We start from the raw sequence: 110,169 nt of genomic DNA, 5'->3' as shown, positions 1-110,169 counted from the left end.
CTTCTCGACCTCGCCGGCGGTGCTCTCTGCGAGGGAGTCGCGGTAGCGGATGTCTGGATTCTCGACTCCGTGCTGGAGCATGTTCATGCTGCCGATGCGAAGCATGGTGCTGTCGAAGTCGAAGCCGTGGAACATGCTCGCGTTGAAATGCTCGCGCTGAGTGGGCGCCAGCAGTGCCTCGCGATGCGTCCGATTTACGTACTCGGCTGAAGCGACGAGGAATCCAGCGGTGCCGCACGCGGGGTCACAAATCTCGTCGGCTGGTCCGGGCGCCATCATCTCGACGATCAACTGGATGATGTGGCGCGGGGTGCGGAACTGGCCGTTCTGGCCGGCCGTCGCGATCTTGCCGAGCATGTACTCGTACAGGTCGCCCTTGGTGTCCTGCTCGGTCTCGGGCATCTCGTCGAGCATGGCGACGACCTTGGCGAGCAGATTAGACGTCGTGATCGAGAAGCGGGCGTCCTTCATGTGTTGCGAGTAGGTGGAGCCCTCGCCGCCGAGCTCGCGCAGCCAGGGGAAGACGTCATCTCGGACAATGATCAGCATCTCGTCCGGGGACCGGTTGGCGAACCACGACCAGCGCAGTGTCTCGGTCTTCTGAACGTAGATCGGCTTGTCGATTGGCTTGCCGGTCCGGTTGGCCTGACGTTCCTTGCGTTTCTGGATCTCGTCCAGCCGGCGAATGAACATGAGATACGTGATCTGCTCGATGACCTCGAGCGGATTGGAGATCCCACCCGACCAGAAGGCGTCCCAGACGCGGTCGATCTTGCTCTTGAGCTCGCCGGTGATCACCTGGCGAGGCTATCGGGCTACGCTCAGCAATCCAACGATGCCCGCGTGCTCGTCGCCTCCAGTGAGCGTCCTGCCCTCGCGGGGGCGATGGCGGCACGCGCCCCCGCTACAGCGGTCCCCGGAGACAAGATCGGCATCGTCGAGCGCATCGGAGGGGACGCAACGGGCCGGCTCTGGCGGTCTCGGTCCGGGTGCGGCCGGTCCGCGCGAGCTCGTCGGGTCGATCAGTTGTGGTCCCGTGCACAGTCGGCGGCGTTCCGCGGCGGTGAGACCGGCCCGCGATGCACTCGGGTACCTGCCGGAGCTTCGTCCAGGCGACCGGGTCGATTCGTTGCGCGGCCGGTTTCCGTCTGACCGCGTCCAGGTCACGCTCAAGGCCGCGCGGCCAGGAGAGTGCTGATCGACGCCTCCGGCGGGGCCTGTCGGCCCTGTGGCTCGCACGGCCTCACTCACCGTAAAGGGCGCTCCGCTGCGCTACGCGTCGCTGCGCGACGGCCTTCGGCCGCCCTTGACGGAGAGCCTCGACGGCCGTGCCGGGTCGCCTTACGGCGGCGGGGGAAACAACTCCCCGCCACCCCAAGGGGACGGGCCGACAGGCCCACGAACATCGGGAGGCCACCATGCCCGCACGAACCGACCGCAGCCGCACCGTCGAGCAGCCGAGCCCGACCGCGCAGGCGCGGATGATCACCAAGTCCTCGGTCGTCACGAGCCTGACCGTCCGCGCCGCCGGACTCGTACCGGCACGGCTCGATCTCGCCTACGTCGGGACCGCGGAGCAGCAGCTCGGGCTCACTCTCGGCACCGTGCTGATCTACCTGCGCGCCGGGGTGACAGCGCGCGCGGTCGCGGACGGATGGAGTGGCGCGGCGGTCGGTGCGCAGTCGTTGGCCCCGGCGGTCGCGGGGCGTCGGCCGTTGCTGGTCGGGCCGTTGACGGTTGCGGCGATGATCCGGTTCGCCGGGCTGCCGGACGTGACGTGGGCCTTCATGCCGGCCCGTGCGGGTGGGGCGGTTCCGGGGATGCTGCGGATCGAGGTCGGTCCGGTCACGTGGGAGGTGTGCGACGCGACCGCCTACACGTCGATGCTGCGCGCGTGGCGCCAGGCGGCCCGGTTGCTGGGGGAGAACCCCACCGAGGACGAGTAGCCGCGCAACTGTGGACAACTCGGGGCGGCCGCCGAGGCGGCCGCCCCGAACCCGTGATCCTGCGCGGATGGACATCACCTGGACGCTCGGCGTGCTCGGGGCAGGAGTGGAGAACGTGCTGCCCCTGGCCGGCGGTGCCGCAGCGACGCGGGCGGAGGCGGTTGAAGCGGCATCCGACGCTCTCGTCGTTGCGGCGATGGATCGCGGTCGCCAGGAGTACCGGGTCTGCGTGGCCGACACTCTGATCGGGGTCGTTCCGGGCCTGACCGAGCAGGGCGACGTGGACCTGTTCGGCCTCGCTGAGACCCTGCCCCGGATCACAAGCAACGATCGATAGGCGCGCCCGTGCCCGTCGGCATGGCCGGGGCTATGAGGGCGGCTGCATCTCGACCCGTACCGCGTCGGCGAGGTGGCGGACGGCTCGACGGATCCCGATGGGTACGTCGCGGCCGGCGTTGAGTTCGATCGCGGTGCAGCGCAGGATCTCGCCGAGCCGGCTCGCGATTACCGGCGCGTCGATGCCCGGGTAGTCGTCGAGCAGGTCGGCGATCACTTACAGCGCGCGGGCTTCGTCTGCTTCGTGGCCGGTGACCTTCGCGGTCCGGTCGTAGCGGCTGTTGCTGCCCACAGGGCACCCCTCACGTCGACAAGTCTGGTCGACCGCGGGGGAGCGCGGCAGTGCGATGCTACATCGCAGGTAGGCGGAGACTGCAGGTGTTGAGGGCCCGTCAAGTTGTCCGGACTGACGCGTGATGGCCGCTACAACCGCGGGCGGGCAGTGTTGTCCAGGGCAAGATCGGATGCTCGTAACGACGCCCGGAACCTCGCGATGAGAGAGCGTGATCTTCATCCGGTTCGTCTTGATTGCAGCTGGTCTCTTCGTCCTCGCCGGGTGCGCGACACCGTCGCCCGTCCCTGCGACAAGCGCACCAGCTCCAGCCGGCCCGGACGCACTCACGCCGGAGGAGGTCGCGTTCGTCGAGCAGGTGGCCACGATCGCGCCGCCATTGGCCGAGAACCCGGAACGGCTGGCGCGACGAGGGGCGAACAGCTGCGACTCAATCGCGCGTGGTCTGGACGTCGCAATCCCTCAGGCCATCGAGCGGTTCTCGGGCGGTTCGTACACGGTGACTACCGAGGAGGCCGAAGCGATCGTCATCGCCGCTCAGCAGACAGTCTGCGCCGGATAGCAGCGTCTGAAGCGTTCGGGTCTGGAGACCGCCTGCCGACGTCCCGGTCAGTCCGCCGTGCAGGCAGACGGAGACTGTGTCACCGCTCCATCCGCTGTGCCGCTCTGGTGATGTCACCAGCACCGGAGGATCGGCTCAACCGAGGCGTCCAGCCCCCGCATCGACACCAGCCACAACATGTGTGAAAATCCCACATATGGACGGGAAGGTACTTGGTGAGCGAATCTCCCAAGCTCGCGGCGACCTCGACGTCACCCAGGAACACCTCGCCAACCGTGTCGGTCTTGAACGCACCGCCCTGGGGCGGATCGAGACAGGCAGACGCAAGGTGTCCGCCGTGGAGCTGGTCAACATCGCCGCGGCGCTCGACGTCCCCTTGGCCTGGTTCGTACGTGATCCGCTTCCAGCCGTGGTTAGTCGGCGCACCGACGCCGCGCCCGCTCACGACGTGACTGCTCGAATGGACCGTCAACTGGAGCTATTCTCTGGTGACGTTGCGTCGCTGCTCGCTTCCGATGTGATTATTCCGATTATGGACAAGCCTTCTTGGCGGACTCCGAGCACGCACTCCGAGGCCGAGCGGACCGCACACGAGGTGCGGTCCCATCTAGGGGTAGATAACGGGCCGCTGCTCGGTTTAGCGGCTATCGCAGAGCGGTTTGGCCTCTACTCGTGTTCCCTAGCGCTGGGCAACGGCGGCGCTGACGGCGCCCTCGTCGAGGTAGCTGAGGGTGTTGCGGCTGCGGTAATCGACGGGGATGCTCGGCCAGGGCGGCGGCGCATGTCGCTGGCGCACGAGCTTGGGCACTGGCTGTTCGGTGACCCCTATGATCTCAGTGCTGATGACGCAGAGAGGAGGATCAACTCCTTCGCCGCGTACCTGTTGGCTCCTCGGCCGGGAGTCACCGCACTCTGGAACCAGCATCTTGGCGACTCGATACGCGACCGAACGATACGGGTCTCCGCGGCGTTCCGGATGTCGTGGTCGGCAATTATTCTCCACCTGCGGAACCTCGGCCTGATCACCGACGATGATTTCCGCTCGCTGAATGGCCGCACACCCGTCTTCGGGGAGTTCGCCAAGTTGGGTATCACGTTGGACGCCGAGGAGTTGAAGGCGCCGTCGCTATCACCGGGAATCACGGCAGCGATAATCGGTGCGTACGTGGATCGGCGGATGTCCGCGGCGCGGGTAGTGGAAGTACTTCGCGGCGGTCTCGAAGCGCATGATCTTCCCGAGCGCCGGGTGGAGTCCGCCGCGGACTATGCGAGCCTGTGACGGCTGTCGACGACGCTCCCTGGGTGATGGACACGTCCACCTTCACCCACTTCTGCCGTGCGAAACGCGAGGATGTGCTGCAGCGGCTCGCCCCGCAGGGCCTGATCCTCATCCCCGACAGCGTCGATGCGGAGATTAGGGTTGGCCGGGATCTCGGTTACGACGTCCCTGACATCGACAGCCTCCCTTGGGTGAAGCGCGGCATCCTTACTGACAACGAGCAAACGCTGCAGCTGCTGATCAAAGTTGATATGCCGTCAAAGCCGGGTGATCCTCCGACGAAGAATCTCGGTGAGTGTGCGGTTCTGGCGTGCGCAATGGAGCGTGGTATGACCGCGGTCATTGATGACAGCGACGCCAGAGTGCAAGCGCGTGTCCGGGGGCTGCGCTTCGAGACCACCATGCACATCATCATCGAGGCCTACAAGCGCCTGGACGACATCGATACGGAGGCGGCAGAGCAACTGTATGAGGCGCTCCTAGCGACTGATATGCGTTTGCCGCACACAGACAGCGTAGTCGCATGGGGATACACAATGGAGTTGCTGCCGTAGTAGTGATGGGCGTGGCAGGTTCAACCTCGGCAAGCCCGTGTTGTGCCGCGCTGATGCGGTGTCGGCCAAGCCACGGCTCAACACTCCGCGAAGTGGGCGCCGTACGCTTGTTGGGGTCGAATTCGAGCCGTAGTGGTTAAAGGCTGGTTGCTGGATCTTGCGGCGACGGATGTTCAATGAGCCATCGCCGCTGCACGGTCCCACCCTGATCCAGGGCTTCGTAGTTGAAGACCCACGATAGGCCTGAGGCAGTGTCGCCGGTCCAGGGCGTTGGCAGTCTCGGTCCGGTTAGCGACATCCGGGGATACGGATCGTGGTCCTGATGACAGAATACCCGTGTGTCGGCGGCATCGAAGATCATCTGATTCGGTACCTGTCCGAGGCCGGCGGGCAGCTTGAGCAAATGGTCGACCCGCTTTCGGGGATCCTCGTCGCGTGCGCGGGCACCGGGTAGGAGTAGAAGCCGATGCGGGTCCAGCGGCAGGATGACTTCCCAGTGCGCTACGGCCAGCGGCTGGTTCTCATCGCCTTGCCCGTTCATGATCACCACCGGTACGTCGCTGGTCCACAGACAGAGATCGCTGAACCCCAGGCCCCACGGCTGATGGAAGATTACCCAGCTGAGTCGCGCGAGCCGGTCAGATCTTCGGCGGGCTCCCTTGGGTGAAGCGCTCGGCGACCATGAAGCGGGCATGCTCATCGCGCCCTGCAATCGATTTGATCGTCGGAGGTGCGGCCAGCTGGTCGGCGTTGTCGCGGTCGCCCGCGAGGTGCTACAGGCGTCGCCGCTGACGGACAGTTCGAACGATCTGCGCTGCGATCCACCACGCCATCGCCTCTCGATGAACGTTGCCGAGCGGCCAGCGGTCAGGGCCAGGCAACGCCCCGTCGGGATCGTCCAGCATCGCATCGAACGCTGGTACCGCGTCGCCCTCGATCTGGCACAGCAGCTTCTCGACGCGCTCGCCGTAGAAGTCGGTCACCGCGGCCACATTTCGGATGCTCGTTGGGAACGGATGATCGAGCCGCTCGACGTCGCGTGCCAGGATGGTCGGCTTGCGTCTTCCGGACGTCGGCTGCCGTCCGAACCGCCGCAGGTACATCTGGGGAACAGTGTGATCGTTCGTCACCACGGCCCCCAATCGATGTCCACGGCAGTACACCGTACGACGACCTCACCTCGAGCGGTCTACAGGCCTGCGCGCAGTTGATCTCTGGCCACTGTCTCGGCCACGAACTGTCACTCGCTGGTGCCACTCAGAATTGTTTGATGTCTGCGACGCACCCTTCCACCCGCGTCACCGACCATGCGCACGTCAGCGTCCGAACTACGAATCAGAAGGCTAGGGGTTCGGATCCCTTCGGGTGCACGCACAGGATCTCGGCTCTGACCAGCACCAACGGTCAGGACCGAGATCGTTTCCGGGCCTTCGATGTCGATCACGATCCACGGTCTGATTTGCGGCTGCGACGTCGTCGCTGGAGCCGGAGAAGCGAAAGGGCATGCGCCAGCACCGGTCAGGCGGACCGCCTCCGACCCGGTGTCTCGGTCAGCTGCGGTCGCGCGTCGCCGGCCGCAACTGTCCGCTCGACGTAGCAGCTGGGCGACGAGCAATACGGCAGGTGTTCTAGCGCGTGGGTGGAGAGGCTGAAGCGCAGCGGGCCAGGTTCGGTCTCGCCGCCGGGCGCGGCGGTCAGACTGACGAACTGGTTGAGCAGCCCGGTGCTGACGTTCGGGGAGAGCAGGGCGACGTTCTCGGTGCCAACCTGGATGCCGCGGTCGGCGGCGGCGATGTAGCGGGGGTCGGCGAGCAGGCCTTGGCGGTCGATCTGGACTAGGGCGGGGTCGAGTTGCTTGTTGCAGACCATGCACGGCCGCCCGGGCCGCAGGACGTGGGTGCGCACGGTCGCGTTGCGCATGCCGGTGCCGTCGTCGAACGCGTCGATGCCGATACCACCGTCGAGGACGGGGATGAGGTCGGTATAGGCGAGGGAGTTGAGGACCGCGCGCGGCCAGGGACGGTCGACGCAGCTGAAGATGACGTCGTAGTCCAGCGCGATCGTGTGCGCAGACGGGTCACAGATGCTCATCCTGTAGCCAACGGTGTCGGTGTGTTCGGCTGTCGCCGCGGCGCGCACGAGCCGGACCGCGACGTCGACCTTCGGCCGACAATTGGCCGCGTCGCGGCGAGTGGCGCCGATGAGCCGGTCAAGGTTGCGACGCTCGACGAGGTCGGGGTCCATGACGGCGAGGTGCTGCACTCCGGCGGCGGCGAGCCGGACGGCGACGTCGAGCCCGACGCTGCCGACCCCGACGACGAGGATGCGCAGCCGCGCGAGGTCGGCCTGGATGCCGGGACCCCACGCGGAGATGGTGCGCTGCTGGGTGTCCTGGCCCTGTGGCGGCGGGCGCAGGCCGTCGTTCCAGCTCACGCGCAGCTGCCCGCCGTCGACGCGAACGCTCTCGGCCCAGACCGGCGTTCCAGTGCTAGTCCAGGTGCGCGCGGACCACGCCTGGTCGACGCCGGCGAGGGTCATGCCGAGCAGCGGCAGGCCGGTGATCTCCTCGCACAGGTGGGCGTAGGACTGCTCGGCGTCGGCATCCCCGGGGCTCATGTTCTGCCATCCGCGCCCGCGGGGGTGGGAATGCAGGATGGCGACGCCGAGCCCGGCGGCGGCGGCCTGCGTCGCCGCGCGCAGGACGTAGGCGCCGGTGAACGAGACGTTGCGGTGCACGGTGCGCTCGCCGGGCTTGGGCTCGACGAACTCGCGCAGCAGCGCGGTCCAACGCCGACTGCCGGTCGACGGGGCGTAGGTGGCCAGGCACAGGTCTTCCTGCCCGTCTGCCCGCAGAAGGTGCTCGCGCAGCACCGCGTCGCTCGCCTCGGTCATCGCGACCGAGACGATCTGCGCGGAGGTCGTCGACCCTGGGATGGCCTGGCTCGGGGCGCTCAGAGTGGTCATGGTCAGCTCGCCGTCTCGAGAACAGAGCGGATGTGCGCGATCCATGCCTGGGCCGGCTCGGCAGCGTCTCCCCAACCGTTGATCTGCCGGGAGTGGCGAACCCAACCGGGCAAGGTGTCCTCGGCGTTCGCGTTGGTCGTAGAGAACCCGACGTCCGCGGGGAAGTGAACCCAGTGCGGCGGGAACTGCGGCCACATCGACAGCTCGTCGACGTGGACACCGGTCGGGGTCGGGCGCCCAGCGCGGGCGCCGGTCACCGCCTCGACCGTGAAGACGACGACCACGCCCTGCACGACGGCGGCGATGCCGCATCGTTGAAGACCGGCGAGGAAGTCGACGATCACCGTGTCCGGCACGGTCGAGGCGGTGTCCATCACGCGACCGTGGCCGTCTGGCGGACGCTGACGAACTTGTCGCCGTTGGAGATCGCGACCTCGTCGGTGTCGGCGTAGTCGATCGGGTCGCGGTGTCCGGGTCGAACCTGCTTGAGGTCGTAGCCGGCGGGGTTGAGACCACCGAGCCGGAGGATCGCCGCGGCGGCCATCCGATCGGTGTCGGCGACGAGCTTGCGCCCGTCGAGGGTGAAGTGCACCTGGTGGCGCTTGAGGTTGCTCGTGTCGGTCATGGCACGTTCCTTTCCTACCTCGGGTTGCCGGGGAGCGGCTCAAGGAACGGTACGTGTTGCAGCAAAGCGTCACCAGCAAGAGGCTGTTACGACACGCCGTGTTGCAGCAAAGCTGCGACGAGCGGTTACTCTCGCGGCGTGTCCGAGCCGGGAAACGCACGATGACCCCCGCAGTCGACGACGGCCGGGAGCCGCGCGGAGGCGATGTTGAGCGCCTCGACGTCTCCCAGCTCGGTCGTCTCGTCCGGGAACGACGGGGAGCGCAGTCGCTGCGGCAGGCCGCGGCCGACGCCGGGGTCAGCTTCAGCACGATGTCGCGCGTCGAGGGCGGCGCCCAACCCGACCTGGCATCGTTCACCGCGTTGTGTGCCTGGTTGGGGATGCCGCCGAGCAGGTTCTTCTCGCCGGTCACCGAGCGACCGCAGCAGCCGCTGGAGCAAGCGATTGCCCACATCTCCGCGGACCCGGCGCTGACGACCGAGGCCTCCGCGGCGATCAGCAGTGTGCTCAAGGAGATGTACGCGACCCTCGCTAAGGCCAACCCACTCGCGAAGCCGGTTGTCGCCTGCCACCTGCGCGCGGCGTCGGTGATGCGGCCCGGGGTGCCGCAGCGGCTTGGTTCGCTGCTCGACGATATGAACGCCGCGCTCGTCGCGCGGGTCGCGAAGGAAGGTGCGCGGTGACCCTGCCGCGGGGTTTTAAGGCCAAGGCCGAGCGCGAGGCCGAACGTCTCCGCGGTGAGCTGGGACTCGGCGCAGCCGCGGCGCTGCCGCTCGATCGGCTCGCCGAGCACCTCGGCGTCACGCTGGTCAGCGGTGACGAACTCGTCGACCGTGACCGCCTGGAGGAGATCGAGCGCCTGCAGGCGTTCGCGTTCTCCGCCGCGACCTTCATAATCCAGGGCCGGACCTTCGTGGTGACCAACCCACTACGCTCACCAGGCCGGCTCGCCAGCGACGTCGCGCACGAGTTCGCTCACACCATCCTCAACCACGAGCTCGCCGAGGTCCGTGAGATCGACGGCGTCCCCTTCCGGACCTGCCTCCCCGACGAAGAGGAACAGGCCACTGCGTTCGGTGGGACGCTCCTGCTTCCTCGCCCACTTCTGATGCTGGCCGCCCGTCGGGGAGACGGACCCGTCGAGATCGCCGCGGATTGCGGCGTCACACTCGAGATGGCCCGCTTCCGCTACAACACGACAGGCGTCGCTCGGCAGGCGGAGCGTCGATCCGTGTAGCTCGCGCGTACTCGGCGCGGCGACACTCGAATTTGATCTTGATCCACGAACTGATCCACGAACTGCTGAGCACCAGCACCTCTCAAGCGCGTTCGGCTACCAGTCGTACCGCCTTGTTCACGGGAAACCTCGTCCGCGCGCTACGGATCAGAAGGTTAGGGGTTCGAATCCCTTCGGGCGCACCATAGCTCCACCCCCGCTGACCTGCGGCAATTCGCGGACGATCATGGAAGATCGCCGGACCGACGGCGGGCTCATCCCTACAACAGTCCCAACACCGCGCTGCTCAGCGGGACTATCGACTCAGCGGATCCGTGGCTATCGTCCGGCATGACGAACAGAAGCCGTGGCGCCGGATCGTTGCGCCAGCGCAAGCCCGGCGTGTGGGAACTGCGCGTTGCACTCGGCCCGGATGCGGTCTCCGGTCGGAGCCTGGTGCGGTCGATCACCGTGCACGGAGACCGCGACGACGCGCAAGCCGCGCTCGCGCGGTGGGCCGCCCAGGCCGATGTGGTCCGCGCCGGCCGACGGGCCGCCCCGGGAGTCGCGGTAGCCGACCTGCTCGATCGATGGCTGGCGGCCGCGCACGACTGGCGCCCGGCGACCGTGGTCGGGTACACGTCGATAGTTCGAGCGCTGCGCCGGGATCCCCTCGGGACGCGGCGGGCCTCGCAGGTCACTCCCTCGGTCCTGCGCGCGGCGGTGCACGGCTGGGCTGCTGCCGGAGTCGGTCCGGCGACAGCGGCCTCCCGGGTCCGGTGCCTGCGCTCGGCGTTGGGCTGGGCGTATCGGGAGGGCATCCTGGACGCGCCGCCGCTGCGGGGTATGCGCGGGCCGTCCACAGCGTCGAACCGGCTACACGCACCGGTCGACGCGGTCTGCCGGATCCTGCAGGTCGCTGCCAGCGAGGCCGACAACGCACGTCGCCGACCCGCCGCGACCGGCCACTGTGCGGATCCATCGCGGCGAGCAGATCCTGCTCCTGGCGCGGCTGGCCGCCGACACCGGCGCCAGGCGCGGCGAACTGGCTGCCTGCAGCTCGACGACCTGGACGGCGACGTCCTGACGATCAGCCGCGGAACCTCGAACGAGATGGTCGGGCCGACGAAGAGCGGGCGGAACCGTCGGCTCACCCTCGGCGCGACCACCGCGCGGTTGTGGAGGTCGAGTGTCGCCACCTGGCGCGGGTGGGCCGAACTCAACCAGCACGACGACCCGGACGGGGGCCGGTTCGGGCCGTGGCTGTTTCCCGGCGACTCGACCACACCACCCGGCTGACGACCAGCTGCGCCGGCCACTGGTTCGCCGCGCTCGCCCAACGAGCCGGTCACCCGGACGTCACACTGCACCGGCTCCGCCACACCGTGGCCACGGTGCTGGTCGGGCAGGGTGACATCCTGCAGGCTCAACATCGTCTCGGGCATCGCGACGCCGCCACGACCTTGCGGATCTACAGCCACGCGATGCCGCTGACCGACTCCGCAGCGGCGCAGACCCTCGACGCCCTCTTCCGTTGACCGTGACCGCCGGGGCACGCAACGGGCGGGTGTAGGTCGTGGCGGGCGGTACCCTCGGTCTCACGTCCCGGGTGCAGCGCATCACGTCCGATTCGGCGGTCTGTCACGGGCATCCGACGGTGCGCGGGCTGCGTTATACAGTGGAGATCTTGCTGGAGCTGCTGTCGTCGGGGACGACGATTGACGAGGTGCTCGACGACTACCCGGACGGATCGCGACTCCCGGGACGGGCACCTGCTGTCCGGGTCTCCGCGGCGGCTGATGATCGTCGCCACGGGCAACATTACGAACGTGGCGGAGCTGAGCCTGTTCGAGGCGAACCTGAATGCGGCGGTCCGCGCCCTCGGCGAGGCGGACTTCGTCGAGCTGGGCCCGGCGGCCATGGGCTCGTCGGCCGAGGGGGGCCTCTCCGTGTGGCTGCCGGCCGTTCTTGGCGCCTCGCCGCGGGGAGGTGGTGGCCGCGTCGCAGAGCTGTTGTCGAATGACCAGCGAACGAGCGGGCCCTACTCCTGTCCGGAACAGATACACCCGGGGGTATGTTGGGTGGGATGGAGGTGGCGACATGGAGATGACTCCCGCGCTGGTGGGTGACGCTCTGGTGCGGTTGCGCCGCGCGCAGGGGCAGTTGGCCGGTGTGGTTCGGGCGATCGAGGGGGGTGGGGACTGTGCCGAGGTGCTAACCCAGCTCGCCGCGGTTTCTCGTGCCCTGGACCGGGCGGGTTTCAAGATCGTCGCGAGTGGGATGCGGCATTGTCAGGCGGCCCGGGAGCGGGGTGATCAGCCGCCGATGACCGAGGACGAGCTGGAGAAGCTGTTCCTCTCGCTGGCCTGATCAGCGTCTCCGGGTCTCACCCCGGTTTGGTTCTGAGGCTGTGCCCGATGGCAGAGCTGTGTTTGACGGATACCCCCCCGGGTATCCCTGATGAGGAGGTGATGCGTCGTGCTGATGCGCGAGGTTGATGTGGAGCAGTTCGCGGTGGAGCGCCGCCCGAGCATGGCGGTGGTGGATGTGCGCTCGGCCGAGGAGTTCGCGGCCGGTCACGTGCCCGGCGCGGTGAACGTGCCGCTGGAGCGGGTGATCACCGACCCGGGCCGCTACGCCGGGCAGGAGCTGTACGTGATCTGTCAGTCCGGTGGCCGCAGCGCCAAGGCGGCCGAGGCGCTGACCGCGGCCGGGGCGCGACCGGTGTCGGTGGCCGGCGGGACCGCCGGCTGGATCAGCTCCGGGCGCCCGGTGGACACCGGCGCCCGGTAAGTGACCGGGCAGAACCGACGAGACGAAGGAGATCTGTCGTGATCGACGTCGAAGTGATCGAGACATCCTCACTGGGTGACCGCAGCTATCTGGCCACCGACGGTGAGGTCGCGGTGGTGGTCGACCCGCAGCGCGACGTGGACCGGGTCCTGGCCCTGGCCGGGCGGCTCGGGGTGCGGATCACCCATGTCGTGGAGACCCACGTGCACAACGACTACGTCTCCGGTGGTCTGGAGCTCGCGCGCCTCACCGGAGCGGCCTACGTGCTGTCGGCCGAGGACGACCTGGGGTTCGACCGGACCGGTGTCGTCGACGGGGACGTGCTGGAGGCCTCGCCGCGGTTGCGGTTGCGGGTGTTGGGCACGCCGGGGCACACCTTCCATCACCTGTCCTACGTGCTGGAGGGCCCGGACGGGCCGCAGGGGGTGTTCACCGGCGGGTCGCTGCTGTACGGCACCACCGGGCGCACGGACCTGCTCGGCGACGAGCACGCGGAGGCGCTGGCCCGCGCGCAGCACGCCTCGGCCGCGTCGATGGCCGACGCGCTGCCCGACGGGGCGCAGGTGTGGCCGACCCACGGTTTCGGCAGCTTCTGCACCGCCACCCCGGCGTCAGGCGACGACTCCACGATCGGGCGGGAGCGGGAGGTCAACCCGGTGCTGCGGCTGGCCCGCGACGAGTTCGTCCGGGAGACCCTGTCCGGGTTGGGTGCCTACCCCGCCTACTACGCGCACATGGGTGCGCTCAACACCGCCGGCCCGGCCCCGGTGGACTTGCGCCCGCCGACCACGGCCGACCCGGCCGAGCTGGAGCGCCGGCTGGCCGACGGGGAGTGGGTCGTCGACCTGCGCTCGCGCAAGGCCTACCTCGCCTCGCACCTCGCCGGGACGGTGAGTCTCGGGCTGGACGGGCCGATGGCGACCTGGCTGGGCTGGATGGCCCCGCACGGTGCCCCGATCACGCTGCTCGGCGACACCCCGGACCAGGTGGCGCAGGCGCAGCGGGAGCTGGTCCGGATCGGTGTGGACCGGCTCGTCGCCGCCGCTACCGGTGATCCTCACGAGCTGGCCGTCGACCCGGCTCGGCTGGGCGAGTTGCCCAGCGCCGGTTTCGCTGACCTCGCCGGTGAGCTCGACGGCCGCCGTAGCGCTGATCTGCCGCCGGCCGAGGTGGTGCTCGACGTGCGGTTGGGCACCGAATGGGACGCCTCCCACGTGCGAGGGGCCGTGCACGTCCCGCTGCCCGAGCTGCCGGACCGGCTCGACGAGGTCCCGGCCGGGTCGGTGTGGGTGCACTGCGGCAGCGGCTACCGCGCCACCGCGGCCGCGTCGCTGCTCGCTCGCGCCGGGCGGACCGTGGTGGTCGTCGACGACATGTTCACCGACGCCGCCGACGCCGGTGTCCCGCTGACCACCACCCCATGACCGGCCCGCAGCCCCACAGATCGCGGCCCCACAGGTCGCGGCCCCGCAGCTCGAGGCGGGCGCGGTGATCCTCGCCGGCGTGTTCGGCCTGGTCATCGGCGCCGCGCTCGGGCTGCTCGGCGCCGGGGGTTCGATCCTGGCGGTCCCGGCGCTGGTCTACGGGGTCGGCCAGCCGGTGGGGGCCGCGGTGTTCGGGTCGCTGCTGGTGGTGGCCGTGTCGGCGGCGGGCGGACTGGCGGTGCGGCTGCGGTCCGGGGTGATCCGGTGGCCGGTGGCGCTGGTGTTCGGTGCCGCGGGAGTCCCCACCGCGTTCGCCGGGGCCGCGCTGGGCCGCCTGATCGCCGACCGGTGGCTGCTGGTGGCGTTCTCGGTGCTGATGGTCGCCGTCGCGATCGCGATGCTGCGCGGGAGCCCAGAGGAGGCCACGGGCGGTGCGTGTCGGATCCGCAACGGGCGGGTCGACTGGCGCAGCTGCCTACCCAAAGCACTCGCCGCCGGCGCCGGGGTCGGGCTGCTGACCGGGCTGTTCGGGGTGGGTGGCGGGTTCATCATCGTGCCCGCGCTGACCCTGCTGCTCGGGCTGAGCGCCGCGGAGGCCATCGCCACCTCGCTGGCGATCGTCACGATCACCTCGCTGGCCGGGCTGGGCGCGCACGCCGCCGACGCCGCAGGCGTGGACTACGCCGTGATCGGCGTGTTCGCCGGCACCGCCCTGCTCGCCTCGCTCGCCGCCGGGCGCGTGGCGAACCGGCTCCCGGCCGCGGCGCTGCGGCGCGGGTTCGCCTACCTGATCCTGGCCGTCGCGGTCGGCGTCGCCGCCGCCGCGCTGCTCGCACCGGCCGCGCTGAGCACCGGCTGACGACAACAACCCGCACCGTTACACCGAATGGAGCCCAGCAATGGACTACGGCATGACGATCACCCTGGACCTGCCCTACGAACAGGCCGTCCCCGCGGTCAAGGCGGCCCTGAAGGAGCAGGGGTTCGGGGTTCTCACCGAGATCGACGCCCAGGCCACCCTCAAGGAGAAGCTCGACCACGACATGGAGCCCTACGTCATCCTGGGCGCCTGCAACCCCCAGCTCGCCCACCGCGCCCTGGACGTCGACCGCCAGATCGGGCTGCTACTGCCCTGCAACGTCGTGGTCCGTGCCGACGGTGCTGACCGCAGCATCGTCTCGGCCCTGGACCCGCAGATCATGGTCACCATCCCCGAGCGTGAGGACCTGCGCCCCGTCGCGGACGAGGCCGGGGTGCGCATCCGGGCCGCCCTCCACGCACTCACCAGCGACTGATCCGCAGACCACAGCAGGCACGACGAGACGAGGGAGTGGAACGACCATGATGAACGGCTCGATGATGGGTTGGTTCTGGATCTGGCCGACCCTGGTAGTGATCGGCCTGATGCTGCTGGGTTACCTCGCCTACCGGCTCACCCAGAACCGCAGACCCGGTGCGGACACCGTTCCGGTGGCGGGGCCGACCTCGGCCCGGCAGATCCTCGACGAGCGCTACGCCCGCGGCGAAATCAACGACGAGGAGTACCGCAAGCGCCGCGACACACTGACATGACCCCGGCACCGATCAGCCGACGCCGCGCGATCGTCCTGGGCGGGTTCGGCGCCGCCAGCCTCGCCATCGGCGCGACGGGCTGGTTTGCCACCGGCGCGGGCGTGAGGACGGGCGGCCGGCTGCAGCCCGCCGACACCGGAGCGGAGCTGCGCCAACCGAAGGTTCTCGACAGCGCGGACGGGCGGCTGCAGGTCGAGCTCACCGCCGCAGCGGGGGTGCGGCTGGCCGGACACGACACCCGCGCGCTGGGCTACAACGCCACCTCACCCGGGCCGACGCTACGGGTGCGCCCCGGCGACGAGCTCGCGGTGCGCCTGACCAACCAGCTCGACGAGCCCACCAACCTGCACACCCACGGGCTGCGGGTCTCCCCACAAGCCAACAGCGACAACCCGTTCCTACGTGTCGACCCCGGCGCCTCGTTCGACTACCTCTTCCGGATCCCACCCGATCACCCGGCCGGCACCTACTGGTACCACCCGCACCACCACGGCATGGTGGCCGGTCAGATCTTCGGCGGGCTCGCCGGTGCGCTGCTGGTCGCCCCGCCCGGGCAGGACCCCGACCTGCCGGTGCTCGAGGACCGGGTGCTGCTGGTCACCGACACCACGCTCGACGGTGACGGCCGGCTCGCCGAGATAGGCGCCATGGACCGGGCGATGGGCCGCCAGGGCGAGCTAGTCCTGGTCAACGGCCAGCACGAGCCCACCATCCCCGCCGACCCCGGTGCGACGCAGCGTTGGCGGGTCATCAACGGTTGCGTGTCCCGGGTGCTGTCGATCCGGCTCGACGGGCACGAACTCGTCCACGTCGCCCAGGACGGCACTTTCCTGCCCGCTCCCATCGCAGCGGACCGGGTGATGCTCGCTCCGGGCAACCGGGCCGATGTGATCGTGCGCCCCACCGGCACCGGCCGCTACCCGCTGATAGCCGAGGCCGTCAACCGCGGCGGCATGGACGAAATGATGGGGGGCGGCACCGCGAGCAGCGGGCCGGTCATCCTCGCCACCATGGTCACCGCCGGGGCCCCGGTCACCGCACCGCCGCTGCCGACCGCCCTGCCCGCCGAGACGCCCGCCGTTGGACCCGTGACCACGCGGCGAGAGATCGCCTTCCAGATGGGCATGGGCATGGGCGGAATGGACTTCGCCATCGACGGCCGCATCTTCGACCCCGACCGCGACGACCAAAACGTCACTCTGGGCGACACCGAGGAATGGACCATCACCAACCCCGGCCCGCTGGCGCACCCGTTCCACCTACACGTATGGCCATTCACCGTAGTCGAACTCAGCGACGCCACCCCACCGGTCGGCGTACCGCAGGACGTCGTCCTCGTCCCCGCCCGCGGCTGGGTTCGGCTCCGCATCCCGTTCACCAACTACTCGGGGCGCAGCGTCTACCACTGCCACATCCTCGACCACGAGGACGCCGGGATGATGGCCACGGTCAACGTCCGCGCCTGACAGACCCCGGTCCCCGGATCTACAGCCGGCTCACCGCACCACAAACCGAGAAGGACTACCTGTGACCCACCCCCGCCCCCACCACGTCGATGCCGGAACGGTCCGGGACTGGCTCGACAAGGCCGACGCGGTAACCGTCATCGACGTCCGCGGCCCCGCGGAGTTCGAGACCATGCACATCCGCGGCTCTTACAACGTGCCGCTGAAACTGGTCGGTGAGCACACCGAGCAGATCGCAGCGCGGCTCGATCGGCAGGTCGTCCTCGTCTGCCAGTCCGGGACGCGAGCCGCGCAGGCCCACCAGCGTCTCGCCGGAGTCGGAGCCGAACGCGTCCACATCCTCCTCGGCGGTATCGCCGCGTACTCCGCCGTCGGTGGTGACGTCGTCCGTGGCCGGGCCCGCTGGGCGCTGGAGCGCCAGGTCCGCCTCGTCGCCGGGACGCTCGTGCTCACCGGACTCGCCGCGGGTCTGCGGGCTCCGAAGGCACGTCTCCTCGCCGCGGGGATCGGCGCTGGGCTCACCGTCTCCGCGCTGACTGACACCTGCACGATGGCGCGGGTCCTGTCCGCGCTCCCCTACAACCGCGGGCCGCGCGACCGCACGCCAGCCGAGGTACTCGCGCAGCTTCCCACCGTCCGGAAGGCAGCCTGAACCTCTCAGCGCCACCCGACGCCCAGCACCGGATGCCTCGGTGCTGGGCCCACCATCGCCGAGGTAGCGAGCGGCCGCCCGAGCCGAATTGATCTCGATCCACGAGCTGATCCACGAACTGCGGACAGCGGGTGCCCAAGATGCACGATCCGGCGCCAGCAGGGCCGTTCGTCTTGCTGGTTGCCAGTCATGTGGGTGGCAGCGTGCCGACTACGGATCAGAAGGTTAGGGGTTCGAATCCCTTCGGGCGCACCAGCGAGACTCTATCCCTGACCAGCACGAACGGTCAGGGATAGATCTTTTCGGAGTCGAGCTGGTGGATCTCTGGCCACAGTCGTCGCGCCGTCTCTTGGTGGCGTCGCTGTCATCGCGAGCGGTACCGTTCAGCCATGTCGCGACTGCAGCGCATCACCTCTGACCCTGCGGTCTGTCACGGGCAGCCGACGGTGCGGGGGCTGCGCTACCCGGTGGAGAACCTGCTGGAGCTGTTGTCGTCGGGGATGACGATCGACGAGGTGCTCGAGGACTACCCGGACCTTGAGCGTGACGATCTGCTCGCCGCGTTGGAGTTCGGTGCTCTCGCGGCGGGCGGCGGCCGGGTGGTTCCGCTCGGCGCGGCGTGAAGTTCCTGGTCGACGCTCAACTGCCCGTCCGGCTCGCCCGGTTCCTGAACGACGCCGGGCACGATGTCCTACACACGTCCGAGATGCCGGAGGGCAACCGCACGACTGACGTGCGCGTCGCGGAGGTGGCGGACGGCGAGGATCGTGTCGTGGTCACCAAGGACCGCGACTTTCGGGACGGGCATCTGCTGTCCGGGTCGTCGCGACCGGCAACATCACGAACGTGGCACTGCTGGCGCTCTTCGAGGCAAACCTTGACGCGGTGGTCGATGCGCTCGGCGAGGCCGACTTCGTCGAGCTGAGCCCGGAGGCGATGGTCATCCACCGACGCCGCGGGCTGAGGTGATCTCTGGCCACGGTTCTGGCCACGAACTGCGGTCGACCGGTGCCTCTGTTGTCCGATCCGCCGCCTGCAGTGCCGGTGATGTGCCATGTCGCCGGGCATGTGGGCATCAGCGTGCCGACTACGGATCAGGAGGTCAGGGGTTCGAATCCCTTCGGGCGCACCAGCGAGACTCCAGCCCTGACCAGCACGAACGGTCAGGGCTGGAGCATTTCCGGGCTCGGCTGGTTGATCTAGCGCCGACTGTGGCGGGCGGGCCGAGATCGCCGCCCACCACGGCTCAGCCCGAGCTCAGGAGCTCCGCCAGGCCGTGGGCGAATGTGGTGAGGGCGTGGTCGCCGTCGTCGAGCACGCCCGCGAGCAGCATGAAGCTGTGTGGCATGCCGGCGTGCACCGAGACCCGGTTCGGGGTGCCGACCTGGTGCAGGAGCTCACGACGCTCGGGATGAGCGTCCTTGCCGCCGGGCTCTGCGTGCCGCGCGCCCACATGCGCCTGACATCGATCGGCGCACCCGTCCAGGTCGCGGGGCTCCAGGTGGCTCCGGGCGACCTCGTCCACGGCGACCAGCACGGAGTTCTCCGGATCCCGAGGGAGCACGCGAGGCGCCTCGCCGCTGTCGCCGACGAGATCCGGGCTGAGGAACAGGAGATCGTGGGATGGGCGCGCTCGGCCGACTTCTCCGCGAAAGGCCTTCTCGCGCTTCGACGCGTCCGGCACTGAGTCCCACGTTCGGGCAGGTCGTTGGCCGACGTCAGGACCGGGCGATCCTGCGGATCGTCTCGAGGTCGGAACGGAGCGCCTCGACCCGATCGGCGCCGAGGACGCTCGTGATCCGCTCTTCGAGCTGGGGCACGAGGGACTGGGCGATGGCGACGACCTCCTGCCCGCGCTCGGTGGGACGGACGAGCTTGGCGCGGCGGTCGTGCGGGTCGGGCGTGCGGAGCAGGTAACCGCGGGCTTCGAGGTGGTGCACCAGCTCGGCCATGGCCTGCTTGGTGATCTGGGCCCGCTCGGCGAGCGTGCTGACCGTCGTCCCCGTGTCGTCGAGGTACTGGAACACCGCGGCGTGCGCGGCGCGCACGTCTCCGTGCCCCCGCTCGGCGAGCCGGGCGAGGACGAGGTCGTTCATCGCGATGAACGCCTCCCGCATCGACACGGCCAGGTTGGCCGGCCGTTCGCTGCCGGTGGTGGTGCGAGGTCGAGGCCTTGACATTCGACATGCTTCCTGTCTAAATAGGCACATGGACAAGCTACCTGTCGACTATGCCACATGTGAGTGCCTGCGCCTGGGTACCGACGACGTCACCGTGCTCATGTCGAGCGCGCAGTCGGGCGGCGCCCTGTTCGCCATCGAGCTCCGGATGCCCCCGGGCGGAGGCCCGCCGGTGATGCACCGCCACGAGCCCGCCGAGGTCTACTTCGTGCAGCGGGGCGAGTTCACGGTGTACACCGGTGAGCTGGGACCCGACGGCGGCTGGACCGCTGTGCAGCGCGTCACCGCCGGTCCGGGCGACGTCGTGCCGCTGGCCGGAGGCGTCCCCCACACCTTCCGCAACGAGTCCGACGCCGAGGCGGTGGCGTTCTGCGTGCACGCCCCGGGGACCGCGTTCGAGGGCTTCGTGCGGGCCGGGGCCGCGTTGGCCGCGCAGGGCGAGCCGAGCATGGACCAGGTCCTCGACATCGCCGCCCGCAACGGCATCGAGCTGCTGGGGCCGATCCCGGCCACCGTGGCGGCCGGGTCCGGCTCGTCGGCAGCCGGTCTCGCCGAGCGGGGTCCCCGATGACCGCGAGCACCGTCCTGGTGGTCGGCGCGACCGGCACCATCGGCTCGGCCGTGCTCCGCGACCTGCGCCGGCGCGGAGTGGCCACGCGGGCGTTCGTCCGCGACCGAGCACGCGCTCGGGCCGTGCTCGGTGACGACGTCGAGCTCGCCACCGGCGACCTGGCCGATCCGAGCTCGGTGCGGGCCGCCCTGCGCGGGGTGCAGCGGGTGCTGCTGTGCACTCCCAACGACCCCGAGCAGGTCCGACGCGAGGTCACCGTCATCGACGCCGCGGCTGCAGCCGGGGTCGGGCTGGTGGTGAAGATCGGGGCCATCGGCGCCGGTGCCGACTCGCCACTGGCGTTCTGGGTGGCACACGCCCGGATCGAGCAGCACCTGCGGTCGTCGGGGCTGCCGGCGGTCGTGCTGCACCCCTCGATGTACATGACGAACCTGCTCGCCGCCGCCGAGACCATCGGGCAGACGGGGCGGCTGTTCGCGCCGGCCGGGGACGCCCGGATCTCGTTGATCGACCCACGCGACGTCGCGGCCACCGCGGCGGTGGTGCTCACCGAGGACGGACACGCCGGACGCGCCTACACGCTCACCGGCCCGGAGGCCCTGACCTACCAGGACGTCGCCGCACAGATCGCCTCGGCGACCGGTCGACCGGTCGAGTACGTCGAGGTCCCCGACGCCGCTGCCCGTGCGGCGATGGCCGCGGCCGCGACGCCGGACTGGTTCGCCGACCAGCTGATCATCCTCTGGGGCCGGCTCAGGCAGGGCGCCGGCGCGACGACCACGGACACGGTCCGGGTGCTGACCGGACAGGAGCCGCGCCGCGTCGCCGAGTTCGTCCGGGACCGAGCGCACCTGTTCGGCTCGGCGGTCGCCGCGGGCAACCGATGACGATCTCGACGCCCGCACCCGACGCGACACCCGAGGCGGCAGCCGTGATGGCCGGAGCCACCGCCAACGCCGAGCTGGTCCGGCGGATCTTCCAGGAGGTGATCCCGGCCGGCGACGCCGACACCGTGCGCGGACTGTTCACACCGGACTGGGTCGACCACGATCCGCTACCCGGGCAGCCGCCCGGGCGCGACGGCGCCGCGTACGTGGTGTCCACGATGCACACCGCCCACTCCGACCTGCGGTTCACCGTCGACGACCTGGTCGCCGTGGCGGACCGGGTCGTGGTCCGATGGACGCTGCGCGGCATCCACACCGGGCCGATGCTCGGACGCCCGGCCACGGGCCGGCCGGTCGAGCTCGCCGCCATCGTGATCTTCCGCTTCGCCGGTGGCCGGATCGCGGAGCGCTGGGCGAGCTGGAAGCCCGGACGCTCACCGCAGACGCACCCGGCCCTGGTGGCGCCGGACGGCGGCACGTCCCCCGGCGAGTAGTCGACGCGCTGCACCACCTGCCGTGCCAGGTGCTGGTGACTCAGGAGGGTGGGCGCACGGCCGACGCCGAAGCCGACCGCAACCCCGCGGTGAGCAGGCGACGCAGCACGATCACGATCGCCGTGGTGGCCAGCACCGGCCAGGACGGCGGCCCCGCCAGGCGGATCAGCCCGGCCGCGGTGAGCAGGTCGAGCAGCACCGGCAGCGCCCGACGCCCATCACGAGTCCTGATCAGCACGACCGCGGCGCTCACCAGCGCCGCAGCGACGACGAGGAACGCAGCGGCGTCCACCAGTCGTGTGCCGCTCACGCTCGGTCCTTGACGTCCCGTTCCTGTTGCGCCTCGTCGACCTCGGCGCGCTCCTCCCGGATCTCGCGGGCCAGGAAGTAGTTGAGGGCGGTCCGGATCGCCGCGATGGCCGCCAGCTGGCCGATCTGGGTGAAGGTGGGCGCGATCGCGGTGCGCAGCACGTCGCCGGCGAGCTGGAACTCCAACCCCAGGGCCAGGAACCGGCCCAGCCGCAGCCGGATCGCGACGAAGGTGCGGCCCGCCGAGGCGTCGCGACGGATCCCGGCCAGGACGAACTGCACGAACGCGTAGACCGCTCCGATGAAGATCACCAGCGCGCCGGCCGCCTCGACGCCGCGCACCAGCACGTCGACGACGCCGCGCAGCAGCTCCTCGGGCAGGACCTGGTCCAGGATCATGTGCGCGACTACCCGTCGCAGCGGCCCCTGACCCACGGCGTCGCGGGAACGCCGCCGCAGGGAGGCCCGGGCGGTTCACGCGGGTGGGCGGCGGGCCGCGCGCAGGCTGTCGAGGTCGTCCTCGGCCAGTGCGGTCCAGAACCGCAGCGCCGCGTGCTCCATCTCGAGCCCCAGCTCGAGGGTGATCATGCGCGGTTCCGCTCGGGGGTCGGCACCGAAGCGGGCCTGCATGTTCTCGTACTCGGCGATGCGGTCCCGGTGCTGCTTGATCTGCTCGCGGGCGAGGGCCGCCACGTTCTCGGGATCGCCCGCCTCGTTGAAGAACAGCTTGAGCTCGGCGATGTCGCGCATCTGGAAGTGCACGTCGGTGGGAGCGGCGAGCCAGTCGCGCAGTGCCGCACGGCCGGCCCCGGTGAGGGAGTAGGTCTTGCGGCGCCGGCCGCCGTCCTCGACCGCGAGCTCGAGCAGGCCGAGCTCGGCCAGCCGGTCGGGCTCGGAGTAGAGCTGCGCGTGCGGGAAGTGCCAGAAGTAGCCGACCGAGTGCCCGACGGCGCGCTTGAGGTCGTAGGGGGTGGAGGGCCCGCGCAGCGCGATCATCCCGAGGACCACGTACGACGTCGAGGACAGCCGGACCTCATCCATCGGTGCTCCCCACGTGCCGTGTCGAGGCCACTCTATCTTCGCCGATGCTCCGGATCGTACGGTCGGCCTTGTCCCTCGATCCTCCGATCAGTATGGTCTGAAACAGATCGTAGGGAGGCTCCGATGGATGTGGCCACCGCACTGAGGTGGACGGCCGAGCGCCATCCCGACCGCCCGGCGGTCCGGGGCACCGGGCGGCACCTCGGCTACCGGGAGTGGGACTCGCGCACCAACCGGCTCGCGCGGGCCCTCGCCGGTGCCGGTGTCGGTGCGGGCGACCGGGTGGCCTTCGCGCTCTCGGGCGGGGAGCCGCTCGCGAGCCTGCACCTCGCCGCGCAGAAGCTCGGCGCGGTCTCGGTGCCGCTGTCGACCCGGTTCTCGCCCGACGAGCTGCGCTACTGCCTCGACGACGCCGCGGCAGGGCTGCTCGTGGTCGACGCCCCGAACGCCGAGCGCGCCGCGGCGGCGACGACCGGCCGGACGGCGCTGGTCCGGGAGGTCGCCGAGATCGACGAGCAGGCCGAGCGCGAGTCCGACCGCGACCTCCCCACGACACCCGCGGAGACCGACGTCAGCGTGCTGCTCTACACCTCGGGCACCACGGGGAGGCCCAAGGGCGTGCCGCGGACGCACCGCGCCGAGCACACCGCGGCCGTCGCCCACGCCGTGCAGACCCAGCAGCGGGGCGGCGAGGTGGCACTCGGCGTGATGCCGATGTTCCACACGATGGGGCTGCGCACGCTGCTGGCGAGCATCGTCGTCGGCGGCACCTGGGTGGGCCAGGCCGTGTTCGACGCCGGGGAGGCGGCCGGGCTGATCAGGTCCGAGGGCGTGACCTCGCTGTACCTCGTGCCGACGATGTACTGGTCGCTGCTGCGCACCGAGCGGCTGCACGAGGCGCGGACCCTGTCGCGGTTGGCCTACGCCGGGGCGGCGATGACGCCCTCGCTGGCCGAGGAGCTCGTCGCCGAGGTGGCTCCCGGGGCGTTCGTCAACCACTTCGGCAGCACCGAGATCTACACGTTCACGATCGGTCCCGACGTCGCGGCGAAGCCCGGCTCCGCCGGCCGGGCGGGCGTCTTCTCCCGGGTGCGGCTCGTGGCCCCCGAGGTCGGGGCGCCGCCGGACGAGGTCGTCGCTCCGGGCGAGCAGGGACAGGTGATCGTCTCGATGGCGAGCCCGGAGGCGTTCGCCGGGTACTGGCAGCGCCCGGACGCGGACGGGAAGTCGATCCGCGACGGCTGGTACTACACCGGCGACCTCGCCGTCGCCGACGACGACGGGGACCTCTGGGTGGCGGGCCGCGTCGACGACATGATCAATTCGGGTGGGGAGAACGTCTACCCGGACGAGATCGAGGCCGCGCTGGTCCGCTGCCCGGCCGTCGACGACGTCTGCGTGGTCGGGCTGCCCCACGAGCGCTGGGGGCAGGCGATCACCGCGTTCGTCGTCCCCGTCCGCGGGACCGCTCCGGTCGCCGCCGCCGAGCAGACCCTCGCGTTCGCCCGTGACGCGCTGCCCTCGCTCAAGCAGCCGAAGCGGGTGATCGCCGTGGACGCCATCCCGCGCTCGGGCGTGGGCAAGACGCTGCGCCGCACGCTCGTCGCCGGCGACTTCGAGCCCCGGGCCGACGTCGTGAAGGAGGGCGAACGTGGCTGAGCCCCACGAGCCGCAGCGCTGGACCCCGGCCCGGATCGAGGACGGACCGCTCGTCACCGGGCAGGGCCGCTTCCTCGACGACCTGGACCCGCTGCCCGGCACGCTCGTCGCGGCGGTCGTGCGCTCCACCCGGCCGCACGCCCGGCTGCGCGGCGTCGACCTCTCCCGGGCGCGCGCCCACCCGGGCGTCGCCGCGGTGGTCGGCCCGGACGAGGTCGTGGCGGCGCTGCGCGCGTTCCCGCTCTCGACCGGTGCCGCGATGCCGTACTACCCGACCGGGACCGACAAGGTGCGGTTCGTCGGGGAGCCGATCGCGGTCGTGGTCGCCACCGACCGGTACACCGCCGAGGACGCGGCCGAGCTGGTGGCGGTCGACTACGAGCCGCTCGACGTGGTCGTGGACCCGCGTGCGGCGCTGGCCCCGGACGCGCCGCTGCTGCACGAGGACGCCGGGTCCAACGTCGCCACCGACCGGACGTTCTCCTTCGGCCCCGTCGACGAGGCCTTCGCCCGGGCGGCCCACGTGGTGGAGGGGGAGTACGACTTCCCGCGGTACTCCTCGGTGCCGATGGAGTGCTACTCGGTCATCGCCGAGTGGCGCGACGGTGCCGACGGGCCCTCGGTGGAGGCGTGGGCGAACTTCCACGGCCCGTTCACGATGGTCCCCGTGATGGCCGCGGCGCTCGGCCTGCCGACGTCCCGGCTGCGGCTGCACGTGCCCGCCGACATCGGCGGCAGCTTCGGCATCAAGAGCGGCATCTACCCCTACGTCGTGCTGATGGCGCTGGCGTCCCGGCACTCCGGCACGCCGGTGCGCTGGAGCGAGGACCGGATCGAGCACCTGCTCGCCAGCTCGGCCGGTGCGGACCGCGTGATGAGGTTCGCCGCGGCGGTCGGCGCCGAGGGCGAGGTCCTCGCCCTGAAGGCCGATCTCGTCGACAACGTCGGGGCCTACCTGCGCCCGCCTGAACCGTCGACGCTCTACCGCTGCTTCGGCAACATCACCGGGCCCTACCGGATCGGCGCCGTGCAGATCCGGGCGCGCGCCGTCGTCACCAACCGGATGCCGGTCGGGCTCAACCGCGGGTTCGGCGGGCAGCAGCTCTACTTCGGCCTCGAGCGGCTCATGGACGCCGTAGCGGAGGCGACCGGGCTCGACGTCGTCGAGGTGCGGCGGCGCAACCTCGTAGGCTCGTTCCCCCACGAGACCCCGACCGGCGGGGTGTACGACTCCGGTGACTACGCCGCGGCCGTCGACCTGGCGGTGCGGAACGCCGACCTGGTCGAGCTGCGGGCCCGGCAGGACGAGGTGCGCGCGGCGGGCGGGCTCTACGGCATCGGCGTGGCGCTCGTCGTCGACCCGTCCGGCACCAACATCGGCTACGTCGGCCTGGCCACCCCGGCCGAGCAGCGCAGACCCGGCCGGGACAAGTCCGGCTCCACCGAGCACGTGCGCGTCTCGGTCGACATGCAGGGCGTGGTCACGGTGGTGCTGGGCTCCGTGCCGCAGGGCCAGGGGCACGCGACGGTGGCGCGGAAGGTGGCGGCGGACCGGCTCGGGCTGCCGGTCGACCAGGTGCGCGTGGTCGTCGACATGGACACCGCCACCACCCCGTGGACCGTGACCTCGGGCAGCTACTCGTCGCGGTTCGCGCCGCTGGTCACCAGCGCGGTCGTCCAGGCCGCCGACCGGATCGGCGAGACCGTGCGGGCCGCGGGCTCGGTGCTGCTCGGCGTGGCGGCCGAGGAGCTGGAGCTGGCCGACGGCACGGTGCGCCACCGCGGCGACCCCGGCCGGGCCGTGCAGTTCCGGCACGCGAGCGGCGTGGTGCACTGGGATCCCGGCGCGCTCCCCGAGGGCACCCCGGCCCGGCTGTACGAGGACGTGGCGTTCACCCCGCACGGCGTCCGGGCGGCCACGGCCGACGACCGCATCAACTCCTCGCTCTGCTACGGCTTCGTCGCGGAGGTCGTCGCGGTGGCGATCGACCCGGACACCTACGAGATCACCGTCGACCGGGTCTCGTCGGTGCACGACGCCGGCACGGTGCTGAACCAGCAGCTGCTCGACGGTCAGGTGCACGGCGCGCTCACCCACGCGCTCGGCGGTGCGATGTACGAGGAGCTGACGTACGCCGCGTCGGGCCAGCCGACCTCGGCGACGTTCCTGGACTACCTGTGCCCGACCAGCGCCGAGACCGCCTACGACCTGCGCACCGACCACGTCGTCTCGCCGTCGCCGCTCACCCCGCTCGGTGCGAAGGGGTGCGGCGAGGGCTCGTCGATGAGCTTCCCGGCGGCGTTCGCCAACGCCGTCGCGGACGCGCTGCGCCCGGCCGGCGTGGCGATCACGCGGCTCCCCCTGCACGGCGACGTGCTCCACCAGCTGCTCGAGAAGAACGAGAAGGAGGCCACACCATGGCACTGACGGGCGGCGAGGTCCTCCTCGAACGCGGCCACGACGGGCGGGTCGCCCACCTGACCCTCTCGCACGGCAAGTACACGGTGATCACCTGGGAGATGCGGCAGCTCGTCGCGCAGCGGTTCGCCGAGATCGACCGCGACGACGACGTGCGCGTCGTCGTGATCCGCTCCGACGGCGAGCACTTCTCCTCCGGCGGCGACATCGCCGGGTTCATGGAGGTCGACCCGATCGACCTCACCGACCTCGGGCACAACGTCACCGCGCCCTCCCGCAGCACGAAGCCCGTGATCGCCGCGGTCGACGGGTACTGCTTCGGCGTGGGGCTGGAGATGGTCCTGTCCTGCGACATCCGCCTGGCCACCCAGCGCAGCCAGTTCGCGCTGCCCGAGATGAACCTCGGCATGATCCCCGGTTCCGGCGGCACCCAGCGGCTCGGACGGCTGATCGGGCTCTCGCGGGCCAAGTACCACGTCATGACCGCCACCCGGATCCAGGCGCAGCAGGCCCTCGACTGGGGCGTGGTGGCCGGGCTGCACGCCGACCGCGACGCGCTGTACGCCGCCGTGGACGAGCTCGCCACGAGGATGGCCGGTCTCTCGCCCTCCGCGCTCAGGACGGCCAAGGAGGTCCTCGACAAGGGCCTCGACGCCCCCCTGCACACGGGCATCGAGCTGGAGCGCAAGGCCTACGCGATGCTGCGCTCCACGCACGACTTCGCCGAAGGGGTCGCGGCGTTCGGGGAGAAGCGCAAGCCGGAGTTCACCGGGCGGTGAGCGACGCGTGAAAGCAGCCCCGTTCGCCTACGTCCGTCCCGGCACGGTCGACGACGTCCTCGCCGAGCTCGCCCGCGGGGACGGGAAGGTCCTCGCCGGCGGGCAGTCCCTGGTGCCGGTGCTGGCCATGCGGCTGGGCCGGCCCGCGACCCTCGTCGACATCAACGCGGTCGAGGAGCTGCACCGGTTCGACCGTCGTGACGACGTCGTGCGCATCGGAGCGGCGGTGCGGCAGCGCACCGTGGAACGCGACGCGCTGACGCGCGCCGTTCCGCTCCTCGGCATGGCGATGCCGTTCGTCGGGCACCGCGAGCTGCGCAGCCGCGGCACCGTCTGCGGCAGCCTCGCCCACGCCGACCCGGCCGCCGAGCTGCCCGCCGTGGCCGCGTGCCTCGACGCGACCGTGGAGGTCGCCGGGCCGGCCGGGCGTCGGCGCGTGCCCGCCGCGGAGTTCTTCGTGGGGGCCATGACCACCGGCGCCGCTGCCGACGAGGCCGTCGTCGGCGTCGAGTTCCCGGTCGCGGCGCCCGGCGAGGGCTTCGGGTTCGCCGAGATCGCCCGCCGGCACGGCGACTTCGCCCTCGCCGGCGTCGTGACGCGGGTCCGGGTCGCCGACGACGGCGCACCGGCGCAGGCCCGGCTGACCGGCTTCGGCATCTCCGACCGGCCCGTGACCCGGGACGTCACCGACCTGCTGCGCGCCGCGGGGGAGGACCCCACCGGGCACGGCCTGCGTCCGGGCCTGGCCGACCTGGCCGGACGGGTCGTCGACACCGGCGGTGACGCCCACGGCTCCACCGCGTACCGGCGCCGGCTGTTCGCCGTGCTCGCCGCCCGCGAGCTCGCCCGCGCCCTGGCCCGCGCCCGGACCCGGCCCTGACCCCGCCCGCACCGACCCGAGAGGCCCAGGCCATGACCCAGCTCGAGGACCGCACCGCAGGAGGCCCGCCCCGGCGGCCGGAGCCGCGGCCCGACAGGGTCGCCGCCGGCGAGCTCGTGGAGGTGGCGATGACGGTCAACGGCACCGGCGTGGCCGTGTCGGTGCCGGCCCGGGTCCACCTGGCCGACGTGCTGCGCGACCACCTCGGGCTGACCGGGACGCACCTCGGGTGCGAGCACGGCGTGTGCGGCATGTGCACCGTGCTCGTCGACGGCGCGGCGGCCCGGGCCTGCCTGCTGTTCGCGGTGCAGTGCGAGGGGGCCGAGGTCGTCACCGTGGAGGGCCTCGGCACTCCCGACGACCAGCACCCGCTGCAGCAGGCGTTCTCCGCCCACCACGGCCTGCAGTGCGGGTTCTGCACCCCCGGCATGCTGATGAGCAGCTACGACCTGCTCGACGCCGGCCCGGACGGCACCGCGATCGCGCCGGAGGAGCTGCCGGAGCAGATGTCGGGGGTCCTCTGCCGGTGCACCGGCTACCGCGGGATCCTCGCGGCGGTCGCCGACGTCGCCGCCCACCACCCCGACGGACTGCCCGGCCCGCGCAACTGCGCCGGGCGGACCCTCGTCGGTCGCGGCGGCGGGCGGTCCACGGCCGCGCGGGGCGAGGAGGGTGCGCCGGCGCCCGATGACGTCGCGCCGCCGGCCGAGGTCCGGGTTCCCGCCGGTGCGCCGTCGGCGACCGTCGAGGTGCGCAGCGAGCTGGCGGCGCCGGTCGAGCAGGTGTGGGCGGTGCTCGACGACTTCGACCGGCTCGCCCGCTGCCTGCCGGGGGCGGAGCTGCTGGAGGTCCTCCCCGGCGACCGCTTCCGCGGTCGCGCGACGGTGGCGCTGGGCCCGGTCCGGCTGTCGTTCGAGGGGCTGGCCCAGGTCGTCGAGCGGGAGCCGGCCGACCACCGGATGCGGGTGCTCGCCCAGGGTGCCGACGCCGGGGGCAGCGCCACGCAGGCCGACATCCGGCTGCACGCCGAGCCCGCACCGGGCGGCACGGTCCTGCGCGCCGACGCGGAGCTGTTCCTGTCCGGGCGCGTCGCCCAGTTCGGCCGCGCCCTGGCCGGCGACGTCAGCAGGCGGCTGTTCGAGCAGTTCGCCGCGGCCGTCGAGGAGACCGCCCTCACCGGCCGCGCGACGTCCGTCCCCGCCGGCCCGCCCAGTGCGCTGCGGCTGCTCGTGGACCTGGTGCGGGCGCGCGTCCGCGGGTTCCTCCCGCGATCGCGCGGGCGCGGCGGGAACCGGTGAGCCCCGGTCACGACCCGGTGGCGTCCAGCAGGTCGAGGACGAAGCGGGTCGCGGCGGCCCGCTCGGCGTGCAGCCGGTGCAGCGCCGTGGTCGCGTCTGCGTCGCGGTGCTCGAACGGCAGGGCGGGGATCGCGTAGAAGACGGTCAGGAGCAGGGCGAGACAGCGCCGGACCCGGTCGAGCGGGACGGTGCAGCCCTCGTCGCGCAGGCCCTCGACGTAGGCGGGCAGGCACGCCCTCTCCAGCGCGGGCAGCTCGTGGGCCGGGCGCTCTCCGCCGTGGACCTCGGCCAGCAGGAGCTGCCCCAGGTCGAACCCCACCGGGTCCCGGCCCCAGAACCCGAAGTCGATCATGACGATGTCGCCGTCGCCGGTGCCGAGCAGGTTGCGGGGACAGGCGTCGCCGTGAGTCGTGGCCAGGGGGAAGGAGTCCAGCTCGTCGAGCAGGCGCGGCAGCGCGTCCACCGCCGCCAGCATCCGGGCGCGCAGGTCGGCGTCGAAGGCACCGGCCACCACCGGGCGTCGCCACACGTCGTCGTCCCGCAGGTCCGGGAGCACGTTGTGGGTGAGCCAGACGTCGGCGTAGCCGCGGGCCGTGCGGCCCGGGGGGACGGAGGCGGCGAGCGGAGCCACCGACGGGCTGGCGGCCAGCCGGCCCAGGAGGTGGGCCGCGCGGCGGTGGCGGTCGAGGTCCCAGGAGGCGGGGCCGCCGGGCACCACCTCCAGCCAGACCGCCACGGCGCCGTCGTCGAGGTCGTGGACGCCGAACGCGCGGGGCACGGTCAGGCCCGCGGGCAGCCGGTCGCGCAGGTCGGAGCGGTAGAGGTCCGGCTCGGTGCGCCACGGCACCAGCGGCGCCAGGGTCGTGCGGAGCGGTTCGGGCACGTGGACCGACAGCGGCGAACGGGCCCAGGGCTGCACCACCTTGACGAAGAAGGCGTACCGGCGTTCGGCACCGTCCGTCCCGCGCGCGGTCCCCGACACCACCCACCGCTCCCGCGTGGTGAGCGCGGGGAACGGATACGGGTGGACGTCGACGCGCACGCCCAATAGGTCGACCGCGTCCTGGCCCAGCAGTGCCGCCACCATGGCCGCGAGCTGCGGTTCCGGCGCGGCGAGCCCGAGCGCGCCGAGGGACCCGAGCGCCGCGCCGTCGAGCGGAGCGGTGCCGACCGGGCCGGTCACGGCCGGATCCCCGGCGCGCGCAGGGCCTCCGCGCCGGGTCCGGTCAGGCTCTCCAGGCCGGCGCGGCGCCCGGTGAGCAGCAGCAGGATCGCGCCGACCGGCCCGGTGACCTCCTGTCCCTCCCCGGCGGACCAGTCCGTGTCGGTCGCGACGAACCGGTGGCCGCCGAACCGCCGACGGGCGTGGAACATGCGCGGCGAGCGCCACACCGAGTCGGCGGCGACGGCGGCCACGTCGGCGGGCATCGCCTCCCGGCGACCGAGCGGGATCGCGATGTCCTGGAGGTGGACCAGGTAGTCGATCGCGCTGCCCCGGTAGCCGACCGCCGGGAGCGGCCGCCAGACCCCGATCCGCTCCCGGATCTCGGCGACGATCCGCTCGGTGGGCTGCTCGGCGTGCCGGCACGCCACCGCGTGGATGGCACCGTCCATGCCGCCGGCCCGGATCGTCTCCAGGACGGCCCGCGGCATCGCCGACCAGCCGGTGTTCTGCAGCGCCACGTGCGCGGCGACCTGCCGCACCGTCCAGCCCTCGCAGAGCGACGGCTGCCGCCACTCGTCGTCGGAGAGGTCCTCCAGCAGGTCGACGAGCCGACGGCGTTGGTCGTCGATGCCCCGCCACACGTCGTCGGGGTCCATGGCGTCCTCCGGATCTACGGGCGGCCCGGGCTCCCGGCCAGGGGCGGGGCCGCCGTCGGGTGGTGGGTGGGTGGTGGGATCAGTGACTCCAGCAGCGCGACGATCCGGTCGGTGGGATCGAAGTGCGGGTCGGGCATGGCCAGCTGGTGCAGGGTCAGCCCGGTCAGGTAGTTGCCGATCACGTGGACGTGCAGGGCCGGATCGGTCGACCCGACCAGCCGCAGCCAGGCGGTGAACCACGTGCCGACCCGCTGACCGGTGCTGACGATGTGCTCCCGCAGGTCGGGGTTGTTCGCCGACTCCACCAGCAGCGCGCACCGGCACAGCGTCAGCGTCCGGCTCCGGGTGGTGCCGTGGCGCACGAAGGTCGCGAGCGTGCGGCCCAGCTCCGCGGGCGTGCCGGGGACGGACGTGGTGACCAGCTCCTCGAGGTCCTGCCCCTCGCGCTCGGCGAACCGCTCCACGATCGCGGCGAACAGCCCGTCGCGGGTCGGGAAGTAGTTGGCCGTCGACCCCGCGCCCACCCCCGCCTCGGCGTCCACCGCCCGGTGCGTCACCGCCCGGACCCCGCGCTCGCCCAGGACCTCGATGGCGGCGTCCAGCAGGACGGTCCGGCGGTTCGGCACGCGGTCAAACTACACCTGTTGTGCAGAGAACAACAGATGTTGTGGCGTGACGGGTCAAGCGTCCGGCCACGCGTCACCGCTGCACGTCCGGATCACCGGCATCCCCCGCCGATGCGCCCGCCCGGGTGATCGTCGGGAGTGCGACGCCACGGTCGCGGGAGGGGCCATCAGGTCACACTTCCGACGATCACCGGCTCGTGATCACCGGAACCGCACCCTCACGACCCTCCCGACGACCCTGACGTCACGATCTCGACGATCTTGGCGGGCGGGCGGGCGGGCCGGTGGCGGCCGGTGGGCGGTCGGGCGGGCGGGCGGGCGGGCGGGCCGGCCGGTGGGACTGCCCGCGACCGGGCGAGACTCAGGAACGGCTCCCGATCTGCAGCAGCGTCGGCCCCCACCGGCCCCACCGGATCAGGTCGCCGTCGTGAACACCGGCCAGCCGATCTCGGTGCGCCACGCGGCGCGGTTGTCGGTGTCGTGGGACGCCGTGTCGCGCGGACCGACCAGGTAGGTCTCGTGCACCGGCCCATCGACGACGAGCGCGTGCTCGGCGAGGTGGGCGCCGAGCGCGCCGTAGGTCAGGTCGATGTCGTCGTGCTCGCCGCGGTGGACGGTGAGGGCGAGCTCGCGGGCGGGCAGGTCGATCGGGCCGGCCCGCCCGGCGCTGACCGTGCGGTCGGTGGGGGAGAAGACCGTCACCCGGCCGTGGCCGTCGGTGAACAGGGCGTTGTCGTAGAGGCCCCCGGCCCGTCGCGGCCGGCTGGTCCTCCAGGCGGGCCAGGTGGCCGGTGACGATCGTCGAGCGCTCGTCGACGTCGCCGGTGGCGAGCAGGCCGTCCCGGCCGTGACGTACCGGGTGCTCGACGTCGTCCGGCCGGCGCCGGGGGCCTGACGCGCGGCCGGGCAGGATGGTCGGCATGTCGCCGACCCTCATCCCCGCACCGGACTACGCCACCTGGCGCCCGACCAAGGAGACGCTGCACCGCTTCCTGCAGGTGGTCGGGAAGCTGCGCCTCGCGGCCAGCCCGCGGCGCAACCACTGGTGGAACGTCCCGCTGCACCTGACCGGTCGCGGCCTCACCACCCGTCCGATGACCGTCGACGGCACGAGCGTGTTCAGCGTCGACCTCGACCTGCTCGACCACCGCCTCGACCTCAACCGCGACGACGGCACGCGCTGGTCGATGGACCTGCCCGGCCGGTCGGTGGCCGGGTTCCACCAGGGGCTCGGGGCCGGCCTGGCCGCGCTGGGGATCGACGCGACCATCGCCTCGCCGTACCCGTTCGACCTGCCCGACAGCGCCCGCCCGTTCGCCGACGACCACGAGCACACCGCCTACGACCCGGTCGCGGTCACGGCCTACTGGCGCGTGCTCGGGCAGGTGAACCTGCTGCTCGAGGAGTTCGCCGGGCGGTTCTCCGGCAAGGCGAGCCCGGTGCACCACTTCTGGCACACGATGGACATCGCGCACACGCGGTTCTCCGACCGCGTCGTCGACCACGACCCGGGCACCGACCCGGTGACGCGCGAGGCCTACTCGCGCGAGGTGATCAGCTTCGGGTTCTGGTTCGGCGACGAGAACACGCCCGAGCCCGCGTTCTACTCCTACACCGCGCCCGAGCCGCCCGGGCTCGCCGAGCGCGGCCTCACCCCGGCCGCGGCGCGGTGGGTGGAGCAGCGGGGCTCGCACCTCGCGGTCCTCACCCAGGCCGCCGCGCTCGCGGAGCCCGACCCGCGCGCCGCGGTGCTGGACTTCTACGAGAGCGCCTACCGCGCGGGCGCCGAGCTCGCCGGGTGGGACGTCGACGAGCTGGGGTGCGTCGACGGCGCCACCGACCGGCTTGCGCGGTAGCCCGCCGTCACGTCCAGGCGGCGCGGTGGTCACGGGGGGAGCGGCCGAAGCGGACCCGGAACGCCCGGCTGAACGCGGCCGGGTCCGGCATCCCCCAGCGGGCCGCGACCACCCCGATCCCGCGGTGCGCGAGGTCGGGCCGTCGCAGGTCCTCCCAGGCGCCCTGCAGGCGGGCGTCGCGGATCTCCTCGGCCACGGACGCGCCCTCGGCGGCGAACAGCCGGTGCAGGTAGCGGACCGAGATCGCGCAGGCCGCCGCGACCTGGGCGGGCCCGAGGTCGGGATCGCCGAGGTGGCGGCGGAGGTGCGCGCGGGCCCGCACGAGGTGGAGGTTGTCCGTCGACGCGGCGGGCACCTGCCCGCGGACCAGCGCCACGAGCAGGTCGCCGACCGTGCGGGACAGCGCCCGCCGGCTCTCCTCGGGGACGTCCTCGCCGACGACGCCGTCGAGCGCCGACAGCAGCGGCGGGACCAGCGCCGCGACGCCGCGTCCGCCCAGCGGGGTCGCGGTGACCGCGGACAGCTCGGCGCGCGAGAGCGGCAGCCGGCTCTTGGGGTGCAGGCAGACCGAGTACTCGAAGCGGTCGGCGGTGGCGAAGGCGTACGGGCGGCTGCTGTCGTAGACGACGAGGTCGCCCGGCCCGATCACGGTCTCCCGGCCGTCCTGGGAGACCACGGTCCGGCCGCGGCGGGCGAGGGCGACCTGGAGGTAGTCCTCGTCGGCGGAGCGGACCTGGCGCGGGGTCCGGACGAACCGGTGCGGACCCGCCGCGATCCGGCGCAGGTGGGTGCCGTCGACGGACCCGGCCGTCACCCGTCCCGCGACCGGGGCGCCGGACGCGGGCGCCACGTCGAGCGTGACGAACTGGTCGCACACCGTGGAGCGCCAGAAGTCGAGGCGGTCGGGCTCGGCGACGGCGGCGGTGTCGATCGTCAGCAGGGGCATCGTCAGGCCGCGTCGCTGGAGTGGCCGGGCGTCACCGGCAGGTCCGGGCGCACCACGGGCACGAGGTTGTTGACCGCCAGCGCGGCCTCGCCGAACCCGACGGAGATCAGCCGCACCTTGCCGTCGAAGGCGGTGACGTCGCCCGCGGCGAACACGCGCGGCAGGTTCGTCCGCATCGAGCGGTCGACCCTGACGTACCGCCGGTCGAGCTCGACGCCCCACGAGGACAGGGCCGTCAGGTCGGCCCGGAACCCGAGCGCGGCCACGACCTCGTCCACCGCGAGGGTGCGGACGCCGTCGGGACCGGTGACGTCGACCTCCGCGACCCGGTCGCCGCCCCGCACGTCGAGCACCTCGCACGAGGTCAGCACCCGCACCGACGACGCGCGCAGGTCGTCGACGCTGCGCTCGTGCGCCCGGAAGGCCTCGCGCCGGTGCACGAGGGTGACCGACGCGGCGAGCGGCTCCAGGCACAGCGCCCAGTCGACGGCCGAGTCGCCGCCGCCGACGACGAGCACGTCCTTCCCTGCCAGCTCGGACGGCCGCGGGACGGCGTAGCGCAGGCCGCGTCCGGCGAAGGCGTCACCGGCGGGCAGCGGGCGCGGGGTGAACCGGCCCATCCCGCCGGTGATGAGCAGCGCGCCGGCGCGGATCCGGGTGCCGCGGTCGGTGGTGACGACGACGCCGTCGGGGAGCTGCTCGAGCAGGCTCGCCTCGTGGCCGAGCAGGTAGGTCGGCGCGGCGAGCGCCGCCTGCTCGACGAGCCGGTCGACCAGGTCCTGGGCCCGCACCCGGGGGAACCCGGCGACGTCGAACACCGGCTTCTCCGGGTAGAGCACCGACATCTGCCCGCCGAGCTGGTCGAGCGCGTCGACGACGACGACCGACAGCCCGCGGAACCCGGCGTAGTAGGTGGCGTAGAGCCCGGCCGGCCCGGCGCCGACGACGAGGAGGTCGGCCTCGAGACCGGCGCTCACCGCGGCCTCCGCTCGGCCACCAGCGGGTGGTCCTCGCCGACGGGGTCGGCGTCCTCGCCGCCGCCGCGCAGCCCGTGCGTCCGGACGAACACCGCGTTCGCGTCGACGAAGGCCTGCTGCGCGGGCGGCACGGAGTACTCGGAGTGGATCGCCTGGCTGGGGCAGGCCGGCACGCACTTGCCGCAGTCGACGCACTCGTCGGGGTGGATGTACATCATCCGGTCGCCCGGGTAGATGCAGTCGACCGGGCACTCCTCCATGCAGGCGCGGTCCTGGACGTCGATGCAGGCTTCGGTGATCACGTACGCCACGGAGGCTCCTCCCGCGGTCGGGGACGGCGGCGCCGGTGGCGGGCCGTGCTCCGAGACTGGCGGTCGGACGGGGTCGCAGGCTTGGCACGGGGAGCCGAGGTGTTGTCGGTGAGTGCACTGCGCCCGACGACGCGGCTACCAGGCCCCGGGCTCGAACTCCGCGCTCATGTCGCGCCAGCCCAGGGGCTCCGCGCAGTGCGCGCACGTCACGCGGGGCTCGGCGGGGTGCCCGCACCCGCGGTGCACGAGCCGGACGGGCGGCACGTCGTTCTCGTACTTGTCGCCCCACGCCATCACCGACAGCAGGACCGGGTAGAGGTCCGCGCCCTTGGGGGTGAGGACGTACTCGTGCCGGGTCGGGCCCTCCTGGTAGGCCACCCGCTCGAGGATCCCCTGCTCGGTGAGCACCCGCAGGCGGTCGTTGAGCACGCCGCTGCCCAGCCCGAGCTTGGAGCGGAAGTGGTCGTAGCGCCGCTCCCCGCGGAAGCACTCGCGCAGGATCATCATCGTCCAGCGCTCGCCGAGGACCGCCCACGTCCGGGCGACGGAGCAGTAGACGTCCTGCAGCTCGTCGTGCTTCACGCCACCACCATAGGACACTTTTCGAGTCCTAGCAGCTTGCGGCTCTGCAGTTCACCCTCTACGGTCGGACTCGAATCGAGTCCCACTACCTCCCGGAGGCCGACGTGCCCTTCTACCAGTTCACCGTTCCCCGCGGCGGCGCGACGCTCGCGCACAGGGCCGAGGTCGCCGCGGCGGTGACGCGGGTGCACGCCGAGGTCACCGGGGCACCGGCGGCGTACGTGCACTGCTCGTTCACCGAGGTCGAGAGCGGGAGCATCTACGTGGCCGGCGAGCCCGTCACGTCGCCGCGGATGGTCGGGCTGATCCGCACCGGGCGGTCCGTGGAGGTCCGGGCCCGGCTGATGCACGGCATCGCCGACGCGTGGACCGCGATCACCGGCGAGGACAAGGCGGCGCTGGCCCTGTTCGTCGTGGAGATCCCGGGGGCGAACGTGATGGAGGACGGCGTGGTGCTGCCCGAGATCACCGAGGACGCCGGCGCCGTCTACTGAGCGCTCGCGGTCCAGCTGGCCAGCAGGCGCATCGCGTCGGCCTCGGGTGACCCGGGCCGCGGGGTGAAGACGGTGAGGACCTGGCCGTCGGCCGCGTCGACGGCGAGGTTCTCGTAGGGCAGCGTGATCTCGCCGACGACCGGGTGCCGGAACGTCTTCGTGCCCCCGCGGTGGGCGCGGACGTCGTTCGCCGCCCAGCGGGTGCGGAAGCCGGCGCTGCGGGTGGACAGCTGCCCGACCAGCTCGAGCAGCCGCGGGTCGTCCGGGTGTCGGCCGGCCTCGATCCGCAGCATCGCGACGGTGTCGGCGGCGATCCGGTCGTAGTGCGGGAACAGCTCCCGGGCGCGCGGCTCGTCGAGGAACAGCAGGCGTGCGGCGTTCGGCGGGCCGGGCACGTCGAACACCGGCGCGTAGAGGACGCGGCCCAGGCGGTTGACGGCCACGACGTCGAGCCGCGCGTTCAGCACCACCGCCGGCAGGTGGTCCAGCGCGTCGAGCAGCACCCGGACGCCGGGCGTCACCGGGTCGGCGGCCGGGGCCGGCTTCCGGCGGCGGGCCTCGGGGGTGAGCGCGGCGAGCAGGCGGCCGAGGTGGGCGCGCTCGTCGGCGTCGAGGCGGAGCACGGCGGCGACGGCGTCGACGACCCCGGCGGACGGCCCGGTGGCCTGCCCGCGCTCCAGCCGCACGTAGTACTCGGGGCTCATTCCCGCGAGGAGGGCGACCTCCTCGCGGCGCAGGCCCTTCACCCGGCGTCGGGTGCTCTGCGCGGGGAGGCCGGCGTCGGCGGGGGTGATCCGCCCGCGGCGCGAGGTGAGGAACTCGCGGACGGCGGACCGCGCGGCCTCCCTGTCGTCCATGCGACCCAGCGTAGGGCCGGCCGGCCGGGGGAGGGGGTCACTGCGGGTACCCCTCTCCGCAGGTCCTGGTCCGGCGCGGCGCGCAGGCGTTGCCTGGGCACCGGCCCCGGACGGGGCCGACGGACCCACAGGGAAAGAGCTCCGACATGCAGAACGCCAGGCTCGGCGCGCTCCGGGTGTCCCGGATCGGTCTGGGCGCCATGACGATGGCCGGGGTCTACACCTCCGGCGGCGGCCTCGACGACGACGAGTCGATCCGCACGATCCACCGCGCCCTCGACCTCGGCGTCACCCACATCGACACCGCCGAGGTCTACGGGCCGTTCCACAGCGAGGAGGTCGTCGGGCGGGCCGTCGCGGGCCGCCGCGACGACGTCGTCCTCGCCACCAAGTTCGGCCTCGTCTCGCACGCCGGGGGTGGCCCCGGCACCACCGACAGCAGCCCCGCCAACATCCGCACCGCCGTCGAGGGCTCGCTGCGGCGCCTGGGCACCGACCGCATCGACCTCTACTACCAGCACCGGGTCGACCCGGGCACGCCGATCGAGGACGTCGTCGGTGCGCTGGCCGAGCTCGTCGCGGAGGGCAAGGTCCTGCACATCGGGCTGTCCGAGGCCGGCCCCGACACGATCCGTCGCGCCCACGCCGTGCACCCGGTCGCCGCCCTGCAGACCGAGTACTCGCTGTGGACGCGGGACCCCGAGGAGGAGCTGCTGCCGCTGCTGCGCGAGCTCGGCGCCGGTTTCGTCCCGTACTCGCCGCTGGGGCACGGGTTCCTCACCGGCGCGCTGCGCACCCCCGACGACATCCCCGACGACGACTGGCGCAAGGACAACCCCCGCTTCGTCGGCGACGCGTTCGTGCAGAACCTGCGCCTCGTCGACGAGGTGCGCGCGGTCGCCGCGGAGGCCGGCGCCACCGCCGCGCAGGTCGCGCTGGCCTGGCTGCTCGCGCAGGGCGACGACGTCGCGCCGATCCCCGGCACCCGCCGGGTCGCCCGCGTCGAGGAGAACACCGCGGCCGACGGCGTCGTCCTCACCGCCGACCAGCTCGGTCGGCTCGACGCGCTCACTCCCGCCACCGGCGCCCGCCACAACGAGACCGCCATGGCCGCGGTCGACCGCTGACCGCTGGGCGGTGGTGGGGCCGGGGCGGCTCGCCTACGGTTCTCGTGACTGTTCGACGGCGGTGTCGGGCGGAGGTGGGGCGTGCGGGCCGAGGGCGAGACCTGGCAGACCGGCGACGGGGACCGCGCGCCGGACTGGCAGGCGGTGCTGTCCGCGACCCACCTGCCGTGGACGGTCTCCGTGCCGCAGGTGCCGGGCGCGCCGGAGTTCGGGGCGCGGGTGCGGCGCTGGTGGATCGACGACCTGGCGCTGGTCGACTGCGAGTGCGGGCCCTGCTCGGGCACGCGGCAGCGCCGGCAGATCGCCGACACCGAGGGCGAGTTCGTCGTCGTGCTGATCACGCGGGCCGGGCGGGAGACCGTCAGCCAGGGCGGGGTCGAGGCGGACCTGCGCCCCGGCGACGCGGTGGCGTGGGACAGCAGGCGGCCGGCCCGGTTCGCGGTCTGGGAGCCGCTGGCGAAGCGGAGCCTGCTGATCCCGCGGGCGGCCCTCGACGAGGTCGGCGGCCGGGCGCGCGTCACCGGCGGCGTGCGGCTCGACGGCCTCGCCCCGGCGACGCGCCTGCTCACCACCTACCTCGACACGCTGAGCCGGGCCCTGCCCGACCTCCCCCCGTCGGCGGTGACGGCGGCGCGCAACGCGACGCTGGAGCTGTTCATCGGCGCGCTGCGCCCCGACGGCGCAGCACCGACGACGGGCACGGCGCGGCCCGCGCTCCGGGCGGCGATGGACCGCTACATCGAGCAGCACCTCCTCGACGACGCCGTGACGCCCGCGGCGATCGCGACCGCGCACGGGGTGTCGGTCCGGACCGTCAACCGCGTCTTCAACGCCACCGGGCAGACCGTCGGCGAGGTGATCCGGGTGCGGCGCCTGGCCCGGGCCCGCGACGAGCTGACCCACTCCGACCAGCCGATCTCCGCGATCGCGCGCCGGTGGGGCTACGCCGACACCAGCCACTTCAGCCGCACGTTCAAGGCGCGGTACGGCACCTCCCCGAGCGACTACCGCGGGTCCCGCGCCACTGCTGGCGCGCGGATCCAACACCCTGTCGCGCCGGTTCAACGCGGTGGAGGGCCCGGGCGCTGAGACTGGGGTCACAGCGGCCCCCGTCCGGGCCGACCCGACCCCTGGAGGTAGCACCGTGGATCGTCGCGATGTCGAGTTCGACGCCGAGGGCGTGACCCTGCGCGGCTGGTTCTACCCGGCCCGGGGCGCCTCGGGCGCCGCCCCGACGGTGGTCATGGCGCACGGGTTCTCCGCCGTCAAGGAGATGTACCTCGACTCGTTCGCCGAGGTCTTCGCCGCCGCGGGGCTCAACGCGCTGGTGTACGACAACCGCAACTTCGGGGCCAGCGACGGCCAGCCGCGCCAGGAGATCGACCCGTGGGCCCAGGTCCGCGACTACCGCCACGCGATCACCTACGCGAGCACGCTGCCCGAGGTCGACGCCACGCGCATCGGCATCTGGGGCAGCAGCTACTCCGGCGGGCACGTGCTCGTCGTCGCGGCGATCGACCGCCGGGTGAAGGCCGTCGTCAGCCAGGTCCCGCTCGTGAGCGGGCACGACAACCTGCGCGCGCTGGTGCGCGCCGACCTCATCGCCGGCTTCCGCGGGATGTTCGACAGCGACCGCCTCGCCCGCTACCAGGGCGACCCGCCCGCGATGGTGCCGGTCGTCGACGCCGACCCGACGGCGCCCTCCGCGCTGCCGACGGCCGACTCGTACACGTGGTTCACCGAGACCGCGAAGCTGCGCGCCCCGTCGTGGCGCAACGAGGTGACGCTGCGCAGCGTCGAGATGTTCACCGAGTACGAGCCGATCACCTACGTCCCCTACATCAGCCCGACCCCGCTGCTCATGCTGCCCGCGCGCGGCGACCACCTCACGCCCTCCGAGCTGGCGATCGCCGCGTACGGGAAGGCGAACGAGCCGAAGAAGCTGAGCATCCTGCCCGGCGGGCACTTCGACGCCTACGTCGACGGCTTCGACGTCTCCAGCGGCCCGGCCCGCGACTGGTTCCTGGAGCACCTGGCCTGACCCCCCCGTGAGTGGATACGAGTGCCGGAGCACTCGTATCCACTCACGGGCACACTGGCCCCGTGCGCCACGGCGGGGACGGCGGGTCCGTGCTCGGCCGCGCCGTGCGCATCTTCGAGGCGTTCGGGCCGGGGGAGCGGGCGCTGCGGGTCGGGGAGATCGCCGCGCGCTCGGGCCTGCACCGGGCCACGGCGTCGCGGCTCGTGGCCGAGCTCGTGGAGCACGGCCTCCTGGTCCGCGACGCCGACCGCCGGGTGCGGATCGGCGTGCGGATGTGGGAGCTCGCGATGCGGGCGTCGCCGACGCTGTCGCTGCGCGAGGCGGTGATGCCGTTCCTGGAGGACCTGCACGGCGTGGTCGGCCACCACGCGCAGCTCGGCGTCCTCGACGGCGTCGAGGTGCTGTTCGTCGAACGGCTCAGCGCGCCGGGGTCGGTCATCAACTACACGCGGATCGCGGGGCGGCTGCCGCTGCACGCGTCGTCGTCGGGGCTGGTGCTGCTCGCGCACGCGCCGCACGACCTGCGCGAGGCGGTGCTCGCCGCGCCGCTGCGCCGCTACACCCCGGAGACCATCGCGACGCCCGAGCGGCTGCGGCGCGTGCTGGCCGACGTCCGCCGCCACGGCTACGCCTACTGCCCCGGGCACCTGCACGCCGACGCGCTCGGCGTCGCCGTGCCCGTGACCGGTCCCGACCGGCAGGTCCTCGCGGCGCTCTCGGTGATCGTCCCGAACGACGACGGGGGCCGGGCCGTCGTCCCCGTCCTGCGCGCCGCCGCCCGCGGCATCGCCCGCACGCTCGGGAACTCCCCGCTCGCTGAATGAGAAAGCCCTCCTCGCAGGGCCGGCCGGCGGGCACCGTTCGAGCTCTCAGCGACGGAGGTGGCACGTGGGCGCAGTGCGGCGCGTGAGCGCAGTGCAGGAGGACGTGGTCACCCTGCGGGTGGCGGCCAAGGAGGTCGCCTCCGACGGGGTGGTGGTGCTGACCCTGCGCCACCCCGACGGCGCGCGGCTGCCCGACTGGGCGCCGGGGGCGCACGTCGACCTGATCCTGCCGACCGGCGCGGTGCGGCAGTACTCGCTGTGCGGCGACCGCTTCGACGCCTTCCGGTACCGCGTCGGCGTCCTGCGCGAGCCGGACGGCCGGGGCGGGTCGGCCTACGTGCACGACGTGCTCGCGGTCGGCGACACCGTCGGGGTGGGCGGCCCGCGCAACCACTTCCCGCTCGTCCCGTCGGAGCGCTACCTGTTCGTCGCGGGCGGCATCGGGATCACGCCGCTGCTGCCGATGGTGCGCCAGGCCGACGCGCTCGACGCCGACTGGACCCTGGTCTACGGCGGCCGCACGCGCGCCTCGATGGCCTTCCTCGACGAGCTCGCCGCGCACGGCGACCGCGTGCACCTCGTGCCGGAGGACGAGTGCGGCCGCATCGACCTGCCCCGCTGGCTCGCCGACCCGCAGCCCGACGTCGCCGTGTACTGCTGCGGGCCGGGCCCGCTGCTCGACGCCGTCGAGCGGGCGTGCGCCCACTGGCGCCCGCACGCGCTGCGGACCGAGCGGTTCGTGGCGAAGGAGCAGGGCGCGCCCGTCCGGGACGAGCCGTTCGAGGTCGAGCTCGCCCGCACCGGCCGGTCGGTCACGGTCACCCCCGGACGCACGGTGCTCGAGGCCGTCCGGTCGGTCGGGGTCGACGTCCTCTCGTCCTGCCGCCAGGGCACCTGCGGCACCTGCGAGACCGACGTCCTCGAGGGCCTGCCCGACCACCGCGACTCGATCCTCGACGACGCCGACCGCGCGGCGAACGACTGCATGTTCGTCTGCGTGTCCCGCTCGCGCACCGACCGCCTGGTGCTGGACCTGTGAGCCCCGTGATCCGGGAGGACCCCCGATGACCCGCACGCCGATGACCCGCACGATCGAGCCGCACCCCGCCCTGCCGGTGCACCACGGCGACCCCTTCGGCCACGAGGTCCTCGAGGACCCGGCGGCGTTCCACGGAGAGCTGCGCGAGGCGGGCCCGGTCGTGCACCTGGCCCGCTACGACGTCTACGCCATGGCCCGCTACGCCGAGGTGCACGCCGCGCTGCGCGACTGGCAGAGCTTCGAGTCCGGCGCCGGGGTCGGGCTGTCGAACTTCCGCACCGAGCCGCCGTGGCGCCCGCCCAGCCTGCTGCTGGAGTCCGACCCGCCGCGCCACGACGCCCCCCGCCGCGTGCTGTCCGGGCTGCTCGCGCCGCGGGCGCTGCGGCGCTTGCGGGAGCAGTGGCGCAGCGCCGCGGCCGACCTCGTCGACGACCTGCTGGCGCGCGGCCCCGAGTTCGACGCCGTCCCGGCGCTGGCCGAGGCGTTCCCCCTGCGCGTCTTCCCCGACGCCGTCGGCATCCCGGACGAGGGGCGGGAGAACCTGCTGCCCTACGGCGAGTTCCTGTTCAACGCGTTCGGCCCGCACAACGACCTCGTCGCGGCGGGGGCGCCGCGGGCCGGGGACCTGGCGGCCTGGGTGAACGCGCAGTGCCGGCGCGAGGTGCTCGCCGAGGGCGGGTTCGGCGCGCAGATCTGGGCCGCGGCCGACCGCGGCGAGATCACGCCCGACCAGGCGCCGCTGGTGGTGCGGTCGCTGCTGTCGGCGGGCGTCGACACCACGGTGCACGGCCTGGGTGCGGTGCTGCACGCCGTCGCGACCTTCCCGGAGCAGTGGCGCCGGCTCCGCGAGCAGCCGCACCTGGCCCGGGTCGCGTTCGACGAGGCCGTGCGCTGGGCGTCGCCCGTGCAGACGTTCTTCCGCACGGCCACCACCGACGTCCGCGTCGGCGACGCCGTGGTGCCGGCCGGGAAGAAGATCCTCATGTTCCTCGCCTCGGCCAACCGCGACCCGGGGCGCTGGGACGACCCCGCCGCGTTCGACCTCTCCCGCGACCCCTCCGGCCACGTCGGGTTCGGGTTCGGCATCCACCAGTGCGTCGGCCAGCACGTCGCCCGGCTGGAGGCCGAGAGCCTGCTCACCGCGCTCGCCGAGCGGGTGGCGTCGATCGAGGTCGCCGGCCCGGTGGTGCGCCACCACAACAACACGATGCGCGCGCTCGGGTCGCTGCCCCTGCGCGTCCGCCCGGCCTGACCGGCACCGCCACGATCGTGTCGTAGATCAGCACCTGCCGCGTCCGGCCTCGTTGACCTGCTGTGACCGGCGTCCTCCCCGCGCCGGTCGTCGTCGAGGAGGACGCGCCATGAGCAGTGCCCGGCACCGGATCCGCGGGCTGAGCCGCACGGCGCGCGCGGGGGTGGTGGTCGCCGGCGCCCTCGCCGTCGCGGTCGCCGCCCTGGCCGCGCCGCAGGCCGCGAGCGCCTCCCCGAAGGACGGCGACGACGGGAACTGGGTGTCGGCCTGGTCGGCCGCCCCGCAGGGCCCGTCGACGCTCGGCGACTTCGGCGTCGAGACCTTCAGCGGGACGAACCAGGTCACCGCCGTGCAGGACGTCGTCCCGCCGCCGACCACCTTCTCCGACGAGACGGTCCGCCAGGTCCTCTACCTGCACCACGGCGGCAGTGCGGTCCGGGTGCGGCTGTCCAACGAGTTCGGCGGGACGCTGACGACGCTGCCGTCGGTCACCGTCGGCGTCCGCGACGGCGACTCCGGCGCGTCGATCGTCGACGGCACGCAGCGCACCGTGACCTTCGGCGGCGCGCCCGGCGTCACCATCCCCGCCGGCGAGGACGTGCTCAGCGACGCCGTCGACCTCACCACCGAGGCGTTCGACCACCTCGTGCTGAGCATCTTCGTGCCCGCCGGCAACGGTGCGGCCACCGTGCACGGCAGCGCGATGCAGACGTACTTCACCGCGGCGGGCGACGAGACCACCGCCGCGGGCGACGGCGCCTTCGCCGAGCGCGGCATCGTGCTCGACCGCTTCACCTCGACGTTCACGACGGCGTTCTACTACGCCACCGGCGTCCAGGTGGAGGGCGAGGACAGCGACCGCACGCTGGTGGCGTTCGGCGACTCGATCACCGACGGCTTCCTCTCCGACGGCAACACCGACACCCGCTACCCCGACGTCCTGGCCCGCCGGCTCAAGGACGACCCGGACACCGCGCACCTGTCGGTGACCGCGCAGGCGATCAGCGGCGGCCGGGTCACCGGCCCGGGCATCGGCCCGTCGGCGCTCGACCGCCTCGAGGCGCAGGCGCTGGACCAGCCCAACCTCGCCGGCGTGATCTTCCTGCAGGGCATCAACGACCTGGGCACCGCGGTGCTGCAGGACCTGCCCGCCACCGCCGACGACCTGAAGGCGGCCTACCGCGAGATCGCCGAGCGCGTGCACGCCCGGGGCGTCCCGATCTACATCGGCACCCTGACGCCGGCCGGCAACCTGCTGCGGCCCGCGCCGTACGGCGTCTACTCCTCGCCGCAGGCGGTCGCCGCCCGCAACGAGGTCAACGCCTGGCTGCGCGGTGAGGGGGCGCAGCACTTCGACGGCGTCATCGACTTCGACGCCGCCATCCGCGACCGGATCGTCCCGGACTGGATCGACCTGCGCTACGACGCGCTGGACAACCTGCACCCCAACACCACCGGCTACGACGTCATGGCCCGCAGCATCCCGCAGGAGTTCCTGGACGCGATCGCGGCCGGCTGACGCAGCCACACCGCACCGACGACCGGCCCGGGACCACGATGGTCCCGGGCCGGTCGCCGTCCCCGGTGCGGGTCCTGGTCCTCGCCTCCGCCCGCGGCCGGCAGGCGCTCGCCGCGGTACCGGACCAGCTACTGCGTCGAGCCCATGTCCTCCTTCGACCCCAGCTTCCGCATGAAGTCGTGGCAGCGGGCCGCCCGCTCCGAGTCCTCCTTCATGACCTGCTCGAAGAACGACGCGACGTCGTCGTAGCCGGCGTTGCGCGCGTCGCGGACGTACTGCCCGTAGTCGTGACCCGCCTTCAGCGAGTGGTACTGCACCGACACCAGGTCGAAGATCACGTCGCTGAATCCGGTCTCACCCGTGGCCATGGTTACCTCCTCGTGGGGTGGTCCTGCGCTGACGCGCGGCGGGTACCCCGGGGCGGGGCCGTCACGCACGCGGGGGGCGTCCGGGACGCCGGGCTACGGTGGGCCGTGGCCAAGCTGTACTTCCGCTACGGCGCGATGAACTCCGGCAAGTCGACGGCGCTGATCCAGGTGGCGCACAACTACGAGGAGCGCGGGCAGCGCGTCCTCATCGTCAAGCCGTCGACCGACACGAAGAGCCCGGCGGTGCTGTCGCGGATCGGCGTCGACCGCGACGTCGACCTCGTCGCGGGGCCGGAGGTACCGGTGCGCGAGCGGGTCCTCGCCGGGCGCGTGCCGCCCGTCGACTGCGTGCTCGTCGACGAGGCGCAGTTCCTCGTCCCGGCGCAGGTCGACGACCTGTTCCGGCTCGCGGTCGAGGACGGAGTGCCGGTGATCGCCTACGGCCTGCGCAGCGACTTCCGCACCCGCGGCTTCCCGGGCAGCATCCGGCTGATGGAGCTCGCGCACTCCATCGAGGAGCTGAAGACGATCTGCCGGTGCGGGCGCAAGGCCATCCTCAACGCGCGCACGGTCGACGGCGGGTTCACCCAGTCCGGCGACCAGGTCGCCATCGAGGGCGACGTGGGCTACGAGTCGATGTGCGGCAGCTGCTACCTGCGCGAGTTCGACTGGCCGCCGCGGTAGCGCACCGCAGCCTAGAAGAGGGCGAGCTGGTCGACCACGGGCTTGCGGGGCAGCGGCGGGCGGCGCCGCGGCCCGGACCCCCGCGGGGACCAGCCGGTCTCCAGGTCGGTGCGGGCGGGTGGCGGGGGAGTCGAGTCGTCGTGGGCGAGCGCCCGCAGCGCCGTGGCGGCGGTCCAGGGCAGGTCCTGCTCGGCGAAGGCCGCGCGCACGGCGTCGACGGGGAGCGGCAGGCACCCGGCGCCGAGGTCGACGGGCACGTCCCCGCGCATCACCATGACCTGCCGGTTGAGCTCCCACGCCTCGCGGGCTCCGGCTGCGGCGAGCCGTCCGGCGGCGGCCGGCCCCACGGCGTCGGCGACGCGGGTGCCGCCCGCCGCGAGGTCGTCGAACGCGGCCTGTGCCCCGCCGAGCGCGGCCAGCAGCCGGGCCGCGGTGCGCGGCCCGACCCCGCGGACGCCGGGCAGGTTGTCCGAGGGGTCGCCGCGCAGCGCCGCGAAGTCGGGGTACTGGTCGGGGCGCACCCCCAGCAGCGTGACGAGCCGGTCGGGCGTGAGCACCGGGGAGGCGTCGACGCCGCCGTTGATGATCCGCAGCACGCGCGTGTGCTCGTCGATCAGCCCGAAGGCGTCTCGGTCGGAGGTCATGACCACCGTCGTCGCACCGGCGGCCGGGGCCTGGCGCGCGACGGAGGCGAGCACGTCGTCGGCCTCCCAGCCCGTCGGCACGACGACGGGGATCCCGAGCGCGCGCAGCACGTCGGCGGCGGCGTCGAGCTGCTCGACGAGCGTGGCGAGCTTCTCCGTGCGGTGCGCCTTGTACTGCGGCCAGCGCTCGCGCCGCACGCTCGCGGCCGGGTCGTCGAAGCCGACGACGACGTGGTCCGGCCCGATCCGGTCGACGGCCGCGACCAGCTGCGACAGCAGCCCGCGCACCGCCCAGCGGGGCCGCCCGTCCGCGGAGCGGAAGCCCGTGCGCGCCTGGGAGTGGAAGCACCGGTGCAGGATCGAGTTGCCGTCGACGGCGAGGACGACGCGGGCACCGGGCACGCCCCGACTCTGCCCCATCACGCCCCCGCCCGCGACGCCCCCCTTCGGCGCGCCGCTCGGTGCGGTTCGGACGGGAGCGTCACCCGTCGGGGTCGATGACCAACTCTCACGTGGCGTTAGAGTGCCGGTATGTCCGTTACCGGGGGGATCCTGTGAAGGTCGTGCTGTTCTGCGGGGGCTACGGCACCCGGATGCGTGACGGCGTCACCGACGTGCCGAAGCCGATGTTCCGCGTGGGCCCGCGCCCTCTGATCTGGCACGTCATGCGCTACTACGCGCACTTCGGGCACACCGACTTCGTCCTGTGCCTGGGCTACGGCGCCCAGTACATCAAGGACTTCTTCCTCGAGTACAACGAGACGGCGTCCAACGACTTCGTGCTCAAGGGGGGCGAGGTCGAGCTGCTGGGCTCCGACATCCAGGACTGGACGATCACGTTCGTCCAGACCGGCGAGGGCTCGCCGATCGGCGAGCGGCTGCGGCGGGTGCGCGAGCACGTCGAGGGCGAGGAGATGTTCCTGGCCAACTACGCCGACGTCCTCACCGACCTCGACCTCGACGCCATGGTCGACGACTTCGCCGCCACCGACGCGGTCGCCACCCTGCTGGCCGTCACGCCGCAGGCCTCGTTCCACTGCGTCGACCTGGCCGCCGACGGGCGCGTCTCCAGCGTCACGCCGCTGCACGAGATGCCGCTGTGGGAGAACGGCGGCTTCTTCGTGCTGCGCCCGGAGATCTTCGACTACCTGCCCGAGGGCGGCGACCTCATGGACGACGCCTGCGCGGCGCTGGCCAAGGAGGGCCGCCTGCTCGCCCACCGGCACCGCGGGTTCTGGGCGCCGGCCGACACCAACAAGGAGCGCTCGGCGCTGGAGCGCGCCTACCTCGCGGGCGACCGGCCGTGGGCGCTGTGGGAGAACGACTGACCCTCAGTCCACCGACCCGGGCAGGCCGAACGCCGCGAAGTGCCCGGCGCCGATGAACGAGACGACCTCGGCGATGCGCCCGTCGCGGACCGTGAGGACGTTGATCGACCACGGCAGGAACGGGCCGTCGCCGTCGGCGCGCAGGTAGGCGGCCACGGCCGGCTGCCCGTTGGCGGTGACGGGGCGGTGGCGCCACTGCCCGCACGAGCCCAGCGGCACGGCCACCGCGAACTCCGTGACGGCGTCGATGCCGCGGTACCAGTGCGGCAGCGGCGGCATCGACCACGTGACGTCCTCGGTGAGCAGGGCGACCAGCGCGCCGGCGTCGCCGCGCTCCAGCGCCGAGGAGTAGCCGGTGACGATCGCGCGGACGCGGGCGTCGTCGAGCTCGCGCAGCGTCTGCTGCTGGGTGCGCTCGGGCACCCGCTCCGCGACGACCCGGCGCGCCCGCTGCAGCGCGCTGTTGACCGACGCGGTGGAGGTCTGCATGAGCTCGGCGATCTCCGCGGCGGAGAAGCCGAGCACCTCGAACAGCAGCAGGGCGGCCCGCTGGTTGCCCGGCAGGTGCTGGCAGGCGGCGACGAACGCGAGCTCGACGGCCTCGCGCTGCTCGTAGCGCGCCTCCGGGGCGGCCGCGCCCGCGGCGAGCCCGACGTCGGGGTAGGGGCCGAGCCAGGCCACCTCGCCGAGCGGGGTGTCGCCGGTGACGACGTGCTCGCTGGCCGGGCCGACGTCCATCGGCAGCGCCCGCCTCCCGCGGCGCTCCACCGCCGTCAGGCAGGTGCGGGTGGCGACGGTGTAGAGCCAGGACCGCAGCGAGCTGCGGCCCTCGAACCCGGGCAGCCCCTTCCACGCCCGCACGAGCGCCTCCTGCAGGGCGTCCTCGGCGTCGTGGGTGGAGCCCAGCATCCGGTAGCAGTGCGCGTGCAGCTCGCGGCGCAGCGGGGCGACGAGCCGGGTGAACGCGGCGTCGTCGCCCGCGCGGGCGCGGCTCAGGTCGGGGTCGTCCTGCACCACCGTGTCGGTCACGGACCCGATTGTGCCCGGGACCCCCGACAGGAGGCGTGGCCGGAGCGCGGGCCCCGGACCTACGGTGGGGCCATGGCGCGAGGGGTGCGGGACGTCATGAGCACGCGGGTCGTCACGGTGCGGGGGGACGCCACCGTCGCGGTGGCGCTGGAGCGGCTGCGGCGCTTCGGGTTCAGCGCGCTGCCGGTGGTCAACGCCCGGCACCGGCTCGTCGGGGTGCTGAGCCTGCTCGACGTGCTGCGCCACCGCGAGTCCGGCGGCGACGACAGCGCGCTCGTCGAGCAGGTCATGAACCCCGACGTCCTGACGATGCCGCCGACGGCGAGCCCGTCGGTCGTGGCGCAGCGGATGCGCGCGCACGGCGAGCTGCGGGTGATGCCGGTCGTGGAGCGGGGCACCCTCGTCGGGGTCGTCACGCGCAGCGACCTGCTCCGCCCGCCGCGGCGCCGCGGCCGCTTCGACGCGCTGGTGCGGCGGGTCACCGGGCGCGACGACGCCGACGACGAGGTGCTGCTCGCGCTCACCCGGCCGGGGCGGGAGCGGCCGGCGCTCACCGCCGCCACGCCGGTGCGCGAGCTGATGACGACCGACGTCGTCACGGTGGCGCCGGGGGACGCCGTCGAGCTCGCCGTCGAGCTGCTGCTGGCGCGCCGGTTCACCGCGCTGCCCGTCGTCGACGGGGGACGGCTGGTCGGCGTCGTCAGCGAGGCCGACCTGCTCGGCGACCGCATCGCCGGGCGGCGCGGCCCGCGCACTGTCGGCGCGGTGATGACCCGGACCCCGGTGACGGTGCCGGTCGACGCCACGGTGGGCGAGGTGGTGGCTCTGGTGGCCGAGCAGGGGCTCCGGATGGTGCCGGTCGTCGACGGGCAGGCTCTGGTGGGGGTGCTGAGCCGCGGCGATCTGGTGTGATCTGCCGATGACCGCAGACGAGATCGTGCTCGGACCCCTGCCCGCCGGCATCACCCTCGCGGGCGAGGGCAACCGCATCTGGAACGTGCTCGGCCACACCTACGCGCTCAAAGCGGCGAGCGACACCAGCTTCGCCTTCGAGACGCTCGACCCGCCCGGCACCGGCGTGCCGCCGCACGTGCACACCACGCAGGACGAGCACATCTACGTGCTGGAGGGCGTGTTCACGCTCTACCTCGACGGGCAGTGGGAGAAGGCGGGCCCCGGCGACACCGTGCGGATGCCGAAGGGGCTGCCGCACGCCTACTACAACCGCAGCGACGCGAACTCCCGCGCGCTGTTCTGGGTGAGCCCGGCCGGGCGGCTCGCGCAGCTGTTCGACCGGCTGCACGACCTGACCGACCCGGCCGAGGTCGTGCGGCTCTCCGCGCTGCACGACGTCGACTTCCTGCCCCCGGGTGCGGTCGAGGGGGCCTGAGCCCCGGCCCGCTCGTCTAGAAGAACTGGCCCAGCCAGTCGGTGAACCGCTCCCACGCGCTGCGGGCGTCGTCGACGGCGCCCTCGGGGACCTGCGGGATCTCGGGCAGGTCGGTGGGGATGTCGAGGTCGGGGATGTCCGCGATGTCGGAGGGGATGTCGGGGAACGAGATGCCGCCGTCGCCGTCGCCCGCGTCGGTGCCGTCGTCGGCGTCGGTGCTCGGCTCGGTGGTCGGGTCGGCGGCGTCCTCCGTCGGCTCGGCCTCCGTCGTCTCCACCGCCGAGGACGGGGCGGCCTGCGCCGGGTCGGCCGGCTCGTCGCCGCCGCGGGTGAGGGCGAACAGCGCCACCAGGCCGACGGCGAGCACCGCGAGCCCGACCCACAGCCCGCGCCGGTCGGGGCGCTCGGGCTCCGGGGCGGCGGCGGGCGCGCTCAGCCGGGCCGCCACCTCCCGGGCGTCGGGGCGGCGTCGGGGATCGGGGTCGGTCATCGCGCGCAGCGTGCTGCGCAGCGGCTCGGGCAGCGACGCGGGGACGGGTGGGGGCCGGTCGAGCCGCTGCTCGGCGGCCGTCCAGTCGTCGCCGTCGAACACGCGGCGCCCGCGCAGCGCCTCCAGGAGCAGCAGGCCCAGGGCGTAGACGTCCGCGGGTGCGCCCACGGCCTCGCCGCGCACCTGCTCGGGGGCGAGGTAGGCGACGGTGCCGACGGCGAGGTCGGCCGACGTCAGACCCGAGTTGCCGACGAGCCGGGCGATGCCGAAGTCGGCCAGGCGCATGCGGCCGTCGCGGTCGACGAGGACGTTGGACGGCTTGACGTCGCGGTGCACCACGCCCTCGCCGTGCACGTAGGCGAGCACCTGCGCCAGCTCCAGGCCGACGCGCGTCGCGGACTCGGCGTCGTAGGGCTCGCGGGTGAGCTCCTGGGCCAGCGTGGGGCCGTCGACCAGCTCCATCACGAGGTAGGCGCGGCCGCGCTCGACGGCGTAGTCGTGGACGGCGACGAGCCCGGGGTGCCGCAGCCCGGCGAGCGTGCGGGCCTCCTCGGCGAAGCGCCGCTCCCCGTCCGGGTCGGTGCCGGGGCGGAAGACCTTGACCGCCACGGCCCGGTCGAGCCGCAGGTCCTCGGCGCGGTGGACGTCGGCCATGCCGCCGGAGCCGAGCAGCCCCTCGAGCCGGTAGCGCCCGCCGAGCACGGTGCCCGGACCGGCGCCCGGACCGGCGCCGGGGTCGAGGCGCTCGGTCGGCGGGCCGTCGAGGCGGCGCGTGGGGTCCGGGATGCGCCGGGTCGGGTCCGATCCTGGCTGCACGGGTCCTCCTGGAGCGCTCATGGCGGCACCGAACCTACCGGCGCGCGGCGCTGCGGGCCGGGAGGGCGAGGGTCGCCCGATGTGCTGACGCCCGCACCGGGCCCCGCGCTGGGGCCTCGTGCTGGGGCCTCGTGCTGGGGCCTGCGCTGGGGCCTCGCGCTGGGGCCTCGCGCGAACGGCACTCTCGCCCAACCTCGTTGGGTGAGAGTGCCGTTCGCGTGCGGGGTCAGGCCTTCAGCAGCGCCTCCGCCAGGCCCGCGGGCTGGGTGAACATCGCCTCGTGGCTGCCGGGGGCCTCGATCGCGGTGACGCCGAGCCGCTCGGGGAAGCGCGGCACCCAGCCGTACTCGCCGGGCGGAAGGGCCACGTCGTCGACGCTGAAGACGTAGGCCACGGGCACGCCGAGCGTCGCCGGGTCGATCGGCTCGACGGTCTCGGTGAAGTACTGCATCGGGTGCGGCACCAGCAGGTCGTGCACGAGCTTCTGCACGGCCTCGGGCGCGTCGGCGATGAACCCGTCGCGGAACACCTCGAAGGGCAGCGTCACCGTGTTGTTCCCGGACGCGGCGGCCACTCCGGCGAACAGCTCCTGGTAGGGCGGGGGCACCTCGTCGTAGAGCGAGCGGCCGGCCGCGGGCACGAACGCGCTCCAGTAGACGACCTTCTTCAGCCGGGACGCCAGGCGCGGCGCCGCGCCGGTGATCGGGTAGCCGCCCCAGCTGTGCCCGACCAGCGTCACGTCGTGCAGGTCGCGGCTCTCGACGTACTCGACCACGAAGTCCACGACGTCGGACAGGTGCAGGCCGGTGGGGTCGTCCCCGTCGGCGACGCCCGGCAGGGTGGGCGTGTGCACGGTGTGCCCGGAGGCGCGCAGGTGCTGGGCGACCGGACGCCAGGCCCATCCGCCGTGCCACGCCCCGGTGATCAGGACGAACGTCTCGGCCATCATGTGCTCCCAGCTGCGGGGGGTCGGGTGATCGGCGCCATCATGGGGCGGGGGCGCAACGGCCGTCAACGGAACGGCACGGGAGGGGTGGGCCGGGTGAAGGCGCGATCACTGGTGTTCGACCTGTTCGGCGACTACCTGCGCTACCGCGGCGGCGAGGTCCGGCTGCGCACGCTCACGGCGCTGATGGCCGGCTTCGACGTCCCCGAGACGACGGTGCGCGTGGTCGCGACGCGGCTGCGCAAGGAGGGCTGGCTGGCCAGCCGCCGCGACGGCCGCGAGACCACCTACGTGCTCACCGACACGGCGTGGCGGCTGCTCGACGAGGGCCGCTCCCGCATCTTCGACCGCGCCACCGGCCCCTGGGACGGGCAGTGGCACATGGTCATCTACTCGGTGCCGGAGACGGAGCGGGCGCTGCGCGAGCAGCTGCGCAAGAAGCTGTCCTGGCTCGGTTTCGGGCCGCTGTCGTCGTCGGTCTGGCTCAGCCCGCACGACCGGACCGCGCAGGTGAAGGCGGACTTCGCCGACCGGCCCTCGGTCCGGCTCGACGCCTTCCGCGCCCGGTCCGACGGCGTCGGCGCCGACCGCGACATGGCGGCCCGCTCGTGGGACCTCGCGGGCCTCGACCGCGACTACGCCGCCCTGCTCGCCGCCTACCGCCCCCGGCTGGGCCGCTACCGCGCCGGGGAGCTGCGCGGGGCGCAGGCGCTGGTCGAGCGGATGCGGCTGATGCACGACTACCGGCTCTTCCCGTTCCGCGACCCCGACCTGCCGCCCGAGCTGCTGCCCCCGGGGTGGTCGGGACGCGCGGCGCACGAGGTGTTCCTGGAGGCGCACGGGCTGCTGCGGGCCCCGGCCGAGGAGTTCGTCGACGAGGTGGCCGACGGGGCGCGCGAGGCATCGTGAGGTGTGGGCCGCGCCGGGCGCGGTACCCGGCGGTACGGGCCGTGTGGCACGGTTCGGGCGGCCGGAGGCACCGGCCGGGGAGGTGGGGGGCCGCGTGAGACGCGACGTGACGGCGACGCTGCCGTGGATGGGTGCCGGCACGGAGTTCCTCGTGCAGCTCGTCGACGCCCTGCCCGACGACGCCCTGCGCGCCCCCAGCGCGCTCCCCGGGTGGAGCCGCGCGCACCTCATCGCGCACGTGGCCCGCAACGCGGAGGCGCTGACCCGGCTGGCCACCTGGGCCCGCACCGGCGTCGAGACGCCGATGTACGCCGACGCCGAGCAGCGCGCCGCCGAGATCGAGTCGTCCGCGCAGCGCCCGGCCGAGACGCTGCGCCGGGAGCTGACGAGCACCGCCGAGGACCTCGACGTCGCCCTGGCCGCGCTCGACGACCGCACCTGGCAGAACACGGTCCGCAGCGCGCTGGGCCGCGCCCTCCCGGCGGCGGAGATCCCGTGGATGCGGGTGCGCGAGGTGTGGCTGCACTCCGTCGACCTCGCGTCGGGCACGACCGTGTCGGACCTGCCGCCCGAGGTCGTCGACACCCTGCTCGACGACGTCACCGGCGTCCTGAGCAGCAGGGACGGTTGCCCGTCGGCGACGCTGACGGCCACCGACCGCGACCGCACCTGGCGCCTGGGACCCGACGGGGGCGGGGTCGAGGTCCACGGACCCGCCGCGCAGCTGCTCGGCTGGGTCACCGGCCGGACCGGCGGCGCGGCGCTCACCGCGCTCGGCGGCGAGCTCCCGGTGCCGCCGCGCTGGCTGTGAGCCCCGGCTCCGGGACGGGTCAGACCGGCCAGAAGTACGGCAGCTCCGGGTCGACGTCGGGGAACTGCGGCCCGTAGAACTCCGGGTCCTTGCGCACCAGCGCCGCGCGGTGGCTGCGGTGCACCCGCTCGTCGCCGATCCAGTCGGGCAGCAGCGCGAGCCGGGCCAGCGCGGCCTGGGTGCGCGGCGGCGGCCGGCCCGCCTCGGCGAGGTCGGCGCCGATCGTGGCCGCGCAGGTGTCGCCGTGCCCGCGGGTCACCCACTCGTCGCAGGTCGCGAGCCCGTACGCGGCGACGCCGTCGGGGAACCCGGCCCACATCCGGACGGCCGGGTGCCGCTTCCAGCCGTAGGTGTGCCGGGTGACGGCCCGCAGCACCTGCAGGGCCTCGACGCGCTGCTTGCCCAGGCGCTTGAGGTCGAGCGCGGCGGCGCTCCGGGCGAAGTCGGGGTAGGGCAGGAACGTCTGCATCAGCCGCTCCGGACCAGCGTCACCACCCGGGTCAGCGACGGGACCCGCGGCGTCGACCCGAACCCGAACCGGACGGGCGGGTCGACCGGCGCCACCCCGCCCTGGTCGGCCCCCTCCCAGACGACGCTCGCCGACGTGACGCGGTGCAGGTCGAGCGCGCCGTAGAACTCCTCGCGCCCGCCCGCCGCACTGCCCCGGGTGCGCACGCCGGGCAGGACGCGCCGGGCGACGAGGTCGATGAGCGAGATCCACCGCGGGTCGGTCGCGACCGGGCGGGGGACCGCGCGCAGCAGCGCCCCGAGCACGGGCCGCCGCCCGACCGTGAAGGCGAGCGCGAGCGGCGCGGCGTCGACCTCCCAGCGCGTGCCGTCGGTCCGGCTGCGCACCGGGCCCACCCGCACCTCGTCGAACAGGTAGGTGCCCGCCACGAACTCCGCCACCGCGCCGGAGGGCGCGAGCAGCAGCCGGTGCCCGTCGGGCCGCTCCACCATGACGTCGGTGAACGGGCCCAGTGGGGAGCGCGGCCAGATCCCGGCGACGACCCGCAGGCCGTGCCCCGTACCGAGGCCGGCGATCCAGCCGTCGAAGCGATCGATCACGCCCGTGTGTACCCCGTGCCCCGCCGGGACACCCCCGGCGGGGAGGTGGGCATGGCGGAGGGCGACAGCATCGCGCGGCTGGCCGCCCGGCTGCACGGGCAGCTCGCCGGCGCGTCGATCGTCCGCAGCGATCTGCGGCACCCGCGCTGGGCGACCGTCGACCTCGGCGGGCAGCGGATCACCGGCTGGCACCCGCGCGGCAAGCACCTGCTGATGCGCACCGACGCCGGGTGGACGCTGCACTCGCACCTGCGGATGAGCGGGAGCTGGTCGGTGCTGGGGGTGGGGAAGCGGCTGCCCCGGGCCGTCGCGCGCGACCTGCGCGTGGCCCTGCACCTCGACGACGGGCGCACCGCGGCGGGCGTCGCGCTGCCGGTGCTGACCGTCGTCCGCACCCGCGACGAGCACCGCGTGGTCGGCCACCTCGGACCCGACCTGCTCGCCGACGACCCGGACCTCGACCTCGCCGCGGCCCGGCTGCGCGCCGATCCCGCGCTGCCCGCCGTCGTCGCCCTGCTCGACCAGCGGCGGGTCGCGGGGCTGGGCAACATGTGGGCGCAGGAGCTGCTGTTCCTGGAGCGCACGAGCCCGTGGCGGCCCGTCGGGGAGGTCGACGTCGTCCCGCTGCTGGCGCGCGGCCGCGACCTGCTGCGCGACGCGGTGGCCGTCAACCACCGGCAGATCACCACCGGCGACCCCCGGCCGGGGCGGCGCCACTGGGTCTACGGTCGGGCGCGCCGACCCTGCTTCCGGTGCGGCACCCCGGTGGCCTTCGCGCCGCCGGAGCGCACCCCGCACGGCCGCGAGACGTGGTGGTGCCCGCGCTGCCAGCCGGATGGCGCGGGAATGTTGTAGATGCAACTATCGTTGCCGGGACACCTGATCACGACGGAAGGAACCTCCGATGCCACAGCCCGAGGGTGCCGAGCTCGACGCCGTCCGCGCGCGCCGCGCGGAGCTCAAGGAGAAGTACCTGCGTCCGGCGGCCGAGCGGCCCCGCTCGACGGTCAAGGGCGTCCACCACGCCGCGCTGATCTGCAAGGACGTCGAGGAGACGATCCGCTTCTACCAGGACCTGCTCGGGTTCCCGCTGGTCGAGCTCGTGGAGAACCGCGACTACAACGGGTCGAGCCACTTCTTCTTCGACATCGGCAACCGCAACCTGCTGGGCTTCTTCGACTTCCCCGGCCACGACCACCCGGACTTCTCCGAGACGATCGGCGCCGTGCAGCACATCGCGCTGTCGACCTCGCCCGAGGAGTTCGCGGCCGTCCGCGCCCGGTTGGACGAGGCGGGCGTGGAGTACATCGGTCCCGACCGCGGCATCGACAACAGCCTCTACATCCGCGACCCCAACGGCGTCGGCATCGAGTTCTACAACGAGGAGCTGGGCGTCTTCGAGGGTGAGCCGCTGCTCAACTCCTGATGGCCGGGAACCCCGGCGCCGCTCCGCACGTCCGACCGGGTGAGACCGCGCGCGTATCCTGACCGCCGGCCGATAGATGGTGGGGGCAGATGGACGACGGACGACCGCCGCGCCGGGGAACCCCCGGATGGGGCGACCCCCGGCGCCCCCGGCAGCCCGGCTCCGGCGGTGGCTCCGGCGGAGGCTCGGGCGGAGGGCGCCCGCTGCCGCCGTCCTGGCCGCCGTCGGCCACGCCGCAGTCCCCTCCGGGCCAGTCGCCTCCGGGCCAGTCCCCGCCCCGCCCGGCTCCGCCGCGTCCGGCGTCCCCGCAGCAGGGGTACCGGCCGACGGTGGCGGGCGGGCGGAGGGCGCCCGAGACGTCCGTGCTGCCGCCCGAGCGGACGGGCCGTCCGGCGCGCCCGTCGGACCGCCGCCCCTCCGGCCCGCCGCCGCGCCGCCCGGCCGGCACCCGGCCCCCGACCCGGCGCCCCGACTGGGGCCGCCGCATCCGCACCGGCCTCGTCGTCCTGCTGGTGCTGGTCGTCGGCTTCGCGGTCTACATCGACGTGTCGCTGGACCGCGTCGCCGCCCTGCCCGACGAGAGCGCCAACAGCACCTCGGGCACCAACTACCTCATCGTCGGCTCCGACAGCCGCGCCGACCTCACGCCCGAGCAGCGCGCCGAGCTCGCCACCGGCGACCCGGAGTCCGAGCTCACCGACACGATCATGCTGCTGCACACCGGCAGTGGGCCGTCGACGCTGGTGAGCATTCCGCGCGACTCGCTGGTCGAGATCCCGGGCCACGGCCGCCACAAGATCAACTCAGCGTACGGGCGCGGGGAGCGCGATGCGCCCGGCAGCGGCCCCGGGCTGCTCGTGAGCACGGTCGAGGGCGCCACCGGCCTGCACATCGACCACTACGTGCAGATCGGGTTCACCGGCTTCGTCAACGTCGTCGACGCCGTGGGCGGCGTCGACCTGTGCGTGCCGGAGGCCATCACCGACCCGAAGGCCGCGCTCGACATCGAGGCCGGCTGCCAGACCCTCGACCAGGCCACCGCGCTGGGCTACGTCCGCACGCGCGCCACGGCGTCGTCGGACTTCGGGCGGGTCGAGCGCCAGCGCGCGTTCATCGCCGCGCTGCTGCAGAAGGTCACGAGCCCCACGACGCTGCTCAACCCGTTCCGGATCGTCCCGCTGGCCACGGGCCTGTCCAGCGCGATCACCGTCGACGAGGGCGACCACGTCTGGAACCTGGCCTTCTTCGGCCTGGCCATGCGCGGGGTCTCCGACGGCGGCGTCACCACCACCGTCCCGGTGCGCGACGGCGCCGTGAACTGGGACCGCGACCGGGCGAGCGCCCTGTTCCAGACCCTCGCCGACGACGGCGTGCCCAGCGGCACCCAGCTCGGCCCCTGACCCCTCGTGAGTGGGAACCGTGGCCAGGGCCACGGTTCCCACTCACGGGTCGTCAGGCCGGCTTGCGCGTGCGCTTGCGGGGCGCCGACTCCTCGTCGTCGGACTTCTTCGCCGCCGACTTGCGGGCCGCGGGCTTGCGCGCCGGCTTCGGCTTCTCGGCGGGCTCCTCGGCCTTGGTCTCCTTGGCCGGGGCGGCGTCGGGCTTGCCCGCCCGCGCGGCCTCGACGCTGCGCTGCAGGGCCGTGAGCAGGTCGGTCATCGAGTCGCCCTCGTCGGACTTCTCGGCGACCGGCGCGGGCCGCGTCTCGCCCGTGGAGCGCTTCTGCTCGATCATCGCGACCACCGCGTCGCGGTAGTCGTCGTGGAAGGCCGACGGGTCGAAGTCGGCGCCCAGGCTCTCCACCAGCGACGCCGCCATCTGCAGCTCCTGCGGGCGGAGCTCCACGTCGGCGTCGAGGATGTCGAACTCGGGCTCGCGCACCTCGTCGGGCCACAGCATCGTCTGCAGCACGATCGCCTTGCCGCGCACGCGGAGCAGCGCGATGCTCTCCCGCTGCCGCAGCGCCACCTTCACGACGGCCATCCGGTCGGTGTCGATCAGCGCCTCGCGCAGCAGGGCGTAGGGCTTGGCCGCCTTCGCGTCGGGCTCGAGGTAGTAGGACTTCTCGAACAGCAGCGGGTCGATCTGGTCGGCCGGCACGAACTCGATGACGTCGATCTCGTGCCCGGTGGCGGTGGGCAGGGAGTCGATGTCCTCCTCGGTGAGCGTGATCAGCTCGCCGTCCTCGGTCTCGTAGCCCTTGACGATGTCGGCGTACTCGACCTCCTCGCCGTCGAGCGAGCAGGTGCGCTTGTACTTGATCCGTCCACCGTCGGCGCCGTGCACCTGGTGGAACCGGATGTCGTGGTTGGTCGTGGCCGCGTACGCCTTCACCGGCACGCTCACCAGCCCGAAGGACACGGCACCGCTCCACATCGCCCGCATGGATGTCAGCATGACGGCGTGCAGCCCATGCTCGCCACCCCTGGAGCCCTTCCGAGCGGCCCGGGATGGATCTACGAGGTGAAGTGGGACGGGATGCGCGTGCTCGCCGACGTCGTCGACGGGGTGCTCACGCTCCGCAGCCGCGACGGCGCCGACGTCACCACGCACTTCCCCGAGCTGCGCGACCTGCGCGCGCTCGCCCCCGACGTGCTGCTCGACGGCGAGGTCGTGCTGCTGGACAACGGCGTCCCGAGCTCCGCGGCGCTGGCCGCGCGGCTGCACCGCGCGATCGACGAGCGCACCGCGCGGGCCCGCCCCGTCACGTTCATGGCGTTCGACGTGATGCGCCTCTACGGCGTGCCGCTGCTCGACCGCCCCTTCCACGAGCGTCGCGCCACCCTGGAGCGTCTCGACGCGGCGGCGGCGCCCACGCTGTCGCTCTCGCCGACCTACACCGACGGGCCCACGCTGCTCGCCGTCACCGCGGAGCGGGGGATGGAGGGGGTCGTCGCGAAGCGGCGCGAGGCGCCCTACCGGCCGGGGGAGCGCAGCGCGGGCTGGGTGACGGTGTCGCACCGGCGCACGCAGGCGTGCCTGGTCGGGGGCTGGCGCGAGGGCACCGACCCGTCCCGGATCGGGTCGCTCCTCCTCGGCGTGCTGAACCGGCACGGCCTGGCGTTCGCCGGAGGCGTGGGGTCCGGGCTCGGCGACGACGCGACGCAGCGGGCGCTCGGCCCGCGGCTGGCGGCCGTCGCGGCGCCGTCGCCACCGTTCGCGGAGAAGCTCGAACGGGCCGACGCGGCGGGCGTGCACTGGTGCGAGCCGGGCGTCGTCGTCGACGTCGAGCACCTCGGCTGGACCGACACCGGCCGGCTGCGCCACCCCGTCCTGCGCGGCCTGCGCGACGACCTGGAGCCCGCCGACGCCGTGCGCGGGAGCTGAGGGGCCCGGACCTGATCGGCACGGTGCTGGTGAGATGCCCGCGCGCTGGTGCAGGATGGCGCCGACGCTCGAGAAGGGGGCTACCGACCGTGGTGCGACGCAGATGTGACCCGCCCCCTCACCCGGAGGGCGCGCCGCGGTGCCCGGTGCAACTACGGTGGTCCGCGTGACGACCATGCTGACCTGGCAGGCCGAGGACGGCCACGGGCTCGAAGGCACCCGGCTGCTGCTCGGGGCCGGTGGCGGATTCCGCGCACTGGGCCGGATGGTCCGCACCGGGCCCGACGGCGACTACACCGCGTCCTACCGGCTCGTCGTCGCCGACGACGGCACGGTGGAGCGCCTGTCGGTGACCAGCGCCACCGCCCAGCGGGAGCGGCACCTCACGCTGAACCGCACCGAGGACGGCTTCTGGCTGCTCGACACGGGCTCCGGCGGCACCCGCGCGCCGTTCGGCGGTGCGGTCGACGTCGACCTCGCGCACAGCCCGATGTTCAACACGGTGCCGATCCGGCGCCTGGGGCTGCACACCGGGGTCGGCACGCACACGCTGCCGATGGCGTTCGTGACGCTGCCCGGGCTGGAGGTGCAGGAGGTGGAGCAGGTCTACGAGACCGTCTCCGTCCTCGACGACGCCGGCGCCGCCTGCGTCGCGTTCCGCTGGGACGACTTCGGCGCGGAGCTCACGGTCGACGCCGACGGCGTGGTGCAGCGCTACCCGGGCGTGGCCGCCCGCCTCACCCCGGTGGCACCGGGGGCGACGACCTAGAAGACCCGCGAGTCGGGCTCTCGCTGCGACCGAGTCGGGGTCAGGCCTTCCACCCCGACACCACGGCTCCGCGCCGTCCGACCGCGCGCAGGGCGGCCAGCGGGGCGCGCCCCTTCAGGCTGACCTTCACCCCCTTCGGGTCGCGGCTCGCAGCCCAGCGCTCGCGGCCCGCGTGCCCGGCGAACACCGTGGCGGTGAGGCCGCCGGTGGAGGCGAGCGCGCCGCGCATCGCGCCGAGCCGGCCCAGGGCGTCGTCGACGGCGCCGAGCAGGGCGTCGCGGTTGCCCTCGCACATCGCGAGGACGAGCTCCGGGCGCGTGCCCGCGACGCGGGTGCCGTCGGCGAAGGAGCCGGCGGCCAGGGCGAGCGGCAGGGCGTCGTCGCCGCCCGCGCCGACCGCGGCGAGCACGGCGGCGAGCAGGTGCGGCAGGTGGGACACGCGCGCCACCGCGAGGTCGTGCTCGTCGGCCGCGGCCGGGACCACGCGGGCGCCGCAGGCCCAGGCGAGCTCGGCGACGTCGCGCCAGACGTCGAGGTCGAGGCCGTCGTCGGCGGCCACCACCCACGCGGCGTCGACGAACAGCTCCGCGAGCCCCGCCGACCACCCCGACTCGCTCGTACCCGCCATCGGGTGCCCGCCGACGTACCGCGCGCGCGGCGCGTACCGGGCCACGGCGTCGGCCACAGCGACCTTGACGCTCACGGCGTCGGTCAGCCGCACCTCCGGCGCCACGGCGTCGACGCGGCGCAGCACCTCGGGCAGCACCGGCAGCGGCACGGCCAGCACGACGAGCGCGTCGGCGTCGGCGGCGCGGCGCAGGGCGTCGTCGGTGTCGGTGGTGACGTCGAAGCCGTCGGCCCGGGCCTCGGCCGCCGTGTCCTCCGACGCGCTCGTGCCCCACACCGCCCGGCCCGCCTTCTCCGCGGCGCGCATCAGCGAGCCGCCGATCAACCCGGTACCGATCACGCAGACCGCCCGCTCCGTCACGCGGAGAGAGTAGCGACCACCTCACGGTGGCGGTCCTCCCGAGTCCGGCCGCGGTCCGACCCGTTGCAGCAAGGCCACCTTGATGACGGAAAGCGTCCACGAGGTGGCCTTGCTGCAACTCTCAGGGCACGAGCCGGGCCGCCAGCGCCAGCACCCCCCGCTCGTCGAGCCTCACGCCCACCACCTGCACCCCGGCGGGGAGGCCGTCGGTCGTGCCGGGCACCGAGACCGCGGGCCAGCGGGTGAGGTTGAACGGCAGCGTCAGGGCGAGCAGGGCCGGCCGAACCGCCACCCCGTCGACGCTCTCCTGCCCGATCGGCGTGGCCCGCAGGCGGGTGGTGGGCAGGACCAGCGCGTCGACGTCACCGACCGCGGCCTGCAGCTCGGCCACCAGTCGCCGCCGCGTGCGCAGGGCGTCGACGTAGGCGTGCGCGGGCAGGTCGCCGTTGGGCTCCAGCCGCACGCGGGTGGCGGGCTGGTAGGCCTCGGGCCGCTCGGCGACCCAGCGTGCGTGCGTCGCGTACGCCTCCGCGCCGACGATCACCGGGTAGGTCGCGGCCAGCTCGTCGATCATCGGGGTGCGCACCTCCACCACCGTGACGCCGTCGGCCCGCAGCCGCGCCACGGCCGCGTCGAGCGCCGCGGTGAGCGCGGGGTCGGCGGGCCGCCAGTAGTCGTCGACCAGCACCCCGACCTTCCGCGCGACGGCCGCCGTCCCGGTGCCGGTGAGCGCGTCCCAGGCGAGCACGGCGCCGTCGACGTCGGCGGTGAGGAACCCGACGTGGTCGCAGGTCTCCGACAGCGGGAACACCCCGTCGACGGGCAGCCGCCCGTACGCCGGCTTGAGCCCCACGACCCCGCACAGCGCCGCCGGGGTGCGCACGCTCGCGCCGGTGTCGGTGCCCAGCGCCAGCGCCAGGTGCCCGGCCGCCACCGCCGCGGCGGAGCCGGACGAGGAGCCGCCGGTGATCCGCGTCGGGTCGTGCGGGTTGCGGGCCGGGCCGGACGCCGAGACGTCGCCGGTCGGGCCGTAGGCGAACTCGTGCGTGTGCAGCTTCGCGACGACGACCGCGCCCGCCGCCTTCACCCGCGCGACGACCGCGGCGTCGGCGACGGCCGGACCGGCGTCGTCGAGCACGTGCGAGCCCGCGCGGGTCGGCAGCCCGGCCACGTCGAACAGGTCCTTCACCCCGACCGCGACGCCGTGCAGCGGCCCGCGCCACTCGCCGCGCGCGAGCTCGTCGGCGCGCACGGCGGCCTCGGCGAGCGCGCGGTCGGCGTCGAGCAGGACCACGGCGTTGTGCGCGTCGGCGGCCAGGGCCTCGCAGGTCCGCCGGACGTGGTCGACGGGGGACAGCTCACCGGTGCGCAGTGCTTCCGACAGCTCGGGCAGGGAGATCACCCGGTCATAGTGGCGCGTCAGCGCAGCGCGTCGAGCGCCAGCCCGGCGTAGACCGCGACCCCGGACACCATCGCGGCCTCGTCGAACACCACGCGGTTGGAGTGGTTGGGCGGTGCCACCGACGGCTCGACGCCGGCCGGGCACCCGCCGAGGAACGCGAGCGCGCCCGGGACCTGCTCCAGCACGTAGGAGAAGTCCTCCGCGCCCAGGATCGGCGTCGGCATCGTCACGACCCGCCCGCGGCCGAGCACCTCGCGGCCCAGCGCGGCCAGCGTGGTGACGGCGCCGTCGTCGTTGACCGTGACCGGGTAGCCGGGCTCGACGACGACGTCGGCCGAGCAGCCGTGGGCGAGCGCGGTGTAGCGGCACACCCGGCGGACGATCTCCCGCACGCGCTCCCGCACGGGCGCCGAGAGCGTGCGGATCGTGCCCTCCATGAAGGCCGTTTCGGGGATGACGTTGGTGGTCGTGCCCGCGGTGAGGTGCGCGATCGTGAGGACCGCGGGGTCGTGCGCGCTCACCTCGCGGGTGATCGCGGTCTGCATCGCGCCGATCATCGCGGCGGCGGCCGGCACGGGGTCGACGGCGTCGTGCGGCGCCGAGGCGTGCCCGCCGCGCCCGCGCACGGTGATGCGGACGGTGTCGGCCGCGGCCATCAGTGGCCCGGGGCGCACGTGCACCTCGCCGGACGGGATCGTGGCGCTGATGTGCAGTGCGTAGGCGCGCTCGGGGCGTCCGGCGGGGCCGGTGGCGTCGAGCAGCCCCTCGTCGATCATGTGTCGGGCGCCGTGGAAGCCCTCCTCGCCCGGCTGGAACATGAACAGCACCCGCCCGGCCAGCTCGGCGCGCCGCCCGGCGAGCAGCCGCGCGGCCGACGCGAGCATCGCGACGTGCGTGTCGTGCCCGCAGGCGTGCATCGCGCCGGGCACCTCGGAGGCGAACGGGAGCTCGGTGTCCTCGTGCATCGGCAGGGCGTCCATGTCGCCGCGGAGCAGGATCGTCGGGCCGGGGCGGGCGCCGTCGAGCACGGCGACGACCGAGCTGACGCCGACGCCGAGGTGGACCTGCAGCGGGAGGTCGGCGAGGGCGTCGAGGACGGCGTCGCGGGTGTGCGGGAGGTGCAGTCCGACCTCGGGCCGGCGGTGGATCGCGCGCCGCAGGGCCACCGTCCGCGGCTGCAGCGCGCGCGCCTGCGTGCAGAGGTCGGGCATGGCCTGAATCCTGGCATCCCGGGCGCCGCACGAGGGGGTTGATCCGGGCTTGTGGTGTGGACCACAGTGCACCGGAGGCCTACCGTAGTGTCATGGCGGTGCAGAGCGTCCAGGCGCCCGCGGGCGTGCGGGGACAGGCCCTGCCCGGGTACGCCGTCGCGGCGATCCGGGAGGCCGGACGGTGGCGCTGCAGACGTCTGGGCCCCGACTCGCTGGTCGATCTCGACGCCGTCATCACCGAGCTGCGCGCGCTGCGCGTCGAGGGTGCGGTGGTGGGCCTGCTCGACGTCGACGACGAGTTCTTCGTGCTCGTCCGCCCGGTGCCCGGCGGGATCGCGCTGATGCTGTCCGACGCCGTGGCCGCCATCGACTACGACGTCGCCGCCGACGTGCTCGACCTGCTGCGCGTGGAGCTGCCGCCCGACGAGGACGCGCTCGACGACCCGTGGCCCGAGGGTGACCTGTCGATCCTCGCCGACCTGGGCATGACCGCCGAGGAGCTCGAGGTCCTCGCCGGTGAGCTGGAGCTCTACCCCGACGAGCAGCTGGCCGCGATCGGCCGCCGCTGCGGGTTCGCCGACGCGCTCGCCGAGGTCGTCGACGCGCGGTGACCCGTCCCGCCTCCGACGAGGCGTTGGTCCGCCGCGCCCTCGTGCTCGCCGCGGCCGCCACGCGCACCGGTGACGTCCCGATCGGCGCGGTCGTCGTCGACGCCGACGGGCGCGAGCTGGCCGCCGCCGGCAACGCCCGCGAGGCGCTGGGCGACCCCACCGCGCACGCCGAGGTCCTCGCCCTGCGCGCCGCCGCGGCCGTGCGGGGGGAGTGGCGGCTGGAGGGCTGCACGCTCGCCGTGACGGTCGAGCCCTGCACGATGTGCGCGGGGGCGCTGGGCCTCGCGCGCGTCTCGCGGGTGGTGTTCGGGGCGTGGGAGCCCAAGACGGGCGCGGCGGGCTCGCTGTGGGACGTGCTGCGCGACCGCAGGCTGGTCCACCGCCCCGAGGTCGTCGGCGGGGTGCTGGAGCGCGAGTGCGCCGCGCTGCTGGAGTCGTTCTTCGCGGGGCACCGCTAACGTTCGCGGCGTGGAGCGGCGGATGCGGGTGGGGGCGTACGTGCTGTGCGTCCGGGACGGGGCGGTGCTGCTGGTGCGGTTCACCCGCTCGCAGAGGTGGACGCTGCCCGGCGGGGGGCTCGACCACGCCGAGGACCCGCGGGCGGCGGCCGTGCGCGAGGTCGCCGAGGAGACCGGCCTCGAGGTCCGGCTGGGCGAGCTGCTGCACGTCGACTCGACGCACTGGTCCGAGATCGACGGGCGCCCGGCCGACGTGCACGCCCTGCGGATCCTCTACACCGGCGAGATCACCGGCGGTGAGCTGCGCGACGAGGTCGGCGGCAGCTCCGACCACGCCGAGTGGGTCGCGCTGGCCGACCTCCCCGGGCTCGACCGGTCGCGCATGATCGACATCGCGATCGGGGCCGCCGACGAGCTGAGGGTCAGGCCAGCCGTCCCGCCGCGATGACGCGGGCGAGGAACTCCTGCGTGCGCGGCTCGCGGGGCGCGCCGAGCACCTGGCCGGGCGGTCCGGACTCCAGGATCACGCCGCCGTCGAGGAAGCACACGCGGTCCGACACCTGCTTGGCGAAGCCCATCTCGTGGGTCGCCATCAGGATCGTCACCGACCCGCGCGCGAGCTCGCGCACGATGGCCAGCACCTCGCCGACCAGCTCCGGGTCGAGCGCCGAGGTGATCTCGTCGAGCAGGAGCAGGCGGGGGCGCACGGCCAGCGCGCGGGCGATCGCGACCCGCTGCTGCTGCCCGCCGGAGAGCCGGTCGGGGTAGGCGCCGGCGAACGCGGCCAGCCCGACGCGCTCCAGCAGCTCGTCGGCGCGCTCGTCCGCCGCGTCGCCGGTGAGCCCGTGCACGACGCGCGGGGCCAGGGCCACGTTCTGCCGCGCCGTCATGTGCGGGAACAGGTTGAACGCCTGGAACACGATCGCCATCCGCCGCTGCGCCGCCGCGGCGGCCCGCGGACCGCGGCGGGGGTCGGACACGTCGTCGCCGTCGAGCAGGATCTGCCCGTCGTCGACGTCCTCGAGCAGGTCGACGCACCGCAGCAGCGTCGACTTCCCCGAGCCCGACGCCCCGATGAGCGTGATGACCTCGTTCTCGCCGACGGTCAGGTCGATCCCGCCGAGGACCGTCGTCTCCCCGTAGCGCTTGACGAGGTTGCGGACCTCGAGGACCGGCGACGCCCCCTTCTCCGTGTCGACGGTCATGCGCCCTCCCGCCGCGCCGCGCGCGCCGCCACCGCGTCGGCGATGCGGCCTGTGGGGATGGCCAGCAGCACGAACAGCAGCCCGGCGACGACGTAGGGGGTGAAGCTGAACAGCAGCGCCGACTGGATCTGCGCCGCCCGGATCGCGTCGACGGCCCCGAGCACCGAGATCAGCCCGACGTCCTTCTGCAGCGCCACGAAGTCGTTGAGCAGCGGCGGCAGCACCCGGCGGACGGCCTGCGGCAGGATCACCAGCCGCAGCGACTGCCGGTGGGTCAGCCCCAGCGACCGCGCCGCCGCGCGCTGCGAGGGGTGCACCGACTCGATGCCGGCGCGGAAGACCTCGGAGACGTAGGCGGAGTAGACGAGGATCAGCGTGATCGTGCCGAGCACGGCCACGTCGGTCGGCACGCCCTGCAGCCGCAGCGCGGGCAGGCCGAACCCGATGAGGTAGAGCGCGATGAGCAGCGGCACCCCGCGGAAGAGGTCGACGTAGCCGATCGCGAGCGCCCGCACCGGGAAGAACACAGGCCCGCGCAGGGTGCGCAGCAGCGCGATCAGCAGACCCAGCGCCAGGATCCCCAGCTCGGCGACGACCAGCACCCGGATGTTGAGCCACAGCCCGGCCAGCACCGAGGGCAGCGCGTCCCAGGCGTCCTGCGGGTCGAGGAAGGTGGCCTGCACCCGGGGCCAGCCCGGCGTGTTGACCAGCCCGACGACGACGGCGGCCGCGAACACCACCGTCGAGACGAGCGCGACCGCCGTCGACCGGCGCGCCCGGGAGCGCCGGTAGCGCGCGCGGTCCTGCGCCAGTGGGCTGAGTTCCAGGGTCACCGCAGTTCGGGCGCCGCTCCCGCGGAGGCGAGCCACTCCTGCTCCAGCGCGTCGAGCGTGCCGTCGGCGCGCAGCGCGTCGACGGCCTCGGACACGCAGCCCGTCAGCGGGCTGTCCTTGTCCAGCACCGCGCCGAACTGCTCCGGGACCCCGTCGCCCGCCGGGAGCTGCCCGACGATCACGCCGCCGTCGAGCTCGGCGGAGGTGATGAAGAACGCCGTCGGGAGGTCGACGACCAGCGCGTCGACCTGGCCGTTCTGCAGCGCCAGCTTCGCGTCGTCGTTGGTGTTGTAGACCGCGGGCGCGGTGGTCGGCGCGATCTGGTCGACGATCGCCTGGTAGCTCGTGGTGCCGACCTGCCCGCCCAGGCGCGCGCCCTTGAGCTCGGCGATCGTGGTGGCGCCCGCGAACGCGTTGCCCTCCACCGTGATCACCGCCTGCGCGACGTCGTAGTAGGGCGAGGAGAAGTCGACGGCCTGGCGGCGCTCGTCGCTGATCGAGAACTCGGTCAGGTTGAGGTCGTAGGTCTTCGGCCCCGGCGCGATGGCCGCGTTGAACGGCACCCGCACCCAGGTGACGGCCTCGCGGGCGTACCCCAGACGGTCGGCGATCGCGTAGGCCACGGCGCTCTCGAAGCCCCGCCCGGACGTCGGGTCGTCGTCGAGGTACCACGGCGGGTACACCGGCTGGTCCGTGCCGATCGTCAGCGTCCCCGCGGTGAGGGTGGGCAGCCCGGCCGGGTCGCACGCCCCGGACGCCGCCGGTGCGGGTTGCTCGGCCGGGGCGCAGCCGGCCGCGAGCAGCACGGTCGTCGCGGCGAGGACGGTGGCGGCGAGGAGGCGCCGGAGCGGGGTGGGCACGGGCGGATTCTGCCCGGACCGGGCCCCGGCGTCGATCACGGTTCGCTCACGGCCCCCGGCGCCCGCCCGCCCCCCGGGGCTCTTGTAAGCTCGTCGGCGGTGGCGTGTCCGAGCGGCCGAAGGAGCACGCCTCGAAAGCGTGTGAGGTGAAAGCCTCCGTGGGTTCAAATCCCACCGCCACCGCACCAGAACGCCGGGTGTCCTCCACGGACGCCCGGCGTTCGTCGTTCCTCACCGCGACCCTGCCGCCACCAGCCGCGCGGTGAGGGGTTCGAGCGCCGCGACCAGCTCCGCGAGCTCCCCGGCGGCCAGCGCCTCGTACGGCGGGGCGGCGAGCTCGTCGGTGAGGGCCTCGATGCGCCGCGTCGTCTCGCGGCCGGCGGCGGTGGACCGGCCGTCGGCGTCGACCAGGCCGCGCTCGCGCAGCCCGGCCATGACCTCGGCCAGCCTCGTCCTCGGCAGGTGGTGGATGCGCCCGAACGTCTCCGGCGGGTGGATGCCCATGTCCAGCGCGGACAGCACGTGGGCCTCCGTACCGCCGACGCCCGAGGCGAGCAGCGCGGTGACGTGCCCGTCGCCTCGGTGCTCGCGCAGCATGGTGGCGGAGTGCCACAGCCGGGTGACCGGCTCGTCGGGCACCGGGAGGGCCCGCCACCCCGCGTACAGCACCCGTCCCTCGGTGGGCGCGCTCGTGGCGGCCCGCGTGACCAGGTCGGCGGCGCGCGCCAGGCCGGGGGAGTCGGCCAGCTCGCCGAGGATCCGCCGCACGGAGGCCGCGCTGCCCCGCCGCCACGCGTCGAAGGAGACCTCCGGCGGGACGGTCTCCCACGCGCTCGGGATGTGCCGCGCGGCCTCGCCCTCGGCGAAGCTGTAGAAGGCCGCGTGCACGACCTGCGCCGGCACCCGTCCCAGGGGCGCGGCGCGGGCGGCGAAGTAGCCGTCCCAGTAGGTGCGGTGGCCGAGCGCGGCCAGCTCCTCGTTCGACTCGTCGGCCAGGTAGGTGACCAGGCAGATCGGCTCGAGGAGCTCGAACAGGCGGCGGGCTGTCGTGGCGGGCACGAGCATGGGACGAGGCGGGCGCGCCGGACTCATCGGCCGGCGCTCATCCGATCCCCTCCACGAACTCCCGGCTCGCGTCCACGATCTGCCGCTGCGCCGACGCCCGGTCGACCGTGGGGACGCCGTCGCCGGGCTGCTCGCCGTAGTCGCCGAAGTAGGCGTGCACGCCGCCCTCCACCACGACCGACCGCGCGCCCGCAGGCAGCCGGGACGCGGTGGCGGCGATGTCGTCGGGGGTGGCGAGGCCGTCGCGGTCGCCGGAGACCGAGAGCGTGGGGAGGTCGCGGGCGGACTGGTCGTCGGCGGGGTAGGAGGCCCACAGCAGCAGCCCGGCGACGCGCGGGTCGTCGACCATCGCCGCCGCCGTGCCGCCCAGCGAGTGCCCTCCGACCACCCAGCGGGCGACCTCCGGGTGGGCGTCGAACGGGGGAGCGCCGACGAGCAGCGCGATGTCCAGCGGCGGCTCCACCACCACGACGAGGTGCCCGGCGTCGGCCAGGGGGCGCAGCAGCGCGAGGTAGGCGCGGGGGTCGACGCGCGCGCCGGGGTAGAACACGACCCCGACCTCCGACGGCGGCCCGGCCGGCCGGAGCTCCCAGGTGGTGGGCCCGTCGACGGCGAGGGGGTCTGTGGTCGTCGCGGCGAACGGGCGCAGCCACGCGGTCGCCGCCAGCAGGCCGACCAGCAGCAGGGCCGCGACGACGCGTCCGGCCGTGCGCCCGCGCCCGGGGCGCCGCGGACGGCGGGCGCGCACCGCCACGACGACCCCGGCGACGACGAGCGCCACCAGCAGGACGGGGTACGCGGGGTGGCCGTGCAGGACCGTGGACCAGCGCGTCGCCAGCACCCAGGCCGGAACGGCGAGGCAGGCCAGCGCGAGCAGCAGGCGGACCGTCACCGCGCCGGGGATCACCGGCCCATCATGGGCCCGGACAGGCCGAAGGCCCCGTCCCGGGAGGGGACGGGGCCTTCGGTGTGGAACGAGGTCAGTGTCGAACGCTCCGGCGTCCGGCGACCACGCGGTAGATGCCCAGAAGCAGCAGGGCACCGACGAGGGCGATCAGCCAGGTGCGGATGTCGAAGAAGCCACCCGTCGAGACGCCGAACAGCGCGGATCCGATGAAGCCGCCCAGCAGGCCGCCGACGATGCCGATGATGATCGTGACGATGATGCCGCCCGGGTCGTTGCCCGGCATGATGGCCTTGGCCAGTGCGCCCATCAGGCCACCCACGATGATCCAGCCCAGAATGCCCATCAGAAATCCTCCATGTTTGCCCCTGAGGCCGCGCTCGACGACCCGCTGAGGGTGAGTTCCCTGTGATGATCCGGCCCATGCGCACATCACCCGAGCGTGAGGTTTTCGTGACCTGATCTTGTGACTGCTGGGCCTAATGGAGGAACTTGAGGCCGACCACTCCGCCCACGATGAGCAGCAGGCACAGCAATCGGGCGGTCGTCACCGGTTCGCCGAGCACCGCCATGCCAAAGGCGGCGGTACCCACCGCCCCGATGCCGACCCAGACGGCGTAACCGGTGCCGACGGGAAGGGTCCGCAGCGCGTAGGCCAGCCCCGCCATGCTCAGGACCAGGGCGATCCCGAACACGAGCGACGGGACGAGCCGGGTGAGGCCGGCCGACCGCGACAGGGCCGACGCCCAGACGGTCTCCAGCACTCCCGAGACGACGAGCACGATCCACGCCATGACGCACCTCCGGTGCCGCGTCGTCGTCGTGCCGGGTACGACGCACTCGTCCGGGGTGCCGCGGCTCGCGGGACCACGACCGAGGCTAGCGACGCACGCGCCCCGACGGCCACGGACGGTGACCGATCTGACCGCCTCCGCCGTCAGCGCGGGTCGCGCCACATCGGGTGCACGGGCGGGCCGCCCGGGAGGTGCAGCGGCTCCGCGTCCCGGAACCCGTGCCGGAGGTAGAGCCTGCGGCTGCGCTCGGTGGTCGCCTCGAGGTAGGCGGGCACCCGGTCCCGGTCGCAGCGCTCGAGGACCGGGCGCAGCAGCGCCGTCCCGACGCCGCCGCCCTGCCGGCCGGGCTCGGTGGCGAGGGCGAGGAGGTACCAGTGCGGTGCCGACGGGTGGTGGCGCTGCAGCGCCGCCTGGACGCGCAGCGCCCGCGGCGCCTCCCGGCCGAGGACGCGGACGACGGCCGGTGCCTCCCGCAGCACCTCCCGCGCGGTGGGCCGCCACGTCCCCGGTGGGAACCAGACGGCCGTGCCCGCGCCGTCGGCGGCCGCCCACGTACCGCCGGTGCGCTCGCTGCGCTGCACCTCCAGGTCGAAGAAGCGGCGCAGCCGCTCCGCGCGGCGGCGGGCGCCGAGGGGGAGCACGTGGAGGAACAGGGGGTCGTCGGCGAAGGCCGCCGCCAGCACCTGCGCGGCCCGCGCCCGGTCGGCGGACGTCGCGGGCCGCACGGCCGGGGTGGACTCGATCATGCGCGGATCATCCCGACCGCCGCCGGACACGATCGAGGAGATGCGGGCCCACAACGACGGAACCGGGTGCCCCGACCTGCGGGACACCCGGCTCCACCTGCGGAGGATGGGGGATTCGAACCCCCGAGGGCGTGAACCCAACACGCTTTCCAAGCGTGCGCCATAGGCCACTAGGCGAATCCTCCAACGACGAGAAGCATAGCCTCCCCGTCACGGCCGCCCGACCCGGCTCTACACTCGTACCCGGGTCCCGCGTGACGCCCATCCTGTGAACTCCCCCAGGGCCGGAAGGCAGCAAGGGTCAACAGGCTCTGGCGGGTGCGCGGGGCCCGCCTACTTTCTCCCGCCGGGCGGGCTGTCGGACCCGGTCGGTAGCCTCGCGGCGTGGCGCTGGCTCTGTACCGCAAGTACCGCCCGGCGACGTTCGCCGAGGTCGTCGGGCAGGAGCACGTCACCGAACCGCTGAGCACCGCCCTCGCGGCCGGCCGGATCAACCACGCGTACCTGTTCTCCGGGCCCCGCGGCTGCGGCAAGACCTCCAGCGCCCGCATCCTCGCGCGCTCGCTCAACTGCGAGCAGGGCCCGACGCCCGACCCGTGCGGGGTCTGCGCGTCCTGCGTCGCGCTCGCGCCGGGCGGGCCGGGCAACATCGACGTCACCGAGCTCGACGCCGCCTCCCACGGAGGTGTCGACGACACGCGCGAGCTGCGCGACCGCGCGTTCTTCGCGCCCGCGGAGTCGCGCTACCGCGTGTTCATCGTCGACGAGGCCCACATGATCACCACGCAGGGCTTCAACGCCCTGCTCAAGATCGTGGAGGAGCCGCCGGAGCACCTCGTCTTCGTGTTCGCCACGACCGAGCCGGACAAGGTCCTGCCGACCATCCGCTCGCGCACGCACCACTACCCGTTCCGGCTGATCCCCCCGGGCACGCTGCGCCGGCTCATGGAGAGCATCTGCGCCGACGAGGGCGCGGTCGTCGCGCCCGCCGTGTACCCGCTGGTCATCCGCGCGGGCGGCGGCTCGGCGCGCGACTCGCTGTCGGTGCTCGACCAGCTCCTCGCCGGCGCCGGGCCCGAGGGCGTCACCTACGAGCGGGCGGTGGCGCTGCTCGGCGTCACCGACGTCGCCCTGATCGACGACATGGTCGACGCCCTCGCGGCCGGCGACCGCGCGGTGGTCTTCGAGACCGTCGACAAGCTGGTCGAGGCCGGCCACGACCCGCGCCGCTTCGCCTCCGACCTCCTCCAGCGCCTGCGCGACGTCACGCTGCTCCAGGCCGTGCCCGAGGCCGCGGAGCGCGGGCTGGTGGAGGCCGCCGCCGACGAGGTCGCGCGGATGGTCGAGCAGGCCGACCGGATCGGCCCGGCCACGCTCGCCCGCTACGGCGAGATCGTGCACACCGGCCTCGTCGAGATGCGCGGCGCCACCGCCCCGCGGCTGCTGCTCGAGCTGCTGTGCGCGCGGATGCTGCTGCCCGCGGCCAGCACCGCCGACGCCGGGCTGCTCGAGCGGCTCGAGCGCATCGAGCGGCGCAACGACATCGCCTCCTCGCCCCGGGGCGGTGGGGAGGGCGACGGGGGAGCGGCACCGCGGTTCCGCCGCCCCAGCGAGCGCACCGCGGAGGCCCCGGCCGCCGCGGTGGCTCCGAGCGCCCCGGCGCCGTCCGCTCCCGCCGCGGCGGCTCCCGCGACGGCGGCTCCCACGACGGTCTCGCCCTCGACGGCCGAGCCCTCGCGCGTGGAGCCGGTCCGCCCGCCGGTCGAACGGTCCGCGCCGTCCCGCCCCGACGCCGGCCGCCCGGACGCCGGCCGCCCCGCGGCCGAGCCGCCTGCTCCCGAACGTCCGGCGGCCCAGCACCCGGCACCGGAACGCGCAGCCCCGGAACGCGCAGCCCCGGAACGCGCAGCCCCGGGTCGCCCCGCCGCCGAGCGCCCGGCACCCGCACGCCCGGCCGCCGAACGTCCTGCGCCCGAACCCCCGGCCGTCGAACGTCCGGCTTTCGAGCGCCCGGCGCCGGAGCGGCCGGCGGCCGCGCGCCCTGCCCCCGTCGAGCCGCCCGTGGCCGAGCCGCAGGACGAGCCCCGGCAGACGCGCCCCGCGGCCGCCTCCCTCGACGCCGCCGCCGTCCGCCGCGTCTGGCCCGAGATCCTCGCCGCCGCCAAGGACCGCAAGAAGCGCACGGCGGCGCTGCTCGTCAGCGCCACGGTCCGGGCCGTCGAGGGCGACACCCTTGTCCTCAGCATCGGCACGGCCCCGCTCGCGCGGCTGCTGTCCGAGCAGAGCAACACCGAGGTCATCGCCGAGTCGCTGCACGCCGTGCTCGGCGTGCAGTGGCGGGTCCGCTGCGAGCACGGCGACCCCGCGCCCCCGCCCGCCGCGCGCGGCGGGCAGGCCTCGCCGCAGCCGGCCGCCGCGCCCCGCCGCCCGACCCGCCCCCCGCCCACGCGCCGCTCCACCGCCGGGGCCACCGACGACGCCGGCGGCGAGCCGCTGCCCCCCGAGCCCGCGCCCGAGGACGCCCCGCCCGACGACGAGGAGTCGATGCTCGCCGAGGCCGCGGCCGGCGCGACCACCAGCCCCGCCGAGAGGCGCGACCCCGAGGAGATGGCCATCGAGCTCCTCACCTCGCAGCTGGGGGCGCGGGCGCTCGACCAGCGCTGAGGCGTCGACCGAAAGTCCGATCCGGCGCCCTGGCGCCCCTGCGTAGGCTCCGCCCACGTGACGGTTGCCGAGCCCGACGTCCTGCACGGCCTCACCGCGGCGCAGGTCGCCGAGCGCGTGGCCGCGGGGAGGACCAACGACGTCCCCTCGCGCGCGAGCCGCAGCATCGGCGAGATCGTCCGCGCCAACGTCCTGACCCGCTTCAACGCCATCGTCGGCGTCCTGTTCGCGGTGATCCTGGTGATCGGCCCGATCCAGGACGGGCTGTTCGGCTTCGTCATCATCATCAACACGCTGATCGGCATCGTGCAGGAGCTGCGGGCCAAGCGGACGCTGGAGCGGCTCGCGATCGTCGGCGAGGCCCGCCCGCGGGTGCGCCGCGACGGCGTCGTGGTCGAGCTCGCGCCCGGCGAGGTGGTGCTGGACGACGTCATCGACCTCGGGCCCGGCGACAAGATCGTCGTCGACGGGGTGGTGCTCGCCGCCGAGGGGCTGGAGGTCGACGAGTCGCTGCTCACCGGCGAGTCCGACGCCGTGCACAAGCAGCCGGGCGACCCGCTGCTCTCGGGCAGCTTCGTCACCGTCGGCGGCGGCGCGCAGCGGGCCACGAAGGTCGGCCGCGAGGCCTACGCCGCGCAGCTCGCCGAGGAGGCCAGCCGCTTCACCCTCGTCGGCTCGGAGCTCCGCTCGGGCATCGACACGATCCTGCGGGTCATCACCTGGCTGCTCGTGCCGGCCGCCGTCCTCATCATCTGGAGCCAGTTCCGCACCGCGGGCGCCGAGGTCGACGACGCGCTGCGCGGCATGGTCGCGGCGCTCGTGCCGATGGTCCCCGAGGGGCTGGTGCTGCTCACGAGCATCGCGTTCGCGGTCGGCGTGGTCCGGCTCGGCGCGCGGCAGTGCCTGGTGCAGGAGCTCCCGGCGATCGAGGGGCTCGCGCGCGTCGACGTCGTCTGCGCCGACAAGACCGGCACGCTCACCGAGAACGGGATGCGGCTCGCCGAGGTCCGCCCCGACGGGCCCGACGTGCGGGCGGCGCTCGGCGCGCTCGGCGCCGCCGACCCGCGCCCCAACGCGAGCCTCGTCGCCGTCGCCGAGGGCTGCCCCGACCCCGGCTGGACGCGGACCGCGACGGTCCCGTTCTCCTCGGCCCGCAAGTGGGGCGGCGCGACGTTCGACGGCCGCGGCGAGTGGGTCCTCGGCGCCGCCGACGTCCTGCTGCCCGAGGACGCCGCCGAGCGCGTCGAGGCCGAGCGGATCGGCTCCACCGGGCTGCGCGTGCTGCTGCTCGGGCGCCGCCCCGAGGCCGACGGGCCGGTCGAGCCGGCCGCGCTGGTGGTCCTGGAGCAGCGCGTGCGGCCCGAGGCGGCGGGGACGCTCGCCTACTTCGCCGAGCAGGACGTCGAGGTCAAGGTCATCTCCGGCGACAACGCGCTGTCGGTCGGGGCCGTCGCCGCGTCGCTCGACCTGCCCCGCGCCGACGCCCCCGTCGACGCCCGCACGCTCACCGACGCCGACCTCGCCGACCGCCTGGAGGCCGGCACCGTCTTCGGCCGCGTGACGCCCGCGCAGAAGCGGGAGATGGTCGCCGCGCTGCAGGCCCGCGGGCACACCGTCGCGATGACCGGCGACGGCGTGAACGACGTCCTCGCGCTCAAGGACGCCGACATCGGCGTCGCGATGGGCTCGGGCAGCCCGGCCACGCGGGCCGTCGCGCAGATCGTGCTGCTGGACAACTCGTTCGCCACGCTCCCGCACGTCGTCGCCGAGGGCCGGCGGGTCATCGGCAACATCGAGCGCGTCGCCAACCTGTTCCTCACCAAGACCGTCTACTCGGTCTTCCTGGCCATCGCGATCGGCGCGATCGGCGTGCCGTACCCGTTCCTGCCCCGGCACCTGACGCTGATCGGCTCCCTGACGATCGGCATCCCCGCGTTCTTCCTCGCGCTCGCGCCCAACGCCGAACGGGCGCGCACCGGGTTCGTGCGGCGGGTGCTGCGGCTGTCGATCCCGTCCGGGGCGATCGCGGGCGTCGTCACGTTCACCACCTACCTGGTCGTGCGCACCGACACGAGCGCCACCGAGATCCAGCAGAGCACCGCGGCCGTCGTGGCGCTCTACGCCGTGGCGACGTGGGTGCTCGTCGTCGTCGCCCGGCCCTACGTCTGGTGGAAGCTCGTCATGATCGCCGCGGCGATCGGGGCCTTCTGCTACGCGCTGTTCCTGCCGATCGTCTTCGGTCAGGGGTTCTGGCAGCTCGACCCGGGCCACCCGCCGACGCTGCTGACGGGGCTGGGCATCGCGGCCGTGGGGGTCGTCGCCGTGGAGATCGCCGCGTGGCTGGTGAACCGCACGCGCTCGTGACGGCCCGGCCACGGCGGGGCGCCGGGCGTCCGTAGGCTGGTGGGGACCCGCCCGCGCCACGAACCGAGGAGCCGACGCCGTGAACCCGGGGGAACTCGACATCCAGCAGTTGATGCAGCAGGCGCAGAAGATGCAGGAGCAGCTCATGTCCGCGCAGGCCGAGCTGGCCAGCGCGGAGGTGGTCGGCCAGGCGGGCAACGGGCTCGTGCACGTCCGCATGACGGCGGCGGGTGAGGTGCAGGCCGTGAAGATCGACCCGAAGGTCGTCGACCCCGACGACGTCGAGACGCTGCAGGACCTGCTCGTCGGCGCGCTGCACGACGCGGCCCGCGCCGCGCAGGAGCTGCAGGCGCAGAAGATGGGCCCGCTCGCCGGCGGCCTCGACATGAGCGGCGGCCTCGGGCTGCCGGGCGCCTGAGGTGTTCGAGGGTCCGGTCCAGGACCTGATCGACGAGCTGGGCCGGCTGCCCGGCGTCGGCCCGAAGAGCGCGCAGCGCATCGCGTTCCACCTGCTCGCGGCCGACCCGGTCGACGTCACGCGGCTGCAGGACGTGCTGCAGAAGGTCAAGCAGGGCGTCATGTTCTGCGAGGTCTGCGGCAACGTCTCGGCCGCCGAGCGCTGCCGCTACTGCGCCGACGCGCGGCGCGACCCCACGATCGTCTGCGTCGTGGAGGAGCCCAAGGACGTGCTGGCGGTGGAGCGCACCCGCGAGTTCAAGGGCCGCTACCACGTGCTCGGCGGCGCGCTCGACCCGCTGGCGGGCGTCGGCCCGGACGGGCTGCGCATCCGCGAGCTGCTCGCCCGGCTGGGCGGCACCGGTCCGGCGTCGGACGAGGCCGACATCGCCGAGGTGATCATCGCGACCGACCCCAACACCGAGGGCGAGGCCACGGCCACCTACCTCGTGCGGCTGCTGCGCGACTTCCCCGGGCTGTCGGTCACCCGGCTCGCGTCGGGCCTGCCGATGGGCGGCGACCTGGAGTTCGCCGACGAGCTCACGCTCGGCCGGGCCCTGTCCGGCCGCCGCGCGCTGTAGCGGCGGCCGTTCTCCGCGCCCGGGTTCAGTCCTCGTCCGCGGCGTCGGAGTCGACGCCGTGGAACTCCGGACGGCGGGCGTACCACTGCTCGCGGCGCCGGGCCGCGACCTCGCGCCAGGCCGCGGCCTGGGTCGCGTCGACGACACCGACGACGACGGCGATCAGCGCGAGCGCGCCGAGGCCGACGACGATCAGGGTGATGATCACGGGGACCACCGCCCCGGTACCGCGGCCGAGCGACGGATCTTCTTGGCGGACATCGTCGTGCTCCTTCCCCGTGACGGACCGACCGGCGGTCGCCGGCGTCGCAGGTTCCCGGCGCGGCCGGGACGGGAAGTGCGAGCCACCCGGGGTGGCGACTTCACCACTACGGGTGCTGGTGCTTAGATTGCCGCACGACAGTGCCTGATGCAATTGCAATTTTCGTGGGAGGCGATCGTGGCGGCACCGCAGAGCCCCGTCGGCTCCCGTCGGCGCCTGGGCGCCGAGCTGCGCCGGCTCCGGGCCAAGACCGGGCTGACGCTCGACGACGTCGCCGAGCTGATGACCTGCTCGACGTCGAAGATCTCGCGCCTGGAGACGGGCAAGGGGGTGCCGAAGGTGCCCGACGTCCGCGAGCTGATGCGCATCTACGGCGTCACCTCCGACACGGAGCAGGACATGCTGCTGCGGCTGGTGAAGGACGGCCGCCAGCACGGGTGGTGGGAGCCGCTGACCGACGGTGTGGCGCCGGAGCGGTACGTGATGGACTCGCCGGGTCGCTACACCGCGCTCGAGAACGACGCGACGGCCGTGCGCTCGTTCGACATCACCGTCGTCCACGGGCTGCTGCAGACCCGGGAGTACGCCACCGCGGTCCTCACGGCGCTGCTCCCGCAGCACCTTCCCGCCGAGATCGACCGTCTCGTCCGGCTGCGTCTCCTGCGTCAGCAGGCGCTGCGCCGCTCCGACCCGCCGCCGCTGGAGCTGGTCGCGGTCCTCGACGAGGCGGTGCTGTGCCGACCCGTCGGCGGCCCGGAGACCATGCATGCACAGTTGCAGCACCTGCTCGACGTGTCGGAGCTGCCGACGGTCTCGGTGTTGGTGCTTCCCTTCGGTGCCGACATCCTGCGCGCGCACTCCGGGCACTTCGTCCTGCTCGAGATCCCGCAGGAGATGGGGTCGGACGTCGTCTACATCGAGGGCCACGCGGGCGAGGCCTACCTCGACACCGAGTCCGATGTGGATCTGTATCAGGATGTGCTCTCCGACGCGCTGCGGCACGCGCTGTCCCCCGACGAATCGCGGGCCGAGCTGCGTCGTTACCAGGACAAGTTCGCTCCCCCGAGGAAGGCCCACACCCCGTGATCGAGTACCGGACCAGCAGCTACTGCAACCTCGGGAACTGCGTCGAGGTCGGGCAGTCTCCAGACGGATCGGTCATCGTGCGCGACACGAAGGACGTCGAGCGCCGGGCCGCGCTGTCCTTCACCCCCGACGAGTGGCGGGCGTTCGTCCTCGGCGTCAAGGCGGGCGAGTTCGACCCCGCGTGACGCACCGGCACCGGCTCGTCACCGGAGCCGCACGGTCGTAGCCCAACCGTGACTCGCACGCCTACCGCTGAGTACGAGGCCCCATTACCGTTCGCGGGTCTCCTACGAAGAGGTGCCGTCCATGAGATCTGCCCGACGACTGTCCGCCGCCCTGACCGCGGGCCTGCTCGCCGTGACCCTTGCCGCCTGCGCCACCTCCGAGCGCGACGACGGTGCCGCCGCGGGCGGTTCCGGCGAGAGCGGCGGGACGCTGGTGTTCGGTGCGCCCGGTGCGCCGGACAACTTCGACCCGATCTTCGCCACGGACGGCGAGACGTTCCGTCCCGCCCGGCAGATGTTCGACACGCTGATCACCTACGCGCAGGGCACCTCCGACCTCGCGCCGGGCCTGGCCACCGAGTGGACGCCGAACGCCGACGGCACCCAGTGGACGTTCACGCTCCGCGAGGGCGTCACGTTCCACGACGGCACCCCGTTCGACGCCGCCGCGGTCTGCTTCAACTTCGACCGCTGGTACAACCTCCCCAGCGAGGCCGCGCAGAGCCAGGCGATCTACTACACCGACACGTTCGGCGGCTACGCCAACAACCTGGCGGGCGGCGGTGACCCGGTCTACAACTCGTGCGCGGCCCCCGCGCCGAACCAGGCGGTCGTCACGCTGAACCGCAACAAGGGCGCCTTCCCCGCGGCGTTCGGCCTGACCTCGCTGTCGATCTCCAGCCCCACCGCGCTGCAGCAGTACGACGCCGACACGATCACCCAGAGCGGCGAGGCGTTCAGCTACAGCGCCTACGCGAACGAGCACCCGACGGGCACCGGTCCGTTCAAGTTCGAGAGCTACGACCGTGCCGGGGGCGTCATCACCCTCGTGCGCAACGACGAGTACTGGGGCGAGCCGGCCCAGCTGGAGCGGCTGATCTTCCGGGTCATCCCCGACGAGAACGCGCGGCGCCAGGAGCTCCAGGCCGGCACGATCGACGGTTACGACCTGCCGAGCCCGGCCGACTGGGACGCGCTGGAGGCCGACGGCAACCAGGTGCTGGTGCGCCCGCCGTTCAACGTCCTCTACCTGGGCATCAACCAGAAGAACAACCCGGCGCTGCAGGACGTCCGCGTCCGCCAGGCGATCGGCTACGCGCTCGACCGCGAGTCGCTGGTGCGCAACCAGCTGCCCGAGGGCGCCACGGTCGCCACGCAGTTCATGCCCGACACCGTGGCGGGCTACGCCGACGACATCGCCCCCATCCCGTACGACCCGGAGCGGGCGCGGGCGCTGCTGGCCGAGGCCGGGCAGTCGAACCTGACGCTGAACTTCTACTACCCGACCGAGGTCACCCGGCCCTACATGCCGAACCCGACCAACATCTTCACGGCGCTGTCGGAGAACCTGCGCCAGGTCGGGATCACCGTCAACCCGGTGGCGCAGCCCTGGGCCGGTGGGTACCTCGACTCGGTGAACGTCAACGGCGTGCAGGACCTGCACATCATCGGCTGGACCGGTGACTACAACGACGCGGGCAACTTCGTCGGCACGTTCTTCGGTGCGGCCAAGCCGGAGTTCGGGTTCACCAACGAGGCGCTGTTCAGTGCCATCACCGCCGCCGACGCCACGGTGGACCCCGCGGCCAAGGAGGCGGCGTACAAGCAGGTCAACCGCGACATCATGGCCTACCTGCCGGCGGTCCCGATCTCCAGCTCACCGCCTGCGGTCGTGGTCTCCGAGGCCGTCACCGGCCTGATCCCCTCCCCGCTGACCGACGAGCGCTTCCTGACGGTCAGCAAGAACTGACGGACGACACCCGGGTGGCACCGCTCGACCGGGCGGTGCCACCCTCGTGCGTCCGCGGTTCGGGGAGGAGGGGGGACCATGCTGAGGTTCATCGTGCGGCGGCTGCTGCAGGTGATCCCGACGCTGCTGCTGCTGTCCGTGCTGGTCTTCGCCTGGCTGCGGAGCCTGCCCGGCGGGCCGGCGACGGCGTTCCTCGGCGACCGCGCGACACCGGAGTCCGTGGCGAACCTGGAGCGGGTGCTCGGGCTCGACCAGCCGATCCCGGTGCAGTACGCCCAGTTCCTGGGCCGGGTGGTCACGGGTGACTTCGGCACCTCGACGATCACCGGCGAGCCGGTGCTCACCGAGATCGGCCGGGCGCTGCCCGCCACGATCGAGCTGTCGATCGCCGCGCTCGTGATCGCCGTGGTGCTGGGCATCCCGCTCGGCTACGTGGCCGCCCGCCGGCGCGGCCGCCCGCTCGACGTCGTGACCGTCATCGGCACGCTCGTCGGCGTCGCCGTGCCGGTGTTCTTCCTGGGCTACATCCTCAAGGCGGTGTTCGCGGTCGAGCTCGGGCTGTTCCCGCCGTCGGGGCGCCAGTCCGTCGCCGTCGACGCCACGAACGTCACCGGGTTCGCCGTGCTCGACGGGTTCCTCACCCGCGAGTTCGACGCCAGCCTCGACGCCCTGTCGCACCTGGTGCTGCCGGCCGTCGCGCTGGCGACGATCCCGCTCGCGGTGATCGTGCGCATCACGCGCGCGTCCGTGCTCGAGGTGCTCGGCGCCGACTTCGTGCGCACGGCCAACTCCAAGGGCCTCGCGCCCGGCACCGTCCGCGGGCGGCACGTCCTGCGCAACGCCCTGCTCCCGGTGTCGACGACGATCGGCCTGCAGGTCGGGCTGCTCCTCGCCGGGGCCGTGCTCACCGAGCGGGTGTTCGTCTGGGGCGGCATCGGGACCCTGCTCGCCGACGCCATCACCCTGCGCGACTACCCGCGCCTGCAGGCCATCCTGCTCCTGGGGGCGCTGGTGTACGTGCTCGTCAACCTGGTCGTCGACCTCTCGTACGCGGTCATCGACCCGCGGGTGAGGCTCTCGTGAACGCCACCACGTACGCACAGCGGCGCCGCAAGCGCGTCGACGACCTCGCGGGCGGTCGCAGCCTCACCTCCGAGGCCTTCCGCCGGCTGCGGCGCGACCCGGTCGCCATCACCGGTGCGGTGATCGTCGGCGTGTTCGTGCTGGTCGCGGTGTTCGCGCCGTTCCTCGCGCCGCACTCGGCCACCGAGTCGTTCCCGCAGCTGCAGGCCGACCTGCGCCCCGGCTCCATCCCGGGCCCGCAGGAGGGCTTCCCGCTCGGCAGCGACCAGCTCGGCCGCGACTTCTTCTCCCGCTTCCTGCTCGCCGCGCAGCAGACCCTGCTGGTCGGCGTGCTCGCCACGCTCATCGGGCTCGTCGTCGGAGTCGTCATCGGCACGCTCGCGGGCGCGTTCGGCGGCTGGGTCGACACCGTCCTCATGCGCGTCACCGACGTGCTGCTGGCCATCCCGAGCCTGCTGCTGGCGATCTCGGTGGCCGCGCTGTTCGCCAGCCCGTCGCAGACGTCGGTGATCATCGCCGTGTCGATCGTCGGCGTGCCGATCTTCGCGCGGCTGCTGCGCGGGTCGATGCTCGGACAGCGCGGGAGCGACCACGTGATCGCGGCGACTGCGCTGGGCGTCAAGCGGCCCGCGGTCGTGCTGCGGCACATGCTGCCCAACGCGATCGGACCGGTCGTCGTCCAGGCGACGCTGACGCTCGCCACCTCCATCCTCGACGCCGCCGCGCTGTCGTTCCTCGGGCTCGGCGACGCCGACCCGGGCCGCGCCGAGTGGGGCCTGATGCTGGCCCAGGCGCAGCCCCTGCTCGAGGTGCGGCCCGCGCTCGCGCTGTGGCCCGCGGCGGCGATCATCGTCATCGCGCTGGGCTTCACGCTGCTGGGCGAGTCGCTGCGCGAGGCCCTCGACCCGAAGGGGAGCCGATGACCGCCGCGCTGCAGAGGACGCCGGGCGGGTCGCCGACCACCGAGCCGCTGCTGTCGGTGCGCGACCTGCGCGTCGCGTTCACCCGGCGCGGCGAGCCCGACACCGTCGCCGTCGACGGCGTCAGCTTCGACGTCCTGCCCGGGCAGATCGTCGGCCTGGTGGGGGAGTCGGGCTGCGGCAAGTCCGTCACCTCGATGGCGATCACGCGGCTGCTGCCCGCCCGCGGGGTGAAGGTCGGCGGCAGCGCGATGATGGACGGCGTCGACCTGCTGACGCTGCCCGAGAGCGCGATGCGGGAGAAGCGCGGGCGCGACCTGTCGATGGTCTTCCAGGACCCGCTGTCCTCGCTCAACCCGGTGGTGCCGATCGGGGTGCAGGTCACCGAGGTGCTCACGCGCCACCGCGGCCTGAAGAAGGAGGCCGCGCGCACCGAGGCGGCCGAGTGGCTCGACCGCGTCGGCATCCCCGACCCGCGGCGGCGCCTGGACTCCTACCCCCACCAGCTCTCCGGCGGCATGCGCCAGCGCGCGCTGATCGCCATCGCGCTGGCCTGCCGGCCCAAGCTGCTCATCGCCGACGAGCCGACCACCGCGCTCGACGTGACGATCCAGGCGCAGATCCTGGAGCTGCTCAAGGAGATGGTGCGCGACACCGGCGCCGCGCTCGTCATGATCACCCACGACCTGGGCGTCGTCGCCGGGCTGTGCGAGACGGTCAACGTGCTCTACGGCGGGCGCATCGTCGAACGGGCGCAGCGCCACCGGCTCTTCGCCACGCCGCGCCACCCGTACACCAACGGGCTGCTCGGCTCGATCCCGCGGCTCGACGCGCCGGCGGGCGAGGACCTCGCCGCCATCCCCGGCTCGGTCGCCGACAACCTGCCGTGGACGAGCGCGTGCGCGTTCGCCCCCCGCTGCCCGCGCGCGATCGAGACGTGCCGGACCATCACGCCGGAGGCCGAGACCACCGGCGGGCGGCTGCTGCGCTGCTTCAACCCCGTGCCGGCGACCGCGGAATGAGCGAGATGACGACCACCGAGCCGCTGCTCGACGTCCGCGACGTCGCCGTGCACTTCCCGATCAAGCGCGGGCTCGTCCTGGACCGCACCGTCGGCCACGTCTACGCCGTCGACGGCGTCTCGCTGCGCATCGAGCGCGGCGAGACCTACGGCCTGGTCGGCGAGTCCGGCTGCGGCAAGTCGACGCTGGGCCGGGCGATCCTGCGGCTGGAGGACCCGACGTCGGGGCAGATCGTCTTCGACGGCACCGACATCGCCTCGCTCAAGGGCGAGGAGCTGCGGCGCAGGCGCCGGCGCTTCCAGATGGTCTTCCAGGACCCGCTGTCCTCGCTCGACCCGCGCCAGTCCGTGGAGTCGCTGCTGCTGGAGGGGCTCAAGGCGCACGGCCTGTCGAAGGGCCCGGAGGCCGACGACGCCCGGCTGCGCGAGCTCGTGGAGCAGGTCGGGCTGCCCGCGTCGTCGCTGCGGCGCTACCCGCACGAGTTCTCCGGCGGCCAGCGCCAGCGCATCGGCATCGCCCGCGCGCTGTGCGTCGAGCCCGACCTGATCGTCGCCGACGAACCGGTGTCGGCGCTCGACGTCTCCGTGCAGGCGCAGGTGCTCAACCTGCTGGGGCGCCTGCAGGGCGAGCTCGGCCTCACCTACCTCGTGATCGCGCACGACCTCGCCGTCGTGCGGCACGTGAGCGACCGGATCGGCGTGATGTACCTCGGGGGGATCGTCGAGGAGGCGCCGTCGCAGGCGCTCTACGACGACCCGCAGCACCCCTACACGCGCGCCCTGCTCTCGGCGGTGCCCGTGCCCGACCCGGAGCTGGAGGACCGCCGCGAGCGCATCCTGCTCACCGGCGACCTGCCCTCCCCGGCCGCGCCGCCGCCCGGCTGCCGGTTCCACACGCGCTGCCCGTGGCGGCAGGAGACGCGCTGCGACGACGAGCGCCCCGAGCTGCGCGTCATCGAGGGCGCGGCCCAGGGGCACCGCGTGGCCTGCCACTTCGCCGAGGACATCCGCGACGGCCGGATCCGCCCGCACCGCGTCGAGGCCGTAGCGTCGGACGACGTACTGGCCGCGTCGTCCGCCCCCGACCTCCCCGGGTCGGTGACGGAGGTCCTCGGCCGCTGAGGCGACGGAAGTGGGACAGCGTGTGCGGGATCGTGGCCGCCTACGGCGCCGTCGACCCCGACAAGTGCGAGCGCATGCTCGCCCGCCTGCGGCACCGGGGGCCCGACGACACCGGGGTCCTCGCGGTCGACGGGGCGTGGCTCGGGCACCAGAGGCTGTCCATCATCGACGTCAGCGGCGGGCACCAGCCGCTCACCGACCTCGACGAGACCGCGTGGATCGTCGGCAACGGCGAGATATACAACCACGAGCGGCTCACGTCGAGGCTGCCCGACGGGGTGCTGCGGTCGAGGTCCGACACCGAGGCGGCGCTGCACGCGGTCCTGCGCGGCGGGCCCGCGGCCGTCGCCACGCTCGACGGGATGTTCGCGATCGCGATGGCCACCGCCGACGGCGGCGGGCTCGTGGCGCGCGACCCGATGGGGGTCAAGCCCCTGTACCAGGTGACCGACGGTGGCGTCACCCTGTTCGCCAGCGAGCTCCGCGCCTTCGACGACGAGGACCGACCGCGCGTGGAGGCGTTCCCGCCCGGCTCGCTGTGGACGCCGGGGGCGGGCGTCGTGCGCTTCGCCGACGCCGTGCCGGTGGAGGTCCGGCCCGCGCGCCGCGCGCAGCACGACACGTGGGACGACGTCGTGCTCGACGAGGTCCGCGACGCCGTCGTCGCCGCGGTGCGGAGGCGGATGATGAGCGACGTCGGCGTCGGGGTCTTCCTCTCCGGCGGCCTCGACTCGGCGATCGTGGCGGCCATCGCCGCCCGCGAGGTCCGCGAGCGCGGCGAGGTCCTGCCGACCTTCGCCGTCGGCACGGCGGGCAGCGGCGACCTGGTCGCGGCCGCGCGCGTCGCCGAGCACATCGGCAGCGACCACCACGAGGTCGTCGTCACCGCCGCCGCCGTCGCGGAGGCACTCGACGAGGCCGTCACCGTCATCGAGCACTTCGACCCGGCGCTCGTCCGCAGCGCCGTGCCCAACCTGCTCCTGGCGCGGGAGGCGTCGAAGGAGGTGAAGGTGGTGCTCACGGGGGAGGGCGCCGACGAGCTGTTCGCCGGCTACTCCTACGTCCACACCGACGAGTTCGCCGACCCCGACGCCCTGCACGCCGAGCTGGTGCGCAGCCTGGAGCAGCTGCACGGGCTCAACCTGCAGCGCTGCGACCGCACGACCATGTTCCACGGCCTCGAGGCGCGCGAGCCGTTCCTCGACGCGGCGCTCGTGCGCACGGCGCTCGCCCTGCCGCCGGAGTGGAAGCAGCGCCCCGGCGGCCGCCCGGAGAAGGCGCTGCTGCGCGAGGCGTTCACGGGCTGGCTGCCCGAGGACCTGCTGTGGCGCGGCAAGGAGCAGTTCGGTGACGGCTCGGGTGCGGGCGCGGTGCTGGCCGCGCTCGCCGCGGAGCGGGTGGCGGGCACCGACACCGGCGCGACGCCCGAGGTGCCGGCGCACTGCTGGCCGCTGCGCAGCGACGAGGAGGTCCTGTACTTCGCGATCTGGAGCCGCGAGTTCGCCGGCATCCGCGCCGACGCCACGCTCCAGCCCTTCGCGACGGCGTAGCCGGCGGCCACAGGTCGCCGCCCTCTGCCAGGCTCCCCGGGTCGGCACACACCGTGCCGGACGGGAGGACCGATGGACGCACCGACCCGCCGCTCCCTGCACGGGGTGGCCGAACTGCTCCTCGCGGGGCCGCAGCACCGCGCGCACGGCACCATCCGGCTGCGCGTCACGCCCGGCGGGTTCGGCGGCGTCGCCGGGTCGCTGCGCGTCGACGGCACCGAGCTCGTCGGCGACGGGGTCCGTGCCCCGCTGACCGGCACCTACCGCGCGCTGGCCGCCACCGTGGGCGTCGACCCCGGGCCGCCGATCGGCCTCTACCCCGACTCCTCCGGCGTCGACCTCGACGACGAGGTCGTCGTCGACGCCGGGGCGGCGGCGGAGCTGGCGGACTGGTTCGCCCGCGGCGACGCCGGGCTGCGCGCCTTCGCACCCGGCGTCGAACCGGTGCTGTGGCCCGAGCACTTCGACCTCGCGCTCACCCTCGACGAGGTCAACTACGGCGTCTCGCCCGGCGACGGCGGCCACCCGGGGCCCTACGCCTACGTCGGCCCGTGGACGCCGCGCGAGGGCCCGTTCTGGAACGCGTCCTTCGGGGCCCTCCGCGACGCCGACGACCTCCCGACGGCGGCCGCGGTGGCCGCGTTCTTCGCCGAGGGCGCGCGGAGCTGAGTCAGGTGGGTCGGCGCGCGGTGACCGTCAGGAGGTCGTCCTGCCGGGCCACCGCGACGTCGGCGAAGCCCGCGCCGCGCACCGCCGCCGTGATCGCGTCGGGGGTCCAGAAGCGGCGCACCCACTCGTCGAGCTCCGTCTCGACCAGCCGTCCGTCGACGAACAGCTCGTAGACCCCGACGGCCGTCTCGACCTGCGTCGCCGGGTCGTACCGGCCGGTGCCGCGCAGCGTGATCGTGGCCCCGTCGGGCCGCCGCCAGAACGTGCCGCTCCAGGGCAGGCGCCGGACGCGCTCCGGCGGCGTCTGCACCTCCAGCAGCACCCGCCCGCCGGGCACCAGGTGGTCGCGGATCCGGGTGAGGGACCCGGCGACCTCCTCGTCGCGGACGACCAGCCCGAACGACCCGGCGACGCAGAACGCGAACGCGTAGCGGCGCGGCAGGTCCAGCTCGTGCAGCGCCTGCCGGTACTGCCGCAACGACCCCGGCGGGAGGCCGGCGCAGCGGCGCTCGGCGGCGGCGAGCATGTCGGCCGAGGCGTCGACCCCGTCGACGTCGAACCCTGCGGCGAGCAGGGGCGCGAGGAACCGGGCGGAGCCGCTCATCAGCTCCAGCGCGGGCGTCCCGTGGGCCTCCACCTGCGCCCGCAGGGACGCCAGCTCGGCCTCGGGGGCGTGCGGCTTGTCGAGGTCGTAGGCCTCGGTCAGCAGACGCCGGTACTCCGCCCGGTCCGTCATCGGTGCGCCTACCGCATCGCGCGGTTGACGGCCGAGACCACGGCCTTGAGCGACGCGCTCACGATCGAGCTGTCGACCCCGACGCCCCAGAGGACCTGGCCCTCCACGGTGCACTCGACGTAGGCGGCGGCGCGGGCGTCGTCGCCCGCGGACAGGGCGTGCTCGTGGTAGTCGAGGATCCGCACGTCGAAGCCGATGCCCGCCAGGCCGTCGACGAACGCCGCGAGCGGGCCGTTGCCGCGGCCGTGGATCTCGTGCAGGTCGTTCTCGACGCGCACGGTGGCCACGATCTCGTCGGTGCCCTCGCCGTCGCTGGTCAGCCGGTGCCGGATGAGCTTGAGCGGGGTGACGCGGTCGAGGTACTCGGTCTCGAAGACGTCGCGCATCTCCTTGGGGGAGACCTCGCCGCCCTCGGAGTCGGTGACCTCCTGGATCACCTTCGAGAACTCCATCTGGAGCCGCCGGGGCAGGTCCATCTGGTGCTCGGCCTTCATGATGTAGGCCACGCCGCCCTTGCCCGACTGCGAGTTCACCCGGATCACGGCCTCGTAGGTGCGGCCGATGTCCTTGGGGTCGACGGGCAGGTAGGGCACCTCCCACCGGTAGGCGTCGACCTCGACGCCCGCCTCGGCGGCCCCGGCCTTCATCGCGTCGAAGCCCTTGTTGATCGCGTCCTGGTGGCTGCCGGAGAACGCGGTGTAGACCAGGTCGCCGCCCCACGGATGGCGCTCGGCCACCGGCAGCTGGTTGCAGTACTCGACGGTGCGGCGGATCTCGTCGATGTCGGAGAAGTCGATCTGCGGGTCGATGCCCTGGGTGAACAGGTTCATCCCCAGCGTCACCAGGTCGACGTTGCCGGTGCGCTCGCCGTTGCCGAACAGGCAGCCCTCGATGCGGTCGGCGCCGGCCTGGTAGCCCAGCTCGGCGGCGGCCACGCCGGTGCCGCGGTCGTTGTGCGGGTGCAGGCTCAGCACGATGCCGTCGCGGCGGGCCAGGTTGCGGTGCATCCACTCGATGGAGTCGGCGTAGACGTTGGGCGTGGCCATCTCCACCGTCGCCGGCAGGTTGACGATCATCGGCGACTCGGGCGTCGGCTGCCAGATCTCGCTGACGGCGTTGCAGACGTCGACGGCGTACTGCAGCTCGGTACCGGTGTAGGACTCGGGCGAGTACTCGAAGCGCCAGTCGGTGTCCGGGTACTTCTCGCTGAACCGCAGCACCTCCTCCGCCCCGTCGGTGGCGATCTTGGAGATGCCCGCGCGGTCGGAGCGGAAGACGACCCGGCGCTGCAGGATCGACGTCGAGTTGTAGAGGTGGACGATCGCGCGCGGCGCGCCCTCGCAGGCCTCGTACGTGCGCTCGATCAGCTCCGGGCGGGCCTGCGTCAGCACCTGGATGGTGACGTCGTCGGGGATCATGCCCTGCTCGATGATCTCGCGGACGAAGTCGAAGTCGGTCTGGCTCGCGGCCGGGAAGCCGACCTCGATCTCCTTGTAGCCCATGCGCACGAGCAGCTCGAACATGCGGCGCTTGCGGCTCGGGCTCATCGGGTCGATCAGGGCCTGGTTGCCGTCGCGCAGGTCGACCGCGCACCACAGCGGGGCCGAGGTGATCCGCTTGTCCGGCCAGGTGCGGTCGGGCAGCGACACGGGCTCGACCAGCTCGTGGAAGGGGCGGTAGCGGTCGACCGGCAGGTGCGAGCCGCGCTGCGGGTTCCAGACGGGCTGGCCGTCGGGCGCGGGGAGCGACGGCGTGCGCAGCCGGCTCTGCGAGGCGGACGCAGAGGAGTTGAACACTGCGGCGTCGGGCGAGGTGGTCACGGGATTCACTGCTCCAGGGGGGTGGCCGATCAGGGACGACCGGCGCACGCCGAGAACCCGCGACGAGGGGCCGGTCGGTCAGACCCCGCCGCGGCAACCAAGGAGCAGGCGCGCCACGCCGTCGACCCTAGCCCGACACCCCGGGACGCCCGCAACCCCCCTCCCGTCCGCTGACCACCCGATCGGGTGATACTTACGAGTAGGGCCGGGCCGCGCGTTCTGCCACCATGGGCCGTCATCGTCCGGCAGGTCTACGAGGGTGGGTTCGAGTGGCAGTGGGCACCACGGCACGGCGGGGCATCGACGGCCTGGCCAACGTCCTGCGGATCATCGGCATGGCCATCGTGCTCGTCCTGGTGGTGTTCATCGTCCTCACGCTGCTGGACGCGAACCCCGAGAACGGGCTCACCGTGCTCGTGCGCGACCTCGCGAACACCTTCGACCTCGGGCTGTCGGACCTGTTCCAGCCCGCCGAGCCCAAGCTCGCCGTCGTCCTGAACTACGGCACCGCCGCGGTCATCTGGTTCGCGATCACCACGGTCGTCGTGCGCCTGGTGCGCCGGGCCGGCTGAGCCGGCCCCGGTCGCCGACGGCCGGCCACCCCCTCGGTGACCGGCCGCCTGCTCCTGCCGCGCGTCAGCCCGCGGTGGTCCGGGCGGTGGCGACGTCGTTGCGCAGGTTCGGGTCGACGACCCGCAGCGGGCTGCCGGCCGCGGCCGGCGTCTGCGTGCCCCGCACGCCCCGGTCGACGGTGACCGTGACGGTGTGGGTGACGGTGGCCCCGGACGCGACCGACGGGGCCAGGAAGCCGACGGCCCGCCCGTCGCGGGCCACGGCCCCGCCGCCACCCGCGGTGATCCGCAGGCCCTTGGGCACGGTGATGCCCGAGGCGACCGACGTCGCCGTCGCCGGGCCGGCGTTGCGCACCGTCAGGGTCGCGGTGAAGGTCCCGCCCTGCCGGACCGTCGCCGGTGCGGCGAGCGCGACGGACACGTCGGCGCGGGCCGGGCCCACCACCGGGGCGGGTGTCACGGTCAGGGCGTACGTCGTGGTCAGGGTGCCGCTGGTGGCGGTCACCACGACCGGGCCTGCGGTGGCGCCCGCGGTCAGGTCCGGGCTGACGGCCGCGCCCGTGGGGCCGGTCGTCGCGCTCGCCGTGGCCGACGTGCCGAAGGCGGCGCTGCCGCTCGTCACGGTGAAGGTGACGGGCGCGCCCGGCACGGGGGCGCCGCCGGCGCCTAGAGGGGCTCCCAGACCAGCGTGGTGAAGCCCTGCGGGGTGGTGACGCCGATGTTCAGCGCCGGGGCCTGCTGCCCGTTGCTCGTGCCCGCCTGCTCGACGAACGTCCGGTACTCGAGCGCGGTGATCTCCGACAGCTTCCGCCCGGCGAAGGCCGTGGTCGAGACCGTCGCCTTGTCGTTGCCCAGCGGGGTGTCGAGGCGCAGGTAGCCGGTGCCCGCCGGGGCGCCGCTGCCGTCCACCACGGTCGCCGTGCCGGTGTCGCGCTGGAACTCGCACAGCGGCGTCGTCGCCCCGCACGCGCGGGTGATGTCGGCGTCGGAGACGCGGACGGTGGTCGCCGCGGACGCGGTGCCGGCGCCGAGCGCGAGCCCGGCGGCGACGGCGGCGGCGACCGCGACGGCGGTGCCGGCCCGGGTCGTCCGGCGGAGGTGACGGAGCAGGGGTGAACGCACGGGCACTCCACGATGAGCAGGGAGGTGGGCGGGGTTCCCGGCCACCACCCCACCGTCGCCGCGATCACGGCGAGTGTTGCGACCGGCGCGCTGCGTCATCATTTCTGAGGAGAGGGACGAGCTGTGGTGTCCGTCATCCCGGTCGGCGCCGCCACCGCGTGCCGGTACTGTCGGGACCCGACCAGCGCCTGAACAGGCGGACGGACCCATGGGCGCGGAGTTCCCGCCGCGCCGGTTGAAGGAGGTCGGCGTGGCCCTCGTCGTGCAGAAGTACGGCGGATCCTCCGTCCAGGATGCAGACCGCATCAAGAAGGTCGCGGAACGGATCGTCCGGGCGCACAAGGAGGGCAACGACGTGGTCGTCGTCGCCTCGGCGATGGGCGACACCACCGACGAGCTCCTCGACCTCGCCGAGCAGGTCTCCCCGGCGCCGCCGCCGCGCGAGCTGGACATGCTCCTGACCTCCGGCGAGCGCATCTCCAACGCGCTGCTCGCGATGGCGATCCACGCGCTCGGCGTCGAGGCCCGCTCGTTCACCGGCTCGCAGGCCGGGATGGTGACGACCTCCAAGCACGGCGACGCGCGGATCGTGAACGTCAACCCGCAGCGCCTGCGCGAGGCCCTCGACGAGGGCTCGATCGTGCTCGTGGCGGGCTTCCAGGGCGTCAGCCAGGACTCCAAGGACGTCACGACACTGGGCCGCGGCGGCTCCGACACCACCGCCGTCGCGCTCGCCGCCGCCCTGGAGGCCGACGTCTGCGAGATCTACACCGACGTCGACGGCATCTTCTCGGCCGACCCGCGGATCGTCCCCGACGCGCAGCTCATCGACCAGATCACCTACGAGGAGATGCTGGAGATGGCCGCGTGCGGGGCGAAGGTCCTGCACCTGCGCGCCGTCGAGTACGCCCGGCGCTACAACGTCCCGCTGCGGGTGCGCAGCTCGTACACCGACAAGCCGGGCTCGCTCGTCACCGGCTCGATCGAGGAGATCCCCTTGGAGAACGCGATCATCACCGGGGTCGCGCACGACCGGTCCGAAGCCAAGATCACCGTCACCGACGTCCCGGACACCCCGGGCATGGCGGCGCGGATCTTCCGGACGGTCGCCGACGCCGACATCAACATCGACATGGTCCTGCAGAACATCAGCCGCACCACCGAGCAGCGCACGGACATCACGTTCACGCTGCCCCGCGTCGACGGCACGCGCGCGGTCGCCGCGCTCACCGCGGCGCAGCCGGAGATCGGGTTCGCGCAGATCCTGCACGACGAGGAGGTCGGAAAGGTGTCGCTGGTCGGGGCGGGGATGCGCAACCATCCCGGTGTGACCGCCACCTTCTGCGAGGCCCTGTCCGAGGCCGGCATCAACATCGAGACGATGAACACCTCGGAGATCCGGATCTCGGTGATCTGCCGCGTCGACCAGCTCGACACGGCGGTCAAGGCGCTGCACGACGCCTTCGAGCTCGGCGGCGCCGAGCAGGCCGTGGTGCACGCGGGGACCGGGCGATGACCGTCCTGGCCATCGTGGGTGCCACCGGTGCGGTGGGTTCCACGATGATCGACATCATCGACGCGCGCGAGACCGTGCCGTGGTCGGAGATCCGGCTCGTCGCCTCGGCGCGGTCGGCGGGCAAGGTCCTGCGGGTCCGCGGCGAGGACGTCACCGTCCGGCTGCTGGAGCCCGAGGTGTTCGACGGCGTCGACATCGCGCTGTTCGACGTGCCCGACGCGGTGAGCGCCGAGTGGGCGCCGGTCGCCGCGGCGCGCGGGGCGGTGGCCGTCGACAACTCCGGGGCGTTCCGGATGGACTCCGAGGTGCCGCTGGTGGTGCCCGAGGTCAACGCCGACGAGGCCGCGAACCGGCCGAAGGGGATCATCGCGAACCCCAACTGCACGACGCTGTCGATGATGGCCGCGATGGGCGCGCTGCATCGCGAGTTCGGCCTCACCGCGCTCGTCGTCGCCTCCTACCAGGCGGCGTCCGGCGCGGGCCAGCCCGGCATCGACCGGCTGCAGGCCGAGCTGTCGGCCGTGTCCGGCCAGGACGTGGGCAGGCGGGCGGGCGACGTGGCGGAGGCGATCAGTGCGGCCGGGCTGCCCGCGGAGTCGCCGTTCCCGGCGCCGCTGGCGCTCAACGTGGTGCCCTGGGCCGGCTCGCTGAAGGACGACGGCTGGAGCTCCGAGGAGCTCAAGGTGCGCAACGAGTCGCGCAAGATCCTCGGCATCCCGGACCTGAAGGTCTCGGCCACCTGCGTCCGCGTCCCGGTGATCACCACGCACGCGCTGGCGGTGCACGCCACGTTCGCGGGCGAGGTGAGCGTCGACGCCGCGCACAAGGTCCTCGGCGCGCAGCCGACGATCGTGCTGCGTGACGACCCGGCGGCCGGGCAGTGGCCCACGCCCGCCGACGCGGTGGGCGGCGACCCGACGGTCGTCGGCCGGGTGCGGCAGGCGCTGGACTTCCCGAACACGCTCGAGCTGTTCGTGTGCGGCGACAACCTGCGCAAGGGCGCCGCGCTCAACACCTACGAGATCGCGGAGACGGTGGCGGCCACGCTCTGAGGGCGCCCTCCGGGGGACCCGGTCGGCTGTGGCGCGGAGCACGTGTCCCGTGCCACAGTGATCGGGCGTCGTCGTCGACCTGCAGACCGGTCAACCATGCAGGCAGGCCCGGGATCACCCCGGGGGCCCGGCGCACCCGCCCTCGACCTCCCCTGGAGGACCTCCCATGGCCAGCATCACGTTCGACGCTGCCACGCGCACGTACCCGGGTGCCGCGCACCCCGCCGTCGACGCCCTCGACCTCGACATCACCGACGGCGAGTTCCTCGTCCTCGTCGGCCCGTCGGGCTGCGGGAAGTCCACCTCCCTGCGCATGCTCGCGGGGCTGGAGGAGGTCACCGGCGGGCGCATCCTGATCGGCGACAAGGACGTCACGCACCTGCCGCCCAAGGACCGCGACATCGCGATGGTGTTCCAGAACTACGCGCTGTACCCGCACATGACCGTGGCCGACAACATGGGCTTCGCGCTCAAGATCGCGGGCATGGGCAAGGAGGAGATCCGCAAGCGCGTCGAGGAGGCCGCGAAGATCCTCGACCTCGACAGCTACCTCGACCGCAAGCCCAAGGCCCTCTCGGGCGGCCAGCGCCAGCGCGTCGCGATGGGCCGCGCGATCGTCCGCAGCCCGCAGGTCTTCCTCATGGACGAGCCGCTGTCGAACCTCGACGCCAAGCTGCGCGTGCAGACCCGCACCCAGATCGCGGCGCTGCAGCGGCGCCTGGCCACCACCACCGTCTACGTCACCCACGACCAGGTCGAGGCCATGACGATGGGCGACCGCGTGGCGGTGCTCAAGGACGGGCTGCTCCAGCAGGTCGACACCCCGCGCAACCTCTACGACCGGCCCGACAACGTCTTCGTCGCCGGCTTCATCGGCTCGCCCGCGATGAACCTGGCGGACGTCACCGTCACCGACGAGGGCGCGGAGATCGGCGGGCACGTCCTGCCGCTGCAGCGCTCGGTCCGCTCGGCGCTGTCGGCCGAGGGCGCGCGCACGGCCACCCTCGGGTTCCGTCCCGAGTCGATCGCGGTGGTCGGCGACGGCGAGGGCATCCCGTTCGAGGTCGTCGTGGTGGAGGAGCTCGGGTCCGACGCGTTCGCCTACGGCAGCCTCAAGGTCGACGACGGCCCCTCGGGCGGCGACGGCAAGCTGCTCACCGTGCGCGTCGACGCCCGGACGCCCCCGCGCAAGGGCGAGATCATCCACCTGAGCATCCGCCCGGGCGAGGAGCACGTCTTCTCGCCGGGCACCGGCTCGCGGATCGCGCCCGCCGAGGGCTGATCCACCCGCACGCTCAGACCGTCGGAGCCGCCGCCACCCCCGGGTGCGGCGGCTCCGTCGTGCGCGCGCCGGCGAGCAGCGCCGCCACCCCGGCCGCCGCGACGCCGAGCGTCCCGACCGCGACCACCGCCACGGCCGGGCCCGTCACGTCGACCAGCACCCCGGCGAGCGGGGTGCCCGCGGCGGCGCCGAGCGTGATGGCCGAGCCGTGCAACCCGGTGACGACGCCGCGCGCGGCCTCCGGGGCCAGCCGGCTCACCGCCTCCGACGTGGCCGCCAGCGCGGGCGCGCACATCAGCCCGGCCGGCACGAGGAGCAGCGCGAAGCTCCACCACACCCCGCCCAGCGCCACCGGCAGCGTGGCGAGGCCGAGCAGCGCGACCAGCGCGAAGACCGGGTACGACCGCCGCGCGGCGCCGTAGAGGAAGCCCCCGACGATCGACGCCAGGCACCACACGGCGTTGACCAGCGCGATCGCGTACACCGGCCCGGTCGCCTGCACGCTCGCGATCACCGACAGCTCCGTGCCGAAGACCACGAGCACCGCGGCGGAGGTGGCGAGCAGCGCGCCGAGCAGCCGCCGGTCGAGCCAGGTGCGCACGGACGGCGGCGGGCCGTCGTCCTCGGCCGAACCCGCCCGGGTGCGCGGGTCGAGCACCCAGAAGGCGATCCCCGAGGCGACCCAGCCGGCGCCGACCGCCCACGTCGCCGCGGTGCTGCCCAGCCCGATCACGAGCAGCGAGCCGAGCGCGGGCCCGACGATGTAGGAGACCTCGACCGACATCGAGTCGAGCGAGAACGCCGGGCGGCGGTGCTCCTCGGGCACCATCGCGGCCAGCGACTGGCGGATCACCGAGTACACCGGCATCCCCAGCACCCCGGCGAGCAGCGCGCCCACCAGCAGCGCGGGGTAGCTCAGCAGGTGCGCGACGCCCCAGAACACCGCGGCGGACGCGCTGGTGAGGACCAGCACCGGCCGCAGCCCGCGCCGGTCGACCACGCGCCCGAGCAGCGGCGCGGCGACGGCCATCCCGATCGTGCTGGCCGCCCCGACGGCCCCCGCGGCCGCGTAGCCCAGGTCCAGGGTCAGCACGACGTGCAGCGTCAGCGTGATCGCGGCGGCGGACGCGGGGATGCGTGCGACGAGGGCGAGCGCCATCAGCGGGGCGACGCCGGGGATCGCCAGCACCGTGCGGAAGCCCGCGAGGCCGCCCGGGGTGGTCGTGACCATGCCGCCATCGTGGACCACGGGCGGCGGTCGGCGGGCGGTGTTTGCCCGCCGCCACGGCGGGAAACCCCGAGCGCACGTCTATCGAAGGAGACCTGTGACCGAACCGCGGTACACGACGACCGACGGCGGTGCACCGGTGGCGAGCGACGAGCACTCGCTCACCCTCGGCCCGAACGGACCGATCCTGCTGCAGGACCACTACCTGATCGAGCAGATGGCGGCGTTCAACCGGGAGCGCATCCCGGAGCGCCAGCCGCACGCCAAGGGGGGTGGCGCGTTCGGGGAGTTCACGACGACCGAGGACGTCAGCCGCTTCACCCGCGCCGCGCTCTACCAGCCCGGCGTCTCGACGCGGACGCTGATCCGCTTCTCGACCGTGGCGGGCGAGCGGGGCAGCCCCGACACCTGGCGCGACCCGCGCGGCTTCTCCCTCAAGCACTACACGACCGAGGGCAACTACGACATGGTCGGCAACAACGTGCCGATCTTCTTCATCCGCGACCCGCTGAAGTTCCAGCACTTCATCCGGAGCCAGAAGCGCCGCGCGGCCAACAACCTGCGCGACCACGACATGCAGTGGGACTTCTGGACGCTCTCGCCCGAGTCGGCGCACATGCTGACCTGGCTGATGGGCGACCGCGGGATCCCGAGGACGTGGCGCCACATGAACGGCTACTCCAGCCACACGTACATGTGGACCAACGCGGGCGGGGAGAAGTTCTGGGTCAAGTACCACTACAAGACCGACCAGGGCATCGAGTTCCTCACCCAGGACGAGGGCGACGAGCTCGCGGGCTCCGACGCCGACTTCCACCAGCGCGACCTGTACGACACGATCGAGAGCGGCGGGCGCCCGAGCTGGACGCTGCACGTGCAGGTGATGCCCTTCGCGGACGCCACGACCTACCGGTTCAACCCGTTCGACCTCACGAAGGTGTGGCCGCACGCGGACTACCCGTTGATCAAGGTCGGGACGCTGGTGCTGGACCGCAACGTCACCGACTACCACACGGAGATGGAGCAGGCGGCCTTCGAGCCGAACAACCTGGTCCCCGGGATCGGGCTCTCGCCGGACAAGATGCTGCTCGGCCGCGGCTTCGCCTACGCCGACGCGCACCGCGCCCGGCTCGGGGTCAACTACAAGCAGATCCCGGTCAACGCGCCGGTCGTGCCGGTGCACAGCTACTCCAAGGACGGCGCCATGCGCGTCACCAACGTGAGCGACCCCGTCTACGCGCCGAACTCCTACGGCGGACCGCAGGCGAACCCGGCGCTGACCGACGACGCCGGCCTCTGGTACGCCGACGGCGAGATGGTCCGCACCGCGTACACGCTGCGCGCGGAGGACGACGACTTCGGCCAGGCCGCGTCGATGGTCCGGGACGTGCTCGACGACGACGAGCGCGCCCGGCTGGTCGACAACGTCGCCGGCCACCTGGCCGACGGCGTCAGCCCGGAGGTGCTGGCCAGAGCGCTCGAGTACTGGCGCCAGATCGACAAGGAGATCGGCGACCGCATCGAGGCGGCCCACCGCGCGCTGGCGGTGTGACCGGCTCCGTGACCTGATCTTTCGGCCAGTCCCGTTCGTCCGATCGGCGCTCCCGGACCCCTCCCGTTCGGGGGCGCCGCTCTGTGCAAGCTGTGGTCGTGGTCACGTACGGTCGGAGCAACGCGCGGTGGTTCACCTGATAGGGGGCCACTGGCGGGTGGTGCGGCCGCACCCGGGGCGTCGGCGTCACGTTGTGCTGTGTAACGGGTCGGGGTCACCGACGCGATCACGCTTGTGCAGCGTCAGACGATCCCGGGGAGCAGCCGCGTGCAGGAGAGCCCGACCATCGGTCCGGAGACCGGTGGTTTCGCCGTTCGCGACTTCAGCCGGTTGTCCGGTGACGTCGTCGAGCCCGGTCCCGGCTACCGGGTCCGCTACCGCGGGGTGCACGCGTCGTCGGGCCGCCGCGCGTGGGCGGTGTCGCTGCTGATCATCACGCTGAACGTGTTGTTCGAGGCGGCCTTCGTCTACTGGCTGCTGCAGCCCGCGCACACGCCGGAGATCGACGAGACCCGCCCGTGGACGGTGGTCGCGAACATCTTCGTGATCGCGTCCATCGCGCTCGTCGAGGGTCTGCGGCTGATCAACGTCTTCTCGCTGTCGCTGGCCTCGGTGCTCGCCCGGGACCCGGTCCCGGTGCGCCCGGACCCCCGCCTGCGCGTCGCGTTCCTCACCACCATCGTCCCCGGCAAGGAGCCGCTGGAGATGGTGCAGGCCACGCTGCAGGCCGCGCGCCGGATCCGGCACGACGGGCTGTTCCACGTCTGGCTGCTCGACGAGGGCGACGACCCCGCCGTCCGCGCGATGTGCCAGGCCGAGGGCGTGCGGCACTTCAGCCGCAAGGGCATCCCCGAGTACAACCAGCCGACCGGCCACTTCAAGGCGAAGACCAAGCACGGCAACTACAACGCCTGGGTCGACCGCTACGGCCACCGCTACGAGGTCTTCCTCTCCGTCGACCCCGACCACGTGCCGCTGCCCAACTACGCGGAGCGGATGCTCGGCTACTTCCGCGACCCCGACGTCGCGTTCGTCGTGGGCCCGCAGTGCTACGCCAACGTCGACAACTTCGTCACCAAGGGCGCCGAGAGCCAGCAGTTCCCGTTCCACAGCGTGATCCAGCGCGCCGCCAACGCCTACCAGGCGCCGATGCTGGTGGGCACGAACAACGCGATCCGGATCGACGCGCTGGTCTGCATCGGCGGGCTGGCCGACTCGATCACCGAGGACATGGCCACCGGGCTCGCGATGCACTCCCGCCGCAACCCGGTCACCGGGGCGAAGTGGAAGTCGGTCTACACGCCCGACGTCGTCGCCGTCGGCGAGGGCCCGTCGTCCTGGAGCGACTACTTCAGCCAGCAGCTGCGCTGGTCGCGCGGCACGTTCGAGATCCTGTCCGGGCCGTTCTGGAAGCGGCTGCGCCGGCTCTCGCCCGGCCGGGTGCTGCACTACGTGCTGATCACGACGTTCTACCCGTCGATGGCGATCGGCTGGATCCTCGGCTCGGTCAACGCCGTGCTCTACCTGACGCTCGGCGTGTCCGGCATCGTCGTGCCGCCGCAGCTGTGGCTCGCGCTCTACATCGACGCCACCGCGTTCCAGCTGTGGGTCTACATCCGCAACCGGCGCTACAACGTCAGCCCGTACGAGAAGGAGAACTCGCCGGGCGTGCGCGGGATGGCGATGTCGGTCCTCTCCGCGCCCATCTACGCGAGCTCGCTGATCGCCACGCTGCTGCGCCGCCCGGCGAAGTTCGTCGTCACGCCCAAGAGCGACGCCGCCACGCAGGACCGGCTGGTCACGTTCCGCCGGCACCTGCAGTGGACGGTGCTGCTGGGGTGCGCGCTCGGCGCGTCGGTCGTGCTCGGCTACGCCAACATCGACGTGATGATGTGGCCCGCACTGGCGCTGCTGATCAGCCTCACGCCGGTGGCGCTGTGGTGGCTCAACGCCGACGTGCAGCGCAGCGCGGCCACCGGGGCCGACGTCGTCGACGCCGCGGTGGACGCCGACCCGGTCGCTCTGGCGAGCGCCGACCGCGACCACGACCTCGACGACGAGGGTCCCGACGCCGGTCCGCGCCGCACCTCGCTGCGCGGGGAGACGATCCGCCCGCGCGGCACCGCCCGGCCGCGCACCGCGGCCGACGCCGGTGCGGCCGCCCGCATCCCGCGGCCAGCCCCGCCCGCGGAGCACCGGTCCGCCGGTCGCGCCCCGATGCCCGACCGCCCCTCGGCGCCCCAGCGGCCGGGGCAGGTCCCGCCGCGCCCGCGGGTTCCGGTGTCGGCCGGACCGCGCGTGCCGCACCAGGCCGACCCGGGCCGCCGGGGCGCGCCGCCCGTGCCGCGCCCGCCGATGCGGCCCGAGCCCGGGCCGCACCGCGCCGGCGTCCCCGCCGCGGCCACCGCCGCGCGCCCGTCCGAGGACCTGTCGCCCGTCCCCGGCGGCCTCCCGATGATCCCGCGGGTCACCCCCGCCCCCCGGCCGGTCCCGGCCACCGAGAAGGAGAGTGACCCCTCGTGAGGCGCCTGCTGCGCAGCACCCTGGCCGCGATCAAGCGACGGGGGCGCATCCTCACGGTCGTGCTGGTGCCCGCGGTGCTGGTCGCGGTGAACGTGCCGCCCGCCGTGGCGTTCGTGGCCGAGGTGCGGCACCAGCAGCTCATCGACAGCCCGGAGTACCAGGCCGAGTTCGGCCGCTGGGACGTCGTCGAGCTGCCCGAGGACCTGCAGGTCAACGCGATCCACGCCGCGCTGCTGCCCACCGGCAAGCTGCTCATCATCGCCGGGTCGGGCAACGACCGCGCCCAGTTCGACGCGGGCACGTTCCGCAGCCTGCTCTACGACCCCGCCACCGGCCAGGCGCGCATGGTCATGACCCCCGCCGACATGTTCTGCGCCGGGCACGCGTTCCTCTCCGACGGCAACCTGCTCGTCGCCGGCGGCACCCAGCGCTACGAGCTGCTCGAGGGCGCCGTCACGCACGCCGCGGGAGCGATGCGCGTGCGCAACGAGTTCCCCGACGGCGGCCGCGACTTCCCGGCGGGCACCGAGTTCGTCGCTCCCGACGGCAAGTCCTACCGCGCGACCAGCGCGTTCTCGCTGCCGCCCGCGGCCAAGGTGATCGCCCGCGACGGCAGCGCGACCGTCACGGCGAGCGAGACCGTGGTCTGGGTGGAGTCGATCGTCGAGGGCGCCCCCGGCGTCACCGCCGACCCGGCGCAGTACGCGATCACCGGGCTCTCCGGCCCCGATGCGGAGAACTACTACGGCCTCGCCGAGGCGATGGACCTGGACAAGCAGGACTACCAGGGCATCGCCGACTCCTTCGAGTTCGACCCGGTCACCGAGGAGTACGTGCGCGTCGGGGACATGAAGCACAAGCGCTGGTACCCCACCCTCACGCCGCTGTCGGACGGCACCGTGCTCTCGGTGTCGGGCCTCGACGGCACCGGCACGATCCTGCCCGGGCAGAACGAGGTCTACGACCCGGCCACGAAGGAGTGGACGGAGCGGCCCGACCTGTTCCGCTACTTCCCGACCTACCCCGCGCTGTTCCAGACCGCGACGCCCGGCGAGCTGTTCTTCACCGGCTCCAGCACGGGCTACGGCCCGGCCGAGGAGGGGCGCACACCCGGCTTCTGGAACCTCGACGACAACACGTTCGTACCGGTCCCGGGCCTGCGCGACCCCGACATGATGGAGACCTCCGGATCCGTGTGGGCCGGTCCCGTGCAGGACCAGCGGATGCTCGTCGTCGGCGGTGGCGGCGTCGGCGAGTCGCCGCGGTCGACCGCGCGCACCGACGTCATCGACCTCGCGGCCGAGGCGCCGGCGTACACGCCCGGGCCGGACCTGCCCGCGCCCACGCGCTACCCGAACGTCGTCACGCTGCCGACCGACGACATCCTCATCGCGGGCGGGTCGCGCGACTACCGCGGCAAGGGGCAGAGCCACAACTTCGTGGCCAGCCTCTACACGCCCTCGTCGAACACCCTGCGGCCCGCCGCGGAGTCCTCGGTCGGGCGCGACTACCACTCCGCGGGCCTGCTGCTGCCCAACGGCCAGGTGATCGTGCTGGGCGGCGACGCGCTGTTCTCCGACCCGCTCAACACCCGCGACGCCGACTTCGAGCACCGCATCGAGATCTTCACCCCGCCCTACATGTTCCAGGGGCCGCGGCCGGAGATCACCGACGCGGCGGCCACCGTCGGGCTGGGCCAGACGCTGACGGTGTCCACGCCGGACGCCGCCCGCATCGACCGTGCGCGGCTGGTACGGCCCAGCGCGGCCACGCACGTCACCGACCTGGAGCAGCGCACGGTCGCCCTCGACGTCACGGACAACCCCGACGGGACGCTCGGCCTGGCCGTGCCCGCCGAGCCGACGCTCGTGCCGCCGGGCTTCTACATGCTCTTCCTCGTCGACGACGCCGGTGTGCCGTCGGTGGCGCGGTGGGTGCAGGTCCAGTGAGGGCCGCGACGGTGCGAAGCGTTCCGGCCGCCCGGATCGGCGGCCTGCTCGCCGCGGCGGCGGTGCTGGCGGGGTGCACCGCGCCCGCACCCGCGCCGGCGCCCCCGGCGCCCGCGCTCGGCTCGTCGTCGGAGTCGGGGTACTACGTCGACCCGCGCACGGCGGCCGCCGCCCAGGTGGAGCAGTGGAGGGCCGAGGGACGCACCGAGGACGCCGACACGATCCGCCGCATCAGCGAGCAGCCGCTGCCGCTGTGGGTGTCCGGCGACGCCGCGGAGGTCCGGGCGCAGACCCGCGACTACGTCGACCGCGCCACGGCGGTGGGCGCCCGCCCGCTGCTGGTGGCCTACAACATCCCGCACCGCGACTGCGGCAGCTTCTCCGGCGGCGGGGCGCCCGACGGCGACTACTACCGCGGCTGGATCTCCGAGCTGGCCGGTGCCGTCGAGGGCAGCGGCGCCACCGTCGTCCTGGAGCCGGACGCGGTGCCGCACGAGCTCTCGGGGTGCGTCGACGGCGAACTGCGCGACGAGCGCTACGTGCTGCTCGGCGACGCCATCGACACGCTCAAGGGGGCCGGCGCCACCGTCTACATCGACGCGGGCAACCCCGGCTTCATCACCGACGTCGACGCCCTCGCCGGCGCGCTCGACCGCTCGGGCGTGCGGCGGGCCGACGGCTTCGCGCTCAACGTCGCCAACTTCCGCACGACCGAGGTCAACGTCGAGTTCGGGACCGCGCTGTCGGAGCGCCTCGACGGGGCCCGGTTCGTCATCGACACCAGCCGCAACGGGGCCGGTCCGCCGCCCGAGGGCGACATCGACGGGGCTCCGAGCTTCTGCAACCCGCCCGACCGCGCGCTGGGGGCGACGCCCACCACCGACACCGGCTACGCCCTCGTCGACGCGCTGCTGTGGGTGAAGCGGCCCGGGGAGTCCGACGGCGCCTGCCGCCCGGGCGAGCCCGAGGCCGGGCAGTGGTTCCCGGAGTACGGGCTGGGGCTCGCGGAGCGGGCGGCCGGGTAGTGGCCCCGGCCTGGCCCTAGCCGACCAGGGTGCTCCCGGCGGCGAGGTCCGCGCGCAGCCGCACCTCGCCGCCGGTGATCTCGGCCGACGGGCGCAGCCCGGCGCGCCGCAGCAGGCGGGTGACGCCGAGGTCGTCGGGGCGCGCGACGCCCGTCAGCCCGGTGAGCCCCCGCTCGGCGGCCGCGTCGGCGGTGCGCCGCAGCAGCGCGGTGCCGACGCCGCGGCCCTGCCAGGCGTCCTCGACGACGACGCCGAACCGCGCGGCCGTCGGGCCGTCCGGGTTGAGGGTGGCCACGCCGACCGCGCTGCCGCCGTCGACGGTGACGGCCAGGACCGCCTCGCCGTCGTCGTCGCCGAGCAGGCGGTGCAGCTCGGCGGCGTCGAGCCGCGGGGCGGGGCTCAGGAAGCGCGAGCGCCGGGTGGCGGGGGAGCAGCGCGCGTGCAGGGCCGCGACCAGCGGGGCGTCGGCCGCGGTGGCGGCGCGCATCCGCACCTCGGAGCCGTCGCGCAGCAGCAGGATGCGCTCGTCGCGCTCGGAGGCGGCCGGGGCGTGCAGCGCGAGCTGCGCCGCGAGCTCCAGCAGCGCCGCGGCGCGGGAGATCTCGGTGGCGGTGAACGGCCACGCGCGGCCCAGGCGCAGCTGGCGGGCACCGACGCGCAGCGAGTGCGAGTGGCCGCCGGTGTCGGGCGCGGCGGGGTCGACCAGCCGGGCCCGCAGCATCGTCGCGACCGCCCGGGGGGCGCTGCCCGGGTCCGCGGCGACCATGCGGGCCAGGGCCAGCGCGGTGGTCGCCGGGTCGGCGAGCTCCTGCGCGTCGGCCCGCACCAGCAGGGTGCAGGGGATCCCCGCGCTCTCGACCGCCGCCGTCATCGCCGCCGGGTCGACGCCCGCGGGCACCTTGACCAGCAGCTCGTCGGTGACGGAGCCGTCGTCGGCCGGTTCTCCGACGACGTGCAGCGAGATGATGTTGCATCCGGCCTCGCCGACCGCCGTGGCGAGCTCGCCCAGCCGGCCGGGCCGGTCCTCCAGCTCCACGTGCACACGCCACAGCATCGGGTCGCCACCTCCTCGGGACGTCCGCCATCGTGCGCGCCGCGTGTTTCCGTCCGGCTACCGGTCCATGACGACGGTGGGTCGCGGCGTGCGCTACGTTGGAGCAGACCGAGTCGTGCACAACATAGTTTTCGAAGGGACTGCACCATGGCGGATGCGATCTACACGGCCGAGGCGACCTCCTCCGGCGGCGGGCGGGACGGGCACGTCCGGACCTCCGACGGGATCCTCGACGAGGACGTGAAGATGCCGCCCGCGCTGGGCGGTCCCGGCGGCGCGACCAACCCCGAGCAGCTCTTCGCGGCGGCCTACGCCACCTGCTTCCACGGCGCCCTGCGCCTGGTGGCGAAGAACAAGGGCGTGGCGGTGCCCGACGGCGCCACCGTCGAGGCCGCGGTGGGCCTCGCGTCCGACGACTCCGGCTTCGGCATCAGCGCCACGATCACCGCGCACCTGCCGGGCCTCGACCAGGCCCAGGCCGACGAGATCGTCGAGGGTGCGCACCAGGTGTGCCCGTACTCGAAGGCCACCCGCGGCAACGTCGACGTGGCGCTGAAGGCGACGGTCTGACGCTCGCGCCCTTGCAGGGGAGCCACGTTCCCGCCGTCCGGTTGCGGGAACGTGGCTCCCCTGCAACTCGGCTCAGCCCAGCGCCCGCCGCGCGAAGTCGATCTCCGTGGCGATGTGCTGCAGCGTCTGCTCCACCACCAGGCTCCCGTGCCCCGCGTCGAACCGGGCCACCTCGTAGGGCGCGTCGCCGCGCCCGGCCAGGGCGTCGAGGTAGTTGTCGATCTGCCGGATCGGGCAGCGCGGGTCGTTCTCCCCGGCCAGCACGAGCACCGGCACACGCACCTCGTCGACGTAGGTCAGCGGCGACGCCGTCCGGTAGCGCTCCGGCACCTCCTCGGGCGACCCGCCGAACAGCGCGCGGTCGAACGCCCGCAGCTGCTCCATCTCGTCGGCGTAGGCCGCGACGTAGTCGGCGACCGGCACCCCGGCGAGCCCGGCCGCCCAGCGCTGCGGCTGGGTGCCGACGCCCAGCAGCGCCAGGTACCCGCCCCAGGACCAGCCCTCGATCACGCACTTCGACGCGTCGACGAGGCCCTGCGCGACGCAGGCGTCGAGCACCGCGGCGACGTCCTCGAGCTCGGTGGTGCCCGGCCGGCCCTCGATCGCGTCGCGCCACGCCGAGCCGTAGCCGGTGGAGCCGCGGTAGTTCACCTCGACGACGACGAACCCGGCGTCCACCCACGCGGCGCGGACGGCGGTGAAGCGGTCCTCGTCGGCGGCGTGCGGGCCCCCGTGCAGGCTGAACACCGCGCGCCCGTCGCCGCCGGCCGGGCTCGCGACCAGCGCGTGGATGCGCCCGCCGGGGCCGTCGACCCACAGGTCGGTGACCGGCACCGAGCCGGGCGCCCGCTCCCCGGGCGGCGTCACGAGGACGCGGTCGGTGCCGTCGGGGTGCAGCGCGCGGACCGTCGACGGCTCGGCGGCCGAGGAGCACGTGTACTCGACCGTGCCGTCGGGGCGCACGTCCGCGGACCCGACGCAGCCGGGCGCGACCGGCAGCTCGGTGAGCACGCCGGCGTCGAGGTCGTAGCGGTGCAGGCGGGTGCGCGCGGCGTGGGTGTGCCAGACGAGCAGCGCGCGGGCGTCGGGGGTGAAGTCGGCCGACAGCTCACCGGGCAGGTCCAGCGCGAGCTCCGTCTCGGTCCCGGCGACGACGTCCCAGACGAGCAGCTCCTCCCGCCCGTGGCGCTCGTGCAGGACCAGCAGGCGCGGGTCGCCGACGACCGGCGCGAACGAGATCGGGCTGAGCCCCCTGCCCGGCCCGTCGTGCAGCTCCGCGACGGTGCCGCCGTCGTCGACGCGGACCACCCGCAGCGACGGGTGGCGCGAGTCGCCGTGCTCGGAGTGGCTGATCGCGAGCAGCGTCTCGTCCTCCGACAGCGCGCCGACGCCCGCGTCCTCCGCGTTCTCGTAGACGACGGTCGCGGGCTCGTCCCCGCGCCGCAGCCAGATGCGCGTGCCGTCGTCGGTGGAGGTGCCGACGGCGGTGACGCGGCGGCCGATGTCGAGCCCCGCCGGGTAGCCGTCCTCGACGCCGGGCACGGCGGGCGCGGCCGCGGAGCCGTCCGGGGCGAACGGCTCGGCGACCCAGTGCCCGAACTCGTCGCCGTCGGCGTCGGCGAACCACCAGACCTCGGCGCCGTCGGGGGGCAGCGTCGCGGAGTGCGTGCCGCTGCGGCGGTCGGTGACCCGGCGGTGGACGTCGGTGGCGCGGTCCCACGTGTAGATCTCGGTCGTCCCGCTGGCGTTCGAGGAGTAGACGCACCGGTCGGGCGCGTCGCGGGCCCACGCCGGCCGGGACATCCGCGGCGCGGTGAACCGGGCCCGCCAGCGCTGCTCGCGCTCGTCGTCGAAGAGCCGGTCGGGGACGGGGGCGGCGGGATGGGTGGTCACGGAACCCGATCCTGCCCCACCGCGACCGCCGGTGCCCCCGGCCCGCCCGGCCCCCGCGACGTCAGCGGTTGGCGCCCCGCAGCGAGCCGGTGCTGGAGCTGCCGTCCTGCGCGGCCAGGATGCAGACGATCTCCCGGTCGCCGTCGTCCCAGGTGTCCGTGCTGGGCACGAGCGTCGAGTAGTAGATGTCGGAGTCCTGGTAGGGCAGGCCGACGTAGTCCTGGAAGGCCTGGCCGGCGCAGAGCTGGTCGGCCTGGTCGCTGATGGCCTGCTCGCCGGGGAAGTCGCCGTCGGGGAGCTGGGGGAGGGCGAAGATCTCACCGGTGTGCGGCTCGGAGCACTCGACGACGGGCACGGAGCTCACCTGGTCGTCGCTCGCGGTGTCGGTGAGGCACTGGCCGACCTCGAGGTCGAGCACGCTGGTGCCGCTGCAGGCGGCGACGGAGAGGAGGGCGCCGGCGGCGAGGGCGACGACGACGCGGCGGGCGGAGGAGTTCATGGTCATGCTCCTGAGGAGGTCCGGTGGGCGACGAAGGTTACGACGGGTCGGCCACCTGTTCCGTACGTCGCCGCGATGATCGCCGGATCGTGATCCGGGTTAGGTTGCGCGCCGTGCCCGAGCCCACCGCGCCGCTGGAGCGCCTGCGCGCCGCGATCACCGATCCCGCCCGCCTCGCCCCCGCCTCCCGCACGACCGGGATCCGGCTCACCGAGGTCGAGCCCGGCCGGGTGGTCGGCGACCTGCCGTCGGCCGCGGTGCTGCCGCCGCTCGGGGGCGCGCTCGTCCTCGCCGACTTCCTGCTCGGCTCCGCGATCGGCACGACCCTGCCCGCGGGGCACCGGGTCGGCACGCTGAGCCTGCACGCCTCGGTGTTCGCGCCGGGCGAGGGTGCGCTGTCCGCGACGGCCCGGCTCGTGCACCGCGGCCCGACCGGAGTGAGCGAGGTGCTCGTCGTCGACGCCTCCGGGGA

At 73.6% G+C, this 110,169-nt stretch carries 123 protein-coding genes, 2 tRNA genes, 1 other RNA gene, 1 pseudogene and 1 riboswitch (2 of these 128 running past the window's edge); of the genes and pseudogenes, 78 read left to right on the top strand and 49 right to left on the bottom strand.

The window, feature by feature from the left end:
• Positions 1–798, bottom strand: the 5' portion of a protein-coding gene (locus tag HOP40_RS06725) for a type I restriction-modification system subunit M (protein ID WP_172155703.1). Its footprint begins 720 nt before the window's first position; the window shows 798 of its 1,518 coding nt (coding positions 1–798); the start codon lies at positions 796–798; its stop codon lies off the left edge, out of view.
• A gap of 620 nt (positions 799–1,418) precedes the next feature.
• Here HOP40_RS06725 and HOP40_RS06720 point away from each other — a divergent pair.
• A complete protein-coding gene (locus tag HOP40_RS06720) occupies positions 1,419–1,946 on the top strand; it encodes a hypothetical protein (protein WP_172155701.1) in 528 nt (175 codons plus the stop codon).
• Between the two features lie 67 nt (positions 1,947–2,013).
• Positions 2,014–2,283, top strand: a complete 270-nt coding sequence (locus HOP40_RS06715; protein ID WP_172155699.1) for a hypothetical protein — start codon at positions 2,014–2,016, stop codon at positions 2,281–2,283.
• A gap of 30 nt (positions 2,284–2,313) precedes the next feature.
• Here the strand turns inward: HOP40_RS06715 and HOP40_RS06710 are convergent, their stop codons facing one another.
• Complete coding sequence (locus tag HOP40_RS06710) at positions 2,314–2,499, bottom strand: hypothetical protein (protein ID WP_172155676.1); 186 nt, start codon at positions 2,497–2,499, stop codon at positions 2,314–2,316.
• A 286-nt stretch (positions 2,500–2,785) separates the two neighbouring features.
• Between HOP40_RS06710 and HOP40_RS06705 the strand changes: the two genes are divergently transcribed.
• The 3 genes from HOP40_RS06705 to HOP40_RS06695 all read left to right on the top strand — a co-directional run bounded on the left by HOP40_RS06705 (position 2,786) and on the right by HOP40_RS06695 (position 4,969).
• Positions 2,786–3,136 carry an ATP-binding protein gene (locus tag HOP40_RS06705; RefSeq protein ID WP_172155673.1) on the top strand — a complete coding sequence of 117 codons (351 nt, stop codon included), beginning with the start codon at positions 2,786–2,788 and terminating at the stop codon, positions 3,134–3,136.
• A gap of 196 nt (positions 3,137–3,332) precedes the next feature.
• The gene (locus HOP40_RS06700; protein ID WP_172155670.1) at positions 3,333–4,415 is read left to right on the top strand and encodes a helix-turn-helix domain-containing protein; all 1,083 of its coding nucleotides are present in this window, start codon (positions 3,333–3,335) and stop codon (positions 4,413–4,415) included.
• Positions 4,412–4,969, top strand: coding sequence for a PIN domain-containing protein (locus tag HOP40_RS06695; protein WP_172155668.1), 558 nt, complete (start codon positions 4,412–4,414; stop codon positions 4,967–4,969). Before HOP40_RS06700 ends, HOP40_RS06695 begins: the two co-directional genes overlap by 4 nt.
• Before the next feature lie 136 nt (positions 4,970–5,105).
• On the opposite strand, the gene HOP40_RS06690 is transcribed toward HOP40_RS06695, so the two are convergent.
• From HOP40_RS06690 to HOP40_RS06670, 5 genes are all read right to left on the bottom strand, one after another.
• A complete protein-coding gene (locus tag HOP40_RS06690) occupies positions 5,106–5,519 on the bottom strand; it encodes a hypothetical protein (protein WP_172155666.1) in 414 nt (137 codons plus the stop codon).
• A 223-nt stretch (positions 5,520–5,742) separates the two neighbouring features.
• A complete protein-coding gene (locus HOP40_RS06685; RefSeq protein ID WP_275691365.1) occupies positions 5,743–6,099 on the bottom strand; it encodes a DUF4238 domain-containing protein in 357 nt (118 codons plus the stop codon).
• 388 nt (positions 6,100–6,487) lie between these two features.
• The gene (locus HOP40_RS06680) at positions 6,488–7,933 is read right to left on the bottom strand and encodes a ThiF family adenylyltransferase (RefSeq protein ID WP_172155662.1); all 1,446 of its coding nucleotides are present in this window, start codon (positions 7,931–7,933) and stop codon (positions 6,488–6,490) included.
• A gap of 2 nt (positions 7,934–7,935) precedes the next feature.
• On the bottom strand, positions 7,936–8,307 hold the full coding sequence (locus tag HOP40_RS06675) for a hypothetical protein (protein ID WP_172155660.1): 372 nt from the start codon (positions 8,305–8,307) through the stop codon (positions 7,936–7,938).
• The gene (locus tag HOP40_RS06670) at positions 8,307–8,558 is read right to left on the bottom strand and encodes a hypothetical protein (protein WP_172155658.1); all 252 of its coding nucleotides are present in this window, start codon (positions 8,556–8,558) and stop codon (positions 8,307–8,309) included. The genes HOP40_RS06675 and HOP40_RS06670 overlap by 1 nt, the downstream gene beginning before the upstream one ends.
• Positions 8,559–8,719: 161 nt before the next feature.
• Here HOP40_RS06670 and HOP40_RS06665 point away from each other — a divergent pair, with 161 nt between their 5' ends.
• The 17 genes and pseudogenes from HOP40_RS06665 (at position 8,720) to HOP40_RS06590 (ending at position 19,368) form a co-directional block, all read left to right on the top strand.
• Positions 8,720–9,241 (top strand): helix-turn-helix domain-containing protein, encoded by a 522-nt coding sequence (locus HOP40_RS06665; RefSeq protein ID WP_172155656.1) that lies wholly within the window; start codon positions 8,720–8,722, stop codon positions 9,239–9,241.
• Positions 9,238–9,795 carry an ImmA/IrrE family metallo-endopeptidase gene (locus HOP40_RS06660; protein ID WP_172155654.1) on the top strand — a complete coding sequence of 186 codons (558 nt, stop codon included), beginning with the start codon at positions 9,238–9,240 and terminating at the stop codon, positions 9,793–9,795. The genes HOP40_RS06665 and HOP40_RS06660 overlap by 4 nt, the downstream gene beginning before the upstream one ends.
• 330 nt (positions 9,796–10,125) lie before the next feature.
• A complete protein-coding gene (locus tag HOP40_RS06655; RefSeq protein ID WP_172155652.1) occupies positions 10,126–11,073 on the top strand; it encodes a site-specific integrase in 948 nt (315 codons plus the stop codon).
• Positions 10,983–11,312 (top strand): tyrosine-type recombinase/integrase, encoded by a 330-nt coding sequence (locus HOP40_RS06650; RefSeq protein ID WP_240157757.1) that lies wholly within the window; start codon positions 10,983–10,985, stop codon positions 11,310–11,312. Before HOP40_RS06655 ends, HOP40_RS06650 begins: the two co-directional genes overlap by 91 nt.
• 38 nt (positions 11,313–11,350) lie before the next feature.
• Positions 11,351–11,797: a DUF433 domain-containing protein gene (locus HOP40_RS36725; protein ID WP_172155648.1), complete on the top strand. Its 447-nt coding sequence runs from the start codon at positions 11,351–11,353 to the stop codon at positions 11,795–11,797.
• Between the two features lie 77 nt (positions 11,798–11,874).
• Positions 11,875–12,144 carry a metal-sensitive transcriptional regulator gene (locus HOP40_RS06640; RefSeq protein ID WP_172155646.1) on the top strand — a complete coding sequence of 90 codons (270 nt, stop codon included), beginning with the start codon at positions 11,875–11,877 and terminating at the stop codon, positions 12,142–12,144.
• A 114-nt stretch (positions 12,145–12,258) separates the two neighbouring features.
• Positions 12,259–12,567 (top strand): rhodanese-like domain-containing protein, encoded by a 309-nt coding sequence (locus HOP40_RS06635; protein ID WP_240157756.1) that lies wholly within the window; start codon positions 12,259–12,261, stop codon positions 12,565–12,567.
• A gap of 38 nt (positions 12,568–12,605) precedes the next feature.
• Positions 12,606–13,991, top strand: coding sequence for an MBL fold metallo-hydrolase (locus tag HOP40_RS06630; RefSeq protein ID WP_172155642.1), 1,386 nt, complete (start codon positions 12,606–12,608; stop codon positions 13,989–13,991).
• A gap of 64 nt (positions 13,992–14,055) precedes the next feature.
• Positions 14,056–14,850: a sulfite exporter TauE/SafE family protein gene (locus HOP40_RS06625; protein WP_172155640.1), complete on the top strand. Its 795-nt coding sequence runs from the start codon at positions 14,056–14,058 to the stop codon at positions 14,848–14,850.
• Between the two features lie 40 nt (positions 14,851–14,890).
• Positions 14,891–15,286, top strand: a complete 396-nt coding sequence (locus HOP40_RS06620; RefSeq protein ID WP_172155638.1) for a DUF302 domain-containing protein — start codon at positions 14,891–14,893, stop codon at positions 15,284–15,286.
• A 46-nt stretch (positions 15,287–15,332) separates the two neighbouring features.
• Positions 15,333–15,563 (top strand): SHOCT domain-containing protein, encoded by a 231-nt coding sequence (locus HOP40_RS06615; RefSeq protein ID WP_172155636.1) that lies wholly within the window; start codon positions 15,333–15,335, stop codon positions 15,561–15,563.
• A complete protein-coding gene (locus HOP40_RS06610) occupies positions 15,560–17,029 on the top strand; it encodes a multicopper oxidase family protein (protein WP_172155634.1) in 1,470 nt (489 codons plus the stop codon). Before HOP40_RS06615 ends, HOP40_RS06610 begins: the two co-directional genes overlap by 4 nt.
• 61 nt (positions 17,030–17,090) lie before the next feature.
• Positions 17,091–17,681 carry a rhodanese-like domain-containing protein gene (locus tag HOP40_RS06605; protein WP_172155632.1) on the top strand — a complete coding sequence of 197 codons (591 nt, stop codon included), beginning with the start codon at positions 17,091–17,093 and terminating at the stop codon, positions 17,679–17,681.
• A 389-nt stretch (positions 17,682–18,070) separates the two neighbouring features.
• Positions 18,071–18,304 (top strand): DUF433 domain-containing protein, encoded by a 234-nt coding sequence (locus tag HOP40_RS06600; protein WP_172155630.1) that lies wholly within the window; start codon positions 18,071–18,073, stop codon positions 18,302–18,304.
• A pseudogene (locus HOP40_RS36720) lies at positions 18,301–18,495 on the top strand (DUF5615 family PIN-like protein); the annotation flags it as partial. The gene HOP40_RS06600 and the pseudogene HOP40_RS36720, both read left to right, overlap by 4 nt.
• Positions 18,496–18,527: 32 nt before the next feature.
• The gene (locus HOP40_RS36355) at positions 18,528–18,650 is read left to right on the top strand and encodes a hypothetical protein (RefSeq protein ID WP_275691340.1); all 123 of its coding nucleotides are present in this window, start codon (positions 18,528–18,530) and stop codon (positions 18,648–18,650) included.
• Between the two features lie 418 nt (positions 18,651–19,068).
• A complete protein-coding gene (locus HOP40_RS06590; protein WP_240157550.1) occupies positions 19,069–19,368 on the top strand; it encodes an RraA family protein in 300 nt (99 codons plus the stop codon).
• Positions 19,369–19,399: 31 nt separating this feature from the next.
• On the opposite strand, the gene HOP40_RS06585 is transcribed toward HOP40_RS06590, so the two are convergent.
• Positions 19,400–19,798, bottom strand: coding sequence for a MarR family winged helix-turn-helix transcriptional regulator (locus tag HOP40_RS06585; RefSeq protein ID WP_240157755.1), 399 nt, complete (start codon positions 19,796–19,798; stop codon positions 19,400–19,402).
• A 91-nt stretch (positions 19,799–19,889) separates the two neighbouring features.
• Here HOP40_RS06585 and HOP40_RS06580 point away from each other — a divergent pair, with 91 nt between their 5' ends.
• The 3 genes from HOP40_RS06580 to HOP40_RS06570 are packed head-to-tail and all read left to right on the top strand — an operon-like array spanning position 19,890 to position 21,813.
• A complete protein-coding gene (locus HOP40_RS06580; RefSeq protein ID WP_172155624.1) occupies positions 19,890–20,432 on the top strand; it encodes a cupin domain-containing protein in 543 nt (180 codons plus the stop codon).
• The gene (locus HOP40_RS06575; RefSeq protein ID WP_172155622.1) at positions 20,429–21,319 is read left to right on the top strand and encodes an SDR family oxidoreductase; all 891 of its coding nucleotides are present in this window, start codon (positions 20,429–20,431) and stop codon (positions 21,317–21,319) included. Before HOP40_RS06580 ends, HOP40_RS06575 begins: the two co-directional genes overlap by 4 nt.
• Positions 21,316–21,813 carry an ester cyclase gene (locus HOP40_RS06570; RefSeq protein WP_172155620.1) on the top strand — a complete coding sequence of 166 codons (498 nt, stop codon included), beginning with the start codon at positions 21,316–21,318 and terminating at the stop codon, positions 21,811–21,813. Before HOP40_RS06575 ends, HOP40_RS06570 begins: the two co-directional genes overlap by 4 nt.
• A 40-nt stretch (positions 21,814–21,853) precedes the next feature.
• Here the strand turns inward: HOP40_RS06570 and HOP40_RS06565 are convergent, their stop codons facing one another.
• The 3 genes from HOP40_RS06565 to HOP40_RS06555 all read right to left on the bottom strand — a co-directional run bounded on the left by HOP40_RS06565 (position 21,854) and on the right by HOP40_RS06555 (position 23,163).
• Positions 21,854–22,123, bottom strand: coding sequence for a hypothetical protein (locus tag HOP40_RS06565; RefSeq protein ID WP_205347111.1), 270 nt, complete (start codon positions 22,121–22,123; stop codon positions 21,854–21,856).
• Entirely contained in the window at positions 22,120–22,521 is a 402-nt protein-coding gene (locus HOP40_RS06560) for a DUF1622 domain-containing protein (protein ID WP_172155618.1), read from the bottom strand. Before HOP40_RS06560 ends, HOP40_RS06565 begins: the two co-directional genes overlap by 4 nt.
• A gap of 75 nt (positions 22,522–22,596) precedes the next feature.
• The gene (locus tag HOP40_RS06555; RefSeq protein WP_172155616.1) at positions 22,597–23,163 is read right to left on the bottom strand and encodes a PadR family transcriptional regulator; all 567 of its coding nucleotides are present in this window, start codon (positions 23,161–23,163) and stop codon (positions 22,597–22,599) included.
• A 123-nt stretch (positions 23,164–23,286) separates the two neighbouring features.
• Between HOP40_RS06555 and HOP40_RS06550 the strand changes: the two genes are divergently transcribed.
• From HOP40_RS06550 to HOP40_RS06530, 5 genes are read left to right on the top strand one after another with little or no spacing between them, the layout of a single operon-like run.
• Positions 23,287–24,822 carry a class I adenylate-forming enzyme family protein gene (locus HOP40_RS06550; protein ID WP_172155615.1) on the top strand — a complete coding sequence of 512 codons (1,536 nt, stop codon included), beginning with the start codon at positions 23,287–23,289 and terminating at the stop codon, positions 24,820–24,822.
• Entirely contained in the window at positions 24,815–27,250 is a 2,436-nt protein-coding gene (locus HOP40_RS06545; protein ID WP_205347110.1) for a xanthine dehydrogenase family protein molybdopterin-binding subunit, read from the top strand. The genes HOP40_RS06550 and HOP40_RS06545 overlap by 8 nt, the downstream gene beginning before the upstream one ends.
• Positions 27,241–28,020, top strand: a complete 780-nt coding sequence (locus HOP40_RS06540) for an enoyl-CoA hydratase/isomerase family protein (RefSeq protein ID WP_172155613.1) — start codon at positions 27,241–27,243, stop codon at positions 28,018–28,020. Before HOP40_RS06545 ends, HOP40_RS06540 begins: the two co-directional genes overlap by 10 nt.
• A 7-nt stretch (positions 28,021–28,027) precedes the next feature.
• Entirely contained in the window at positions 28,028–28,900 is an 873-nt protein-coding gene (locus tag HOP40_RS06535; RefSeq protein ID WP_172155611.1) for an FAD binding domain-containing protein, read from the top strand.
• Between the two features lie 32 nt (positions 28,901–28,932).
• Complete coding sequence (locus HOP40_RS06530; protein WP_172155609.1) at positions 28,933–30,198, top strand: xanthine dehydrogenase family Fe-S subunit; 1,266 nt, start codon at positions 28,933–28,935, stop codon at positions 30,196–30,198.
• A 7-nt stretch (positions 30,199–30,205) separates the two neighbouring features.
• Here HOP40_RS06530 and HOP40_RS06525 read toward each other — a convergent pair whose 3' ends face one another.
• From HOP40_RS06525 to HOP40_RS06510, 4 genes are all read right to left on the bottom strand, one after another.
• Positions 30,206–31,381 (bottom strand): aminoglycoside phosphotransferase/kinase family protein, encoded by a 1,176-nt coding sequence (locus HOP40_RS06525; RefSeq protein ID WP_172155607.1) that lies wholly within the window; start codon positions 31,379–31,381, stop codon positions 30,206–30,208.
• Positions 31,378–32,019, bottom strand: a complete 642-nt coding sequence (locus tag HOP40_RS06520) for a maleylpyruvate isomerase family mycothiol-dependent enzyme (RefSeq protein WP_172155605.1) — start codon at positions 32,017–32,019, stop codon at positions 31,378–31,380. Before HOP40_RS06520 ends, HOP40_RS06525 begins: the two co-directional genes overlap by 4 nt.
• 14 nt (positions 32,020–32,033) lie before the next feature.
• Positions 32,034–32,645 carry a TetR/AcrR family transcriptional regulator gene (locus HOP40_RS06515; RefSeq protein ID WP_172155603.1) on the bottom strand — a complete coding sequence of 204 codons (612 nt, stop codon included), beginning with the start codon at positions 32,643–32,645 and terminating at the stop codon, positions 32,034–32,036.
• 414 nt (positions 32,646–33,059) lie between these two features.
• Positions 33,060–33,347 carry a GyrI-like domain-containing protein gene (locus HOP40_RS06510; RefSeq protein WP_240157549.1) on the bottom strand — a complete coding sequence of 96 codons (288 nt, stop codon included), beginning with the start codon at positions 33,345–33,347 and terminating at the stop codon, positions 33,060–33,062.
• Between the two features lie 218 nt (positions 33,348–33,565).
• Between HOP40_RS06510 and HOP40_RS06505 the strand changes: the two genes are divergently transcribed.
• Positions 33,566–34,501, top strand: a complete 936-nt coding sequence (locus tag HOP40_RS06505) for a DUF5996 family protein (RefSeq protein WP_172155601.1) — start codon at positions 33,566–33,568, stop codon at positions 34,499–34,501.
• A gap of 7 nt (positions 34,502–34,508) precedes the next feature.
• On the opposite strand, the gene HOP40_RS06500 is transcribed toward HOP40_RS06505, so the two are convergent.
• The 4 genes from HOP40_RS06500 to HOP40_RS06485 form a co-directional block, all read right to left on the bottom strand.
• Positions 34,509–35,447: an AraC-like ligand-binding domain-containing protein gene (locus tag HOP40_RS06500; RefSeq protein ID WP_172155599.1), complete on the bottom strand. Its 939-nt coding sequence runs from the start codon at positions 35,445–35,447 to the stop codon at positions 34,509–34,511.
• Between the two features lie 2 nt (positions 35,448–35,449).
• A complete protein-coding gene (locus HOP40_RS06495) occupies positions 35,450–36,424 on the bottom strand; it encodes an NAD(P)/FAD-dependent oxidoreductase (protein WP_172155597.1) in 975 nt (324 codons plus the stop codon).
• Positions 36,421–36,735 (bottom strand): ferredoxin, encoded by a 315-nt coding sequence (gene fdxA, locus HOP40_RS06490; protein WP_172155595.1) that lies wholly within the window; start codon positions 36,733–36,735, stop codon positions 36,421–36,423. The genes HOP40_RS06495 and fdxA overlap by 4 nt, the downstream gene beginning before the upstream one ends.
• A 135-nt stretch (positions 36,736–36,870) precedes the next feature.
• A complete protein-coding gene (locus HOP40_RS06485) occupies positions 36,871–37,317 on the bottom strand; it encodes a winged helix-turn-helix transcriptional regulator (RefSeq protein WP_172155593.1) in 447 nt (148 codons plus the stop codon).
• A gap of 104 nt (positions 37,318–37,421) precedes the next feature.
• On the opposite strand from HOP40_RS06485, the gene HOP40_RS06480 reads away from it, so the two are divergent.
• Positions 37,422–37,811, top strand: coding sequence for a tautomerase family protein (locus tag HOP40_RS06480; RefSeq protein WP_172155591.1), 390 nt, complete (start codon positions 37,422–37,424; stop codon positions 37,809–37,811).
• Here the strand turns inward: HOP40_RS06480 and HOP40_RS06475 are convergent.
• Entirely contained in the window at positions 37,805–38,668 is an 864-nt protein-coding gene (locus HOP40_RS06475; RefSeq protein WP_172155589.1) for a helix-turn-helix domain-containing protein, read from the bottom strand. The two genes, HOP40_RS06480 and HOP40_RS06475, sit on opposite strands and share 7 nt — an antisense overlap.
• A gap of 146 nt (positions 38,669–38,814) precedes the next feature.
• Here HOP40_RS06475 and HOP40_RS06470 point away from each other — a divergent pair, with 146 nt between their 5' ends.
• The 7 genes from HOP40_RS06470 (at position 38,815) to HOP40_RS06440 (ending at position 46,470) form a co-directional block, all read left to right on the top strand.
• Positions 38,815–39,795, top strand: a complete 981-nt coding sequence (locus HOP40_RS06470) for an aldo/keto reductase (protein ID WP_172155587.1) — start codon at positions 38,815–38,817, stop codon at positions 39,793–39,795.
• 81 nt (positions 39,796–39,876) lie between these two features.
• Positions 39,877–40,884 (top strand): helix-turn-helix domain-containing protein, encoded by a 1,008-nt coding sequence (locus tag HOP40_RS06465; RefSeq protein ID WP_172155585.1) that lies wholly within the window; start codon positions 39,877–39,879, stop codon positions 40,882–40,884.
• A gap of 55 nt (positions 40,885–40,939) precedes the next feature.
• Positions 40,940–41,836, top strand: a complete 897-nt coding sequence (locus HOP40_RS06460; protein ID WP_172155583.1) for an alpha/beta hydrolase — start codon at positions 40,940–40,942, stop codon at positions 41,834–41,836.
• A 62-nt stretch (positions 41,837–41,898) separates the two neighbouring features.
• Positions 41,899–42,660 carry an IclR family transcriptional regulator gene (locus HOP40_RS06455; protein WP_240157548.1) on the top strand — a complete coding sequence of 254 codons (762 nt, stop codon included), beginning with the start codon at positions 41,899–41,901 and terminating at the stop codon, positions 42,658–42,660.
• Between the two features lie 82 nt (positions 42,661–42,742).
• Entirely contained in the window at positions 42,743–43,699 is a 957-nt protein-coding gene (locus HOP40_RS06450; protein ID WP_205347109.1) for a PDR/VanB family oxidoreductase, read from the top strand.
• 25 nt (positions 43,700–43,724) lie between these two features.
• Complete coding sequence (locus tag HOP40_RS06445) at positions 43,725–44,951, top strand: cytochrome P450 (RefSeq protein WP_240157547.1); 1,227 nt, start codon at positions 43,725–43,727, stop codon at positions 44,949–44,951.
• A gap of 109 nt (positions 44,952–45,060) precedes the next feature.
• Positions 45,061–46,470, top strand: a complete 1,410-nt coding sequence (locus HOP40_RS06440) for a GDSL-type esterase/lipase family protein (RefSeq protein WP_172155582.1) — start codon at positions 45,061–45,063, stop codon at positions 46,468–46,470.
• A gap of 128 nt (positions 46,471–46,598) precedes the next feature.
• Here the strand turns inward: HOP40_RS06440 and HOP40_RS06435 are convergent, their stop codons facing one another.
• Positions 46,599–46,838: an acyl carrier protein gene (locus tag HOP40_RS06435; protein ID WP_172155581.1), complete on the bottom strand. Its 240-nt coding sequence runs from the start codon at positions 46,836–46,838 to the stop codon at positions 46,599–46,601.
• Between the two features lie 105 nt (positions 46,839–46,943).
• On the opposite strand from HOP40_RS06435, the gene HOP40_RS06430 reads away from it, so the two are divergent.
• Positions 46,944–47,522 carry a thymidine kinase gene (locus tag HOP40_RS06430; protein WP_172155580.1) on the top strand — a complete coding sequence of 193 codons (579 nt, stop codon included), beginning with the start codon at positions 46,944–46,946 and terminating at the stop codon, positions 47,520–47,522.
• Positions 47,523–47,533: 11 nt separating this feature from the next.
• Here the strand turns inward: HOP40_RS06430 and HOP40_RS06425 are convergent, their stop codons facing one another.
• A complete protein-coding gene (locus tag HOP40_RS06425; protein ID WP_172155579.1) occupies positions 47,534–48,568 on the bottom strand; it encodes a 5'-3' exonuclease in 1,035 nt (344 codons plus the stop codon).
• Between the two features lie 152 nt (positions 48,569–48,720).
• On the opposite strand from HOP40_RS06425, the gene HOP40_RS06420 reads away from it, so the two are divergent.
• On the top strand, positions 48,721–49,494 hold the full coding sequence (locus HOP40_RS06420; protein ID WP_172155578.1) for a sugar phosphate nucleotidyltransferase: 774 nt from the start codon (positions 48,721–48,723) through the stop codon (positions 49,492–49,494).
• 3 nt (positions 49,495–49,497) lie between these two features.
• Here the strand turns inward: HOP40_RS06420 and HOP40_RS06415 are convergent, their stop codons facing one another.
• On the bottom strand, positions 49,498–50,523 hold the full coding sequence (locus HOP40_RS06415) for a sigma-70 family RNA polymerase sigma factor (RefSeq protein ID WP_240157546.1): 1,026 nt from the start codon (positions 50,521–50,523) through the stop codon (positions 49,498–49,500).
• Between the two features lie 72 nt (positions 50,524–50,595).
• On the opposite strand from HOP40_RS06415, the gene HOP40_RS06410 reads away from it, so the two are divergent.
• Both HOP40_RS06410 and HOP40_RS06405 read left to right on the top strand, forming a co-directional pair.
• Positions 50,596–51,435: a CBS domain-containing protein gene (locus HOP40_RS06410; RefSeq protein ID WP_205347108.1), complete on the top strand. Its 840-nt coding sequence runs from the start codon at positions 50,596–50,598 to the stop codon at positions 51,433–51,435.
• Between the two features lie 7 nt (positions 51,436–51,442).
• On the top strand, positions 51,443–51,913 hold the full coding sequence (locus HOP40_RS06405) for a cupin domain-containing protein (protein WP_172155568.1): 471 nt from the start codon (positions 51,443–51,445) through the stop codon (positions 51,911–51,913).
• A 16-nt stretch (positions 51,914–51,929) separates the two neighbouring features.
• On the opposite strand, the gene HOP40_RS35380 is transcribed toward HOP40_RS06405, so the two are convergent.
• Complete coding sequence (locus HOP40_RS35380; protein WP_240157545.1) at positions 51,930–53,219, bottom strand: serine/threonine-protein kinase; 1,290 nt, start codon at positions 53,217–53,219, stop codon at positions 51,930–51,932.
• A gap of 226 nt (positions 53,220–53,445) precedes the next feature.
• Entirely contained in the window at positions 53,446–54,165 is a 720-nt protein-coding gene (locus tag HOP40_RS06395) for an alpha/beta fold hydrolase (RefSeq protein WP_172155566.1), read from the bottom strand.
• Between the two features lie 96 nt (positions 54,166–54,261).
• Between HOP40_RS06395 and HOP40_RS06390 the strand changes: the two genes are divergently transcribed.
• Entirely contained in the window at positions 54,262–55,074 is an 813-nt protein-coding gene (locus tag HOP40_RS06390; protein ID WP_172155564.1) for a PaaX family transcriptional regulator, read from the top strand.
• A 94-nt stretch (positions 55,075–55,168) separates the two neighbouring features.
• Positions 55,169–55,885, top strand: coding sequence for a maleylpyruvate isomerase family mycothiol-dependent enzyme (locus tag HOP40_RS06385; protein ID WP_240157544.1), 717 nt, complete (start codon positions 55,169–55,171; stop codon positions 55,883–55,885).
• Between the two features lie 19 nt (positions 55,886–55,904).
• Here the strand turns inward: HOP40_RS06385 and HOP40_RS06380 are convergent, their stop codons facing one another.
• Both HOP40_RS06380 and HOP40_RS06375 read right to left on the bottom strand, forming a co-directional pair.
• On the bottom strand, positions 55,905–56,354 hold the full coding sequence (locus HOP40_RS06380) for an MSMEG_6728 family protein (protein WP_172155562.1): 450 nt from the start codon (positions 56,352–56,354) through the stop codon (positions 55,905–55,907).
• Positions 56,354–56,953, bottom strand: a complete 600-nt coding sequence (locus HOP40_RS06375; RefSeq protein ID WP_172155560.1) for a hypothetical protein — start codon at positions 56,951–56,953, stop codon at positions 56,354–56,356. The genes HOP40_RS06380 and HOP40_RS06375 overlap by 1 nt, the downstream gene beginning before the upstream one ends.
• A 51-nt stretch (positions 56,954–57,004) precedes the next feature.
• On the opposite strand from HOP40_RS06375, the gene HOP40_RS06370 reads away from it, so the two are divergent.
• The 3 genes from HOP40_RS06370 (at position 57,005) to HOP40_RS06360 (ending at position 59,779) form a co-directional block, all read left to right on the top strand.
• Positions 57,005–57,808, top strand: coding sequence for a DNA-formamidopyrimidine glycosylase family protein (locus tag HOP40_RS06370; protein WP_172155558.1), 804 nt, complete (start codon positions 57,005–57,007; stop codon positions 57,806–57,808).
• Between the two features lie 49 nt (positions 57,809–57,857).
• The gene (locus tag HOP40_RS06365) at positions 57,858–58,379 is read left to right on the top strand and encodes a VOC family protein (protein WP_172155556.1); all 522 of its coding nucleotides are present in this window, start codon (positions 57,858–57,860) and stop codon (positions 58,377–58,379) included.
• 362 nt (positions 58,380–58,741) lie between these two features.
• Entirely contained in the window at positions 58,742–59,779 is a 1,038-nt protein-coding gene (locus HOP40_RS06360; protein ID WP_240157543.1) for an LCP family protein, read from the top strand.
• Positions 59,780–59,831: 52 nt separating this feature from the next.
• Here the strand turns inward: HOP40_RS06360 and ku are convergent, their stop codons facing one another.
• On the bottom strand, positions 59,832–60,764 hold the full coding sequence (ku, locus tag HOP40_RS06355) for a non-homologous end joining protein Ku (protein ID WP_172155552.1): 933 nt from the start codon (positions 60,762–60,764) through the stop codon (positions 59,832–59,834).
• A 27-nt stretch (positions 60,765–60,791) separates the two neighbouring features.
• Between ku and ligD the strand changes: the two genes are divergently transcribed.
• The gene (gene ligD / locus HOP40_RS06350) at positions 60,792–61,706 is read left to right on the top strand and encodes a non-homologous end-joining DNA ligase (protein WP_205347254.1); all 915 of its coding nucleotides are present in this window, start codon (positions 60,792–60,794) and stop codon (positions 61,704–61,706) included.
• Positions 61,707–61,881: 175 nt separating this feature from the next.
• Positions 61,882–62,475, top strand: a complete 594-nt coding sequence (locus tag HOP40_RS06345) for a putative glycolipid-binding domain-containing protein (RefSeq protein WP_240157754.1) — start codon at positions 61,882–61,884, stop codon at positions 62,473–62,475.
• Between the two features lie 40 nt (positions 62,476–62,515).
• Here the strand turns inward: HOP40_RS06345 and HOP40_RS06340 are convergent, their stop codons facing one another.
• The 3 genes from HOP40_RS06340 to HOP40_RS06330 form a co-directional block, all read right to left on the bottom strand.
• Positions 62,516–63,409, bottom strand: a complete 894-nt coding sequence (locus tag HOP40_RS06340) for a prephenate dehydrogenase (protein ID WP_240157753.1) — start codon at positions 63,407–63,409, stop codon at positions 62,516–62,518.
• A 175-nt stretch (positions 63,410–63,584) separates the two neighbouring features.
• Positions 63,585–64,865, bottom strand: coding sequence for an amidase (locus tag HOP40_RS06335; protein ID WP_172155543.1), 1,281 nt, complete (start codon positions 64,863–64,865; stop codon positions 63,585–63,587).
• A 17-nt stretch (positions 64,866–64,882) separates the two neighbouring features.
• Positions 64,883–66,076 (bottom strand): M20 metallopeptidase family protein, encoded by a 1,194-nt coding sequence (locus tag HOP40_RS06330; RefSeq protein WP_172155541.1) that lies wholly within the window; start codon positions 66,074–66,076, stop codon positions 64,883–64,885.
• Positions 66,077–66,168: 92 nt separating this feature from the next.
• On the opposite strand from HOP40_RS06330, the gene HOP40_RS06325 reads away from it, so the two are divergent.
• The 3 genes from HOP40_RS06325 to HOP40_RS06315 are packed head-to-tail and all read left to right on the top strand — an operon-like array spanning position 66,169 to position 67,593.
• Positions 66,169–66,687, top strand: coding sequence for a tRNA adenosine deaminase-associated protein (locus HOP40_RS06325; RefSeq protein WP_172155539.1), 519 nt, complete (start codon positions 66,169–66,171; stop codon positions 66,685–66,687).
• Positions 66,684–67,145, top strand: a complete 462-nt coding sequence (locus tag HOP40_RS06320; RefSeq protein WP_172155537.1) for a nucleoside deaminase — start codon at positions 66,684–66,686, stop codon at positions 67,143–67,145. The genes HOP40_RS06325 and HOP40_RS06320 overlap by 4 nt, the downstream gene beginning before the upstream one ends.
• A 10-nt stretch (positions 67,146–67,155) precedes the next feature.
• The gene (locus tag HOP40_RS06315) at positions 67,156–67,593 is read left to right on the top strand and encodes an NUDIX hydrolase (RefSeq protein WP_205347106.1); all 438 of its coding nucleotides are present in this window, start codon (positions 67,156–67,158) and stop codon (positions 67,591–67,593) included.
• Here HOP40_RS06315 and HOP40_RS06310 read toward each other — a convergent pair.
• From HOP40_RS06310 to HOP40_RS06300, 3 genes are read right to left on the bottom strand one after another with little or no spacing between them, the layout of a single operon-like run.
• The gene (locus HOP40_RS06310) at positions 67,568–68,350 is read right to left on the bottom strand and encodes an amino acid ABC transporter ATP-binding protein (protein ID WP_172155535.1); all 783 of its coding nucleotides are present in this window, start codon (positions 68,348–68,350) and stop codon (positions 67,568–67,570) included. The genes HOP40_RS06315 and HOP40_RS06310 overlap by 26 nt on opposite strands.
• Positions 68,347–69,183, bottom strand: coding sequence for an amino acid ABC transporter permease (locus HOP40_RS06305; RefSeq protein WP_240157542.1), 837 nt, complete (start codon positions 69,181–69,183; stop codon positions 68,347–68,349). Before HOP40_RS06305 ends, HOP40_RS06310 begins: the two co-directional genes overlap by 4 nt.
• Complete coding sequence (locus tag HOP40_RS06300) at positions 69,180–70,043, bottom strand: ABC transporter substrate-binding protein (RefSeq protein ID WP_240157541.1); 864 nt, start codon at positions 70,041–70,043, stop codon at positions 69,180–69,182. The genes HOP40_RS06305 and HOP40_RS06300 overlap by 4 nt, the downstream gene beginning before the upstream one ends.
• Before the next feature lie 98 nt (positions 70,044–70,141).
• On the opposite strand from HOP40_RS06300, the gene HOP40_RS06295 reads away from it, so the two are divergent.
• Positions 70,142–70,226: transfer RNA gene (locus tag HOP40_RS06295), tRNA-Ser, on the top strand.
• A 48-nt stretch (positions 70,227–70,274) separates the two neighbouring features.
• Here the strand turns inward: HOP40_RS06295 and HOP40_RS06290 are convergent.
• The 6 genes from HOP40_RS06290 to HOP40_RS06265 form a co-directional block, all read right to left on the bottom strand.
• Positions 70,275–71,108 (bottom strand): SCO6745 family protein, encoded by an 834-nt coding sequence (locus HOP40_RS06290; protein ID WP_172155533.1) that lies wholly within the window; start codon positions 71,106–71,108, stop codon positions 70,275–70,277.
• A gap of 37 nt (positions 71,109–71,145) precedes the next feature.
• Positions 71,146–72,015 (bottom strand): alpha/beta hydrolase, encoded by an 870-nt coding sequence (locus HOP40_RS06285; protein WP_205347105.1) that lies wholly within the window; start codon positions 72,013–72,015, stop codon positions 71,146–71,148.
• Positions 72,016–72,088: 73 nt separating this feature from the next.
• Positions 72,089–72,358: a GlsB/YeaQ/YmgE family stress response membrane protein gene (locus tag HOP40_RS06280; RefSeq protein WP_172155531.1), complete on the bottom strand. Its 270-nt coding sequence runs from the start codon at positions 72,356–72,358 to the stop codon at positions 72,089–72,091.
• A 133-nt stretch (positions 72,359–72,491) separates the two neighbouring features.
• The gene (locus HOP40_RS06275; protein WP_172155529.1) at positions 72,492–72,806 is read right to left on the bottom strand and encodes a DMT family transporter; all 315 of its coding nucleotides are present in this window, start codon (positions 72,804–72,806) and stop codon (positions 72,492–72,494) included.
• Between the two features lie 14 nt (positions 72,807–72,820).
• A riboswitch (guanidine-III (ykkC-III) riboswitch) is annotated at positions 72,821–72,882 on the bottom strand.
• Between the two features lie 67 nt (positions 72,883–72,949).
• Positions 72,950–73,552 carry a GNAT family N-acetyltransferase gene (locus HOP40_RS06270; RefSeq protein WP_172155527.1) on the bottom strand — a complete coding sequence of 201 codons (603 nt, stop codon included), beginning with the start codon at positions 73,550–73,552 and terminating at the stop codon, positions 72,950–72,952.
• 100 nt (positions 73,553–73,652) lie between these two features.
• Positions 73,653–73,737, bottom strand: a tRNA-Ser gene (locus tag HOP40_RS06265).
• A gap of 56 nt (positions 73,738–73,793) precedes the next feature.
• Between HOP40_RS06265 and ffs the strand changes: the two genes are divergently transcribed.
• From ffs to recR, 5 genes are all read left to right on the top strand, one after another.
• Positions 73,794–73,890, top strand: an RNA gene (gene ffs, locus HOP40_RS06260) — signal recognition particle sRNA small type.
• A 46-nt stretch (positions 73,891–73,936) separates the two neighbouring features.
• Entirely contained in the window at positions 73,937–76,216 is a 2,280-nt protein-coding gene (locus HOP40_RS06255) for a DNA polymerase III subunit gamma and tau (RefSeq protein ID WP_205347104.1), read from the top strand.
• A gap of 57 nt (positions 76,217–76,273) precedes the next feature.
• Positions 76,274–78,580, top strand: coding sequence for an HAD-IC family P-type ATPase (locus HOP40_RS06250; protein ID WP_205347103.1), 2,307 nt, complete (start codon positions 76,274–76,276; stop codon positions 78,578–78,580).
• Positions 78,581–78,659: 79 nt separating this feature from the next.
• The gene (locus HOP40_RS06245; protein ID WP_205347102.1) at positions 78,660–78,998 is read left to right on the top strand and encodes a YbaB/EbfC family nucleoid-associated protein; all 339 of its coding nucleotides are present in this window, start codon (positions 78,660–78,662) and stop codon (positions 78,996–78,998) included.
• A 1-nt stretch (position 78,999) separates the two neighbouring features.
• Positions 79,000–79,617: a recombination mediator RecR gene (gene recR / locus HOP40_RS06240; protein WP_172155525.1), complete on the top strand. Its 618-nt coding sequence runs from the start codon at positions 79,000–79,002 to the stop codon at positions 79,615–79,617.
• Between the two features lie 25 nt (positions 79,618–79,642).
• Here the strand turns inward: recR and HOP40_RS06235 are convergent, their stop codons facing one another.
• The gene (locus HOP40_RS06235; protein ID WP_172155523.1) at positions 79,643–79,825 is read right to left on the bottom strand and encodes a hypothetical protein; all 183 of its coding nucleotides are present in this window, start codon (positions 79,823–79,825) and stop codon (positions 79,643–79,645) included.
• 231 nt (positions 79,826–80,056) lie between these two features.
• Between HOP40_RS06235 and HOP40_RS06230 the strand changes: the two genes are divergently transcribed.
• The 9 genes from HOP40_RS06230 (at position 80,057) to HOP40_RS06190 (ending at position 89,304) form a co-directional block, all read left to right on the top strand.
• The gene (locus HOP40_RS06230; protein WP_172155521.1) at positions 80,057–80,965 is read left to right on the top strand and encodes a helix-turn-helix domain-containing protein; all 909 of its coding nucleotides are present in this window, start codon (positions 80,057–80,059) and stop codon (positions 80,963–80,965) included.
• Entirely contained in the window at positions 80,962–81,150 is a 189-nt protein-coding gene (locus tag HOP40_RS06225) for a DUF397 domain-containing protein (RefSeq protein WP_172155519.1), read from the top strand. Before HOP40_RS06230 ends, HOP40_RS06225 begins: the two co-directional genes overlap by 4 nt.
• 121 nt (positions 81,151–81,271) lie before the next feature.
• Entirely contained in the window at positions 81,272–82,939 is a 1,668-nt protein-coding gene (locus tag HOP40_RS06220; RefSeq protein WP_172155517.1) for an ABC transporter substrate-binding protein, read from the top strand.
• Positions 82,940–83,017: 78 nt separating this feature from the next.
• Positions 83,018–84,022, top strand: a complete 1,005-nt coding sequence (locus tag HOP40_RS06215) for an ABC transporter permease (protein ID WP_172155514.1) — start codon at positions 83,018–83,020, stop codon at positions 84,020–84,022.
• Entirely contained in the window at positions 84,019–84,945 is a 927-nt protein-coding gene (locus HOP40_RS06210) for an ABC transporter permease (protein ID WP_172155512.1), read from the top strand. Before HOP40_RS06215 ends, HOP40_RS06210 begins: the two co-directional genes overlap by 4 nt.
• Positions 84,942–85,964 carry an ABC transporter ATP-binding protein gene (locus HOP40_RS06205; RefSeq protein ID WP_172155510.1) on the top strand — a complete coding sequence of 341 codons (1,023 nt, stop codon included), beginning with the start codon at positions 84,942–84,944 and terminating at the stop codon, positions 85,962–85,964. Before HOP40_RS06210 ends, HOP40_RS06205 begins: the two co-directional genes overlap by 4 nt.
• A 5-nt stretch (positions 85,965–85,969) precedes the next feature.
• On the top strand, positions 85,970–87,085 hold the full coding sequence (locus tag HOP40_RS06200; RefSeq protein WP_172155508.1) for an ABC transporter ATP-binding protein: 1,116 nt from the start codon (positions 85,970–85,972) through the stop codon (positions 87,083–87,085).
• A 20-nt stretch (positions 87,086–87,105) separates the two neighbouring features.
• Positions 87,106–88,635 carry an asparagine synthase (glutamine-hydrolyzing) gene (gene asnB / locus HOP40_RS06195; protein WP_172155506.1) on the top strand — a complete coding sequence of 510 codons (1,530 nt, stop codon included), beginning with the start codon at positions 87,106–87,108 and terminating at the stop codon, positions 88,633–88,635.
• A 72-nt stretch (positions 88,636–88,707) separates the two neighbouring features.
• Positions 88,708–89,304, top strand: coding sequence for a hypothetical protein (locus HOP40_RS06190; RefSeq protein WP_172155504.1), 597 nt, complete (start codon positions 88,708–88,710; stop codon positions 89,302–89,304).
• Between the two features lies 1 nt (position 89,305).
• On the opposite strand, the gene HOP40_RS06185 is transcribed toward HOP40_RS06190, so the two are convergent.
• On the bottom strand, positions 89,306–90,040 hold the full coding sequence (locus tag HOP40_RS06185) for a class I SAM-dependent methyltransferase (RefSeq protein ID WP_172155502.1): 735 nt from the start codon (positions 90,038–90,040) through the stop codon (positions 89,306–89,308).
• A gap of 8 nt (positions 90,041–90,048) precedes the next feature.
• Positions 90,049–91,860 carry a 2-isopropylmalate synthase gene (gene leuA, locus HOP40_RS06180; RefSeq protein ID WP_172155500.1) on the bottom strand — a complete coding sequence of 604 codons (1,812 nt, stop codon included), beginning with the start codon at positions 91,858–91,860 and terminating at the stop codon, positions 90,049–90,051.
• A 269-nt stretch (positions 91,861–92,129) separates the two neighbouring features.
• On the opposite strand from leuA, the gene HOP40_RS06175 reads away from it, so the two are divergent.
• Positions 92,130–92,432 (top strand): hypothetical protein, encoded by a 303-nt coding sequence (locus tag HOP40_RS06175; protein ID WP_172155498.1) that lies wholly within the window; start codon positions 92,130–92,132, stop codon positions 92,430–92,432.
• 64 nt (positions 92,433–92,496) lie between these two features.
• Here HOP40_RS06175 and HOP40_RS06170 read toward each other — a convergent pair whose 3' ends face one another.
• Together HOP40_RS06170 and HOP40_RS06165 are read right to left on the bottom strand one after the other, a co-directional pair.
• Positions 92,497–93,081, bottom strand: a complete 585-nt coding sequence (locus HOP40_RS06170; RefSeq protein ID WP_172155496.1) for a DUF11 domain-containing protein — start codon at positions 93,079–93,081, stop codon at positions 92,497–92,499.
• A gap of 17 nt (positions 93,082–93,098) precedes the next feature.
• Positions 93,099–93,554 carry a hypothetical protein gene (locus HOP40_RS06165; RefSeq protein ID WP_172155494.1) on the bottom strand — a complete coding sequence of 152 codons (456 nt, stop codon included), beginning with the start codon at positions 93,552–93,554 and terminating at the stop codon, positions 93,099–93,101.
• Positions 93,555–93,804: 250 nt separating this feature from the next.
• Here HOP40_RS06165 and HOP40_RS06160 point away from each other — a divergent pair, with 250 nt between their 5' ends.
• The 3 genes from HOP40_RS06160 to HOP40_RS06150 all read left to right on the top strand — a co-directional run bounded on the left by HOP40_RS06160 (position 93,805) and on the right by HOP40_RS06150 (position 97,404).
• Positions 93,805–95,070 carry an aspartate kinase gene (locus tag HOP40_RS06160; RefSeq protein WP_172167935.1) on the top strand — a complete coding sequence of 422 codons (1,266 nt, stop codon included), beginning with the start codon at positions 93,805–93,807 and terminating at the stop codon, positions 95,068–95,070.
• A complete protein-coding gene (locus HOP40_RS06155; protein WP_172155492.1) occupies positions 95,067–96,122 on the top strand; it encodes an aspartate-semialdehyde dehydrogenase in 1,056 nt (351 codons plus the stop codon). Before HOP40_RS06160 ends, HOP40_RS06155 begins: the two co-directional genes overlap by 4 nt.
• A 166-nt stretch (positions 96,123–96,288) precedes the next feature.
• A complete protein-coding gene (locus tag HOP40_RS06150; RefSeq protein WP_172155481.1) occupies positions 96,289–97,404 on the top strand; it encodes an ABC transporter ATP-binding protein in 1,116 nt (371 codons plus the stop codon).
• Between the two features lie 13 nt (positions 97,405–97,417).
• Here the strand turns inward: HOP40_RS06150 and HOP40_RS06145 are convergent, their stop codons facing one another.
• A complete protein-coding gene (locus HOP40_RS06145; protein ID WP_172155479.1) occupies positions 97,418–98,635 on the bottom strand; it encodes an MFS transporter in 1,218 nt (405 codons plus the stop codon).
• A 94-nt stretch (positions 98,636–98,729) separates the two neighbouring features.
• On the opposite strand from HOP40_RS06145, the gene HOP40_RS06140 reads away from it, so the two are divergent.
• The 4 genes from HOP40_RS06140 to HOP40_RS06125 all read left to right on the top strand — a co-directional run bounded on the left by HOP40_RS06140 (position 98,730) and on the right by HOP40_RS06125 (position 105,681).
• Entirely contained in the window at positions 98,730–100,184 is a 1,455-nt protein-coding gene (locus HOP40_RS06140) for a catalase (RefSeq protein ID WP_205347101.1), read from the top strand.
• A gap of 267 nt (positions 100,185–100,451) precedes the next feature.
• Positions 100,452–102,707, top strand: coding sequence for a glycosyltransferase family 2 protein (locus HOP40_RS06135; RefSeq protein WP_205347100.1), 2,256 nt, complete (start codon positions 100,452–100,454; stop codon positions 102,705–102,707).
• Positions 102,704–104,656 (top strand): radical copper oxidase GlxA, encoded by a 1,953-nt coding sequence (gene glxA, locus HOP40_RS06130; protein WP_240157540.1) that lies wholly within the window; start codon positions 102,704–102,706, stop codon positions 104,654–104,656. The genes HOP40_RS06135 and glxA overlap by 4 nt, the downstream gene beginning before the upstream one ends.
• Before the next feature lie 11 nt (positions 104,657–104,667).
• Entirely contained in the window at positions 104,668–105,681 is a 1,014-nt protein-coding gene (locus HOP40_RS06125; protein ID WP_172155477.1) for a glycoside hydrolase family 6 protein, read from the top strand.
• Between the two features lie 16 nt (positions 105,682–105,697).
• Here HOP40_RS06125 and HOP40_RS06120 read toward each other — a convergent pair whose 3' ends face one another.
• Complete coding sequence (locus tag HOP40_RS06120) at positions 105,698–106,735, bottom strand: GNAT family N-acetyltransferase (RefSeq protein WP_172155475.1); 1,038 nt, start codon at positions 106,733–106,735, stop codon at positions 105,698–105,700.
• Positions 106,736–106,882: 147 nt separating this feature from the next.
• Here HOP40_RS06120 and HOP40_RS06115 point away from each other — a divergent pair, with 147 nt between their 5' ends.
• Positions 106,883–107,305, top strand: coding sequence for an organic hydroperoxide resistance protein (locus HOP40_RS06115; RefSeq protein WP_172155473.1), 423 nt, complete (start codon positions 106,883–106,885; stop codon positions 107,303–107,305).
• Positions 107,306–107,377: 72 nt separating this feature from the next.
• On the opposite strand, the gene HOP40_RS06110 is transcribed toward HOP40_RS06115, so the two are convergent.
• Positions 107,378–109,198, bottom strand: coding sequence for a prolyl oligopeptidase family serine peptidase (locus HOP40_RS06110; protein WP_172155471.1), 1,821 nt, complete (start codon positions 109,196–109,198; stop codon positions 107,378–107,380).
• A gap of 61 nt (positions 109,199–109,259) precedes the next feature.
• Positions 109,260–109,697, bottom strand: coding sequence for a septum formation family protein (locus HOP40_RS06105; protein ID WP_172155469.1), 438 nt, complete (start codon positions 109,695–109,697; stop codon positions 109,260–109,262).
• 113 nt (positions 109,698–109,810) lie between these two features.
• Here HOP40_RS06105 and HOP40_RS06100 point away from each other — a divergent pair, with 113 nt between their 5' ends.
• On the top strand, positions 109,811–110,169 hold the 5' end (the start) of the coding sequence (locus tag HOP40_RS06100) for a PaaI family thioesterase (protein ID WP_172155467.1). Its footprint extends 388 nt past the window's final position; only the first 359 of its 747 coding nucleotides appear in the window; the start codon lies at positions 109,811–109,813; the stop codon falls past the right edge of the window.

This window comes from Pseudonocardia broussonetiae (assembly GCF_013155125.1).
In the GTDB taxonomy this organism is placed as follows: domain Bacteria; phylum Actinomycetota; class Actinomycetes; order Mycobacteriales; family Pseudonocardiaceae; genus Pseudonocardia; species Pseudonocardia broussonetiae.
This window is presented reverse-complemented; position numbering and strand designations above follow the sequence as displayed.

What these genes read in the sequence shown, in the direction of transcription:
- HOP40_RS06500 (WP_172155599.1), bottom strand. Translation starts at nt 35,447, where the DNA reads ATGCCCCTGCTGACGATCGACACCGCCGCCGTCGCCGAGCCCGACCGC.
- HOP40_RS06215 (WP_172155514.1), top strand. Translation starts at nt 83,018, where the DNA reads ATGCTGAGGTTCATCGTGCGGCGGCTGCTGCAGGTGATCCCGACGCTG.
- HOP40_RS06365 (WP_172155556.1), top strand. Translation starts at nt 57,858, where the DNA reads ATGCCACAGCCCGAGGGTGCCGAGCTCGACGCCGTCCGCGCGCGCCGC.
- HOP40_RS06635 (WP_240157756.1), top strand. Translation starts at nt 12,259, where the DNA reads ATGCGCGAGGTTGATGTGGAGCAGTTCGCGGTGGAGCGCCGCCCGAGC.
- HOP40_RS06680 (WP_172155662.1), bottom strand. Translation starts at nt 7,933, where the DNA reads ATGACCACTCTGAGCGCCCCGAGCCAGGCCATCCCAGGGTCGACGACC.
- HOP40_RS06435 (WP_172155581.1), bottom strand. Translation starts at nt 46,838, where the DNA reads ATGGCCACGGGTGAGACCGGATTCAGCGACGTGATCTTCGACCTGGTG.
- HOP40_RS06345 (WP_240157754.1), top strand. Translation starts at nt 61,882, where the DNA reads ATGCTGACCTGGCAGGCCGAGGACGGCCACGGGCTCGAAGGCACCCGG.
- HOP40_RS06115 (WP_172155473.1), top strand. Translation starts at nt 106,883, where the DNA reads ATGGCGGATGCGATCTACACGGCCGAGGCGACCTCCTCCGGCGGCGGG.
- HOP40_RS06620 (WP_172155638.1), top strand. Translation starts at nt 14,891, where the DNA reads ATGGACTACGGCATGACGATCACCCTGGACCTGCCCTACGAACAGGCC.
- HOP40_RS06470 (WP_172155587.1), top strand. Translation starts at nt 38,815, where the DNA reads ATGCAGAACGCCAGGCTCGGCGCGCTCCGGGTGTCCCGGATCGGTCTG.
- HOP40_RS06340 (WP_240157753.1), bottom strand. Translation starts at nt 63,409, where the DNA reads ATGCGCGCCGCGGAGAAGGCGGGCCGGGCGGTGTGGGGCACGAGCGCG.
- HOP40_RS06665 (WP_172155656.1), top strand. Translation starts at nt 8,720, where the DNA reads ATGACCCCCGCAGTCGACGACGGCCGGGAGCCGCGCGGAGGCGATGTT.
- HOP40_RS06395 (WP_172155566.1), bottom strand. Translation starts at nt 54,165, where the DNA reads ATGGCCGAGACGTTCGTCCTGATCACCGGGGCGTGGCACGGCGGATGG.
- HOP40_RS06670 (WP_172155658.1), bottom strand. Translation starts at nt 8,558, where the DNA reads ATGACCGACACGAGCAACCTCAAGCGCCACCAGGTGCACTTCACCCTC.
- HOP40_RS06310 (WP_172155535.1), bottom strand. Translation starts at nt 68,350, where the DNA reads ATGACCGTCGACACGGAGAAGGGGGCGTCGCCGGTCCTCGAGGTCCGC.
- HOP40_RS06440 (WP_172155582.1), top strand. Translation starts at nt 45,061, where the DNA reads ATGAGCAGTGCCCGGCACCGGATCCGCGGGCTGAGCCGCACGGCGCGC.
- HOP40_RS06505 (WP_172155601.1), top strand. Translation starts at nt 33,566, where the DNA reads ATGTCGCCGACCCTCATCCCCGCACCGGACTACGCCACCTGGCGCCCG.
- HOP40_RS06105 (WP_172155469.1), bottom strand. Translation starts at nt 109,697, where the DNA reads ATGAACTCCTCCGCCCGCCGCGTCGTCGTCGCCCTCGCCGCCGGCGCC.
- ligD (WP_205347254.1), top strand. Translation starts at nt 60,792, where the DNA reads ATGCTCGCCACCCCTGGAGCCCTTCCGAGCGGCCCGGGATGGATCTAC.
- HOP40_RS06290 (WP_172155533.1), bottom strand. Translation starts at nt 71,108, where the DNA reads ATGCTCGTGCCCGCCACGACAGCCCGCCGCCTGTTCGAGCTCCTCGAG.
- HOP40_RS06380 (WP_172155562.1), bottom strand. Translation starts at nt 56,354, where the DNA reads ATGCAGACGTTCCTGCCCTACCCCGACTTCGCCCGGAGCGCCGCCGCG.
- HOP40_RS06120 (WP_172155475.1), bottom strand. Translation starts at nt 106,735, where the DNA reads ATGCTGTGGCGTGTGCACGTGGAGCTGGAGGACCGGCCCGGCCGGCTG.
- HOP40_RS06200 (WP_172155508.1), top strand. Translation starts at nt 85,970, where the DNA reads ATGACGACCACCGAGCCGCTGCTCGACGTCCGCGACGTCGCCGTGCAC.
- HOP40_RS06330 (WP_172155541.1), bottom strand. Translation starts at nt 66,076, where the DNA reads ATGCCCGACCTCTGCACGCAGGCGCGCGCGCTGCAGCCGCGGACGGTG.
- HOP40_RS06700 (WP_172155670.1), top strand. Translation starts at nt 3,333, where the DNA reads ATGGACGGGAAGGTACTTGGTGAGCGAATCTCCCAAGCTCGCGGCGAC.
- HOP40_RS06190 (WP_172155504.1), top strand. Translation starts at nt 88,708, where the DNA reads ATGGACGCACCGACCCGCCGCTCCCTGCACGGGGTGGCCGAACTGCTC.
- HOP40_RS06370 (WP_172155558.1), top strand. Translation starts at nt 57,005, where the DNA reads ATGGCGGAGGGCGACAGCATCGCGCGGCTGGCCGCCCGGCTGCACGGG.
- HOP40_RS06530 (WP_172155609.1), top strand. Translation starts at nt 28,933, where the DNA reads ATGACCCAGCTCGAGGACCGCACCGCAGGAGGCCCGCCCCGGCGGCCG.
- HOP40_RS06150 (WP_172155481.1), top strand. Translation starts at nt 96,289, where the DNA reads ATGGCCAGCATCACGTTCGACGCTGCCACGCGCACGTACCCGGGTGCC.
- HOP40_RS06720 (WP_172155701.1), top strand. Translation starts at nt 1,419, where the DNA reads ATGCCCGCACGAACCGACCGCAGCCGCACCGTCGAGCAGCCGAGCCCG.
- HOP40_RS06715 (WP_172155699.1), top strand. Translation starts at nt 2,014, where the DNA reads ATGGACATCACCTGGACGCTCGGCGTGCTCGGGGCAGGAGTGGAGAAC.
- HOP40_RS06220 (WP_172155517.1), top strand. Translation starts at nt 81,272, where the DNA reads ATGAGATCTGCCCGACGACTGTCCGCCGCCCTGACCGCGGGCCTGCTC.
- HOP40_RS06600 (WP_172155630.1), top strand. Translation starts at nt 18,071, where the DNA reads ATGTCGCGACTGCAGCGCATCACCTCTGACCCTGCGGTCTGTCACGGG.
- HOP40_RS06520 (WP_172155605.1), bottom strand. Translation starts at nt 32,019, where the DNA reads ATGGACCCCGACGACGTGTGGCGGGGCATCGACGACCAACGCCGTCGG.
- HOP40_RS06675 (WP_172155660.1), bottom strand. Translation starts at nt 8,307, where the DNA reads ATGGACACCGCCTCGACCGTGCCGGACACGGTGATCGTCGACTTCCTC.
- HOP40_RS06655 (WP_172155652.1), top strand. Translation starts at nt 10,126, where the DNA reads ATGACGAACAGAAGCCGTGGCGCCGGATCGTTGCGCCAGCGCAAGCCC.
- HOP40_RS06550 (WP_172155615.1), top strand. Translation starts at nt 23,287, where the DNA reads ATGGATGTGGCCACCGCACTGAGGTGGACGGCCGAGCGCCATCCCGAC.
- HOP40_RS06325 (WP_172155539.1), top strand. Translation starts at nt 66,169, where the DNA reads ATGGCGGTGCAGAGCGTCCAGGCGCCCGCGGGCGTGCGGGGACAGGCC.
- HOP40_RS06275 (WP_172155529.1), bottom strand. Translation starts at nt 72,806, where the DNA reads ATGGCGTGGATCGTGCTCGTCGTCTCGGGAGTGCTGGAGACCGTCTGG.
- HOP40_RS06405 (WP_172155568.1), top strand. Translation starts at nt 51,443, where the DNA reads ATGACCGCAGACGAGATCGTGCTCGGACCCCTGCCCGCCGGCATCACC.
- HOP40_RS06580 (WP_172155624.1), top strand. Translation starts at nt 19,890, where the DNA reads ATGGACAAGCTACCTGTCGACTATGCCACATGTGAGTGCCTGCGCCTG.
- HOP40_RS06610 (WP_172155634.1), top strand. Translation starts at nt 15,560, where the DNA reads ATGACCCCGGCACCGATCAGCCGACGCCGCGCGATCGTCCTGGGCGGG.
- HOP40_RS06155 (WP_172155492.1), top strand. Translation starts at nt 95,067, where the DNA reads ATGACCGTCCTGGCCATCGTGGGTGCCACCGGTGCGGTGGGTTCCACG.
- HOP40_RS06185 (WP_172155502.1), bottom strand. Translation starts at nt 90,040, where the DNA reads ATGACGGACCGGGCGGAGTACCGGCGTCTGCTGACCGAGGCCTACGAC.
- HOP40_RS06475 (WP_172155589.1), bottom strand. Translation starts at nt 38,668, where the DNA reads ATGGACGACAGGGAGGCCGCGCGGTCCGCCGTCCGCGAGTTCCTCACC.
- HOP40_RS06570 (WP_172155620.1), top strand. Translation starts at nt 21,316, where the DNA reads ATGACGATCTCGACGCCCGCACCCGACGCGACACCCGAGGCGGCAGCC.
- HOP40_RS06555 (WP_172155616.1), bottom strand. Translation starts at nt 23,163, where the DNA reads ATGGATGAGGTCCGGCTGTCCTCGACGTCGTACGTGGTCCTCGGGATG.
- HOP40_RS06575 (WP_172155622.1), top strand. Translation starts at nt 20,429, where the DNA reads ATGACCGCGAGCACCGTCCTGGTGGTCGGCGCGACCGGCACCATCGGC.
- HOP40_RS06445 (WP_240157547.1), top strand. Translation starts at nt 43,725, where the DNA reads ATGACCCGCACGCCGATGACCCGCACGATCGAGCCGCACCCCGCCCTG.
- HOP40_RS06615 (WP_172155636.1), top strand. Translation starts at nt 15,333, where the DNA reads ATGATGAACGGCTCGATGATGGGTTGGTTCTGGATCTGGCCGACCCTG.
- HOP40_RS06280 (WP_172155531.1), bottom strand. Translation starts at nt 72,358, where the DNA reads ATGGGCATTCTGGGCTGGATCATCGTGGGTGGCCTGATGGGCGCACTG.
- HOP40_RS06145 (WP_172155479.1), bottom strand. Translation starts at nt 98,635, where the DNA reads ATGGTCACGACCACCCCGGGCGGCCTCGCGGGCTTCCGCACGGTGCTG.
- HOP40_RS06585 (WP_240157755.1), bottom strand. Translation starts at nt 19,798, where the DNA reads ATGCGGGAGGCGTTCATCGCGATGAACGACCTCGTCCTCGCCCGGCTC.
- HOP40_RS06540 (WP_172155613.1), top strand. Translation starts at nt 27,241, where the DNA reads ATGGCACTGACGGGCGGCGAGGTCCTCCTCGAACGCGGCCACGACGGG.
- HOP40_RS06205 (WP_172155510.1), top strand. Translation starts at nt 84,942, where the DNA reads ATGACCGCCGCGCTGCAGAGGACGCCGGGCGGGTCGCCGACCACCGAG.
- HOP40_RS06270 (WP_172155527.1), bottom strand. Translation starts at nt 73,552, where the DNA reads ATGATCGAGTCCACCCCGGCCGTGCGGCCCGCGACGTCCGCCGACCGG.
- ku (WP_172155552.1), bottom strand. Translation starts at nt 60,764, where the DNA reads ATGCGGGCGATGTGGAGCGGTGCCGTGTCCTTCGGGCTGGTGAGCGTG.
- HOP40_RS06560 (WP_172155618.1), bottom strand. Translation starts at nt 22,521, where the DNA reads ATGATCCTGGACCAGGTCCTGCCCGAGGAGCTGCTGCGCGGCGTCGTC.
- HOP40_RS06410 (WP_205347108.1), top strand. Translation starts at nt 50,596, where the DNA reads ATGGCGCGAGGGGTGCGGGACGTCATGAGCACGCGGGTCGTCACGGTG.
- HOP40_RS06640 (WP_172155646.1), top strand. Translation starts at nt 11,875, where the DNA reads ATGGAGATGACTCCCGCGCTGGTGGGTGACGCTCTGGTGCGGTTGCGC.